The organism is Rhodococcus sp. PvR099, from assembly GCF_017833315.1.
Lineage (GTDB): Bacteria > Actinomycetota > Actinomycetes > Mycobacteriales > Mycobacteriaceae > Rhodococcus_G > Rhodococcus_G oryzae.
This window is the reverse complement of the sequence record NZ_JAFIBV010000001.1, coordinates 1,645,982-1,759,013: the sequence shown is the minus strand read 5'-3', so window position 1 is coordinate 1,759,013 and position 113,032 is coordinate 1,645,982. Positions and strand designations below refer to the sequence as shown.

The window sequence follows — 113,032 nt, the reverse complement described above, 5'->3', positions numbered from 1 at the left end:
CGGCGCTGGCAGCAGACGAGAAACTGGCGAGCGATGTGGTGGTGCTCGACGTCTCCGAGCAGCTCGTCATCACCGACTGCTTCGTCATCGCGTCAGCGGCGAACGAGCGTCAGGTCAACGCCATCGTCGACAACGTCGAGGAGAAGCTGCGCGAGGCCGGTCACAAGCCGGTCCGTAAGGAGGGCACCCGCGAGGGTCGCTGGGCGCTGCTCGACTATGTCGACATGGTCGTCCATGTCCAGCACGACGAGGAGCGGAACTTCTACGCGCTCGAGCGGCTGTGGAAGGACTGCCCGGTCGTCCCGGTCGACGGCATCGAGCCGCGGTCGAAGATCGCAGGCACCCCCGCGGACGAGGCCGTGGAGTCCCCCGACTACCCGGAGTCCGCTCAGTGACCGAAAGCCCCACCACCGGCCCGACCGTCCGGCGCTTGATCCTGCTCCGGCACGGCCAGACCGAGTACAACGCGGGCGACCGGATGCAGGGTCAGCTCGACACCGATCTCTCGGAACTCGGCCGGGTCCAGGCGAAGTCGGCGGCCAGGGTGCTGGCCGAGCGGCGTCCGATCGCGATCGTCTCCTCTGACCTGCGGCGGGCCCGCGACACGGCCACCGCGTTGGGCGAGCACGCCGGCCTCGAGATCGGACTCGACGAGCGGCTGCGCGAGACCCATCTCGGCCAGTGGCAGGGGCTGACCCACACCCAGGTCGACGAGCGTGACCCGGGTGCCCGGCTGGCCTGGCGCGCCGACGCCCGGTGGGCCCCGCCCGGCGGCGAGAGCCGGATCGACGTGGCCAGGCGCGCGACACCGGTCGTGACCGAACTGGTTGCCCGGCAGGAGAGCTGGGGCGACGAACCGATCGTGCTGGTGGCGCACGGCGGGCTGATCGCCGCTCTCACGGCCGCGCTGCTGGATCTGCCCGTCGACCGGTGGGCGGTGTTCGGAGGCCTGGGCAACACCAGCTGGGTGCAGCTGAGTGGCCACGGGGACCCGGACGCGCCGAGCTGGCGCCTGGACGTGTGGAACGCCTCGGCGACGGTGGCCAGCGATGTCCTCTGAGCTCGCGGTCGAACCGCCCGTCGAACCCGGCCGCCCCGTCCTGTTGGTGCTGGCCGATTCGCTGTCCTACTTCGGGCCGAAGGGCGGGCTGCCCGCCGACCATCCGCGGATCTGGCCGAACATCGTTGCCGCCGAGCTCGGTTGGGACGTCGAACTGGTCGCCCGAATCGGCTGGACCAGCCGCGATGCCTACTGGGCGCTGATCCAGGACCCGCGGGTGTGGGCCACCGTGCCGCGCGCCGGGGCCGTTGTCTTCGCCGTCGGCGGCATGGATTCGCTGCCCTCGCCGCTGCCCACCGCGCTGCGTGAGCAGATCCGCTACGTGCGGCCGCCCGCGCTGCGGCGCGTGGTGCGGTCCGCCTACGGCTGGCTGCAGCCGCGGCTGTCGCCGCTCGGCTGGCCGGTCGCGCTGCCCCCGAAACTGAGCGTCGAGTATCTCGAGAGTGCAAGGAACGCATTGGAATACATGCGACCCGAGCTCCCGGTGATCGGCACCCTGCCGTCCGTCCACGACTGCGAGGCCTACGGCAAGGTGCATTCGGGTCGGCCCGGCGCGGTCCGCGCGCTCGAGCAGTGGGGTGCGGAGAAGAACGTGCCGCTGGTCGACCTCGCCGAGGCAGTCCGCGAGAACGTCTTCTCGGAGCACGGCAATCCCGATGGCATCCACTGGGGCTGGGAGGGGCACGAGCGGGTCGCCGCGGCCATGCTGAGCGCGATCCGCGCGGCGGTTCCCGGCCGGGAACCGCTGGAGGGCATACGGTAACGCTGTGCCCGTCGTCGTCGTCACCGATTCCTCGGCCTGTATCGCTCCCGAAGTGGCGCAGCGGTACGGGATTCGCGTCGTGCCCCTGCATGTCCTCGTCGGCGGCAGCGATGTGCGGGAGGGTGTCGACGAGATGCCTCAACCGCTCCCGCAGGGCGCCACGATCACCACGTCCGGGGCCTCGCCGGGCGAGCTGACCGAGGCGTATTCGCGGGCACTGGACGAGAGCGCGGGCGACGGCGTGCTCGCCGTGCACATCTCGCGCCAGCTCTCCGGCACCTGGGAAGCCGGACGGCAGGCCGCGGAGGGATTCGGCGGCAGCGTGCGCATCGTCGATTCGCAGTCCACGGCAATGGGATTGGGCTACCCGGCGTTGGCTGCAGCCCGGGTGGCGAAGGCGGGGGGCGACCTGCGGGCGGTCTATGAACGCGCCGTGGACGTCGCGAACCGTGGCCGGCTGCTGATCATGGTCGACCGGCTCGATCACCTGCGCAGGGGCGGCCGGATCGGCACCGCCGCGGCGTTGCTCGGCACCGCGCTGGCCATGAAGCCGGTGCTGCACATGGTGGACGGCAAGCTGGTGCTCAAGGAGAAGACACGCACCGCGACCAAGGCGCTCGCCAAGATCATCGAGAGCGCGGCCGACTATGCGGGGCACGGCCCCGCCGCGGTGGCCGTGCACCACCTGCAGGCGCCGGAGCGGGCCGAGGAGGTCGCGGAGGCGCTTCGGGAACGGATCCCGTCGATCAGCGAGATGGTGGTCTCGGAGATCGGCGCGGTGATCGGCACGCACGTCGGCCCCGGTGCCATCGGTGTGCTGGTCTGCCCCGGCGGAGCGGACGCCGAGAACATGACGGCGGAGCCCGCCGGCCAGGGCGAGAGCACTCATCCCCAGCCCGAGAACTGACTCACAGCGTTGCCCCTCATGGTCCCGTTCAGCCGTCACTGGGTCTGACGATGACCGAGTTGATGTCGTAGACGCCGAAGAACTGGACGAAGGCCAGCGCCTGCGGCTTGTCTCCGTTCTGGTCGGTGGTGAACGACATCAGTGGGTTCTGCAGACCTGCATGTGTGGCGTACACGGTGTAGCGGGTGTCGGCGGTCATCCCGCGTCCAGAGAACTGCACCATGTCCACACCGTCGACGGCCCGCACGATGAGAGCGCTCGAGCCCGGACCCACCAGAGCCGAGGTGACGCTCTGGACCGGAAGGTTCAGGCCTTGCCGGGTCAGGTTGGCCGTCCCCGGCCCATCGGGCACCGCGCCGGCGACGTACACCACCGCCTGACCTTCCTGTCCCGTCCGCAGGGTCGTGGCGATCGCGCGGGTGGCGGTGTCGATGACGTCGACGCTGTCAGAGCCCTCGTTGACGACGTAGACACGGGTGTTGTCGGGGCTGGGCCAGATGCCGTGCGGTTCGACACCGGAGGACGGAATGGACCCGACCTGGGTGGGTGGCCCATCAGGGTGACGCTGGTAGATCTTGGTTTCGTCGGTACCACCCACGGTGAGGTAGACGAGCTCCGCTTCAGGTGTGGTCACGAATCCCGGGTGGTTGGTGTTCGGCCCGGAATCGAGGACCGCGCTGACAGCGCCGGTGGTCAGGTCGATGACGCTGACCTTGCCGGCCTTCTTGTGCGCGGCCCACAGCTCCTTGCCGTCGGGTGAGAGGGCCATGTCGGAGGAGAAGGGGTCGGTGAGCCCTGCGATTTGCTGCACGACTTCACGCGAGGCGACGTCGATGACGTCGATCGTCGCCGCGCGTGAGTGGTTGACGTAGGCACGACTCCCGTCGGGGCTGAACAACACCTTCGACGGGCCCGACTCCGTGCTGATCTGTCCGATGACCCCGCCCTGTAACGCATCCACGATGTCGAGCTGGGACAGTGCCCGGTCCGCGACCCAGACGGTGTGGCCGTCCGGGCTGAAGAATCCCTCATGGGAGGAACGGCCAACGGTGGTCTGCGACACGATGCTGTTGTCGGCCGTGCGGATCACGGTGACGGTGTTGGACGTGACGCTGACCGCGTCGAGGAATTGGCCGTCCCGGGAGAATCCGAGACCGTGCACGTCGACATTGCGCAGGTATTGCGGACCCAGGATGTCGCCGAGCCGCTGTGCCCCGAGCGCTATCGTCCCCAGGACCTCGTCGGCCGCGGGGTTGATCACCGTCACCGTGTTCGAGGTCTGGTCCCCGGTGTAGACCCGGTCACTCGGCGAGATGGGCTGCGCCCCTGGCAGCGCAGGCGCCTGTTCCAACCGCGCCATCGGTGTTCCCGGGGTGGGGCTGCTGGACTGAGCGCCCTGCACGCCGCCGTCGCCGTCGCAAGCCGACAACAGCGCCAACGCGGCGCCGGCGACCACCGCGATTCCTGCACGCCAGACGATGCCACGATGCGTGCTCACGTCAGTCCTCCACTCGGTCGGTCGGCCCCCTGGGCTTCGGTACCTCCTGGCACTGTCACGTTGATTGAGAAGTTTAGCCCTGCGGTTGGTTTCATCCCCAGCCCGAGAACTGATCCACAGCAGGCTCGAACTCGGGGTCTGCTCGCCCGATCCGGGCGGATCGCGGTCCTAGCGTCGCTGTCATGCGCAGCACCGACGAGACCCGGGACCGGATCAGGCAACGACTCGAGGCGATCGCTGCCGGGGGCCGGGTCGACAAGCCCGCCCCGTCGTGGGACCGCGTTGATCAGGCGGAATCCGGGCCGGACCCCGGTGACGGCGATCCGGGTCTGCGCGCTCCCGAGTGGCTGACCGACCAGGCGGCCCCGGCGCGCTCGCGGCTGGCGCCCGGCCGCCGCGGAGTGGTGGCGTTGGCGGCGGTCGCGCTCGTCGCGGCGGTGATCGGGGTGGTGTTCGCCTGGCGGGACCGGCCCGTGGCGCAGGCGGTCCAACCGGTGACCGTCGTGTCCACCGACTCCCCTGGTCAGCCAGGGGACGCACCAACGCCCGCACCGGCGCCCGCGGATCCGGTGGCCGCGTCACCGCCCGCCGAGCTGGTGATCAGCGTCGTCGGACTGGTACGGACCGCGGGCCTGGTGCACCTGCCTGCGGGGGCCCGGATCGCGGACGCGCTGGCGGCGGCGGGCGGGGCCAGGGAAGGCGCCGACCTGCTGGGGCTGAACCTGGCGCAGCGGCTCAACGACGGGGACCAGATCCTGGTGGGGCTGGCGCCCCGCGACGGGGCGCCCGTCGCGGTGGGCAGCGCCACCATCGGGGCGGGCCCGGCCGCTGCGGGCCCGGCCCGTCCGCCCGACCCGGCGGCGCCAGGCCGGGTGAACCTCAACACGGCGTCCGAGGCGGAGCTGGACGGACTGCCGGGGGTGGGCCCGGTCACGGCGGCGGCCATCGCCGCGTGGCGGCAGGCCAACGGGCGGTTCACCGACATCGAACAGCTCGGCGAGGTGGACGGGATCGGGCCTGCCCGGCTGGAGAAGCTGCGCGCGCTGGTGACCGTGTAGATGACGATGTCAGGTGCCCCGGTCCCCGACGGGCGAGTGCTCGACCTCCGGCTGCTGCCGTCGGCGGGAATGTGCTGGGGCGCAACGCTGGTCGGGATCGAGCTGGGATGGCGGGCCGCGCTGTGGACGGCGGTCGGAGCGCTGGCCGCGGCGGCGACCGCCGTGGTCGTCGCGGTCGCGGGCACCCGCCGAGCCTTGGCGGGCGTGCTGATCGCGGCGCTGCTGATCGGAGCCGGCTTCGCGGTCGCCGTCGCGGCCCGCGAGCGGGCGGTTGCCGAGCACCCGCTGACCGCGGTCGCCTCGCGGGGAGGGCACGTGAGCCTCACCGTCGTGCCGGTGGACGACCCGCGGCGCGTTCGCTCCCCGGCAGGCGACACGGTGATGGTCCGGGCGTCGCTTCGATCGATCGACGCGCGGGGTCCGGGGGCGGGCGGATACGCCGTCGGCGGTTCCGTGGTGGTCTTCGCGCCCGCCGACGGCTGGCAGGAGCTGCTGCCCGGGCTGCGGGTGAGCCTGCGGGGCAAGGTGAGCCGCCCGATCCGCCGCGACCTCACGGTGGCGACGATCCGCGTGACGGGGGCGCCGCTTCGGGTCGAACCGGCGCCGCGGACGCAGCGGGCGGCGGGCGCGGTCCGGGACCGCTTCGCCGCGGCCGCGCGATCGGCGTTGCCGTCCGAGGCGGCCGGGCTGTTGCCGGGGCTGGTGGTGGGGGACACCTCCGGGCTGCCTGGCGCGGTGCGGGACGACTTCACCGCTGCCGGGCTGTCCCACCTGACCGCGGTCTCCGGGGCGAACATCTCGATCCTGATCGGCGCCGTCCTGCTGCTCATGCGGGCGTTGGCTCTGGGTCCGCGCACGTCGGCGGTGCTGGCGGCGGCGGCGTTGGCGGCCTTCGTGATCCTGGCCCGGCCGTCGCCGAGCGTGCTCCGGGCCGCGGTGATGGGCTCGATCGGGCTGCTCGCCCTGATGACCGGCAGGCGCAAACAGGCGATGCCCGCGCTCGGGGCGGCCGTGATCGTGCTGCTGGCCCTGTTTCCCACGCTGGCCGTCGATTTCGGGTTCGCCCTGTCCGTCGCGGCGACCGCGGCGCTGGTGCTGCTGGCGCCCGGGTGGACGCGGTGGCTGCGGGCGCGGGGCTGGCCGCGGGCGCTGGCCGAGGCGGTGGCGGTGGCCACCGCCGCGTACGTCGCGACGGTGCCGATCGTCGCAGCGATGTCCGGGACGCTCAGCACGGTGGCGGTCGCCGCCAACGTCGCGGTGGCCCCGGTGATCGCGCCGGTCACCGTGATCGGCGCGATCGGGGCCGCGGGTGCGGCGGTGTGGCTCCCGCTCGGCGGCCTGATCGTGCGGGCGACCGGGCCGCCGCTGTGGTGGTTGCTGCGGGTCGCCGAGTGGGCCGCGGGTGCGCCCGGCGCCACGGTCGCGGTTCCCGCCGGGCTCGCCGGCGCCGCGGTGATGGCGGGGATCGCGGCGGGTCTGCTGCTCGCGATCCGATCTCGGTGGCTGCGGCGGGTGCTCGCGGCCGCGGTGCTGGGGCTGGCGCTGGTGTGGGTGCCTGCCCGAGTCCTGTGGCCGGGCTGGCCGTTGCGGGACTGGGTGTTGGTGGCCTGCGACGTCGGGCAGGGCGACGCGGTGGTGCTGGCCGCGGGGGACGGCGCCGCGGTGGTGATAGACGCCGGTCCGGAACCGCGACTCGTGGACGGCTGCCTCGACAGGCTGGGCGTGCGGACGGTCGCGGCGGTGGTGCTGACGCATCTGCACGCCGACCACATCGACGGCCTGCCCGGGGTGTTGCGGGGGCGCCGGGTCGGTGCCGTGGTGCTCGGCCCGATGCACCAGCCGGAGAGGGGTTTTCGCCAGGTGAGCACGCAGGCCGCGGCCTCCGGCGTGGCGATCAGGGAGGCGAGGGCGGGGCAGCAGCTGCGGCTGGGGGCACTGACGTTCCGGGTCCTCGGGCCGACGCTGCCGGTGCCCCGCAGCCCGGCCGCGGGAGCGGAGATGGCGAACGAACAATCTCTGGTGCTGTCGGTGGACACCATCGCGGGACGGATCCTGCTCACCGGGGACGTCGAGGCGGAGGGGCAGCGGGACCTGCTGCGGGATCGGGTGCCGGTGGCCGCGGACATTCTCAAGCTGCCGCACCACGGCTCGCGGACCACCACCGAGGAGTTCCTGCGGGCGGTCGGGGCCAGCCTGGTCGTGGTCTCGGTCGGGCAGGGCAACACCTTCGGCCACCCCAACCCCGGCATCTTGCGTGCCCTGCAGGAGATGGGCGCCACCGTCGCCCGGACCGACCGGGGTGGCGACGTCGCGGTGGGCAGATCCGGCGGCGGGGCGATCTCCGTCGGACGACCCTGATGACCCGGCGTGCGTCGGTACGGCTCCCTCCGCGCGGTGTCGGCGCATCGTGGGACGATCTTCGGGTGAGTCCCGCATCCCCAGCCCCCGCGCCGCTCCACCTGGTCCTCGGCGACGAGGAACTCCTGATCGATCGCGCGGTCGCCGGCATCGTCGCCGAGGTCAGGGCCAGCTCGGCGAACGCCGAGGAGCTGCCCGTGACCAGGCTCCGGGCGGGTGACGTGAGCGTCGCCGAATTCGCCGAGCTGCTCAGCCCCTCGTTGTTCGCCGAGGATCGGGTGATCGTGCTCGAGGCCGCCGCCGAGGCGGGAAAGGATGCGGTCGCGCTGGTCCTCGACGCCGCGGCTGCGCCTCCCGAGGGATTCGTCCTGGTCATCCTGCATTCCGGTGGCGGCCGCGCCAAGGCGATGGTGGGGGCGTTGCAGAAGTCCGGCGCCGTCGTCCATGAATGCGCCAGGCTCAGCAAGCAGGGCGAGCGCGCCGACTTCGTGCGCGGCGAGTTCCGCACGGCGGGCGTCCGGGTCTCGCCGGAGGTGATCCAGGCGGTGATCGACGCGGTCGGGTCTGATCTGCGCGAGCTGGCCGCGGCCTGCTCGCAGCTCGCCGCCGATACCGGCGGACTCATCGACGCGGCCGCCGTGCAGAAGTACTACACGGGCAAGGCCGAGGTCTCGGGCTTCGATGTCGCCGAGCTGGCGGTGTCGGGCGACCGAACCGGCGCGATGGAGGCGCTGCGGTGGGCGATGCTGCGGGGCGTCCCGCACGTGCTGCTCGCCGACGCCCTCGCCGATGCCGTGCACACCGTCGCCCGGGTGGGCTCCGCCGGCCGCGGCGACCCGTTCCGGATGGCGTCGGAGCTGGGCATGCCGCCCTGGAAGATCAAGAAGGCGCAGGGGCAGGCGCGCGGCTGGGGCTCCGAGTCCATCGGTGAGGCCCTTGGCGTCGTCGCCCAGCTCAATGCCGACGTCAAGGGCGCGGCCGCGGACCCGGACTATGCCGTGGAGTTCGCGGTGCGGCGCGTCGCCGAGCTGTACAGGTGAACCCCGCGCCCGACGACGGCGGGCTACCTCGATCTGCTCCCGGATGCGGGCTCGCCGCGACCCACGGCGGCTCAGCACGCGATGAACAACCGACTGGTCGCCGCCGTGTACGAGCGGGTCTGGCGTCCGGTCTGGACCGCTGCGATGGGCGCCAACAGATTGTCGGCGGGCGGCGAGCGGGCGAAGGTGGTTGCCGTTCGACGACGGGACGTTCGACGCCGTCTGCTGCTACGCCGCGCTCTACCTCGTCCCCGAGCCGATGACCGTCGTCGACGAGATGATCCGGGTGCTCTCGCCCGGCGGCCGGATCGCAGTGATGACCGGCTACGGCCGTGAGCACCCCAAGCCCTGATTCGGGAACGCGAAAAACCGCCCGGTCATGGACCGGGCGGTTCTGCGAGACGGTTTATGTCAGAGCTTGTTGGCGGCCAGCGCGAGGGCCGACTTCTTGTTGGCAGCCTGGTTGGCGTGGATGACGCCCTTGCTGGCTGCCTTGTCGAGCTTGCGGCTCGCGACCAGGAGGAGCTCGTCGGCCTTCGCCTTGTCGCCCGAGGACGCAGCCTCACGGAAGGAACGGATCGCGGTACGCAGCGAGGACTTCACCGACTGGTTGCGCAGTCGCTGGCGCTCGTTGGTAGCGATCCGCTTCACCTGGGACTTGATGTTGGCCACGCGTAGAATCCTGTCGTTTTCGCTCGGTTTCTTGTCTAAGAAGCTTTGGGCGCACTTGGGCGCCGACGGTCGAGATTACCAGGGACCGGTCCTGGAACCCAAACCGACGCGCATCGCGGGGTGCGAACTATGACGTTGTCGGCTCGCGCTGCCGGTCGCCGCGAGCTGTAGCACCATTGGCCGATGAATCTCCGATCATCGACGATGCCGCAGGTGGCGGCCGAGGCGGGTCCTGTGCAGCGGGGCGGATCGCGGCCGCCTCGCATCTTCGACGGGTACGCCGACATCGGACGATACGCGCTCGCCTACGACGAGATGTTCGACCGGGACGGCAAGATCCGCGCGCCCTACCGTGGGATCCATGCAGCGCTGACACCCTCGGACGCCGCTCACCTCGCCGCCCGCGCCGACGCGCTCGGCCGGGCCTTCATCGATCAGGGCATCACCTTCTCGCTGTCGGGCCAGGAGCGCCCGTTCCCGCTGGACCTGGTGCCGCGGGTGATCGCGGCGGCCGAGTGGTCCCGGCTGGAGCGGGGGATCAAGCAGCGGGTGCAGGCGCTCGAGATGTTCCTCGCCGATGTCTACGGCGAACAGGCGATCCTGCGCGATGAGGTGGTCCCGAAGTCGCTGATCACCTCGTGTGAGCACTTTCACCGCGAGGCATTCGGGATCGTGCCGCCGAACGGGGTGCGCATCCACGTGGCGGGTATCGACCTCGTGCGCGACGCGAACGGGACCTTCCGGGTGCTCGAGGACAACCTCCGCTCGCCGTCGGGGGTGTCCTATGTGATGGAGAACAGGCGGACCATGGCGCGGGTCTTCCCCGACCTGTTCTCCTCTCACCGGGTGCGGGCGGTCGGCGACTATGCGACGCACCTGCTGCGGGCCCTGCGCAACGCGGCGGCGTTGAACGAGGCCGATCCGACCGTGGTTGTGCTCACCCCTGGCGTCGCGAACTCGGCGTACTTCGAGCATTCCCTGCTGGCCCGGCAGATGGGCGTGGAGCTGGTGGAGGGGCGCGACCTGTTCTGCCGCGACAACGTCGTCTACATGCGCAGCACCGAGGGCGAGCGTCAGGTGGACGTGATCTACCGCCGGCTCGACGACGAGTACCTGGACCCGATGCAGTTCCGGCCGGATTCGGTGCTCGGCGTCGCCGGGCTCCTGAACGCCGCGCGCGCCGGGAACGTCGTCATCTCCAGCGCCGTCGGCAACGGTGTCGGCGACGACAAGCTCGTCTACACCTATGTTCCCGCGATCATCGAGTACTACCTCGGGGAGAAGCCGCTGCTGGCCAACGTGGACACCTACCGGTGCTGGCTCGAGGACGAGTGCGCGCAGGTCCTCGATCGGGTCGACGAGCTGGTGATCAAGCCGGTCGAGGGCTCGGGCGGGTACGGGATCGTCTTCGGCCCGGATGCCTCGCCGAAGGAGCTCCGGGCGATCAAGCGCAAGATCCGCGACGACCCGCGCGGTTGGATCGCGCAGCCGGTGGTCCAGCTCTCGACCGTCCCGACGAAGGTCGGCGACGTGCTGGCGCCGCGCCACGTGGACCTGCGGCCGTTCGCGGTGAACGACGGCGAGGACGTCTGGGTCCTGCCCGGGGGTCTGACCAGGGTCGCGTTGCCGGAGGGGTCGCTGGTGGTCAATTCCAGCCAGGGCGGCGGCAGCAAGGACACCTGGGTGCTCGCGAGCCGGACCTCGGACGCGGAGCGCGAGCTGGCGGGCGCCGAGCTGGTGGGTGAACCGTCGCGGGCCGGGCAGACCGAGCAGGGGCCGGAGCTGTCCACAGGACAGCAACAGCAGCAACAACAGCAGCAGGGTGGGGTGGGGGACGATGCTGGCGCGTAATGCCGAGTCGCTGTACTGGATCGGGCGCTATGTCGAGCGCGCCGACGACACCGCCCGCATCCTCGATGTCGCCGTGCACCAGTTGTTCGAGGACTCCACGGTCGACGCCGACCGGTCCTCGCGGCTGCTGCTGCGGGTGCTGGGGATCTCGCCGCCGGAGGGTGCGCTCGACGTGTGGTCGGTCACCGACCTGGTCGCGTTCAGCCGCGACCAGGGTGGATCGATCGTCGACTCCCTTGCGCATGCCCGCGAGAATGCAAGGGGCGCACGGGAGGTGACGTCGAGCGAGATGTGGGAGTGCCTGAACACCACCTACAACGGCCTCGCCGCGCGCGAGGAGGCCGCTCGGCGTCTCGGCCCGCACGAGTTCTTCAGGTACGTCGAGGGCCGCGCCGCGATGTTCGCCGGGCTGGCGGATTCCACCCTCAGTCGCGACGACGGCTACCGGTTCCTGCTCCTCGGCCGGTCCGTCGAACGGGTGGACATGATCGTGCGGCTGCTGCTCTCGCGGGCGGGGGACCGTACCAGCTCGCCCGCCTGGGTGACGGTGCTGCGGTCGGCGGGAGCCCAGGACACCTACCTGCGGACCTACCGCGGCGCCCTCGATGCGCGTCGAGTGGTCGAGTTCATCCTCCTGGACCGGCTCTTCCCGCGGTCCGTGTTCCACGCCCTCCGGCAGGCCGAGCAGTGCCTCGACGAACTCGACCACCGGCCGCACAGCCGGGTCGGCTCGCGCGCCGAGGCCCAGAGGTTGCTCGGCAGGGCCAGGAGCGAGCTGGAGTTCCTGCCGCCGGGGGTGCTGATGGAGGACCTGCAGGCCAGGCTGGTGTCGCTGCAGGAGACGTGCCGCGAGCTGGGGGAGGCCATCGCGTTGCAGTACTTCCACTCCGCGCCGTGGGTGGCGTGGACCGACGCGGGGGCCAGGAGCGGCGACTCGACGCTGGAGGGGGAGCTATGAGCTGGCGGCTGCGGGTGGTGCACACCACCGGATTCGCGTACAACGCGCCGGTGACCTCCTCCTACAACGAGGCCCGGCTCACCCCGAGGAGCGATCATCGGCAGAACGTGATCCTCAACCGTGTCGAGACGGCCCCGGCGACCAGGTGGTACCGGTACACCGACTACTGGGGTACCGCGGTCACCGCGTTCGACCTGCACGCCCCGCACACCACGCTGGAGGTCTCGGGATCGTCGGTGGTGGAGACCGATCCCTTCGCCGCACCCACGGAGACCGTGACGTGGGCGCAGCTCGAGGGTGCGTATCTGCGCGACAGGTTCGGTGAATTGCTCAGCGACACAGCCTATGTGCCGGGAAGTCGCAAGCTCGCTGCCGTCGCCAGGGACCTGCGCAAGGGGTGCGGGCCCGCAGAAGCGGTTGTGGCGGCGTCCAATTGGGTGCACGAGGAGATGTCCTACGTGCCGGGCACGACGGGGGTGCACACGTCGGCGTTGCAGGCCTGGGACGAGCGGGCCGGGGTGTGCCAGGACTACGCGCACCTGACGCTGCTGTTGCTGCGGAGCATGGGCATCCCCAGTCGCTACGTGTCCGGCTACCTGCATCCGAAACGTTCCGCCGCACTGGGGGACACCGTGGAGGGCGAGAGCCACGCCTGGGTGGAGGCCTGGACGGGGGAGTGGTGGGGGCATGACCCGACCAATGCCGTCGAGGTCAACGAGCAGCACGTATCGGTGGCCGTGGGCAGGGATTACGCCGATGTCCCACCGCTCAAGGGGATCTACTCCGGCGGCGGCTCGACAGACCTCGATGTTGTTGTGGAGATCACCCGCCTCGCGTAGCGTCCCGAAATGATCTTGTCCTTGCATATGACCCTATTTCACTGAAGGTGGAACATGTCTCCGACTGCACAGGAAATATCTGAGAAGGAACCGATCTCGGACGTCAAGAAGTACGTCGCCGAGGGCATCGGCACGTTCGTCTTGGTGTTCACATCGGTGGGCACCGCGGTGATCGCGGGCGACAAGGTCGGCAACCTCGGCGTCGCCCTGGCGTTCGGCCTCACCCTGCTCTTCCTCGTGTATTCGATCGGACCCATCTCGGGCTGCCACGTGAACCCGGCCGTCACCTTCGGGCACTTCCTGCTCGGCCGCATATCCGTGGCCAAGGCGGGCCTGTACGTGGCCGCCCAGGTTCTCGGCGGCGTGCTCGCCGGCGTCGTCCTCTACTCGGTGGCCAAGTCGCTGCCCTCCTACAACCGCGCCGCGTCGGGGCTCGGTGCGAACGGGTGGGGTGCGCACAGCCCGTCGGCGATCAAGGGTCCGCTGGGCATCGGGGTGCTGGAGAACGGGTACGGCCTCGCCGCGATGATCGTGATCGAGGTGCTCCTCACCGCGCTGCTGGTGTTCGTGGTCATGGCCTCGACCGACCAGATCTCGGACGTGCCGCTGGCGGGCATCTCGATCGGCTTCACCCTCGCGGTGATCCACCTGGTGTCGATCCCGATCGACAACACCTCGGTGAACCCGGCCCGCAGCATCGCGGTGGCGCCCTACCAGGATGGCGCGCTCGGCCAGCTGTGGGCGTTCATCGTGTTCCCGCTGATCGGCGGCGCGCTCGGCGCGCTGGCCTACCGCGGGGTGTTCGGTCGATACGACCGGATCAACATCTAGCGGGACCCGAACCCACGATCCGAAGGACCCCCGACGCGGATAGCGTCGGGGGTCCTTCGTCCGTGTCGCGGCGTCGCGTTTGTTCAAGCGCGGTGTCGGTGGACCGTCCTACGCTGCATGTCATGCAGGCAGACAGCACCTTCTCCGTGACCTCGTTCGAACCGACCGAGTACACCTCCCCGATCCAGACCGGACTCGACGTCGGGTACACGTACATGACCAAGACCTTCACCGGCGACATCGAAGGCACCTCGCGGACCCAGTTCACCTCCGCGTTCTCCCAGGAGACCGGCGTGGGCACCTACCTCGCGATGGAATCGTTCGAGGGGTCGATCGGCGACCGCCGCGGCACCTTCAACTTCGCGCACATGGCCACCACGGACGGCGCCGACCGCAGCCACCACCAGCTCGTCGTGGTCCCCACCAGCGGGACCGGCGACCTGGCGGGGATCACCGGGACCGGCGAGCTCCTCGTCGACGCGGACGGCACCCACCGGCTGCGGCTCGACGTGGAGTTCGCCGGCAACTGATCAGGGTGGCGGGCCGGAAGTGCCTCAGCTCCAGCTGAAGTCGGCCCGCAGGCGGGTCGCGACCTGCTCGAACCGGCGCTGATCGAGGATGGCGCCCTCGCGGCGGATGCCGGCCTCGGGGACGTCGAGCACCCGGTCGAGGCGCACCCAGCTCGGGCGGCCGGCGCTGTCCCAGGAGCCGGCGCCGACTCCCATCCAGTTCCGGTCGCCGTCCCGATCGGCGTTCGAGGACAGCATCAGGCCGAGCAGGGTCTCGCCGTCGCGCCCGACGACCAGGACCGGCCGGTCCTTGCCCTGGTGTGCGTCCTCCTCGTAGGTCACCCAGGTCCACACGACCTCGCCCGGGTCGGCCCGGCCGTCGAGGTCGGGGGAGTACTCGACCCGGCGGGCGCGGTGCGCGGTCGGCACCGCGGTGGAGGACACCGGTCGTCCGGGCTTGAGGGGCGGCTTCGGCGTCGGGGCCTGCTCGACACGGGCCTTGCCGGGCAACACTCCCGAGCGTTGCAGCTCCTTGAACAGGCGGGGGCCCTCGCGCAGCGCGATGCTCCCGAGTTGCTTGCCGATCTGCGTCCAGCTTCGTGCCATGCGTCCAACCTATCTGCGCGGCGCGGATCGGCATCGATCGGCCGCATCGGATCCACGCAACGGGCTGCACCATCCGATTTCGATACCTCTGGGTCCTTCTGTAGCGGGTGCTGCCGGACGAGAATGGACTCGTCAGGATTTCCCGGCGATGTCGGGAACAATCCAAGGATTGGGAGAGATCATGCTCGGCCTCTTTTTGGGTCTGGGCAGCACCGCCCTCGCGCTGGGTCTGGGTGTGGGCTTAGCCCTCACCATCGGACTCGCCCTCGGCAGCGCGGCGCTCGGGCTCGGCTTGCTGATCAGCGACGCAGCCATCAAATACGACATCGACGAACTCGAAGACTGACCGACACATCGTCGGCGACCTCATCGTCATGGGGTGATATGCCAACCGAGGATCCAACTTCACAACTGCGCGGCTTCACAACTGCGCGGCAGGGGCGCTGAATATGCTTGTGCGCGTTGTCATGCGCCGAGAGCGGCCGACAACAGCTGCCAGGACGCATGCAGGTCGTCCTGCCAGTAGCCCCACGAGTGACTGCCCGGTGCGCCGAGTTCGACGGTGGCGGGGATCCCGAGCGCTGCGAGCCGGTCGGCCAGCTGGCGGGTGCACTGATCGGTGGCCGCTTCGATGACGCCACCCACCGCAACCTGGGCGCCCAATGCGATGGGGTTGCCGCCGATCCGGGGATTGTCGAGGGTGTCGTGTGGACCCGGTAACCCGGTCCGGTTGGAGATGTACAACGCGATCCCGCGCAGCCTCTCGGCCTGCAGATACGCGTCGTTGGCCACCCAATCGGGGTCCGTGTAGGGACCCCACATGTTCGTCGTGGCGCCACCCCCGGCCCCAACTACCAGCTCCACATACGCGCGGCCCGGAGGAGCGCTCGTGTGCGCACAGCCGCTGAATGCGGCAGCGCCCCGATACAGGGACGGCGCCATCTCCGCGAGCGTCAACACCGCGCTGCCCGACGTGGACAGCCCGGCAATTGCGTTGCGCCCGTTCGCGCCCAGCGTCGCATCGACGATCGGCGGGAGTTCCCTGGTGAGGAAGGTGGTCCACTTGTTCACCCCGAGCGCCGGGTCTGGCCGCTGCCAGTCGGTGTAGTAGCTGAACTTCCCCCCGACCGGAGTGACCACGTTGACGTTCTTGTCCGCGAAGAAGGCGACCGCGTCGGACTGCGCCTGCCAGGTTGCCGCGTCCTCACCCCCGCCCGCGCCGTTGAGCAGGTACAGCGTCGGTCGCGGTGAGGAGGTGTCGGCCGGGCGGATCACCTCCAACTGGATCGTCCTGTCCATCGCCGCGGAGTGGACGTACACGTTCCACTGCCGGCCGCCGGTCCTGTCGATGTGATCGAGATACGAGCCTGTCCCGCTCTGGAGCGCCGAGCGATCGGGGCTCGCCGCGGCGGGCGACCCCCCGGCCAGCCACGAGGTGGCGACGATCAGCACGACAAGCTGCGCCCACCATCGGGGACTCGTGACCGCTGCGCACCTGACCTGTTCATGGACCATGCGCCACCACACTCCCTCAGACCGCACGCATCGGATAGCTGAGTGCACCACTCAACGGCGAGGAACTCTGACCACGATCATCTCGCATTCGCAGGCCCGAAGGAATGCTCTTGGCAGGTGCATCGGCGAAGATGGTGGCTCACTATCTCGGCCGGGCATCGGCAGCTGTCACACTAGACGTCTACGCACACCTGTGGTCCGGCGACGACGATCGCGCGCGGGACGCAATGGATATGGTTCTGGTGCGGGACCAGTGCGGGACGGACACACCGGCCGGTGCAGCTTCAGTGAGTGAGTGAGATGAGGAAAAGGGCTTGACCAGCAACTTTGCGGAGACCACGTTCACGGATCCCACGCGGATCCGGAACTTCTGCATCATCGCGCACATCGACCACGGCAAGTCGACTCTCGCGGACCGGATGCTGCAGCTCACCGGAGTGGTCGATCCGCGGCAGATGCGCGCCCAGTACCTGGACCGGATGGACATCGAGCGCGAGCGCGGCATCACCATCAAGGCGCAGAACGTGCGGCTGCCCTGGGTTGTCGAGAACGAGGACGGCACCAAGGAAGAGATCGTCCTGCACCTGATCGACACGCCCGGTCACGTCGACTTCACCTACGAGGTGTCCCGCGCGCTGGAGGCCTGCGAGGGCGCCGTGCTGCTGGTGGACGCCGCGCAGGGCATCGAGGCGCAGACGCTGGCGAACCTGTACCTGGCGATGGAGAAGGACCTCACCATCATCCCGGTCCTCAACAAGATCGACCTGCCCGCGGCCGATCCCGACCGCTACGCCGAGGAGATCGCGCACATCACCGGCTGCGAGCCGGGCGACGTGCTGCGGGTCTCGGGCAAGACCGGTGTCGGCGTCAAGGAACTGCTCGACGAGGTCGTCAAGAAGGTCCCGGCTCCGGTCGGGAACGCGGACGGCCCTGCGCGCGCGATGATCTTCGACTCCGTGTACGACGCGTACCGCGGCGTGGTCACCTACGTCCGCGTGGTGGACGGGCGGATCACCCCGCGCGAGAAGATCACCATGATGTCCACCGGCACCACCCACGAGCTGCTCGAGGTCGGCATCATCTCGCCCGAGCCCAAGCCGAGCATCGGCCTCGGTGTCGGCGAGGTGGGCTACCTGATCACCGGCGTCAAGGACGTCCGCCAGTCCCGTGTCGGCGACACCGTCACCGCCGCGCGCAACGGCGCCACCGAGCCGCTCGTCGGCTATCGCGATCCCAAGCCGATGGTGTACTCCGGCCTGTACCCGATGGACGGCTCCGACTACCCGGTGCTGCGCGACGCGCTCGACAAGCTGCGGCTCAACGACGCGGCGCTGGCGTACGAGCCGGAAACCTCTGTGGCCCTTGGGTTCGGTTTCCGCTGCGGGTTCCTCGGGCTGCTGCACATGGAGATCACCCGGGACCGGCTCGAGCGCGAGTTCGGCCTCGACCTCATCTCGACGGCGCCCAACGTGGTCTACCGCGTGGTGATGGAGGACGGCTCCGAGCACGAGGTCACCAACCCGTCGTACTGGCCGGAGGGCCGGGTGCGCGAGGTGTACGAGCCGATGGCCAAGTGCACCGTCATCGCGCCGAGCGAGTACACCGGCCCGATCATGGAGCTGTGCCAGAGCCGTCGCGGCGAGCTCGGCGGCATGGACTACCTCTCCGAGACCCGGGTCGAGCTGCGCTACACGCTGCCGATGGGCGAGATCATGTTCGACTTCTTCGACTCGCTGAAGTCGCGCACCAAGGGCTACGCCAGCCTCGACTACGAGGAGTCCGGCGAGCAGCAGGCCGCCCTGGTGAAGGTGGACATCCTGCTGCAGGGCGAGGCGGTCGACGCGTTCAGCGCGATCGTGCACAAGGACGCCGCGTTCGCCTACGGCAACAAGATGACCACCAAGCTGCGCGAGCTGATCCCGCGCCAGCAATTCGAGGTGCCGATCCAGGCCGCGATCGGCGCGAAGATCATTGCGCGCGAGAACATTCGCGCGATCCGCAAGGACGTGCTCGCCAAGTGCTACGGCGGCGACATCAGCCGTAAGCGCAAGCTGCTCGAGAAGCAGAAGGAGGGCAAGAAGCGGATGAAGACCATCGGTCGTGTCGAGGTCCCGCAGGAGGCCTTCGTGGCGGCGCTGTCCAACGAGTCGGTGGCGGACAAGCCGAAGAAGTAGGCGCCGCGCGCACAGGCGGCGTAGCCGCGACAGGAGAGGAATCGGCATGCTCGAGACCTGGCTGACCAGGGAACTGCGGATCGAGGTGCCGATCCTCGGCGCGCCGATGGGCGGCAGGGCAGGCGGCGAACTGACCGGCGAGGTGTCCAAGGCGGGGGGCCTCGGGCTGCTCGGCGCGGCGCGGTACGCGACCCCGCAGTGGGTGGCCGAGGAGGCGGCGGTGGCCCGCCGCATCGGCGGGCGGTTCGGCGTCGGGCTGATGACGTGGGCACTCGACGACGACGACACCCTGCTCGACGCGGCGCTGGCTGAGGAGCCGGTGCTGGTGTCGCTGTCCTTCGGCGACCCGGCCGCCTACGTGCCGCGGGTGCACGCCGCGGGTATCCCTGTCGTGTCCCAGGTGAACACGCTCGAGGACCTGCGGGTCGCCGAGGCTGCCGGGGTGGACCTGGTGATCGCCCAGGGCGGCGAGGCGGGCGGGCACACCGGCCAGATCGGCACCCTGCCGCTGCTGCAGGAACTGCTCGACGCGACGGACCTGCCGGTGGTCGCGGCCGGTGGCATCGGCACGGGGCGCGGGCTGGCGGCGGTCATCGCCGCGGGCGCGGAGGGCGCGCTGATCGGCACCGCCCTGCTGGCCAGCCCGGAGACCATCGGACCCGGCTATGCCCGCGAGCGGGTGGTCGAGGCCGGCAGCGCCGACACCGTGTACACCTCCGTCTTCGATCAGGCCCGTAGTCAGCCGTGGCCGAGCCGCTGGGGCGGCCGGGCGATCGCGAACGAGTTCACCGAGGCCTGGCACGGCGCCGACGGGTCCGAGGAGACCCTCGCGGAGGCCTACGACCCGAACGACCCCGACCTCGGCGTCGTGTACGCCGGTGAGGCCGTCGGCCTGGTGCACTCGGCCCGTCCGGCGGGCGAGGTCGTTCGGTGGATCGCGGACGATGCGGAGCGGCTGCTACGCCGGTTTGCCTGACGAAGCCCTGGCGGGCCGACCCGCGGCGTTCTCAGGTCGGGCCGTGCGCGGGCTGGAAGGTACCGGTGTCGCCGGCCTCCTCGGCCCTGATCACGTGCACCACCGCGTTGATCAGCGCCAGGTGGGTGAAGGCCTGGGGGAAGTTCCCCAGGTGCCTGCCGGTCCGCGGATCGATCTCCTCGGCATACAGCTTGAGAGGGCTGGCGAACCCGAGCAGCCGCTCGCACAGGCGCTTGGCGCGTGACAGTTCGCCGATCTCGACCAGCGCCGACACCAGCCAGAACGAGCAGATGGTGAACGTGCCCTCCTCGCCGGACAGGCCGTCGTCGGTGGTCTCCACCCGGTACCGCAGCACCAGACCGTCGTCGGTCAACTCGTCGGCGATGGCAAGCACGGTGGCGCGCACCCGGTGGTCGTGCGAGGGCAGGAAGCGCAGCAACGGCACCAGCAGCAGCGAGGCGTCGAGCGAATCGTCGCCGTAGCGCTGTGTGAAGACGCCCCGGTCGTCCACCCCGTGTTCGAGGATGTCGTCCTTGATCTCGTCGGCGATCCGCGCCCACTGCTCGGCATACGCCTTCTCGCCGTGCAGGATCGCCAGCTTGCTGCCGCGGTCGAGGGCCACCCAGCACATCACCTTCGAGGAGGTGAAGTGCTGCGGTTCGCCGCGCACCTCCCAGATCCCGCGGTCGGGCTGACGCCAATGCTCGATCGCCTCCTCGACCTGCCGTTTGAGCAGCGGCCACAGCGATTCGGGGACCCGGTCGCGCGAGCGCACGTGCAGGTACACCGAGTCGAGCATGGTGCCCCAGATGTCGTGCTGGTTCTGGTTGTATGCGCCGTTGCCGATGCGCACCGGGCGGGCCCCGTCGTATCCGGACAGGTGGCCGAGCTCCTCCTCCTCGAGGGTCTTCTCGCCGCCGATCCCGTACATCACCTGCAGCGGGTTCGGGTGACCGTCCTCGGACCGGGACACGTCGTAGATGAACGAGAAGAAGTCGTTGGCCTCCCGGTCGAGGCCGAGGGTGTACAGGCCCCACAGTGCGAAGGTGGAGTCGCGCACCCACGCATAGCGGTAGTCCCAGTTGCGCTCGCCGCCAGGGGTTTCCGGCAGGGAGGTGGTGCAGGCGGCGAGCAGCGCACCGGTCGGGCTGTAGGTCAGGCCCTTGAGGGCGAGCGCGCTGCGCTGCAGGTAGCCGCGCCACGGGTGGTCGGGGAAGCGGCCGATGGTGATCCACTGGCGCCAGCACTCCGCGGTCTGCCACATCTTGTCCGCGGCCTCCTCGAAGGTGCCGGGCGCGGGCACGTCCGCCCAGGACAGGGCGACGAAGCCGTTGTCGCCCTCCCGCATCCGGGTCCGGATCCGCGCCTCACGGCCCTCGAGTCCGAGTTTGAAGTTGGTGGTCAGCCGCAGGGTGGGGTGCGCGCCGAGGAGGCTGCCGTCGCAGGTGGCGGTGGCCTCCTCGTAGACCTTGCCCGTGTACTCCCACTTCGCGGCGGCGCGGTGGTAGTCGAAGGCGGGCTCGCAGCTCATCTCCAGCTCGATGGTCCCGCTGACGCACTTGATGGTCCGCAACAGGATGCCCTCGGCATCCCAGTCGGTCGGGGTGCGCCGATGGGTCTTCGAGCGCTCCTGGGTGTTGTGCCACGGGCCCATCACCAGGGCATCGCGCACGATGAGCCAGCCGGTCTCGGTCTGCCACGTGGTCTCGACGATCAGCCCGCCCGGCAGGTAGCGCCTGGCCGCGGGCACGTTCTGCCCGTAGGGGCCGATCCGGAAGTGGCCCGCGCTCCGATCGAGGACCGCACCGAAGACGCTCGGCGAATCGGGGCGGGGCACGCACATCCACTCGACCGAGCCGTTGCGGGCGATCAGGCAGGTGGTCTCGCAGTCGGAGAGGAATGCGTAGTCGTCGATGGGCGGGAAGGTGCGGCGATGGTGCTCCAGGTCGATGCGCGCAGGCAGGTTCGCGGGCACCACCTCGCCGTTTGTGAGCGCCTCGGTGTCATCGAGTGGGGCCATCTGATCATCGAGTTGGGCCATCTCATCATCATCTGCCCGACGGGCGTGGGCGTCCACCGGAGTGGGGGCGATAGGCTGACCGGGTGACACAGATTGCCAGCTGGTGGGACGGACTCGAGCTCTGGGTGATCGGGCTGCCCTTCATCCCGCAGCTGATCCTCGTGATGGCGGTGATGATGCCGCTCGCGATCGGGATCGCCAGCGGCGCCGACCTGCTGCTCGCCAGGATCTTCGTGCTGCTCGGCCGGGACTCGGCCCCCGCCTCCGCCACCGAGGACGGTGCCCGCTGATGCCCCGTTCGCGTGTCACCCTCGCCCTCATCGCGCTGATGCTCCTGGTCCTGATCGGCTGGCTGCTGACCAGGTAGTGGAACGGTGCCGGCTCCAGTTCGATCGGGGCCGGTAGCTCTGCTACATTCGTGCGCGTGTCTGCAACCGCCGTGCACCAGGTCCGCCATGAACTGGCGTTGATCGCTGTCGGCATGCTTGCGGTCGCCGATATCGACTGTTGTCGATTCCCGTAGCCGCACGAGCCACCTGAGCCGCGGCCGGACCGCCCCACGTAGCGGGCGACAACCCCAATTCTGTGTCACCGTGAGACCACGCCGTTGCCGGTAGTGGTCCCGCGCTGCGGTCTGAGGACCGGACACCACCTCCTTGCCCTCGTGGCACACCTGTGAAAGGCAATTCACATGAGCGCGCGCTCTCGCATCACCCGTTCCGGCCTCCTGCTGGCCGCCGCCGTCACCGCCGGCTCGATCGCACTGACCGCGTGCAGCGGCGGCTCGAGCGACACCGTCGGCGCCGAGGGTGGATCGAGCGACGGCAGCGGGGGCACCGTCAGCCTGTTCGCCTACGCGGTCCCCAAGCCCGGCTACGACAAGCTGATCCCCGCCTTCAACGAGACCGAGGCCGGCAAGAACGTCGAGTTCCAGCAGTCCTACGGCGCCTCCGGTGACCAGTCCCGCAAGGTCAAGGACGGCGCCCAGGCCGACTTCGTCAACTTCTCCGTCGAGCCCGACATCACCCGCCTCGTCGACGCGGGCCTGGTGAGCGAGGACTGGAACAAGGACGCCTACAACGGGATCCCGTTCGGCTCGGTCGTGACGGTGGTGGTCCGCGAGGGCAACCCGAAGGGCATCAAGGACTGGGACGACCTGCTCCAGCCCGGCCTCGAGGTGGTCACGCCCAACCCGTTCAGCTCGGGCTCGGCGAAGTGGAACCTCTTGGCGCCGTACGCCGCCAAGAGCGACGGCGGCAAGAACCCGCAGGCCGGACTCGACTACCTGAACACGCTCGTCACCGATCACGTGAAGGTTCAGCCGAAGTCCGGTCGCGAGGCCACCGAGACCTTCCTGCAGGGCACCGGCGACGTGTTGCTGAGCTACGAGAACGAGGCCCTGTTCGCCGAGCGCAACGGGGACCCGGTCGAGCACGTCACCCCGCCGGTCACATTCAAGATCGAGAACCCGGTCGCCGTGATCAAGAGCAGCCAGAACCTCGAGAAGGCCAACGCGTTCAAGGACTTCCTCTTCACCACCGAGGGCCAGAAGCTGTGGGCCGAGGCCGGATTCCGTCCGGTCGATCCCGGTGTCGCCGCCGAGTTCGCGGCCGACTTCCCTGCGTCCGCGAAGCTGTGGACGATCGCGGACCTCGGCGGCTGGAAGGCCGTCGACGAGAGCCTGTTCAAGAAGGAAACCGGCTCCATCGCCACGATCTACGACAACGCCACCAAGTAATCTGACCGTGACCAGCACTACAGAAACAACGACGGGGGGACTGGTGTCCGAGTCCGTAGGACAGCAGTCGACCGAGACCGGTCCCCCCGCTCGGCCCACCCGCCCGAAGAAGCGCAAGTGGACCGCCGTGACCGGCACCGTTGGCCCGCTTGGCATCGGCGTCGCGATGCTCTGGCTCAGCGTCATCGTGCTGCTCCCGCTCGCGGCGCTGACGGTGACCTCGTTCGAGGACGGCCTCAGCGGGTTCTGGGAGGCCGTGACCAGCCCGGTCGCGCTGGCCTCGCTGCGCGTGACCGTCACGGTCTCGGCGGTCGTCGCCCTCATCAATGTGGTGATGGGCACCCTGATCGCCTGGGTGCTGGTCCGCGACGAGTTCCCCGGTAAGCGATTCGTCAACGCGCTCATCGATCTCCCGTTCGCGTTGCCGACCATCGTGGCGAGCATCGTGCTGCTGGCGCTGTACGGCCCGAACAGCCCGATCGGTGTGCAGCTCAACGCGACCCAGCCCGGCCTCGTCGTCGCGCTGGCGTTCGTCACGCTGCCGTTCGTGGTCCGGTCGGTGCAGCCGGTGCTGATCGAGACCGACCGGGAGGTGGAGCAGGCCGCCGCGTCCCTCGGCGCGAGCAACTGGACCATCTTCCGGAAGGTGGTGCTGCCGATCCTGTCGCCCGCGATCATCAGCGGCGCGGGCCTGGCGTTCGCCAGGGCGATCGGCGAGTACGGCTCGGTCGTGCTGATCGGCGGCAACATCCCGCGCGAGACGCAGGTGACCTCGCAGTACATCCAGCAGCAGATCGAGATCGACCGGCCGGTCAACGCCGCCGCGGTGTCGGTGGCGCTGCTGGCGATCGCCTTCGTCACCCTGTTGGTGTTGCGGGTGCTCTCGAGCCGCAGCCAGCGACGTGAGGAGCAGGCCCAGTGAACCTCTCGACCGGATCGAAGCTCGGGATGCGGGTCGTCGCGCTCGGCTACCTGTTCTTCCTGCTGCTGGTGCCGATCGGCGTCATCCTGTGGCGCACCTTCGAGCGGGGCATCGGCGCCTTCATCGAGGCGATCTCCACCCCGGCGGCGATCTCGGCGCTGAACCTCTCGCTGCTGATCGTGGCCATCGTCGTGCCGATCAACGTGATCTTCGGCATCGTCACGGCCCTGGCGCTGGTCCGGGGACGGTTCCCGGGCCGCGGCCTGATGCAGGCGGTCGTTGACCTGCCGTTCGCGGTCTCGCCGATCGTCGTCGGCGTCTCGCTGATCCTGCTGTGGGGCGTCAACGGCTGGTTCGGCGTCCTGGACGAGGCAGGGTTCCGGGTGATCTTCGGCCTGCCAGGCATGGTGCTGGCCACCATCTTCGTCACGCTGCCGTTCGTGGTCCGCGAGGTCGAACCGGTGCTGCACGAGATCGGCGACGAGCAGGAGCAGGCCGCCGCGACCCTCGGCGCCTCCAAGTGGCAGACCTTCTGGCGGATAACCCTGCCCGCGATCCGCTGGGGCCTGACCTACGGCGTGGTGCTCACCGTTGCCCGTTCGCTCGGCGAGTTCGGCGCGGTGATCATGGTGTCCTCGGGGTTCCCCGGCGTCTCCCAGACCCTGACCCTGCTCGTGCACTCGCGCTACATCGACGATCACAACACCTTCGGGGCCTACTGCGCGGCGACGCTGCTGATGGGGATCGCGCTGGTGACCCTGCTGCTGATGACGCTGCTCGACCGCAAGAGGAGCAACACATGATTTCCGTGATCGGCGCCAACAAGAACTTCGGCGACTTCGCCGCCCTCGACAACCTGTCGCTGGACATCCCGGCCGGCTCCCTGACCGCGCTGCTCGGTCCGTCCGGGTCCGGCAAGTCGACCCTGCTGCGGTCGATCGCCGGGCTGGAGAACCCGGACTCGGGGACCATCACCATCGGGGGCAAGGACGTCACCGGTGTGCCGCCGCAGAAGCGCGACATCGGCTTCGTGTTCCAGCACTACGCGGCGTTCAAGCACATGACCGTTCGCGACAACGTCGCGTTCGGGCTGAAGATCCGCAAGCGTCCGAAGCCCGAGATCGACAAGAAGGTCAACGAGCTGCTCGAGATCGTCGGTCTCGACGGTTTCCAGCACCGCTACCCGGCCCAGCTCTCCGGCGGCCAGCGGCAGCGCATGGCGCTGGCCCGCGCGCTCGCCGTCGACCCGCAGGTGCTGCTGCTCGACGAGCCGTTCGGTGCGCTCGACGCCAAGGTCCGCGAGGACCTGCGGACCTGGCTGCGGCGGCTGCACGACGAGGTGCACGTGACCACCGTGCTGGTCACCCACGACCAGGAGGAGGCGCTCGACGTCGCCGACCGGATCGCGGTGCTGAACAAGGGGCGGATCGAGCAGGTCGGCACCCCTCGGGACCTGTACGACACGCCCGCGAACGACTTCGTGATGTCGTTCCTCGGCCCGGTGGCCAAGCTGAACGGCCAGCTGGTCCGCCCGCACGACATCCGCGTCGGGCGCGACCCCAGCATGGCGGTCGCGCAGAAGGCAGGCACCGCGGAGTCCGCGGGTGTCACCCGGGCGACGGTCGAGCGGGTGGTGCACCTCGGCTTCGAGGTGCGGGTGGAGCTGCGCAACGCCGCCACCGGCGACCTGTTCGCGGCCCAGGTGACCCGCGGCGACAGCGAGGCGCTGCAGCTCAAGGAGGGCGAGACCGTCTACGCCCGCGCCACCCTGATCCCGAACATCCCGGCCTAGGCCGCTCCGCGGCCCGTGCGCGGTTGACGAGTCCAGACACTCGTCAACCGCGCACAGGCGGCGCAGCCGCCTACTATTTTCCTGCACGTGTCGATTCGACCGGGTTCCGTTCGTCGTCATTGAGTACGGCACCTCGCCGCACGATGAAACGACAGGAGTCGAGCCATGAAGTACATGATGCTGATCAACGCGGCCTCCACCGATCCCGTCACAAACGGGTGCACCCCCGAGGACTGGATGGTCTACGACAAGCAGGTCAGCGAGGCGGGCATCTTCGTGTCCGGGGAATCGCTGGCGGACCTGACCACCGCGACGGCGGTCCGGGTCGGACCCGACGGGCAGCGCACGGTCACCGACGGACCGTTCGCGGAGAGCCGCGAGGTCCTCGGCGGCTTCTACGTGATCGACGTGCCGAACCTCGACGTCGCACTCGACTGGGCGGCCCGCTGCCCCGGCGCCCGCGGCGGCGGATCGGTCGTGGTGCGGCCGATCGCCGACTTCGGCGAGTGACCGCGATGGACGAGCGGGCCGCGGCCGAGTCGTCCGTGGAGGCCGTGTTCCGGGAGGAACGCGGCCGGCTGCTGGCCTCGCTCGTCCGCCGGTTCGGCGACCTCGACCTGGCCGAGGAGGTCACCTCGGAGGCCATCGAGGCCGCGCTGGTGCACTGGCCGGTGGACGGCGTTCCTGCCCGGCCCGGCGCCTGGCTGATGACGACGGCGCGGCGGCGGGCGGTCGACCGGCTGCGGCGGGACCAGGCCTACGCGGCCCGGCTCGCCGTCCTGCAGGTCGAGTCCGACCGGGCGGACCCGGCCCCGCCCGCCGACGCGCTCGCCGACCTGCCCGACGACCGGCTGCAGCTGTTCTTCACCTGCACCCATCCGGCGCTCGCGGACGAGGACAGGGCGGCGCTGACCCTGCGCTGCCTGGCCGGACTGACGACGCCGGAGGTGGCCAGGGCGTTCCTGGTCCCGGCCGCGACGATGGCGCAGCGAATCGTGCGGGCCAAGAAGAAGATCCGGCAGGCAAGGATCCCGTTCCGGGTGCCGGGTGCCGACGAATTGCCGGACCGCCTGCCCGGGGTGCTCGGGGTGATCTACTCGATCTTCACCGAGGGCTACGCGGCCAGCTCGGGTCCCGACCTGCAGCGCCTCGACCTCGCGGAGGAGGCGATCCGGCTCGCCCGGATCCTGCGGCGGCTGCTCCCCGCCGAACGCGAGGTCGCCGGGTTGCTGGCGCTGATGCTGCTGATCCATGCCCGCCGCGACGCGCGGACCGGGCCGGGCGGCGAGCTGGTGCTGCTCGACGACCAGGACCGTAGCCACTGGGATCGCGCGGCCATCGAGGAAGGCGGCGCGCTGGTGGTCGTCGCGCTGACCGGTGGCCCGCCGGGCGTGTACGGGGTGCAGGCGGCCATCGCGGCCCTGCACGACGAGGCCGCGGACGTCGCCTCGACGGACTGGCCACAGGTGGTGGCGCTCTACGACTTGTTGCTCGCGCTGGCGCCGTCGCCGGTGGTGGCGCTGAACCGGGCGGTGGCGGTGGCGATGCGGGACGGACCGGAGGCGGGGCTGACCCTGCTCGACGGGTTGTCGGGGGAGCCGCGGCTGCGGGGCTATCACCCGTACGCGGTCGCCCGCGCGGACCTGCTGCAGCGGCTCGGCCGGTTCCCGGAGGCCGCGGCGGCCTACCGGGCGGCGCTGGAGACCGTCGGCACCGACGCCGAACGGGAGCACCTGTGGCGCAGGCTCGACGAGGTCGAGCGGTCGGGCTAGGCGGAGAGTTCGACCCGGCCGGCGGTGAGCCGCTCGACGCCCGCGGCGTACCGGTCGAGCGCGACCTCCGCCAGCAGGGGGTGGGCGCCGATCACGTCGGCCTGCAGCGATTCCGGGGCGCAGTCCTCGGCGGACCGGCCGATCCGGTCGGTGAGCAGGCCGGGCGCGAGGAACCACGGGGCGACGACGATGGACCGCGCGCCGCGGGCCCGCAGCGCCGAGACGGCCTGCGGCACGCCGGGTCCGGTGGTCGCAAAGCAGACCTCGACGCCTGCCCAGCCGGTGCCGGCCCGCAGCCGCGGGCCGATCCGCGTGGTGAGTTCGTTGGCGGTCTCCGAGGACGAACCGACCGCGGCCAGCACGACTCCGACCTCGGGATCGCCGAGATCGGTTCCCGTCTGGGTGATGCGGTCGCGCACGGCGGAGACCAACCGGTGGTCGTCCCCGAGCACCTCGGCCTGGATCAGGTTGAGCCCGGGGTGCCTGCGGCGGCCTGCCGCGAGCAGCGCGGGCAGGTCCACCCGCGCGTGGAAGGCGCTGCCCAGCAGCAGCGGCACCACGACGGCGGACGAATGTCCCTCGGCGGCAACCGCATCGATGGCCTGGTCCACCGACGGGGCGGACAGGTCAAGGAAGCAGAGGCGGACGTCCAGGTCGGGGCGCGAGGCCCGGATGCCGTCCACCGCGGCCGCGACCGCCCGCGCGGAGCGGGGGTCGCGGCTGCCGTGGGCCACCGCGATCAGCGGTGCCGGCACGGGCATCGGGGACGCGTGCGTCCCGACCTGGATGTCGAACACGACGCTAGACGCGGGCGAGCTCGACGGCGGCGATCGCGTCGCCGACCAGGCCGGCCGCGAGGGTGTTGCCACCCGCCGGGTCGATCAGCAGGAAGCTGCCGGTGTGCCGGTTGACCGTGTAGTCGTCCGCCACGATCGGCTCCGCGACGCGCACCGAGATCTTGCCGATCTCGTTGAGCTCGAGGGTGTCCGGGCTCTGTGCCGTGGTGAGGTCCTGCTCGTCGAACCGCTCCACGATGCCACCGACGATCGCCTGCGTGGTGCGGGTGCCGTGCTTGAGCAGCAGGCGGGCGCCGGGCCGCAGCGGCTTCTCGGCGAGCCAGCAGACCGTCGCTTCGAACTCGCCGATCGGCTCGGGCGCGTCCTCGATCGAGGCGATGGTGTCGCCGCGCGAGACGTCGACGTCGTCGGCCAGGATCAGCGTGACGCTGCGCCCCGCGTTCGCGACGTCGAGCTCACCGTCGGCGGTGTCGACGCGCTCGACGGTGGTGCGGGTGCCGGACGGCAGGATCACCACCTCGTCGCCAGGGCGGACCGAACCCGCGGCGACCTGACCGGCGTAGCCGCGGTAGTCGAGGAAGTCGGCGGTGCGAGGCCGGATCACGTACTGGACCGGGAAGCGCAGGCCCACCCGGTGCGGCTCGGCGTCCACCGGGATCGACTCGAGGTGCTCGATCAGGGTGGGGCCGTTGTAGTACGGGGTGTTCTCGGAGCGGACGGCCACGTTGTCGCCGTGCAGCGCGGAGACCGGGATCTCCACGACGTCCTCGGACGCCCACCCCAGCGAGGTGGTGAGCGCGTTGAACTCCTCGGAGATGTCCGCGAACACCTGGGCCGGGTTCTCGACCAGGTCGATCTTGTTGACCGCGAGCACCAGCTTCGGCACGCCGAGCAGCGCGAGCACGGCGGCGTGCTTGCGGGTCTGCGAGATGACGCCCTTGCGCGCGTCGACGAGCAGGATCACCAGCTGCGCGGTGGACGCGCCGGAGACGGTGTTTCGGGTGTACTGCACGTGGCCCGGGGTGTCCGCGAGCACGAAGGTGCGGTTGGGCGTCGCGAAGTAGCGGTACGCCACGTCGATGGTGATGCCCTGCTCACGCTCCGCGCGGAGGCCGTCGACCAGCAGCGACAGGTCCGGGGTGTCGAGCCCACGGTCGACCGACGCGCGGGTGACGGCGTCGATCTGGTCGGCGAGAACGGATTTCGTGTCGTACAGCAGCCGGCCCACCAGGGTGGACTTGCCGTCGTCGACGCTGCCCGCGGTGGCGAGCCTCAACAGGTCGCTCATCAGAAGTAGCCCTCTCGCTTGCGGTCTTCCATGGCCGCTTCGGAAACTCGGTCGTCGCCACGGGTGGCACCGCGCTCGGTCAATCGGGACGCCGCGACCTCGGCGAGGATGGCCTCGTTGTCGGCCGCCTCGGAGAGCACCGCGCCGGTGGTGGAGCCGTCGCCGACGGTGCGGTAGCGCACCGAGAGGTTCTGCACCTCCTCGCCTTCCCGCGGTCCGCCCCAGACGCCGGAGGTCATCCACATGCCGTCGCGCTGGTACACCTCGCGCTGGTGGGCGTAGTAGATGCTGGCCAGCTCCACGTTGTCGCGGGCGATGTACCGCCAGATGTCGAGCTCGGTGAAGTTGCTCAGCGGGAACACGCGGACCTGCTCGCCGGGGGAGTGCTTGCCGTTGTACAGGTTCCACAGCTCGGGACGCTGCTTCTTCGGGTCCCACTGGCCGAACGCGTTGCGCAGCGAGAAGATCCGCTCCTTGGCGCGGGCGCGCTCCTCGTCGCGGCGGGCGCCGCCGAACACCGCGTCGAAGCGGTTCTCGGCGATGGCGTCCAGCAGCGGCACCGTCTGCAGCGGGTTGCGGATGCCGTCGGGCCGCTCGGTGAGCCGGCCGTCGGCGAGGTAGTCCTCGACCTTGGCCACGTGCAGGCGCAGGTTGTACTTCTCGACCACGTGGTCGCGGAAGTCCAGCACCTCCTGCAGGTTGTGCCCGGTGTCCACGTGCAGCAGCGCGAAGGGCAGGGGTGCGGGCCAGAAGGCCTTGATCGCCAGGTGCAGCAGCACCGTGGAGTCCTTGCCGCCGGAGAACAGGATCACCGGGCGCTCGAACTCGCCTGCCACCTCACGGAAGATGTGGATGGCCTCGGACTCGAGGGCAGCGAGCGTGTCGAAGTCGGTGCCGTCGAGTTGCGGTCGGATGTCGGTCAGTTCAGCAGTCATGAGGCGTGCAACCCGCATTCTGTCTTGGCGTTACCGGCCCACCGTCCGCTGCGCGGATCGGAGCCGGGGGCTGGCTTGGCGGTGCACGGCGCGCACCCGATTGATGGATAGCCTTCGTCGACAAGCGGATTCACCAGGATCGAGTGCTTGTCGATGTAGGCCTGCATGTCGTCGTCGGACCACGCGGCGATCGGGTTGATCTTCACGAGCCCGAACGCGTCGTCGAACGAGATCAGCGGGGCGTTGGCGCGGGTGGGGGACTCGACCCGGCGGATGCCGGTCACCCAGGCCTTGTATCCGGCGAGCGACTTCTTCAGCGGCGCGACCTTGCGCAGTGCGCAGCAGCGGCCGGGGTCGCGGGCGAACAGGTCCTTGCCCTCGGCCGCGTCCTGCTCGGCGACGCTGGCCTCGGCCTGGACGTTGATGACGTTCACCCCGTACACCGCCTCGACCGCGTCGCGGGTGCCGATGGTCTCCGCGAAGTGGTAGCCGGTCTCGAGGAACAGCACGTCGACGCCGGGGTGCACCTGGGCGGCCAGGTGCACCAGGACGCCGTCCTGCATGTTCGACGCGACGATGAAGTCGGTCCCGAACGTGTCCTCGGTCCACTGCAGCAGTTCCTGCGCGGACGCGCCGTCGAGGCTCGCCGCCGCCTGCTCGGCGAGCGCGCGGAGGTCGTCCGCGGTCGCGGTGGCCAGATCCAATGTGGTCAACGGAGATCCCCCTCGTCTGCTCGGACGGCCCACTCGGCGAAGCGTTCGCCCGCATTGCGGTGCTTGACGAACTGCCGGACCACCCGGTCGATGTAGTCGCCCATCTCGGTGCTGGCGACCTTGTGCTGGCGCAGCTTGCGGCCGAAGGCCACGTCGAACCCGAGGCTGCCTCCCAGGTGAACCTGGAAGCCCTCCACCTGATTCCCCTCGCCGTCGTCGATGAGCATGCCCTTGAAGCCGATGTCCGCGACCTGCGAGCGGGCGCAGGAGTTGGGGCACCCGTTGATGTTGATGGTGATCGGCACGTCGAGCTGCGCGTTGATGTCCGCGAGGCGCTGCTCGAGCTCGGGCACCAGCACCTGCGAGCGCTTCCGGGTCTCGGCGAACGACAGCTTGCAGAACTCGATGCCGGAGCAGGCCATCAGGTTCTGCCGCCAGTGCGACGGGCGGGCGGGCAGGCCCAGCTCGTCGAGGTCGGCGATCAGCTGATCGAGCTTGTCGTCGGCGACGTCGAGGATGATCAGCTTCTGGTACGGCGTGAAGCGGATCTTGTCGCTGCCCGCCTTCTCGGCGGCGTCGGCGACCTTCGCGAGGATGGTGCCGGAGACCCGGCCCGCGATCGGCGCGAAGCCGACGGCGTTGAGGCCGTTGCGGGTCTTCTGGACGCCGACGTGGTCGATCGGCCGCTTGGGTTGCTCGGGCGCGGGGCCGTCGATCAGCTTTCGCTTGAGGTACTCGGTCTCGAGCACCTCCCGGAACTTCTCGATGCCCCAGTCCTTGATGAGGAACTTCAGCCGCGCCTTGGACCGCAGCCGGCGGTAGCCGTAGTCGCGGAAGATCGAGACCACGGCCTCCCACACGTCCGGCACCTCGTCGAGCGGCACCCAGACGCCGACGCGCTGCGCCAGCATCGGGTTCGTCGAGAGCCCGCCGCCGACCCACAGGTCGAGGCCGGGGCCGTGCTCGGGATGGTTGACGCCGATGAAGGCGACGTCGTTGATCTCGTGCACCACGTCCTGCTGGCCGGAGATCGCGGTCTTGAACTTGCGCGGCAGGTTCGAGTACTCGGGCTTGCCGATGTAGCGGCGGACGATCTCGTCGATCGCCGGGGTCGGGTCGAGGACCTCGTCGAGGGACTCGCCTGCCAGCGGGGACCCGAGGACGACGCGCGGGCAGTCGCCGCAGGCCTCGGTGGTCTTGAGGCCGACGGACTCGAGCCGCTTCCAGATCTCGGGGACGTTCTCGACCTCGATCCAGTGGTACTGGACGTTCTCGCGGTCGGAGAGGTCGGCGGTGTCGCGGCCGAACTCGGTGGAGATGCCCGCGATGGTGCGCAGCTGCTCGACGTTGAGCGCGCCTGCGTCGCAGCGCACCCGCATCATGAAGTACTTGGCCTCGAGCAGGTCGATGTTCTCGTCACCGGTGAAGGTGCCGTCGTAACCCTGCTCACGCTGGGTGTAGAGGCCCCACCAGCGCATCCGGCCGCGCAGGTCGGACTTGTCGATGCTGTCGAATCCCTGCTTCGAGTAGATGTTCTCGATGCGGGCGCGGACGTTGAGCGGGTTGTCGTCCTTCTTGGCCTGCTCGTTGGCGTTCAGCGGCTCGCGGTAGCCGAGGGCCCACTGGCCCTCGGCACGGCGCTTGGCCGGCCGCGGCGCGCGGGCGGGAGGAGGAGTGTCGACACTTTGCGACATCGGAGGCGCTCCAGAATCTTCTTCGGTGCGCCGGTCTGTGATGGCAACGCCGACGGGGAGGGCTGTCCCCGCAGGCACATCCGAGACCGGCCGGGACTGAGAGGGGGCTGGCGAATGGCGTCTACGCAGGCAAGGGCAGACAGCTACAGACACGCTTGAGATCGACGTGGCGTCGAGCCACGAGCGCAATCCCAAGTCCGGTCACCCGGCCAATTGTGCCAGATGACCTCGCGGATTCCGACACCCCATGGCTATTTCCCCCCGACTCGGGGGAAATGCGCAGGCAGGGCGATGTGTGGCGCTCGTCACGTCCTCTGGTAATGGGACACTGATGGGGTGAGTGGATCGATGACCGAGCCGGTGGCTGCTGCGTTTGCGCTGCCGGACCATGCGCTGGCCGGAGTGGGGTCGCGTCCCTTCGGCATCTACATCCACGTCCCGTTCTGCGCGACGCGCTGCGGGTACTGCGACTTCAACACGTACACGGCGGGGGAGCTGGGCACCTCGGCGTCGCCGCAGTCCTGGCTGGAGGGGCTGCGCCGCGAGCTGGACGCGGCCGCCGCGATGCTCGGCGCCGAGGGTGCGCTGCCCGCGGCGGAGACGGTGTTCGTCGGCGGCGGCACGCCGTCGCTGCTCGGCGGCGACGGCCTGGCCGACGTGCTTGGCGCGGTCCGCTCGAGCTTCGGCCTGGCCGCGGGCGCCGAGGTGACCACGGAATCGAACCCCGAGTCCACCTCGCCGGAGTTCTTCGACCGCCTCCGCGAGGCCGGGTTCACCCGCATCTCGCTTGGCATGCAGTCGGCGGCGCAGCACGTGCTGCGGATCCTCGACCGCACCCACACCCCGGGGCGCCCGGTGGCGGCCGCCGTGGAGGCGCGCGCGGCGGGGTTCGAGCACGTGAATCTCGACCTGATCTACGGCACGCCCGGCGAGCGCGACGAGGACCTCGACGCGTCCCTTGATGCGGTGCTCGCCGCGGGCGTCGACCACGTCTCGGCGTACGCGCTCATCGTGGAGGACGGCACCGCGCTGGCCAGGAAGGTGCGACGCGGGGACCTGCCCGCGCCCGACGACGACGTCCTCGCCGCCCGGTACGAGCGGATCGACGCGCGCCTCGCCGACGCCGGGCTGAGCTGGTACGAGGTGTCGAACTGGGCGAAGGAGGGCGCCGAGTGCAGGCACAACCTGGGGTACTGGGACGGCGGCGACTGGTGGGGCGCGGGCCCAGGCGCGCACGGCCACGTCGGCGGGGTGCGCTGGTGGAACGTCAAGCACCCGGCCCGCTACGCCGACCGGCTGACGGCGGGTGAGCTGCCCGTCGCGGACAGCGAGCAGCTCACCGCCGAGGACCGGCACATGGAGCGGGTGATGCTGACGCTGCGGCTGCGGTCGGGACTGCCGGTGTCGGACCTGCGAGCTTCCGAGATCGCGGCCGCCGAGCAGGCCGTCGCGGACGGGCTGCTCTCGCGCGCCGATGACCGCCTGGTGCTCAGCGACCGCGGCAGGCTGCTGGCCGACGGTGTCATCCGCGACATCCTGAGCTGACCCCGCCCGTCCAGCCGGCGCACCCCGACGCGGCTGTGCGGCAACGGGATCCGGTCCGGCCTCTGAGGATCACCGACCGGTTCCGGAGAATCGGCGGCGCATGTCGCGGGCGACGATCGCCCGCAGCAGCTTCGCCGCGACCCGCGCCCGCGAGGGCGTGTACGGGTACCACAGCGGTTCGTTCGTCAGGGTGGGGAACCGGGGGGCGGTCACGGCCTGCACCCGGCAGTACTTGTGCAGGCCCGAGTCGCCGCCGAAGCGCGCGCCGATCCCGGAGGTCTTCCATCCGCCGTGCGGCAGCCCGAAGCAGAAGAGGTTGCTGAACATGTCGTTGACGTTCACCGCCCCGACCTCGAGGCGTCGAGCGATGGCCTCCCCGCGCGAGCGGCTGCCGGTCCAGACGGTCGCGGACAGGCCGTAGACCGAGTCGTTGGCGAGCCGGACGGCCTCGTCCGCGTCGGCCACCCTCATCACGGGGATGGTGGGACCGAAGGTCTCCTCGGTCATGCAGGCCATGGTGTGGTCCACGTCGACCAGCACGGTCGGCTCGAAGAAGGTCCCCACCCCGGTCGGGGCGCCGCCGGTCAGTGCGGTGGCGCCGCGGGCGATCGCGTCGTCGACGTGACGGCGCACGATGTCGACCTGGTTCACGTTGGCCAGCGCGCCGACGTCCGCGGAGTGGGAGTCGTCGTCGGCGCCCTGACGCAGCGACCGGACCTTCTCGGTGAGCAGCGCGACGAACTCGTCGTGCACGGCCTCCTCGACGTAGACCCGTTCGACCGAGATGCAGGCCTGGCCGGAGTTCATCAGCCCGCCCCAGACGATCCCGCTGGCTGCCCGCTCGAGGTCGGCGTCGGCAAGCACGATCGCGGCGTCCTTGCCGCCGAGTTCGACGCTGCAGGGGATCAGGCGCTCGCCCGCCCGGGCGGCGATCTTGCGCCCGGTGGCCGTGGAGCCGGTGAACTGCACCATGTCGACGGCGTCGACGACGGCCGCGCCGGTGTCCCCGCGGCCGGTGATGCAGGCCAGTATCGGCGGCGCGCCGATCTCGCGCCATCCGCGCGCCAGTTCGAGCGCGGAAAGCGGGGTCACCTCGGACGGCTTGAGGATGACGGCGGCGCCTGCGAGCAGCGCGGGGATCACGTCCATGGCGGGCATCAGCAGCGGGAAGTTCCACGGCGTGATCACCCCGACCACCGGATGCGGGCGATATGTCTTGCGCTGCGATTTGGTGAGGCTGAACGCACCGGAGTTCGGGAGCTTCGCGTCGGCCAGGTCGCGCGGCGCGCGGGCGGCGTAGAAGTTGATGATCTCGGCGATCACCGGCACCTCGAGCCCGGCCTCGGTCCGCGGCTTCCCGGTCTCGGACTGGAGAACATCCTCCAGGTGGGTCTCGTTGTCCAGCAACCAGTCCCGCAGTTTGAACAGCCACCTTGCCCGACCCTTGGGTCCGAGGGCCTCCCAGGCCGGCTGCTGTGCGCGGAGTCCGTCGACCACCTCGGCTACCGAGTCGGGCTCTGTGTCGGGAACCGAGCCGACCTCCTCGCCGGTCGCCGGGCAGTGAATGGTGACGGGCGGTCGGACGATCGTCGGCACCAGCTGGTCGATGCTCATCGCACACTCCTCGGTGGGGGTTGGCGTCGAGTATCGGCGCGAGCGGAGCCGCGGCGCTTGGCCGATTCGGCCAACAACCACGGGCCTTTTGGGTCAGCGGCACAAGTGGGCAGGTGGCCGGGTCCGCGGCTCCCGGATTCGATCCAATCGGGATCTGTGGGATCTGCTTCGGCCGGGCCGCGCGTAGCCTGGGTGTGGAGCCGAAAGATGCACGATAAATCGCCTGCAGCGGGTGCGCCCGAACCGACGCGCCGGGTGTTGGCATTTCATGCCCGAACCCTCGACGAGGCGCGCGCGGCCGTCGGTCGGAATTACTACCCCCACCGGCTGGCCCAGCTCACCACGGACTCCGACCTCGACATGTCGCTACGCACTGTGCAGCTCGGTCCTGTGTCCGTGGGGCGGTTGTCGTACGGAGTGGACGTGAGCATCCACCTCGACGAGCTGGAAAGTGCCTACCACGTGAACATTCCGATGTCGGGCGGCATCGAGTCGGAAGCGGGCGGAGAGCCCGATGTGGTCACCCGCGGGCGCGCGTCCATCTACCTCCCGCATCGCTCCACCAGGATCACGCGATGGAGCGCGGACTGCGTGGTGTACGGCATCAAGTTCGACCGCGCCTACCTCGAGTCCGAGCTTCGCGCCCTACTCGGCCGGCCGGTCGGCAAACCGGTGACCTTCGACCCCGTGTTCGATCTGTCCAGCAAGTCGGGCGCGAGCTGGTTGGCTCTGGTCCGAACCCTCGCCGCGGAACTCGACGACGACAGCAGCCTGCTCTACAACGAGCTGGTTTCGAGCCGGCTGGTCGATGCCGTGACCACCGGTTTGCTGCTCACGGCGGCGCACGACAGCCGTGAACTCCTCGACTCGCCCGCCCACGCTGCCCGCCCGCGCACGATCAGTCGGGCCATCGATGCGATCCACGCGCATCCCGAGGAGCCGTGGACCGTCAGCGGGCTGGCGATGCTGGTGGGCGTCAGCGTGCGCACCCTGCAGGACGGATTCCGGCGGTACGTCGGGGTCTCGCCACTGGCCTATCTTCGCGATGTGCGGCTCGAGCGGGCCCATGAGGACCTGATCCAGGCAGACCCGTCCGACGTCGCGGTCACCGATGTGGCCTATCGCTGGGGATTCCAGCACCTCGGCCGTTTCGCTCTCGAATACCGAAAGCGGTACGGGCAGCCGCCGTCGAAGACCCTCACCACGACGTAGCCCGGCCCGAAAACCCTGTGCACTCGAAGTCCCTGCGCAATCGGGACATCCCCCGCGCTTCGGGGACAGTCTTCAGCCGCTGCTGCCTCTAACGTTGGCCCCATCGTTGCCGCTGGACAAAATCCAGGACACGCCCCCTCGGCTCCACGTCCCGCGTGATCGTCCGGGTGCGGGCACATGAAAGGCCGAACCTTGCTGCTGCCGATGGCGCCGACCGATTCGATGTTCCTGCTCGGCGAGTCTCGTGACCATCCGATGCATGTAGGGGGGCTCGCGCTGTTCGCTCCGCCGGATGGCGCCGATGGGTGCGATGTGCGGGCACTGCTCGATTCGTCCTTGGGTCGGGGCGATGTCGCGCCGCTGTTGCGTAAACGCGCCCGTCGGTCGGTGACCTCGCTGGGGCAGTGGGGCTGGGAGACGGATGTCGACGTCGACCTCGGGCACCATGTGCGTCACGATGCCCTGCCGCGCCCTGGCGGGATCACCGAACTGCTGGAGCTGGTCTCCCGCTTGCATTCCGTGTTGCTGGACCGAAGCAGGCCGCTGTGGGAGATGCACCTCATCGAGGGCCTCGCTGACGGCCGCTTCGCGGTCTACACGAAGATCCACCACGCCCTCGCGGACGGCGTGTCGGCGATGAAGCTGCTGCGCCGTGGGCTCAGCGCGGACCCGGCACGGCGGGAGATGCCCGCGCCATGGGAGCCGCTGGTGCGCGAGCGCAGCGCGCTGCGACTCGTCTTGGACCAGCCGGCGGGCGGTCGCGGACCGCTCGGCGTGCCTGCCACCGCGCTGCGTGTCGCTCGCGGCGCGCTCGGTGAGCTGGGAGGCCTCGTGCCCGCGCTCGTTGGCACCGTCGACCGGGCCTTGCACGGGCGTGGCGGATCGCTCTCGCTCTCTGCACCCAGCAGCATCTTCAACGTGCCGATCGGTGGGGCCCGACGGTTCGCGGCACAGTCCTGGCCGATCGAACGGCTACGGCTGGTCGCCAAGCATGCCGAGGCGACCATCAACGACGTGGTGCTCGCGATGTGCTCAGGGGCGCTGCGCGGCTACCTGGGCGATCTCGAGGCGCTGCCTGCCGACCCGCTGATCGCGATGGTGCCGGTCTCGCTGCGTGGCGAGCAGCGGGAGGGCAAGGCAGGCAATGAGATCGGGGTGCTGATGTGTAATCTCGCCACCGACCTCGCCGACCCGGCGAACCGCCTCGCGACCGTGACGGCCTCCATGCGCGAGGGCAAACAGGCACTGCGGGCGATGAGCTCGGCGCAGGCTCTGGCGATGAGTGCGCTCGGGGCCGCGCCGCTCGCACTGGGCATGTTCGGAATGGGCGGGCCGGTCCGCCCGCCGAACGTGATGATCTCCAACGTTCCCGGGCCGGCTGAGCCCCTGTACTGGAACGGCGCCCGTCTGACCGCGCTGTATCCGCTGTCGATCCCGGTCGACGGACAGGCCCTCAACATCACCTGCACCAGTACCGATGACGAGATCGCGTTCGGGCTGACCGGCTGCCGGCGAGTGGTGCCGCTACTTCAGCCCCTGCTCGGTCGCCTCGACGACGAACTCTGCGCCCTCGAAAAGACCGTCGGCCTGTAGGCCGGGACAGGAGATCACATGAACCACCCATCAGCCGACCGGGCCCCCGTCCCCGCCGAACCGTCGATCTCCCGGCTCCGATCGTCGCCGGTGATCGCGCTCGGCTCCGGGATCTCGGCCTGCGCGCCCGCACTGATCGTGACCGGGTCCGTTGTCCTGTGCGCGGTCGTGGCTTTGTTCACCGTCGCCTGTGTCGGTTTCGCCGCCCTGATGATCTGAGCGAGGGCGGGGCCGAGCCGATCGATGAGCGCAGGCGGATCAGCCCCCCCCCGGTCGGGTCAGCGGATCGCGTCGTAGTCGAAGACCCGGGCGTGCAGCACGACCCTGTTGCGCAGGGCGGAGCGGACCGCGCGGTGCAGGCCGTCCTCGAGGTAGATCACGCCGTCCCAGAGCACCGCGTGCGGGAACAGGTCGCCGTAGAAGGTGGAGTCCTCGGACAGCAGGCGGTCGAGCTCCAGGACCTTGGTGGTGGTCACGATCTCGTCGAGGCGCACCTGTCGTGGTGGGATCTTGGACCAGTCGCGCATGGACAGCCCGTGGTCCGGGTACGGCTTGCCGTCCCTCACGCCCTTGAAAATCATCGGTGTTCCCGTCCCGGTTGTCGGGGGTGCGCGGCCGGCACCTGGCGCCGTTCGCGCACCACACACAGTAAGGCCTCGCGGGAAGCGCCCGGCAGGGCGATTAGACTGGTAGCCGGTCGCGGGGGTGTGAACCACGCCGACCGTGACGAATGGTCTCGCCGGACTTCCGGACGGGGGAGTCGGGTGACGGAGGTGGCCGCTATGTCGAGTACCGATGAACGACGCTTCGAGGTGCTGCGCGCGATCGTCGCCGACTACGTCGCCACCCAGGAACCGATCGGCTCGAAGGCCCTCGTCGAACGCCACAACCTGGGCGTCTCCAGCGCCACCGTCCGCAACGACATGGCCGTGCTCGAGGCCGAGGGCTACATCGCCCAGCCGCACACCAGCTCCGGCCGGGTGCCGACGGACAAGGGCTACCGGCAGTTCGTTGACCGGATCGCCGACGTCAAGCCGCTCTCGCCCGCCGAACGCCGCGCCATCCTGGAGTTCCTCGAATCCGGCGTCGACCTGGACGACGTGCTCCGCCGCGGGGTGCGGTTGCTGGCCCAGCTGACCCGGCAGGTCGCGGTCGTGCAGTACCCGACAATCTCGTCGTCCTCTGTCCGCCACCTCGAGGTGGTCGCGTTGACCCCGGCCCGGCTGCTGCTGGTGCTCATCACCGACTCCGGTCGCGTCGACCAGCGCATCGTCGAACTGGGCGACGTGATCGACGACGAGAACCTGGCCCGGCTGCGGAACCTGCTCGGTGGCGCGCTGGAGGGCAAGCGCCTGGCCGCAGCGTCGATCGCCGTCTCGGAGCTGGCCGCCGACGCCCCTGACCACCTGCGCGACGCCGTGGTCCGATCCGCGACGGTGCTGATCGAGACCCTCGTCGAGCACCCCGAGGAGCGGCTGGTGCTGGGCGGCACGGCGAACCTGACCCGCAACGCGGCGGACTTCACCGGGTTCCCCGGCTCGCTGCGATCCGTCCTCGAGGCCCTCGAGGAGCAGGTCATCGTGCTCAAGCTGCTCGCCGCCACCGGCGACGCGGGCAAGGTGACCGTCCGGATCGGAGAAGAGACCCAGATGGAGCAGATCCGCGGGACCTCGGTGATCACCACCGGCTACGGCGCGGGCGGCAATGTCTTCGGCGGCATGGGGGTGCTCGGCCCCACCCGGATGGACTACCCGGGAACAATCGCATCGGTCGCCGCCGTTGCGAGGTATATCGGCGAGGTTCTCGCCGAGCGCTGACGCGTGTGCGCGGGCTGCCGCGAGCATGACTTTCACTGACAGCTGGAACTGATCGACAACGAGGACGAGAGACTTAACGTGGCACGGGATTACTACGGACTTCTGGGCGTCAGCACGAAGGCGACCGATCAGGAGATCAAGCGGGCGTACCGCAAGCTCGCCAGGGAGCTGCATCCCGACGTCAACCCCGACGAGGCGGCGCAGGCCCGGTTCAAGGACATCTCGACGGCATACGAGGTGCTCTCCGATCCCGAGAAGCGGCGAATCGTCGACCTCGGCGGCGACCCGCTGTCGCAGGGCGGCGGGGGCGGCGGCGCCGGATTCGGTGGTGCCGGCTTCGGCGGCGGACTCGGCGACGTGTTCGAGGCGTTCTTCGGCGGCGGCGGCCAGACCAGCCGTGGACCGCGCGGCCGCGTGCAGCCCGGCGCGGATTCGCTGCTGCGGACCAAGCTGACCCTCGAGGAGTGCGCCACCGGCGTCACCAAGCACATCACCGTGGACACCGCGATCCTCTGCGACGCGTGCACCGGTGCAGGCACCAACGGCGACTCCAAGCCCGTGACCTGTGAGACCTGCCGCGGTGCGGGCGAGGTGCAGTCCGTCCAGCGCTCGTTCCTCGGCCAGGTGATGACCTCCCGTCCGTGCCCGACCTGTCGCGGCGCCGGCGAGACCATCCCGGACCCCTGCCACAAGTGCGGCGGCGACGGCCGGGTGCGTGCCCGCCGTGACATCGCGGTGAAGGTCCCGGTCGGCGTGAGCGGCGGCATGCGGATCCGGCTGGCCGCGCAGGGCGAGGTCGGCCCCGGCGGCGGCCACGCGGGCGACCTGTACGTCGAGATCATCGAGCAGCAGCACGACGTGTTCGTCCGTGACGGCGACGACCTGCACTGCACCGTCCGCGTCCCGATGGTCGATGCGGCGCTCGGCACCACCGTCACCGTCAACACGATCATCGACGGCCCGACGGAGATCACCATCCCCGCGGGCACCCAGCCGGGCAAGGTCGAGTCGGTCCGCGGGCACGGCATGCCGAAGCTGCGTTCCGGGGTGCGGGGCGACCTGCACGCGCACCTGGAGGTCGTGGTCCCCGCGCGCCTCGACGGCAAGCAGACCGCGGCGCTCAACGCGTTCAAGGACCTGCGCGACAAGGACCAGGCCGAGGTCGTCACCACCGCCTCGCAGCACAACGGCGGACTGTTCTCCCGCCTGCGCGACGCGTTCAGCGGTCGCTGACGGGTCGGGCGAACGAACATGGCCGCGACGGTGTTCTATCTGGACCCGCTGCCCGAGGTCGGCGCGGTCGCCGTGCTCGACGGCAAGGAGGGCAGACACGCCGCCACGGTGCGCCGGATCCGGGTCGGTGAGCGGCTGGTGCTCTCCGACGGCCGGGGTGCCGTCGCGGACGCGGTGGTCGTCGAGGTCGGCAAGGACCGCCTCGACCTGGAGGTCACCGCCCGCGCCACCGTCCCGGCGGCCGCCCCTGCGGTGACGTTGGTGCAGGCGCTGCCGAAGGCGGAGCGCTCCGAGCTGGCGGTCGAGCTGGCCACCGAGGCGGGCATCGACGCGATCGTGCCCTGGCAGTCCGCGCGGTGCGTGGCCCGCTGGGAGGGCCCGAAGGCCGACAAGGGCGTCGCGAAATGGCGCGCGGTGGCGGCGGCCGCCGCGAAACAGTCACGGCGAGCACATATTCCGGAGGTGCTCGACCTGCACCGCACGCCCGCGGTCGTCGAGCGGGTGGCGGCCGCGGTGGCCGGTGGCGCCGTGGTCGCGGTGCTGCACGAGTCGGCCACGACGGCGCTGGCGGAGCTGCCGCTGGCCGCGGCGGCCGAGATGCTGCTGGTGGTCGGGCCAGAGGGCGGCCTGGACGACGCGGAGGTCGACCTGCTGACCGCGGCGGGGGCGGTCGCGGTGCGCCTGGGCCCGACGGTGCTGCGGACCTCCACGGCGGCCGCGGTGGCGCTCGGCGCGATCGGCGTGCTCACCGACCGCTGGTCCGCGCGGCCCCTCCAGTAGTCGCCGTGCCCCGCCAACGCGTCGACTACGGACCCGAGCCGCAGCAGTTCGGGCACCTGTACCTGCCCGCCGCCCCGGTCGCCGAGCCGGTGCCGGTGCCGGTGCCGGTGGTGATGCTCGTGCACGGCGGCTATTGGAGCGCCGACTTCCACCTGAACCTGGCGACCGCCCTCGCCATCGAGCTGGCCCGGCGCGGGGTGGCGTCGTGGAACGTCGAGTACCGCCGGGTCGGTGCGGGTGGCGGCTGGGAACAGACCAGTGCCGACATCGAGGCCGCGCTGGCCGCGGTCGGCGGCATGCTGCCCGCCCTCTCGCCGATCCCGCTCGATCTGGAGAACGTCCGGATCGTCGGTCACTCCGCTGGCGCGCAGCTGGCGTTGTGGGTTGCCGGGCAACGGGATTCCCCGGTTCGCCCCGAGCGGGTCGTCACGCAGGCGGGCGCGATGGACCTGGCCGCGCGCGCGGCCGGTCGCACCGCGGGCGCCGCGCTGCAGGCGTTCTTCGGCGCCCGGTACGACGACGCGCCGCAGCTCTACCGCGACGCCTCGCCCGTGTACCGGGTCCCGATCGGGGTCCCGGTGGTCTGCATCCACGGCGCGGAGGACATCCAGGTGCCGGCCGCCGCCAGCCGCGCGTACCGGGACGCCGCCCAGGCGGCCGGGGACACGGTGGCGTTCTGGGAGGTGCCGGGTGAGGGCCACAACGACTTCCTCGCCCGCGGTTCCAGGAGCTGGGACCTGACCCTGCGCGCCCTGCTCGACGACGACCCCTGGGCGACGCACCCGGTGTGACCTAGGCTCCCGGCCAGCCGCCCCCCGGCGCCGGCGCGGCGGTGCTGACCACGGTGCCGTCCCACGCCGTGTGGTCCATGAAGCGCTCGGCTCCCGGCCACTGCGCGGCGACGACGAAGAGGGTGTCGCCGTCCGCCCCGCCGAGCGCGCAGGCGAACGCGCCGCGGTCGAGCTGCACCCGGTCGAGGACCTGACCGCCCTCCGCGACGCGCACGCAGCACCGGTCGCCGACGTCGGCGTACCAGGCGGCGCCCTCGGCGTCGAGGCAGATGCCGTCGGGTGAGTGGTCGCCGACGCCGGCCCAGACGCGCCGGTTCGACAGCGAACCGTCGGTCGCGATGTCGAAGGCGGTGAGCCGGTGACGGTAGGACTCGGCGACGATCAGCGTGGCGTTGTCGGCGGTGACCGCCATGCCGTTCGGGAAGTCCAGGTCCTCGGCGACCACGCGCGCCCGCCCATCCCCGGTGACCAGTGCGACGAATCCGGGTGCGCTCTCGGCTGCGGGCGGCCCGGCGGCGAAATCGAAGTTGACGTTGTTGACGTAGGTGTTGCCCCTGCCGTCGACGACGATGTCGTTGCTGCCGTAGGGCGAGAGCGCCGACAGGTCCGCGTAGCGCGTGAGGGTCCGGTCCCGCGACAGGCGGAGCAGCGCCCGCTCGGGGCCGGAGGCGAGCACTGGTGTCCCGTCGGGCAGGAAGTCGAAGCACAGCGGCAACGACCGATGTTCGACCACGGCCTCGATCCGGCCGTCCGGGTCGATCGCGTGGATCACCCCGGCCGTCCAGTCCGCGACCCACAGCCGTCCGTCGTGCCAGCGTGGGGATTCCAGCTGGCCGAAACCGCTCGCCACTGTCTGCATCACTCGCATGATCCGCCTCCCGTTGTGTCCCTGGGGAGGTAGACCCCCGGGCCGGGCGAAACTCATCGGTCCGAGGCCGCCGGGGTCTCCGGCTACGGTCGGTCGGTCGACCGGCCGGGCAGGATCACCGCCACCAGCACCGCGCCGACAGCGAGCGCGAGCCCGCCGGCCAGGCTCGCGCTCGCAATCGCGTCCGCGAACGAGGTGGAGGCAGCCTCGAGGAGCGGCTGGGCGTACGAGACAGACAGCGGATTGCCCGCCAGCTCCTGCGCGACCAGCGCCGCGCCGCCGACCGACTCCCGCGAGACCTCCATCGCATAGTCGGCCTGGGCGGCGAGATCCCCGCCGAGCTGGGGGAGCGGCGCGCCGTCGATGAAGCCGGCGATCGAGTCCTTGTAGCTCGCCGCCAGAATGGAACCGAGGATGGCGATGCCAAGCGATCCGCCCAGCTCGATCGCGGTGTCGTTGAGGCCGCCCGCGGCGCCGAGGTCGCTGTCGGGGAAGCTGCCCATGATCGCGTCGGTGGCGGGCGGCTCGCTCAGGCCGATGCCGACTCCGAGCAGGACCAGCGGCACCAGGAAGTCGAGGTAGCCCGAGCCGCCGTCGACCCGCGTCAGCAGCAGCACGCCAGCCGCCGCGAGGACCATGCCCGCCACGATCGCGCTGCGCACGCCGATGCGCGGGGTGATCCGGCCGCTGACCACCGCACCCGCGGTCACCGCCGCGGCGAGGGGCAGCAACCGGACGCCGGTCTCGAGCGGGCCGTAGCCGAGCACGAACTGGAACTCCTGGGCGATGAAGTAGATGGCGCCGAACGCGGACAGGAACAGCAGCAGCACCGCGAGGGTCGAGCCGCCGACGCTGCGCTCGCCGAGCTTGCGCACGTTCAGCAGCGGCTGCGGGTGCCGCAGCTCCCAGGCGACGAACGCCGCGAGCCCGACCAGCGCGATGGCGGCGCCGACGAGCGGGCCTGCGCCCCAACCGAAGTGGAAGCCGTTGATGATCGCGTAGACGAGCGCCCCGATCGCGACGACCGACAGCAGGCCGCCGATCCAGTCGATGCGGCCCAGGCCCTCGGCGCGCGACGGCGGCACGAGGGCGAGTGCGGCGACGGCCGCGACCGCGGCGATGGGGACGTTGATCAGGAAGGTCGCGTTCCAGGAGTGGCTCTCGAGGATCCAGCCCGCCAGCAGCGGCCCGAACGCGATGGCCAGCCCGGAGGTGGCCGCCCAGGCGGCGATCGCGCGGGAGCGCTCCGACTTGGGGAAGGTCGCGACCAGCAGCGAGAGCGTCGCGGGCATGATGATCGCCGCGCCGACGCCCATGGTCATCCGGGCCGCGATCACCGCGGTTGTGGTGTCCGCGAGGCTGCCGAACACCGCGCCGCCGCCGAACACCAGCAGGCCGGTCAGCAGCGCGCCGCGGCGGCTGTACTTGTCGCCGATCACGCCTGCCAGCAGCATCAGCGCCGCGTAGGGCACGGTGTAACCGTCGATGACCCACTGCAGCTGCGCGCTGGTCAGGCCGAGGTCCCGGGTCATGTCCGGCGCCGCCACGATGAGCGCGGTGTTCGCCATCACCACGATCAGCAGGCTCAGGCACAGCACGCCGAGCGCGGCCCAGCGCCAGCGGTAGGGCTGTTCCATCCGGGAGACCGGCTTGGTCGCGAGTGTTGTCATCGTCGGCGCTCCATTCGGCGGCGGCGGTCCGGCGTCCGGACCTATCTGCACATTGATGTGCAAGTTAATAGCTTGCACACTGCTGTGCAACTATGCTTGACGCAGATCACATCGGGCGGCGAGAGGTGGATGCGACGGTGGCGGAGCCGGTGAGGCGTCGACGCAGCGAGGCGCGGGCCAATCGGACGCGCATCATCGACGCCGCGATCGGCGCCTTTGCCGCCGACCCGGACGCGAGCATGGACGACGTCGCGCGTGCGGCGGGCGTGGTCCGCCGCACGGTCTACGCGCATTTCCCCAGCAGGGAGGCGCTCGTCGAGGGCATCGCGGACGAGGCCTCGGCCGAGCTGGTCGCGTCGTTCGGCGCGGACGTTCCGGTGCCGGAACGACCCGACCTGGCGCTCGCCGTCCTCGCCCTGCTGACCTGGCCGGTCGGCGACCGGTTCCGGATGCTGCTGACCTTCGCGCGCAAGGAACTCGGCGAGCAGCGCATCCTCGACCTGATGGAACCGGCGCGGGCGCCTGCCATCGCCATGGTCGAGCAGGGCCAGCGCGAGGGGACCTTCTCGTCGTACCTGCCCGCCGGGCTCCTGGTGGCGATGACCGAGGCCGTCACGATGACCCTGCTCGATCAGGTCAACAAGGGTGGCGTCACCGATTCCGGCGAGTCGTTCGGAGTCGTCTCACTGGTGCTGCTCGGGGTCGCGCCCGATCGTGCGGCGGAGGTCGTCGACGAGGCACGGGCGTGGATCCGGGACGCCGAGGGCGCGCAGGTGCCCGCGGCTGGCCCTGACCGGCGGTAATCGTGTGGGCGGCGCGAACGACCCGCGATAGACTGCGAGGTATCAGGGCGGCCAAGTCCGTCGGGACACGGAACCAGGAAAGCAGGCCATAGCTACCACGTGAGTGCAGACAGCGACATGGGCGATCAGTCGGACGACGCAGGGGGACGCGCTTCGCGCGCAGGGGCGAAGGCCAACGGCAGCCAGGACCGCCCAGCGCAGCGCACGGTGCGGTCGAGCATGGAGGTCTCACCTGACGCGGTGCTCCCGCTGCTCGGTTCCTCGGATCAGAACCTCAAGGAACTCGAACGCGCCCTCGACGCAGACATTCACGTTCGTGGCAACGCGATCACCCTCACCGGCAGGGCCGCGGACGTCGCGCTGGCCGAGCGGGTGATCGGTGAGCTGATCGCCGTCGTCGCAGGCGGCAACACCCTGACCCCCGATGCGGTGCGGCGCAGCGTCGCGATGCTCACCGAGGGCGTCGCCGAATCGCCCGCGGAGGTCCTGAGCCTGGACATCCTGTCCCGGCGCGGCAAGACCATCCGGCCCAAGACGGTCAACCAGAAGCGATACGTCGACGCGATCGACGCGAACACCATCGTCTTCGGCATCGGCCCCGCCGGCACCGGCAAGACCTACCTCGCCATGGCCAAGGCCGTGCAGGCGCTGCAGAGCAAGAACGTCAGCCGAATCATCCTGACCCGACCCGCGGTCGAGGCGGGCGAGCGGCTCGGGTTCCTGCCCGGCACCCTGCACGAGAAGATCGACCCGTACCTGCGGCCGCTGCACGACGCGCTGCACGACATGATGGACCCCGAGGCCATCCCGAAGCTCATGCAGGCGGGGGTCATCGAGGTCGCCCCGCTCGCCTACATGCGTGGCCGCACCCTCAACGACGCGTTCATCATCCTGGACGAGGCGCAGAACACCACGGCCGAGCAGATGAAGATGTTCCTGACCCGGCTCGGGTTCGGTTCCAAGATCGTGGTGACCGGCGACGTGACCCAGGTGGACCTGCCCGGCGGCGCCCGGTCCGGACTGCGGGCTGCCTCGGAGATCCTGACCGACATCGACGACATCCACTTCGCCGAGCTCACCAGCGCGGACGTGGTGCGGCACCGCCTGGTCTCCGACATCGTCGACGCCTACGAGCGTTTCGAGACCGAGCGGATCGACGAGGTCAAGCTCGGCAACCGCTCGCAGCGCCGGGCGGCGCAGGCCCGCCCGTCGCGACGCTGACGATCGCCCAGCCGCTTGAGCACGATGGTGGGCACAGCCCACGTGACCACACCGCCCCCGCCCATCACCGCCGCAGGCGGCCCCGAGGAGAACGACTGTCATGAGCATTGAGGTATCCAACGAGTCCGGGATCGACGTCTCCGAGGGCGAGCTGATCAGCGTCGCGCGGTTCGTCGTCGGCCGGATGGACGTGCACCCGGCGGCCGAGCTGTCGATGGTGCTCGTCGACCTCGACACGATGGCCGACCTGCACATGCGGTGGATGGACCTGCCCGGTCCGACGGACGTGATGTCCTTCCCGATGGACGAGCTCGAGCCCGGCGGTCGGCCCGACGCCCCCGAACCCGGACCGGCGATGCTCGGCGACATCGTGCTGTGCCCCGCCTTCGCCGCCGACCAGGCAGCCAAGGCCGGCCATTCCACCGCGCACGAGCTGGCGCTGCTGACCGTGCACGGTGTCCTGCACCTGCTCGGCTACGACCACGCCGAGCCGGAGGAGGAGAAGGAGATGTTCGCGCTGCAGAACAGCCTGCTCGCCGACTGGTACGACGAGCTGCGCCTGGCCGAGCGGGAGGCGGAACTGGCCGCCCGTGACAGCAGGCTGCTGGGCAAGACCGGGTTTGTCGACGGCCCCGAGCAGTGAGTGATGAGCTAGTCCAGATCCTGCTCGCCGCGATCCTGGTACCGCTCGGCGGGCTGTTCGCCGCCATCGACTCCGCACTCAACACGATCTCCCGGGCCAGGGTCGAGGACCTGGCCAAGGATGCGCGTCCGGGTGCGCAGCGCCTGCTGATGGTCGTGGCCGACCGGCCCCGGTACGTCAATCTCATGGTGCTGCTGCGGATCCTGGCCGAGATCACCGCCACGGTCCTGCTCGCCGCCGCGCTTCTGGACATGCTCGAGCGGAGCTGGGCGCTGCTGGTCACCGCGGTCGTGATGGTGCTCATCGACTACGTCGCGATCGGGGTGGGGCCGCGGACCATCGGCCGCCAGCATGCCTACTCGATCACGCTCGCCGCGGCGCTGCCGCTGCAGGTGATCGGCGTCCTGTTCTCCCCGATCAGCCGACTGCTCATCCTGGTCGGCAACGCGCTCACCCCAGGTCGGGGTTTCCGCAACGGCCCCTTCGCCTCCGAGATCGAGCTGCGTGAGCTGGTCGACATGGCGCAGGAGCGCGGGGTGGTGGCCGACGAGGAACGCCGGATGATCCAGTCCGTGTTCGAGCTCGGCGACACCCCCGCCCGCGAGGTGATGGTCCCGCGCACCGAGATGGTGTGGATCGAGGCGACCAAGTCCGCGGGTCAGGCGACCTCGCTTGCCGTCCGCAGCGGGCACTCCCGGATCCCGGTGATCGGCGAGAACGTCGACGACATCCTCGGCGTCGTGTACCTCAAGGACCTGGTCCAGAAGACGTACCACTCGACCGACGGCGGCCGGGGCGTCACCGTCGGGGAGGTGATGCGCCCGCCGGTGTTCGTGCCCGACTCCAAGCCGCTCGACAGCCTGCTCGCCGAGATGCAGCGCGACCGCAACCACATGGCGCTGCTGGTCGACGAGTACGGCGGCATCGCCGGGCTCGTCACCATCGAGGACGTCATCGAGGAGATCGTCGGCGAGATCGCCGACGAGTACGACATCGGCGAGATCGCGCCGGTGGAGGACCTGGGCGACGGTCGTTTTCGGCTCTCGGCCCGCCTGCCGATCGAGGACCTCGCCGAGCTGTTCGAGATGGAGATCGACAACGACGAGGTGGAGACGGTCGGCGGGCTGCTCGGCTACGCGCTCGGCCGGGTCCCGCTGCCGGGCTCGGAGGTCACCACCGACGGCCTGATGCTGCGTGCCGAGGGCGGCAGCGACGTCCGAGGCCGGGTCCGGATCAGTACTGTTCTTGCATGGAGAGCGCCCGAACCGGACGCCGACTCGGTCGGCGATGACGAGGGAGACGAGGGCCGACATGACTGAGCATCTCGACGAGGAGGACGCCAAGCTGGTGGTCCTCGCCCGCGGGGCGATGGGCCGAACCGGCGGCGCACAGGGCGCGGCGGTCCGGGACCTCGACGGTCGCACCTACGCCGCAGGCCCGGTCTCGCTCGACGCCCTGACCCTCACCGCATTGCAGGCCGCGATCGCCGCGGCCCTCTCGAGCGGGGCGGAGGGTTTCGAGGCCGCCGCGGTGGTGGGCGACCTGCCCGGCAGCGCCGCAGACATCGTCACCGCCGTCCGGGACAACGAGCCCGGGGTGCTCGCACTGACCGAGGTCACCGCCTCCGCCAAACTGATCGCCGCCCGAGCCGACGGCTCGGACCCCTATGTCATGGGCTGGGAGCCCTACCGACCCATTTCTGGAGATGCCCATGAGCACTGAGACCGAATTCCGTTCCGGCTTCGTCTGTTTCGTCGGACGGCCGAACACCGGCAAGTCGACGCTGACCAACGCGCTGGTCGGCAGCAAGATCGCGATCACCTCGTCGCGGCCGCAGACCACCCGGCACACCATCCGCGGCATCGTGCACCGCCCGCACGCCCAACTGATCCTGGTCGACACCCCCGGGCTGCACCGGCCCCGGACTCTGCTCGGTCAGCGACTGAACGACCTGGTGCGCGACACCTACTCCGAGGTCGATGCCATCGGTCTGTGCATCCCCGCGGACGAGAAGATCGGCCCCGGCGACCGCTGGATCCTCGAGCAGGTCCGCCAGATGGCGCCGAAGACCAAGCTGATCGGCATCGTCACCAAGATCGACAAGGTCAGCAAGCAGAAGGTCGCCGAGCAACTGGTGGCGCTGTCGAAGCTGCTCGGCCCCGAGACCGAGGTGATCCCGGTGTCGGCGGCGTCGGGGGAGCAGGTCGAGATGCTGGTCGATCTGCTGGCGAAGTCGATGGACGAGGGCCCGGCGTTCTACCCGGATGGCGAGATCACGGACGAGCCGGAGGAGACGCTGATGGCCGAGCTCATCCGCGAGGCCGCGCTCGAGGGGCTCGGCGACGAGCTGCCGCACTCGCTGGCCGTGGTGATCGAGGAGGTCATCGAGCGTGAGGGCCGCACCGAGAAGCAGGGCGAGATGCTCGACGTGCACGCGCTGCTCTACGTCGAGCGGCCCAGCCAGAAGGGCATCGTGATCGGCAAGGGCGGTGCCCGGCTGCGCGAGGTCGGCACCAAGGCGCGCACCCAGATCGAGAAGCTGCTCGGCACCCGGATCTTCCTGGAGCTGCACGTGAAGGTCGCAAAGGACTGGCAGCGCGACCCGAAGCAGCTCGGGCGCCTGGGGTTCTAGGCGGCTGCGCCGGCCAGTCCCACCAGGCGAGGGCGAGCAGTTGCCGGGTGACAACGGATCCCGTGGAGATGATCGTCCCGGGTCGTAGGCTCGTGCCATGCTGGAGAAGTCCGAGATCCGGTTCCTCCCCCTCGGCGCCCGCCGCGTTGCGTACGAGATTCGCGGGGATGGTCCACCACTCGTGGCTCCGGCGTGGTGGGTGAGTCACCTCGAGCTCGACTGGCAGGGTGTGGGTTTTCGGCGATTCTGGGAGGGAGTCGCAGCTGGCTACACGCTGATCCGCTACGACCGGCTCGGCGTCGGCTTGTCGGACCGCACCTTGCACGATTCGGACCTGAGCCTCGATGGGGAAGTTGCGACGTTGTGCGCGCTTCTGGATGAGCTCGAGCTCGAGCGTGTGTCGCTCATCGGCGGCTCATCTGGGAGCTGCACCGCCATCGCGTTTGCCGCAGCGTTTCCGGAGCGCGTCGAGCACCTGGTGCTGTACGGGTCGTACCCCAACGGTGCGGCGCTGACAACACCGGGCGTGGGGGATGCGATCTTGGCGACGGTGCGCGCGCACTGGGGCCTCGGCTCGCGCCTGCTAGGTGACATCTTCCTCGGTGGCGCCGACCCTGCGGAGCACGAACTCTTTGCGCGGTTGCAGCGGGAGGCGGCGACCGCCGAAACCGCTGCCGCATTGTTGGATCTGGCCTATCACCTCGACGTACGCGCACACCTCCCTCTCGTCCGCCAGCCGGCGTTGGTTGTGCATCGTCGTGGCGACCGCGCGGTACCGTTCCGGCTCGGGCGCGAGGTCGCGGCCGCCATTCCGGGCGCGACCTTCGTCCCGCTGCCGGGAAGCGCGCACTTCCCCTGGCACGATGACACCGATTCCGTGGTCCGCGCGTGCCACCAGACGCTGGCACCGGTGCAGCCGTCGTCGCACCGTGCGAGCGAGCCGGAATCGGTCCTGCTGTCCAGCCGTGAGCGTGAGATCCTCGCCTGCGTCGCTCGCGGTCTCGGCGACCGTGAGATCGCAGAGCAGCTCGTGCTGAGCCCGCATACCGTTCACCGCCACGTTGCGAATATCCGCCGCAAGCTGGGCCGCACCTCACGGACGGCCGCCGTCGCGGAGGCCGCGCGTCTCGGACTCCTGTGAGATGGCCGGAATGGGCCATCTGCAGGAGATGGCCGAACTGAGCGATGTGCGCAACAAGCGGTCGCTCGTACGTTTGACCGCATGACCGAGAACGTAAGCATCGAATCAAGCAACGAACTCCAGGCGAGCCCCCCATCAGCGGCGTGGCTGCGGATCTTCGCGCTGGCGTACGACCCGTTTCTCTGGCTGGGCGAGATCGCAGGCATGCGCCACCGGCGGAGCTCGCTCCTGGGCGGCGCCCACGGTCGCGTCGTCGAGATCGGCGCCGGGACCGGGCTGAACATCGCGCACTATCCCGACGGGATCGCCGAGCTCGTGCTCGCCGAGCCCGAACCGGGGATGCGCCGAAGACTTGCGCGTCGCCTGCAGCGGCATGCGCCCATCGCGCGGATCGTCGACGCGCCTGCCGAGCGTCTACCGCTCGCCGATGCGTCGGTGGACACCGTCGTCTCGACGCTCGTCCTCTGCACCGTCAACGACCCCGAACTCGCGCTCCGCGAGATCGCGCGCGTGCTCCGCCCGGATGGGCAGTTGTTGTTCATCGAACATGTGCGTGCGAGCTCGCGGTTCCTCGCGGCGTGCCAGGATCTTCTGCTCGATCCGTGGCGACACTTTGCGGGCGGCTGCCGCTGCAACCGCGCGACCGCGGACCTGATGCGCGACTGCGGTTTCACGATCGCAGCCGACGATGCTGTGTGGCGCGGCATGCCGCCGATCGTCCGTCCGCTCGTGGTGGGACGCGCCACCAGGCTCGGCAAGCTGGCGATGGAGTAACACGGTCGATCGGACCGGCCAGTCGACTGCTCCATCTCGGGCGGCCGGTAGCCGGGCCCCGTTCATGGCTGAGCCCCGCCGACCAGCAGCAGGATCGCGGTCGAGACGTCGGTGCCCGCGCCGCCGGTCGCCAGCCGGCGCAGCTGCAGGCCGGTGATGGTCGCGACCAGGGTCGGTGCGATCGCCGCGGCGTCGGGCACGCCAAGCGCCTCGAGGATGGTCACGGTGAGCGTGTCGTAGGCCGCGAAGCACTCGTCGGCTGCCGCTTGCAGCTCCGGGTCGCGGCCGGCCTGGATGTACAGCTCGAACGGCGCCATCCGCTCCGCGTCGAACGCCAGGTCCCGCACCACCTGCTCGGTGAGCGAGGCGGCGTCCTGCACGCTCAAGCCGGTGTCCCGGTACTGCTCGGCCAGGTCGGTCAGCCGGGCGGTCTCGGCGGTGACGAAGCCGAGCAGGGCGTCGCGCAAAAGGTCAGTCTGGCTGGGGAAGTGGTAGGTGATCGAGCCGAGCGAGACCTCGGCCTGCGCCGCGATCCTGCGGTTGGTGACGGCGGCGATGCCGTCGGTGCCGATGATGTGCAGGACCGCGGCGAGGATCCGCTCACGAACCGGGGTCTCGCTCACCGGTCACCACCACTGTTCGGGACGTTCACGGTCCCAACGTAGTTCACGTTCGAGCTGGGCCGCGAGCGAGACCAGCAGCGGTTCGGTGTTGTCGTGACCCATCAGCTGCACGCCGAGCGGCAGGCCGTCCGGGGTGAAGCCGGCGGGCACGTTCACGCTCGGCCAGCCCAGGATGTTCCACGGCCAGGTGTACGGGCAGGCGGCGGTGATCACCTTGTCCGTCTCGAAGTGCCCGATGCCGTCGATCGCGTTCACCGGCGGCGGCGGGGTGGCGGTGGTCGGGGCCAGGATGACGTCGAAGTCGTTGAAGATGGTGCCGATCCGCCTGCGCATGCGCGGCTCGGCGGCGCGCGACGCACGCAACGGCAGGCCCCCCAGTAGCCTGCCGGTGCGCGCGTTGGACAGGGTGCGCGGGTCGAGCAGCGTCGGGTCCGGCACCCGCGAGCGCCACTGCTCCAGCCCGGCCATCGACCGCGGCAGGAAATTCGTGCCCAGCAGCAGCCCGTAGGCGGGGTCCGCGACGGTCACCTCGTGGCCGAGGCGGCGCAGCGCGTGCGCGGTGGCACCGATCGCCTCCTTGACCTCGGGGTGCAGGGTCCTTGGCGTGGCCGTGTAGGGAATCTTCAGCGACAGCGCGATCCGCAGCCGGCCGGGCTCGCGGTCAACGGCATCGCGCACGGTCACCGGCGGGGGCTGGTGCTTGTCGCCCTCGTGGCTGCCGGAGACCAGGTCGAGCAGGAGCGCCGCGTCCGCCACCGTGCGGGCGAGCGGCCCCATGACGGTGATGCCGTAGAAGGCCTCGGGCTCGGGCCAGGTGGAGATCCGTCCACGCTGCGGCTTGATGCCGACCAGGTTGGTCCACGACGCCGGGATCCTCACCGAACCCGCGCCGTCCGAGCCGAGCGCGGCCGGTACCAGCCCGGCGGCGACCGCGGCCGCGCTGCCGCCGGAGGACCCGCCGGGGGTCCGCTCGCGCGCCCACGGGTTCCTGGTGTGCCCGAAGCTGCCCCCGGTGAACGGCCACTGGCCGAGCTCGGGGCTGTTGGTCTTGCCGACGATGACGGCGCCCGCGGCGCGCAGTCGCCGCACGACCTCGGAGTCCGCGGTCTTGGCGGGGAACTCGCCCGGGCAGCCGAAGGCCGTCGGTTCGCCGGTGATATCGACGTCGTCCTTGACCGCGATCGGCACGCCGAGCAGCGGCAGGCGCTCGCCCGCGGCCAGCCGACGGTCGGCCTCGGCCGCCTCCGCGAGCGCGGCCTCGCGGCGAACCACCCGGAAGGCGTTGAGGCCAGGCTGGCTGGCGTCGATGGCGTCCAGGCTGCGGCGAACCCGGTCGACGGAGGTGGAGGCGCCGGTCGCCAGGGACTGTGCGGTCTCCTCGAGTCCGAGTTCCCTGGTCTCTTCCATGTGCGTGCTCACTCCGTGCCTCCCGATGACTGTTCGTTCGAACGAACAGTACCTCCGGCCGGTGTCGGCCGCCAGGTTTTCGCGTCAGGATTCGGTGCCGGGTGAGTAGCTTTGGGCCCAGCGCGAACATCGGAGGAGTCATGAGCGGTGACCTGAGGGCCTGGGAACGGCGTGGGCGCCACCTCGAGGTCGACGGGAACCGGATCTTCGTCGTCGAGATAGGGGAGGGCACCGGCGCTCCGCTCGTGATGGTGCACGGGTTTCCCGGCTCGTCGCACGACTTCGCCGAGGTGGCGGAGCGGCTCGGGTCCGGTCGGCGGGTGGTGCTGCTCGACCTGCTGGGGTTCGGGCTGTCCGACAAGCCGACCTCGGCCCGCTACTCGCTGTTCGAGCAGGCGGACCTGGTGGAGGCCGTGCTCGGCCGGTTGGGTATCGGCCGCTGCGTGCTGATCGCCCACGACATGGGGGACACCGTGGTGGCCGAGCTGACGTACCGCCACAATCTCGGTGTCCTCGGGTTCGTTCCCGAGCAGGTCATCCTGACCAACGGCTCGATCTTCATCGACCTCGCGCAGCTGACGTCCGGCCAGCGCGCGATGCTGCGCCTGCCCGCGCGGGCGCTGCCCTTCTCACCCCCGCATTGGCTGCTGGCCCGCGCGATCGACCGCAGCTTCTCGCCGCGCGCGCCCGCTCCGGCCGGCGCCATCGACGCCCTGATCGAGGCCATCGAGCGCAACGGCGGCGGGCGGCTGCTGCCCCGCCAGAACCGCTACATTCTCGAGCGCCGGGCGCATCAGGATCGGTGGACGGCGGGGCTGGTGGAGTACCCGGAGCCGTTGGCGCTGATCTGGGGCGAGTGCGACCCCATCGCCGTCCCCGAGATGCCCGCGCGGTTGCTCGAGCTGCGCCCCGACGCCGCGGTGACCGGGCTACCCGGCATCGGGCACTGGCCGCAGCTCGAGGCGCCGGACCGGCTCGCCGAGCTGATCGGGCAACGCCTGGGCTGACCGGGTGAGCGCGGGCGGTCCGGGATTGTCCCCGCATCGTGGGACACTTTCCTGGTGAGGTTGTACCGGGACCACGCGGTGGTGTTGCGCCAGCACAAGCTGGGCGAGGCCGACCGCATCGTCACCCTGTTGACCCGCCAGCACGGGCTGGTGCGGGCGGTGGCCAAGGGTGTGCGCCGCACCAAGTCCAAGTTCGGTGCCCGGCTGGAGCCGTTCGCGCACATCGACGTGCAGCTCTACCCCGGCCGCAACCTCGACATCGTCACCCAGGTGCAGACCCTGGATGCCTTCGCCGGGGACATCGTCGACGACTACGGCCGGTACACCACCGCCTGCGCGGTGCTCGAGACCGCGGAACGGCTCGCGGGCGAGGAGCGGGCCCCGGCCCTGCGGCTGCACCAGCTCACCGTCGGCGCATTGCGCGCGGTGGGGGAGCAGGCCAGGCCACCCGAGCTGATCCTCGACGCGTTCCTGTTGCGGGCCATGGGTTTCGCCGGCTGGGCGCCCGCGCTGGAGGAGTGCGCGCGGTGCGCAGCACCCGGCCCGCATCGGGCCTTCCACGTGGCCGCGGGCGGGGCGGTCTGCGTGCACTGCCGACCGCCTGGCTCGGCGACACCCTCCCCTGGCGTGCTCGACCTGATGGACGCGCTCGCGCGCGGCGAGTGGGCGAACACCGAGACCGTCACGGCCGCGGTCCGCGCGCAGGCCAGCGGGCTGGTCGCCGCGCACCTGCAGTGGCACCTCGAGCGTCAGCTGCGCACCCTGCCGTTGATCGAGCGCTCACGCCCGCACGCCGCGGCCGAGGTGGATACCGCGGATCCGCGGGCGGTGGCGGGGCCACCCCGTCCGGTCGGGCAGGATGGTGACCGTGATTCGACGACGCGAACCGCAAGCTCCGCCTAACCGCGTGATCCGGCCCCCGGCCCCCCACCCCTCCGGCGCCAGGGCGCCGATCCTGCAGCCCGAGCTGATCCCGCGGCACGTCGCGTTGGTGATGGACGGCAACGGCCGCTGGGCCCAGGAGCGGGGCCTGCCGCGCACCGCGGGTCACGAGCGCGGCGAGGCGGTGCTGATGGACACCCTCGAGGGCTGCATCGAGATCGGCGTGAAGTGGCTCTCGGCGTACGCGTTCTCCACCGAGAACTGGAAGCGCAGTCCCGAGGAGGTGAAGTTCCTGATGGGCTTCAACCGGGACGTGATCCGGCGTCGGCGCGACGAGATGCACGAGATGGGTGTGCGGGTGCGCTGGGCGGGGCGCAGGCCGAGGCTGTGGGCCAGCGTCATCAAGGAGCTCGAGGTCGCCGAGGAGCTGACCAAGCACAACACCACGATGACCCTGACGATGTGCGTGAACTACGGCGGCCGCGCCGAGATCGCCGACGCGGCACGGGAGATCGCGCGTCGGGTGGCGGCGGGCGAGCTGAACCCGGAGAAGGTGACCGAGGCGACCGTCGCGAAGTATCTCGACGAGCCCGACATGCCGGACGTGGACCTGTTCCTGCGACCTTCGGGTGAGCTGCGCACGTCGAACTTCCTGATCTGGCAGTCCGCCTATGCGGAGATGGTGTTCCAGGAGAAGCTGTTTCCGGACTTCGACCGCCGCGACCTGTGGGCCGCGTGCGTCGAGTATGCGTCGCGCGACCGAAGGTTCGGAGGAGTGAAGTGACGGACGCCGGGACCGCCGAGCAGCTGCAGGTCCGCGCCCGTGACGCGCTCGCGCATTTCGTGGAGGTGCGCGAATCCGACGACGGGTCATTGGGTTTCGAGTACGCGGGGGCGCTGTGCTCGCTGCGGGCGGTGAACCTCGCGCCCGGGCTCGACGTGCTGTCGGTGACCGCCGTGCTGGCCTGGGACCGTCCGGTCAAGCCCGCGCTGCACAAGAAGGTCGCCGAGAAGAACTCGATGATGCAGTTCGGGTCGATCACGGTGATCACCCGCGGCAAGCTGGCCGACGTGATCCTGCGCTACACCTTCCCGGCCGCCGGGCTCGAGGACGAGGCGCTCACCACGATGCTGCTGCTGGTGCTCTCGGGCGCGGATCAGGGTCGGCAGGGGTTGCTGCCCTAGCCGCCGCGCTCAGGTGCGCGATCGGGATCCACTCGTCACCGATGTGCGCGCTTGGATTCACGGGCCGCGTTCTTGGCGGAGCGTGCGATGCTCTTGAGTTCGTCACGGGTGAAACCGAGATGGCGGGCGGAGCGCATCCAGGTGTAGAGGTCCGAAGCCGCCCGATGCTGGCCGAGCCGCGAGTAGCAGGCCGCCAGGTCGAAGGCGGACTTGCGGGCTCGCTCGGCGACCTCGGGATCGGGGAAGGCGCCCGCGATGTCCAGGATCATCCGGTGGGCGTTGCCCGTCTCGTGCAGGCGGCCGAGACCGGTCAGGAGCAGCGCCTTGTTGCGCAGTGTCTTGACGCGGCGGAGCCGGCGTTCGGGGGAGTCGACGGACAGGTCGTGGACTGCGAGGACGTGGTCGTAGGCGGTGATCGCGGCGACAGGGTCGCCCAGATCGTCGATCAGAACGGCGCGGTTGTAGGCGGCCACTTCGCGGGCGCTCATGATGTCGCCGTCGGTCGATCCATCGGCGAGCCGTCCGAGCGCCTCGTAGGCCTCGATCGCGGCACGCTCCTCGCCGAGTCGGGCGAGCGCGATGCCGAGTCGCAGGTGACCGCGTGCGTGTACCCGCCGTGCGCGGGTGTCGAGGCCGGGGCGGCGCAGGGCGGCACCGCGTGCGACGGCGACGAGTTCCTCCCACCGCCCGGCGTCGACCAACAGACCTCCGAGCACGTCCAGCGCCGCGAGCCCGAGCATGACGATGTTCTCGTCGGGGTCCGCACCGGTGTCGGCCGCAACCGCCGCGAGCAGCGTTTCGGCGTCCGCGCGTCGCCCCTCGTCGACCAGTCTGTCGGCCTCGTACAGCCGTTCGCGAAGATCGCGGTAGCGGGCCTCTCCCGCCGAGGCGGGGGCCGCATCGGTGGGGGAGGAGATCGCGAGGATCCGTTGATTCTCGGTCGCGAGGTCGACGGTGTCGCGGGTGTCCGGGTCGCCGCTGTCCGCGTGGTTCGTGACCAGGCCCCGCAGCAGGGTCGCCGCCAACTCGCGTTCGCCTCGTTCTGCCGCGCGTGTCGACTGAGTGAGGCGGCGCCGGGCGTCCAGGCGGCGGATGCGCACGTCTGGATCGGCGGCAAACAGATCCGCAAAGCGGTGCAGCGCACCATCGATCTCGGTCGGATCGAGCCCGGGTGACTGCCACACGGAGAAGAGTGAGTTGGCCGCCCACAGGCGGACGTCGGCGTCGGCGTCGTGGGCCGAGCGATTCACGGTGTCGCGGATGACACCGCGAGATTCGGCCAGTTCGCCTGCTTCCCGCAGGAGGCGTCCCCGCCAGTACATCGATTGGGCGATCGCGGCCGCGACGCCGGGCACGCCGGCGGCCCTGGCGTACCGGTGCGGCACCTGCTTCAGCACCTCGAGGGCATCGCCACGGCGGCCGATGTCGACGAGTCGAAGCGCTCGGTCGACCATCGCCAGGGCGAGCGGCACAACAAGACGCTCGTCGGTCTCGTGCCCGGGGAATCGCGCTTCGAGCCGTTCGTAGAGCTGCACGGCCATCTCGGGGTCGCCGAGATGCGCGGTCACCTCGGCGAGTCGTGATGCCACGCGCGCCCGTGCCCCCGCCGTGACCGGGCTGGTATCGGTGCCGAACGCGCGGTCGGCGTGGGCGAGGATCTGTCGATCCACCGTCGTCACCGCGCCTGCGTCCTCGGGAACACCCCCGAGCACCCACCACAGGACCGCCTCACGCGCGTCCTCGGCGGCACAGGCGGCATAGCGGTCCACCAGTGCGGTCGAGTGTTCCACGGCGGCAAGGTCGCGCTCGGTGTCGGGAAGCCGCTCCAGCACCTGGTCGAGATGCCGGGCCTGTTCGGCGGCCGCCTCGAAGCCGGGATCGGCGACGGGCACATCGAGAGCACGCAGGCCGTGGGTAATCGCCACCGCCGCAGGCAATCCCCGGCTGATCTCGTCGTCGACCAGGCAGAGCGATGCGGCGTGCAGGAGCGCCCGCGCCGAGGGGAGTGGCTCGGCCTCGGCGATCACGCGGTGCATCAGCGTGATCGCGGACTCCGGGTCATCTCCGATGTCGTAGCGGATCTGTGCCGCCCGATAGAGCGCATTGATGCGCAGATGACGCAACCGCTCGTCGGATTCCGCGGTGAGCGTGAGCGCCAGCGTCTCGAGGCCGACCGCCACCCGATGGCGATCTCGTCCCAGGTGCCGCCGCAGGATCTCGGCGGTGAGCATTGCCTCCGCTCGGGCCTGCCGCACACCGAGCGGTTGATCGTCCCCGATGTGACGTGCTGCGAACGACTCCGCCGCTCGCAGCACATCGACCAGCACGATCGCGTCATCGAGCTCGTGCCGGTGGATCCACTCGATCGCCTCGAGCTCGGCGAGCGCGCGGGCCTCCCGGACGGTGTCGGCATCGAAGCCGTCCGTGAGCTCGGTCATCCTCGCGATGCGTCGCTCGAGGGCATCGCGTGGTTCGGACGGGGCTTCCAATCGGAGGAGCATCCCCGTCGCCTCGGCCACGGCTACTGCGTCCAGGTCCTCGGCGGCACGTCCCTGCGCATCCAGCGCCAGAGCCAGGATCGCGTGCGCCTGCTCCTGATCACCTACCTCGAGCAGCTCGCGCGCACGGCGCACGACATCACGAACCATTCTTCGATCCTTCCCGGGATGTCCCCAAAATCTATATGCCCCAGGAGCGCAGCGGAGTTGTGCGTCGCGAATGTCCGCTGACGCCGGGGCGCCGCTTTCGGGGATCGACGGGCGTAATATCTACGTATGAATGCAGATAATGCATATTGCCGGCGGCGGCTGCAGGACGACCAGGTCGACCTCGTCGTGGAGGTGTTCCGGATGCTGGCTGACGCCACCCGTGTGCACGTGTTGTGGGCCCTGGTCGATCGGGAATGCTCGGTCAACGAGCTGGCGGCGCACGTCGGCAAGCCGGCGCCGTCGGTGTCGCAGCACCTGGCGAAGCTGCGGATGGCGCGGCTGGTGCGGACGCGCCGCGAGGGCACGACGGTGTTCTATCGGCTCGAGAACGACCACGTGCGCCAGCTGGTGACCGACGCGGTGTTCAACGCCGAGCACGCCGGTCCTGGCATACCCGGACATCACCGCACCGACAGCGGGTTGCGGGTCCTGCACGCCGATGCCGCGGGGGAGGCGGCGGTCGGCGAGATCGGCGGCCCAGCATGACGCACGAACACCAGGAGGGTCACGTGCACGCGCACCGTGGCGGCTTTCGCTCCGCCGTGCGGGAGGTGTTCGTCCCGCACCGCCACGACGCGGCCGGCAACGTGGACGACGCGCTCGAATCGAGCGCGATAGGCATCCGGGCGGTCAAGGTCAGCCTGGTCGTGCTGGGTGTCACCGCACTCGTCCAGCTGTCGATCGTCGCGGTCTCGGGGTCGGTGGCGCTGTTGGCCGACACCATCCACAACTTCTCTGACGCGCTGACCGCCGTCCCGCTGTGGATCGCGTTCGCGCTGGGCAGGCGTGCCGCGACCCGCCGCTACACGTACGGGTTCGGCCGCGCCGAGGACCTGGCAGGCCTGTTCGTGCTCGCCATGATCGCGCTGTCCGCGCTGATCGCGGGGTACGAGGCCGTGCGTCGGCTGCTCGATCCGGTGCCGATCGAGCACCTCGCATGGGTGGCTGCGGCCGGGCTGGTCGGATTCATCGGCAACGAGCTCGTCGCGCTCTACCGGATCCGGGTCGGCAGGCAGATCGGATCCGCTGCCCTGGTCGCGGACGGCCTGCATGCACGCACGGACGGATTCACCTCGCTCGCAGTGCTGTTCGGCGCGGGAGGCGTCGCCCTCGGATTCCCGTTGGCCGACCCCATCGTGGGCCTGCTCATCACAGCCGCGATCCTGATCGTGCTCATCAGCGCCGCGCGCGAGGTGTTCGGTCGGTTGATGGACGGGGTCGATCCGGATCTGGTCGATGCCTGCGAGCGTGCGCTCGCCGCCGAGCCGGGGGTGGCGGGGGTCCGGAGCCTGAAGATGCGGTGGATCGGTCACCGGCTACACGCCGACGCCGAACTCGACATCGACGCCGGTACCAGTCTCGAGGACGCGCACCGGATCGCCCATCGAGCCGAACACGCACTCACCCAAGCGGTCCCGAAGGTCTCGACCGCCCTGGTGCACGCCTATCCCGCGCACCCGCTGACGCGGGTGTCCCGAGCGACAGGCGCGGAATCGAGCGGGCGCTAGGCGGAGCAGTTGCGGCAGGTACCGAAGATCTCGACGGTGTGGCTGACGTCGGTGAAGCCGTTCTCGTCGGCGATGGACTGCGACCACTGCTCGACAGTCGGGCCCTCGACCTCGACGGTGAACCCGCACGACCGGCACACCAGGTGGTGGTGATGGCCGGAGGAGCAGCGGCGGTACACCGACTCGCCGGTGTCGGTGCGCAGGACGTCGACGGTGCCGGCGTCGGCGAGGGTCTGCAGCGTCCGGTAGACCGTAGTCAGGCCGATGCCCTCGCCGCGCTTGCGCAGCTCGTCGTGCAGGTCCTGCGCGGAGCGGAACTCGTCGATCTCGTCGAGGAGTGCGGAGATCGCGCTGCGCTGCTTGGTGGCCCGCACGCCGACCACGACGGGGTTACGCCTGTCGTTCTTCTCGGTCACGGTCTCGGTCCTTCCTCGGCGTGGGCGACGGCGTCGATCACGATGTGGGCCAGGTGGTCGTCGACGAGGCGGTAGAACACCTCGCGGCCGTTGCGTTCGCCGCGCACGACGCCCGCCGACTTGAGCACCCGCAGGTGTTGGCTTATCAACGGCTGGGTGACGCCGAGCGCCTCGACGAGTTCGTGCACGCAGCGCTCCGCGTCGCGCAGCTGCAGCACGATCGCGATCCGCACGGGGGCGGCCAGGGCGCGCAGGATGTCGCCCGCCGCGCTCAGCGTGTCCTTGCTCGGCAGGGCGGCCGGCGGCCTGGAGCCGGACGGAACGTGTTCGACGGCGTGGAGATCGTCGGCATCGCTGATGCTCACCCCGCACCCACCTCCTCGTCGGATCCCGCGGCGGGCCCCGCTCGCCTTATTGCAAATCGATTCCATTTTGATATGCATGGATGCGCATGTCAAATGGGGAGATTTCGGTCGGCCCGACGGGGCAGATAGGCTGGGGCGCAGAAAACCGCACGTGACCGCAGCATCTATTACCCAGATGGAGAGCTCCCCAAGTGGCACCCAAGTCCATGATCGAGACCGTCGCCAACCTCGCGAAGCGCAGGGGGCTCGTCTACCCCTGCGGTGAGATCTACGGCGGTACCAAGTCTGCCTGGGACTACGGGCCGCTCGGCGTCGAGCTGAAGGAGAACATCAAGAGGCAGTGGTGGCGCAACATTGTCACCAGCCGCGACGACGTCGTCGGCCTCGACTCCTCGGTGATCCTCCCGCGCGAGGTGTGGGTCGCATCCGGCCACGTCGGGGTCTTCAACGACCCGCTCGTCGAGTGCCTGAACTGCCACAAGCGGCACCGCCAGGATCACCTGCAGGAGGCCTTCGCGGAGAAGAAGGGCCTCGACAATCCGGACGACGTGTCCATGGACCTCATCGTGTGCCCGGACTGCGGCACCGTCGGCCAGTGGACCGAGCCGCGCGACTTCAACATGATGCTCAAGACGCACCTCGGCCCCATCGAGACCGAGGAGGGGCTGCACTACCTGCGGCCCGAGACCGCGCAGGGCATCTTCGTCAACTTCGCCAATGTGCTCACCACCTCGCGCAAAAAGCCGCCGTTCGGTATCGCCCAGATCGGCAAGAGCTTCCGCAACGAGATCACGCCCGGCAACTTCATCTTCCGCACCCGCGAGTTCGAGCAGATGGAGATGGAGTTCTTCGTCAAGCCGGGCGAGGATGCGGAGTGGCACCAGTACTGGATCGACACCCGGCTCGCCTGGTACACCGACCTCGGCATCGACCCGGAGAACCTGCGTCTGTACGAGCACCCGGCCGACAAGCTCTCGCATTACTCGACCCGCACCGTCGACATCGAGTACCGCTTCCGGTTCCAGGGCAGCGAGTGGGGCGAGCTCGAGGGCGTCGCCAACCGCACCGACTTCGATCTCAAGACCCACTCGGAGCACTCGGGCACCGACCTGAACTACTTCGACCAGGCCAGCGGCGAGCGGTACACCCCGTACGTCATCGAGCCGGCAGCAGGCCTGACCCGCTCGCTGATGGCCTTCCTGGTCGACGCCTACTCCGAGGACGAGGCGCCCAACGCCAAGGGCGGCGTCGACAAGCGCACCGTACTGCGCCTTGACCGTCGCCTGGCCCCGGTCAAGGCCGCCGTGCTGCCGCTCAGCCGCAACGCCGACCTCACCCCCAAGGCCAAGGATCTCGCGGCGCTGCTGCGCAAGAACTGGAACGTCGAGTTCGACGATGCAGGCGCCATCGGCCGCCGTTACCGTCGCCAGGACGAGATCGGCACCCCGTTCTGCATCACGGTCGACTTCGACACCCTCGACGACCATGCGGTGACGATCCGCGAGCGCGACACCATGGAGCAGGAGCGGGTCTCGCTCGACAAGGTCGAGGGCTACCTGGCCCAGCGACTGATCGGCGCCTAGTCTTCTTCGGTGACCTAGTTTTCTGATGAAGGGGCTGTCCCTGGCCGAGCGGCCGGGGACAGCCCCTTCGCCGTTCTCGCTGGTCCACGATCGGCCTGCCATAATTTGCCAGGGGTAGTTTCGATCACACGAGACCACGACGGGACGTTCCATGACGACCTCCGTGAAGGGCAGGCTCGGGAACCTGCCGCTGGAATTGACCAGTTTCGTCGGTCGGCGCCGGGAGATCGCCGAGGCGAGGCGGTTGCTGGGTACCTCACGGTTGGTGACGTTGGCCGGCATCGGCGGGGTCGGCAAGACCAGGCTGGCGGTGCGGGTCGCCGCGGACTCGCGGCGGTCGTTCACCGACGGGGTCTGGTTTGTCGCGCTCGGCGACCTGCACGATCCTGCGTTGCTGCCTGAGGCGGTCGCCGCGGCGCTCGGGCTACCGGATCGGCCGGGAAGTTCGGAGTCCCGTCTGCTGGTCCATCATCTGTCCACCCGGCAGACCTTGTTGGTCCTGGACAACTGCGAGCATCTGCTCGGGGCAGTCGCGGATTTCGCGCAGGCACTGCTGCGATCGTGTCCGGAGCTGCGCATCCTGACCACGAGCCGAGAGCTCCTCGGGGTGCACGGAGAGCGGGTGCTGCGGGTGCCGCCGCTGACCGTTCCGGACGCGCAGCGGACCCCGCCGCTCGAGGCCATGCCCCAGTACGAGGCGGTGGCGCTGTTCGTCACGCGGGCCGCCGCCGCCCTGCCCGAGTTCGCGCTCACCGAGACCAATTGCGCTGCGGTGGCCGGGATCTGCAGCAGGGTGGACGGACTTCCGTTGGCCATCGAGCTGGCGGCGGTGCGGCTGCGGATGATGTCTGCCGAGCAGATCCTGCAACGCCTGACCGACCAGTACCAGCTGCTCACCGTTGGTTCCCGATCCGCGCCGACCCGTCTGCAGACGTTGCGGTCGTGTGTGGACTGGAGTTTCGAGTTGTGCACGGCGCGGGAGCAGGAGCTGTGGTCGTGGTTGTCGGTCTTCGTCGGTGGTTTCGAACTCGATGCGGCCGAGGGTATCTGCCCCGAGGAACAATCGTCCGGGGACCTGCTGGACGCGGTGGCGTCGCTGGTGGACAAGTCGATCCTGGTCCGTGAGGAGTGTGGGGACGTCGTGCGCTTCGGCATGGCCGAGACCATCCGCGACTACGGCCGAGAGAAGCTGAGTGAATCCGGCGACTTGTCCCGGGCGCAGCGGCAGCACCTCGGGTGGTACGAACGGCTGGTAGCGCAGGCGGCTACCGAGTGGATCGGCCCCCACCAGACCGATTGGATCGCTCGACTCGACCGGGAACAGTCGAACCTGCGGGAAGCACTGGCATTCAGCATGACCGAGCCGGTGATCGGCACCGATCCAGATGTCAATGTGCGCATCGTCAATGCCCTGTTTCTGTTCTGGACGTGCCGGGGCCTGTTGGCGGAAGCCCGGCATTGGATGGACATTTCCCTGTCGACCTCCGATACCGCGCAGGCGGCGGAACGACTGTCGACCTTGTTCGACGACGGGGTGTTGGCGGGGATGCAGGGTCAACTCGGCGACGCGACGACACGGGCGCAGCAGTGCTGCGCGCTCGCGGAGCAGCTGGGGGACGCGGAGTCGCTCGAGACAGCGAACTACGCCAGGGGTTACCTGGCAATGTTCAGGGGCGACCTCGCCGCGGCATACGAACCATTCCAGGCCGCCCTCGCCAGCGCGGGTGCGCACTTCGCGGCCGGGTCCGGCCCGGGTCGAACCGGGCTCCGAATCGCTCGACAGCTGGGCGCCCTCCTGGGCCTGGCACTCGCGAGCGGGCTTCTGGGGGACGAGGAGACGGCCGTCGCCTGTTACGAGCAGACGCTGGCGATCACCACCCCGCGCGGTGAGTCCTACTTCCGTGCGTACTCGTCATGGGCCCTCGGATTGACGGCGCTACGGACCGGCGACATCGACCGGGCAACAACCATGATGGAACAGGCAATGCGACTGAACCGGCAGGTCAACGACCCGCTCATGACGGGCTGGTGCCTGGAGTCGATGGCCTGGATCGCGATACGCGAAGACAAGCCGACTCGAGCGGCCGTCCTGATGGGCGCCGCCGAGACGCTCTCGCAGAGGGTGGGCACCGCCGCGGTGCCCCTTCCGTACATGCTCGGGAACCACGACGAATGCGTGCAACAGGCCCGTGATGCGCTCGGAAAGCGCTCCTACACTGAGGCATTCCGCACCGGTGCCGCCATGAGCCTCGAAGAATCCGTCGCGTACGCACTCGGGGACCGCCCCGCCGACCAGCCCCGGACGACACCGGTCGCCCCCGTGTTGACCCCGCGAGAAACCGAGGTGGCACAACTGGTCGCGGCAGGCCATCCGAACAAGGTGATCGCCTCGATGCTGGTCCTCTCACCCCGCACCGTCCAGGGCCATGTAGAACACATCCTGGCCAAGCTCGGGTTCACCTCCCGAACTCAGATCGTGGCCTGGGTCGCCGAGAATCACCGGTAGCCCAGGCCCTCGTCACCCGAATGTGGATCAGTTCCGTCGGAGACCACGCAGGCGTGCGGTCCGGGAGGGGGCGTTCCGGACCGCACGCCTGCGGTTCTTCAGCGTCCGGGTTCGGTCGCGTGAGGGGCGCGGCCGAGTGGTCCGGGTGCGTTCTTGGGTGGGGTCAGCCGATGCTGAAGGGCTGGCCCCAGAGGGTGACGTTGCTGGTGACGTTGGCGGTGTTGACGGTGACCTTGACGTAGGAGCGGGCCTGGGCGTAGCCGGCGCAGCCGCTGACGCCGAGGGTGGAGTCGGCCCAGGTGACGCTGCCCTTGCCTTTGTAGGGGTTTGCGGCGCGGTGTTGTTCGGCGCCGAAGGCGTCGGCGAGTTCGAGATCGAGGATCTTGTAGTCCACGGCCTGGCCGGGTCCGATGGAGACGTTGCCCGCGCCCTTGGCGGTCTGCTTGGCGGCGCCGTCGGGGTCGGCCCAGGTGGTGCTCATGCCTCCGTCGGTGCCGGTTTTGCCGCCGAGGGTGAGCTGGCAGGCGACGATGTAGCCGGGCTGGATGGTGCCTGCGCCGCCGCCGGAGACCTCGACCTTGGCGCTGCCGGAGACCCAGACGTTGCGGTGCAGCGGGGTCGCGCCCATGGACGGGGAGATGGTGGCGGATTCGCCGGTGCGGGTGATGGTGACGACGGTGCCGTCGACGAGGGTCTCGGTGATCGTGCCGTCGGGCAGCGGGACGAGGGTATCGGCGTTGGCCGCGCCCGCGGACAGGAAGCCGAGCGCGATGGCGGCGGCGCTGCCGGCGCTCGCGATCTTGAGCCCGCGACGCAGGCCGGTGGTGTTGACGTTCATGAATTCCCCTCTGAGGGTTCAGGTATCGAGTTCAGGCGTGGACTGTGCGCGTGTCGTACCCCAGTCGGGGTGCAACACGCGCACGGGCGGCGCAGCCGCTATCCGATGCTGAAGGGCTGGCCGTACAGGGTGGTCTTGGAGTAGTCGTTGCCGACGATCTCGACCACCGTGTAGGAGCGGGCCTGTGCGAACCCGCCGCAGTTCTGGATCTCGAGCTGGGTGTCCTGGTACTGGACCGAGTACTTGCCGTTCTTCTTGATGTCCTTGCCCGCGACGCTGACGAACTTGACCTGGCCTGCGGAGACCGGAACGGTCAGCGAACCGGAGATCGAGGGCCCGGAGAGGTCGATGCCTGCGCCGATGGAGCCGCCGAGGCCGGTGATGTCGACCTGGCAGCCCACGATGTAGCCGGTGTTGATGCGCGAGACCCCGTGCGTGGAGGAGTTGTTGGTGCCGGGGGTGTTGGCGGCTGCGTTGAACGGGCCGGCTTCGCCTTCCTTGGTGATGCCGGTGACGTCGGCGGTGACGGTGCCGGAGACCCAGGCGGTGCGGCCGGCACCGTTGGCGGCGAGTGATGGGGAGATCAGGGCGCTTTCGCCGGTGCGGGAGACGACAGCTCCGGGCCCGGCCTTCTGTCCGTCGGGCAGCGGGACGAAGGTGTCGGCGTGGGCCGCGCCGGTGGACATCAGGCCGATCGCCAGTGCCGCGGCGCCGATGCCTGCGATGCGGGCGCCACGGCGCCGATTCTTGTTGAGAGTATTCATGGATTTCCTTTACAGATCTGGATTTTGTGTGGGTTCTGGATGGTTCCAACGAGCCGGCTCGACGCTCCGGACAACGGCGGGCTCCGAGAGCGTGGGATTTATGCCGGGGACGCGAGCGTGTCGGTCGGGGCCGCCGGGACCTCGTCGGGATTCCTCAACTCCGATGAGGCAAGCTTGCGGAGACCGGCGGGATAGAGCCTCATGCCGAGGCCCATTACGAGGATCGACACGACAGACGCCAGTGGAACCCACTGAAGCGCACCGAGTAGACCCAGCCGGTCCGATAGCAACCCGACGACGAACGGGCCCAGCGCCAGTCCGAAGACGTTGTTCGCGAGCGTGCCCACTCCGAAGGCCGAGGCCCGGATGGACGGGTGGGACAGGCTGGCGACGACCGCCGTTGTGGCACCGGAGAATCCGGAGCAGAAGAAGGCTCCGAGGCCGAGGAACATCAGCTGGATCGGGCCGCTGGCGAGTTGGAAACCGATCATCAGGGACACCATCGCGATGAGGCCGTACGCGATCGCGGCGCTCCACCTTTGTTCGGGCCGTCGGCGTCCGATGCGGTCGGCAGCGATGCCGCAGAGCACAGTTCCTGCGCCGATCAAGAGCACGAAGACCGCTGCCGCCAGGCCGGCGTCGGTGGCCGACATGTCGTGGTAGCGATTGAAGTAGCTGGGGAGCCAGGCAAGGAGCACGCCCGCGACGAAAAACTGCAGTCCTGCACCGACATAGGCGCACGTCAGGGAGGCGTTCGTGAACAGGCTTGAGATGGGTGCGCGTCCACTCACGGAAGCGTGGGTGCCGGAGGCCGGCTGCTCGGTGGCGTGGCGCGCCAGTTGATGCTCGGTGACGAGGATCCGGAACAGAACGATCAGACACAGACCGAAGGCCGCCATGATCAGGAACGCCCCTCGCCACCCGAGTCGATCCGCGAGGACGCCGCCGAGTGCGACACCGACGACCGAGCCGAAGAACGCTGCGCCGAGGATGGAGCCGCTGAGGGAGGCGTGCAGGCGTGGGGCGAAGACGCCCAGCATGACGGCCATTCCTACGCTCGCGTAGGCGGCCTCGCCGAACCCGAGCAGGAATCGTGCGCCGAGTAGCTGCGTGTAATTGACTGCCGCGGCGCACAGGACGGTCGCGACACTCCACATGACGGCCATCAGGACCACGCTGCGGACCCGACCCCAACGGTCGGCCAGAAGCGACATCGGCAGTGCCAGCACACCGACCATCAGGGCGACGACGCTGGTCAGAGCTGCGAGCTGCGAGTCCGACAGGTGCCACTCGGATTTCAGTACAGGGAAGACCGAGCTGAGAACCTGGCGGGACATGTAGTCCGACATCATCAGACCGAAGATCAGGGCGAAGACCACCCACGGAAAGACGTTCGAGTGGGCGGCCGCGCCGACGGGTTCTCGGGATGGCGTGGGCGCTCGGGACTCCATTGTCATGCGTGCTCCTGTTCTTCGAGGCGCGTTGGGGCGACGCGTCTCTGATTGGCCTGGTCGCAGACGTGCGTCAGGACCTGCCGGGCTTTGCGAACTAGGGATTGCCCACCGAAAGTGACCGTGCGGACTGATTCGGCAACTGCGGTGACTCGGGTCACACTATGCGAGTTGGGTCAAGATCATTTGACCTATTGGGACGCATTCCTTGGCAGTTTGGGACAGGGGATCGATGACGGTGCTGAAGGTGCGGAGTTCGGCTCTGACCGGCTACATCGGGCTGACCCAATCCTTCGGCTCGGACCCCGATCCGCTCATGCGTGCCGTGGGCATCGACCCGCCCGCCCTGGCCATGCCGAACACATGGCTTCCGGCAAAGGCAGTCGATGAGCTGTTGGAGCGCACTGCTCGGGAAACGTCATGCGCGGACTTCGCGGTCAAGATGGCGGACGGACGGAGCGTGTCGATTCTCGGAGCCGTGGGTTTGGCCGCCAGGGAAGAGCCCGACGTCCGGAGCGCGATCGCGCTCATCTGCGCCACATGCGGGTACACAACGAGGCGATTCGCATTCGGCTCGTCGAATTGAACGGACTTGCCTCCCTGCACATCGAGCCCGCGCCAGGGATGACACTCGGTCGCCAGTCCATCGAACTGGTCATCGCATCGTTGGCCCGGATCCTCAGCGCCTTCCTCCCGGAGGACTGGCGACCACTGTCCACGTGCTTCGTCCACGACGCACCGCCAACACTCGAAGTCCACCACCGCGCGTTCGGGACGGACATCGCGTTCGAACAAGACTTCAACGGCCTCGTGCTCTACTCGAGCGATCTGGACTCAATCAACCCGCTGTCGGACCCGATGTTCAAGCCCTACGCACGGCAGTACCTGGATCTGCTCGCGCCACCGGAGGATGCCTCCGTCGTCGGACGAGTCCGCGGCATCATCGAAGCCCTCCTCCCCGGCGGAAGCTGCACCGCGGCCCGTATCGCGCGCGCTACTCGTCCGTTGTCGATTCGGTGCGCGCAGACCTCGCGCGCCGGTACATCACGCGCGGTGATAGGAACCTGACCGACATCGCAGGCGAACTCGGATTCTCAGATCTGAGCGCATTCTCGCGCTGGTTCCGTCAACATTTCGGCCTGAGTCCGACGAAATGGGCTGCGCGACAACTCGAAGCCTTCCCAACGGGGAGGGAAGCGCTCAACAGTGCGAATCAGGCGCACGGCGCTCGGCCGCGCGTTTCAGGCGGACACCTCGACGGTGGTCGTGGCGTCGGGGGCGACCGTGACGGTGGCGTAGCTGACGGTGCTGCCGTCGACGACCTCGGTCTCGGCCTTCTGGGTTGCGCCGTTCACCGTGAGCGCGGAGTGCGCGCCGGGGAACTGTGCGGTCCAGCTGAGGGGGGTGGCCCCGGTGTTGGTCAAGGCCGATTTGGTCAAGGCGTCGTGGCGGAGGGTGAAGGTCGACTTGCCCAGTGGGATCGAGGCGACCTCCAGCCAGCCGATGTCGGCCGGGAGGTGGGAGGTGGTGGTCACGGCACTGTTCGGGGCGTCGGGCCGGACGCCGAGCAGACCGTTGACGGTTTGACTGACCAGGGTGAAGGCGACTTCGGGGTAGTCGCCGTTGACCAGCTTGCCGGTGGAGTGGACATCGCCGATCTTGTTGTAGACGTTCTGCATCCATTTCCAGGCGGTGGCGTCGGCGCTGTTGGCGAAGAAGGTTTCCGGCAGGTACGTCTCGGCCTCGACATTGGCGGGCGCGCCGCTGCCGGAGGCCTGGGAGTCGATGAAGGAGAGGTAAGAGTCGCGGCGCTGACCGGGTTCCATGATGCCCTTGAGCGGCATGAACCAGCTGTTCTCCTTGCCCCAACCGGTGATCGGGCCGCCGTAGGTCTGATAGGCGCGCACCACCTCGCCGGGTTTGGCGGGGTCGATGCTCCAGGTGGTGTTGTAGTAGTTCTTCAGCGCCTGCGCGGCGTCGGTGAAGATCTGGGCGCCTGCGGTGTCGCCCTTGGCGGAAGCCAGCCCGGCCGCCGCCAGGTAGGCCTGGTACTGCGAACCGATGGAGTCCCCGGCCTCGGCGAAATGGTCCCAGCCGCCCTCGTTGTAGCTCGCGGTACCGGCGAAGATGTCGCTGCTCGTCGCCTGGGCGATCTTCACGTCGCCGTGGCCCCGCGGGCCGGGGTGCTGCTCGACGAATTCGGTGACGGTGTTCCCGGCGTAGTCGCTCAGCGTCGGGTCGGTCAGGTAGTCGGTATCGCCGGTCTGGCGGTAGGCCTCATAGAGTTTTTGGGCCAGTTCGAAGGGGGCGGGCAGCTCCCGCACGTAGGAACCGGGGTCGCGGTAATCGGCGCTCAGGTAGGTCTTGGCGTCGAAGTTGATCGACCAGACAGGATCGTATTTGTTCGCAGCGGTGGCCGAGGCGGCGAAGGCCTTCAGCATCGTCTTGTTGGCGGCGTCCAGACCGAGCAGGTGGGCGCCGGCCAACTGGTGGACGAAGTCGCGGGAGTAGAAGCCCGACCGGTACGGGTAGCCGGCCCAGTAGGTGTTCGCGTAGGGCGCGGCGGAGGTGCCGAAGCTGTTGTTCTCGTCGGCGTTGATCGCGCCGATCTGGCCCGGCTGCTGGACCCAGCTGTTGGCCTTGGCCTTGGCCCAGTTGAACATCTCGGTGAGCCTGGCGTCGGACGAGTCGATCCGCGGATCGTTCGGGGCGGACGGGGCCACCGTGATGTCGTCGATGTTGACCCAGCCGTTCGGTGACGAGCCGAAGGCGATCTCGACCCGGTCGCCGGCGCGCAGAGACAGCCTGGAAAGGGTGTAGCGAGCGAAGATCTGCTGAGTAGCGAAGGTCACCGAGGCGGCCGGCACCCCGTTGACCGTCGCGGAGAAGGTGCCTTCGGGCGCCCCGGTGGCGATCCAGGCCGACAGGTCGAACATCCCGTCGGCGGGAACCGTGACGGTCTGGCTGATCCTGAATCCGGTGCCCTCGTCCAAGTACGCGTTCTTGGCCCCGCTGTGCTTCAGGTTGGTTCCGTTGCCCGTGCCGCCGGTGAACGTCCAGCCGGTCATGTCCTGCTCAAAGCCCGGATTGACGAAGGCGAGCGGCGGCGGCTCGGAAGCGGAAGCGGAAGCGGGGCTCGGCACGGCCAACGCTCCGGCCAAGAGTGCCAGATTCACGATCAGCTGGATCTTCACTGTCAGCCCCCTTTCGTTTCGTCTCAACGCTGGGCCACCCCATAGGTACCGGTGGTTGTTCCGGTCAGCCGCCACCCGCCGTCGATCTGGGTCAGGTCGAGATCGGAGACTCCGGAGGTGTCGAGGTCGGGGCGTTCGGTGCCGGGGTACCAGGCCTCGAGGCGTCCGGTGCCGGTGCCGGCGAACCCGGTCGCGGTCACCTCCGTGAGGGTGCCGGGAGCGGCCCGCGGGTAGGCGCGCGCGAGCGGGCGGGCGAATCTCTCCTCCATGCCGGCGGATCGGCCCGAGGGGCAGTCGATCAGGTTGAGGTTGCCCATCGTCTTGTGGGTGGCGGCGGTGTTGCCGTCGTGGATGAAGTGCGGGTCTCCGCAGGCCTGGGTCCAGGACCACCAGGCGCCGCCGATCCGGTGTGCGTTCATCGCATCGACGAATCGATCGACCTTCGCGACGTCGGCGTCGGGGTCGCCGAACCAGGCCCACTCACCGGCCCACACCGGTGCCCGATACCTGGCGGCGGCGTCGAGCGCCAGCCGGAAGCCGTCCTCGATCGAGGGGACGTCGTTGTCGACGTTGATCGAGCCGCTGTAGAGGTGGGGCGCGAACACCACGAGGGGATCATTGAGATAGTGCGGCGGCGGCAGCGCGTCGACCCCCAGCGCGGACCAGACCGCGCTCGGCTCGAAGAACACCAGGTGCGCGAACCCACCCTGCTCGGCCTGCCGGATCGCCGCGATCGCGCGCTGGTAGAACCGGCCGATCTGGTCGGCGGCGGTGATGGGGTCCCGCAGTCCGGGGTTGGGCTCGTTGAGCAGGTCGTAGCCGACGACCGCCGGTTCGTCCTTGAATTCGGCGGCCAAGCGAGCCCAGGTGTTGACGAGGTGACCCTGGATGCCCTGGGCGTCGTCGTAGAAGTTCTGGAACGAGCGGGCAACGGCGGGGGAGCTCTCCCGCATCCCGCCGAGGGTGCAGGTGCTCCAGCCGTCGGTCAGGGTGGCCCAGGCCGGGGCACCGTCCCACCCGATGCCGTCCTCGAGCGGCGACGGGCAGGACTCGCCAGGAGGCGTGCCCACGGCCTTGCCCCAGGCGTCCTGGTGCATGTCCAGCACGGTGTAGATGCCCTGCGCCTTGGCATCTTTCACGGCTTCGCGGATCCGGGCCACATAGTCCGTGTCGAAGGCGCCGGGGGTGGGTTCGAGGGCCGACCACGCGATGGTCAGCCGCGAGACGTTGAAGCCGTGGGCTGCCATCCGGGCGAACTCGTCGGGTTCGAGGCGGGCGGTGGCCCGGAGCGCGGGGTCGTTCTTGGCGTAGTCGTTGAGCTGGGTGACGTTCGCCCCGCGCAGCAGGACGGTCCGCCCGGTGACATCGGTGATGGCACCGTCGGTCACGGTCAATCGGGGCAGCGTCCAGTCGCCGGTGTCCGCCGGTCTGGCATTCGCTGACACCTGCTGTGCCGCGGTGGCGGCAACGAGGAGGATCAGCGTGACGATACGGGTAGGGACTCGGCTGGACCGCACGTTGTCACCCTCCTTCTGGACGAACGTCCATGTAAGCACGCATGGGTCGGCATCGTAGGTTCATTCGAGGTACTTGTGGTCGGGTTGAGCGAAGGGTCTGTCCCCGGCCGAGATGGCCGGGGACAGACCCTTCAGTCAGTTGTCAGTTGTCAGTTGTCAGTTGCTGGAGCCGAAGCCGCCGAGGCTGCCGGTGCCGCCCGTTCCGCCGCCGGCCGCGACGGTAACCGGCAGCTGGCCGGACGACGCGTTCACGGTGCCGTGACCCGAGTACTCGGCGGTGATGGTGCGCTGGCCAGCGGTGGCGGGAGTCCAGGTGACAGTGGCACTTCCGTCGGGTCCGACCTGGCCGGTGCCGATGACGGTGCTGCCCTCCTTGAACGTGACGGTGCCGCCTGCGTTGGCGGGGTTGACCTTCGCCGTGACCGTGGTGGCCTTGCCGACTGTGGCGCCGCTGACCGGGTTGAGCGTGGTGGTCGAGTCGGTGTTGGAGGCGGGTGCCTCGGACACATTCACCTGCGCGGTGGTGTTGGATCCGGTGGTGTTGTCGTGGCCGGAGTAGGTGGCGGTGATGGAGTGTGCGCCTGCCGCTGCCGGGGTCCACTGGTAGTCGATCTTGCCCTCGTTGCCGACGGGCAGGGTGGCGAGTGAGGTTGTGCCGTCGCGGAGTTCGATGGTGCCGCCTGCTGCGGCCGGGTTGACGGTGGCGGTGATGGTGCTCGCCTTGCCGACCTGTGCGTCGGTGACCGGCGCGATCGCAATGGTCGATGGCACGGGTGCCTCGGTCACGGTGACCTGTGCGGTGGTGGTGGATCCGGTGACGCCGTCACGGCCGGAGTAGGTGGCGGTGAGGGTGTGCCCGCCAGCGGCGGCGGGGGTCCACTCGTGGTGGATGGTGCCGTCGGCGCCGACGGGCAGGGTGGCGAGTGAGGTTGTTCCGTCGCGGAGTTCGACGGTGCCGCCCGCTGTGGCCGGGTTGACGGTGGCGGTGATGGTGCTCGCCTTGCCGACCTGTGCGTCGGTGATCGGTGCGAGCACGACGGTGGACGGCACGGGTGCCTCGGTCACGTTGACCTGTGCGGTGGTGGTGGAGCCGGTGGTGTTGTCGTGGCCTGAGTAGGTGGCGGTGAGGGTGTGTGCGCCTGCCGCGGCCGGGGTCCATTCGTGGTGGATGGTGCCGTCGTTGCCGACGGGCACGGTGGCGAGTGAGGTTGTTCCGTCGCGGAGTTCGACGGTGCCGCCCGCTGTGGCCGGGGTGACGGTGGCGGTGATGGTGGTGGCGCGGCCGACCTGTCCATCGGTGATCGGTGCGATCGCGATGGTGGAGGGCACGGGTGCCTCGGCGACCTGCACGGTGATCGGCGACGACTCGGAGGCCGTGGCGAAAGCCGTGTCGGGGAAGCGGGCCGTGAGGTTGTGTGCACCGGCGGTGATCGGGGTCCAGGCGAGGGTCGCGGTGCCCGCGCCGTCGAGGGTGGCGGTGCCGATCGGGGTTGCGGCGTCACGGAATTCGATGGTGTCGCCCGCCGCGCCGCCGGTGACGGTGGCGGTCAGGGTGCTCGCCTTGCCGGCCTGGGCGCCGGTGACGGCGGCGAGGGTGGTGGTGGAGCTGCTCTTGCCGATGGTGATCGATGGACCCTGGGTGCCGAAGCTGCCGCTGCCGAGCGATCCGCCGTAGTCCATGCCGGTGGTCAGGGCGGTGCCGCGGGGGCAGTTCGCGCCGACTTTGTAGCTGACGCTGAAGGTGGGGGCGTCCCAGAAGCCGGGGCGGCTGCGGACGACCCAGTCGGTGGAGCCCCAGGAGGCGCGGACGTAGGCCTCGTCGGCGTTGACCTCGGGGTTCTCGACCGGGTAGTCGCTGCCGCCGGACATTTTGGCGGAGCCGGGGACGTAGGTCAGGCAGGAGTGGTGCCGGTCTTTGACGTTGTAGATGTACTCGTCGACCCAGCTGGTGCGTTCGAATCTCGTTTTGACGGTGATGGTGTCGCCGACGGCGGGGGTGGTGTTGCTGATGTCGCGGATGTAGCGGGAGCTTCCGCTATTCCAGGTGATCGACCCGGGGGCAGCGCTGGCAACGCCTGCGCCGAGGAGGGCGAATGCGCTCATGGCCACTGTTGCTGCCGCGCCTGCGGCGATGGCGCGGGTGGTCTCTCGTGATGTCATGGTGTTCCTTCGGTCGCTGCTGTGCGACCGTCGTCATCGACATCAAGGTCGCAGCGTTGGGGTGTGGGGTTTGGGGCCGTGTGTTCGGCTCTTGTGGTACTGCCGGGTCTTTCCCCGGCCGTCGAGGCCGGGGAAAGACCCGGTGGTGGTTACTTGCTGGAGCCGAAGCCGCCGAGGAGCGAGCCAAGACTGCCGGTTCCGCCGGTGCTGCCGGCGGGTGCGACGGTCACCGCCTTCTGGTCGGACGACGCGTCGACCGTGTCCTTGCCCGAGTAGTAGGCGGTGACGGTCCGCTCGCCTGCGGTCGCCGGGGTCCATGCAGCAGTGGCGGTCCCGTCGGATCCGACCTGGGCGGCGCCGATGAAGGTGCCGCCGTCCTTGAAGGTGACGGTGCCGCCGGCGTTGGCGGGGTTGACCTTCGCCGTCAGGGTGGTGGCCTTGCCGACGGTGGCCCCGGTGACCGGGTTGAGCGTGGTGGTCGAGTCGGTGGTGCCCGGGTTCGTCCCGATGGTGATGGACGGGCCCTTGTCGCCGAAGTTGCCGCTGCCGAGGGATCCGCCGTAGTCCATGCCGGTGGTCAGGGCGGTGCCGCGGGGGCAGTTCGCGCCGACTTTGTAGCTGACGCTGAAGGTGGGGGCGTCCCAGAAGCCGGGGCGGCTGCGGACGACCCAGTCGGTGGAGCCCCAGGAGGCGCGGACGTAGGCCTCGTCGGCGTTGACCTCGGGGTTCTCGACCGGGTAGTCGCTGCCGCCGGACATTTTGGCGGAGCCGGGGACGTAGGTCAGGCAGGAGTGGTGCCGGTCTTTGACGTTGTAGATGTACTCGTCGACCCAGCTGGTGCGTTCGAATCTCGTTTTGACGGTGATGGTGTCGCCGACGGCGGGGGTGGTGTTGCTGATGTCGCGGATGTAGCGGGAGCTTCCGCTGTCCCAGGTGATCGTGGCGGGGGCGGCGTCGGCGACGCCTGCGCCGAGGAGGGCGAATGCGCTCATGGCCACTGTTGCTGCCGCGCCTGCGGCGATGGCGCGGGTGGTCTCTCGTGATGTCATGGTGTTCCTTCGGTCGAGGGGAGTGCGACCGTCGACAGCGAGGCCGCAGCGTTCAGTTAGGGCCGAAGGGTCTGTCCCCGGCCGCCCAGGCCGGGGACAGACCCTTCACGGTGTGGGTGTCAGGAGCCGAAGATCGAGCCGAGGCTGCCGGTGCCGCCGCCGGTTCCGGGGGTTCCGCCGGTGCCGTCGCCGGGTCCCACGATCACCGATTCCTGGTCGGAGGACGCGTTGACGGTGTCCTTGCCGGAGTATTCGGCGGTGATGGTGCGCTGACCTGCGGTGGCCGGGGTCCACGCGGCGGTGGCGGTGCCGTCGGCGCCGACCGTGCCGGTGCCGATGACGGTGCCGCCGTCCTTGAAGGTGACGGTGCCGCCGGCGTTGGCTGGGGTGACCTTCGCCGTCAGGGTGGTGGCCTTGCCGACGGCGGCGCCGCCGACCGGGTTGAGGGTGGTGGTCGAGTTGGTGTTGGTGGCAGGTGCCTCGGCCACGTTCACCTGTGCGGTGGTGTTGGAGCCGGTCACGTTGTCACGGCCGGAGAAGGTGGCGGTGATGGAGTGTGCGCCTGCCGCGGCGGGCACCCACTGGTAGGTGACCCTGCCGTCGGCACCGACCGTCAACGTCGCGAGCGATGCTGCGCCGTCACGGAGTTCGACGGTTCCGCCCGCCCCGGTCGGAGTGACCGTGGCGGTGATGGTGGAGGCGCGGCCGACCTGCGCGCCGGTCACCGGTGCGATCGCGACGCTCGAGGTCGCGTTCTGCTCGGCGACCTGCACGGTGATCGGTGCGGACTGGGAGGCAGTGGCGAACGCGGTGTCGGGGAAGCTGGCGGTGAGGGTGTGGCTGCCGCGGACGGTGGGGGTCCAGGCGAGGGTCGCGGTGCCCGCGCCGTCGAGGGTGGCGGTGCCGATCGGGGTTGAGCCGTCACGGAATTCGATGGTGTCGCCCGCTGCGCCGCCGGTGACGTTCGCGGTCAGGGTGCTCGGCACGCCGACGCGAGCGCCGGTGACGGCGGCGAGGGTGGTGGTGGAGTTGCTCTTGCCGATGGTGATGGACGGGCCCTTGTCGCCGAAGTTGCCGCTGCCGAGGGATCCGCCGTAGTCCATGCCGGTGGTCAGGGCGGTGCCGCGGGGGCAGTTCGCGCCGACTTTGTAGCTGACGCTGAAGGTGGGGGCGTCCCAGAAGCCGGGGCGGCTGCGGACGACCCAGTCGGTGGAGCCCCAGGAGGCGCGGACGTAGGCCTCGTCGGCGTTGACCTCGGGGTTCTCGACCGGGTAGTCGCTGCCGCCGGACATCTTGGCGGAGCCGGGGACGTAGGTCAGGCAGGAGTGGTGCCGGTCTTTGACGTTGTAGATGAACTCGTCGACCCAGCTGGTGCGCTCGAATCTCGTTTTGACGGTGATGGTGTCGCCGACGGCGGGGGTGGTGTTGCTGATGTCGCGGATGTAGCGGGAGCTTCCGCTGTCCCAGGTGATCGTGGCGGGGGCGGCGTCGGCGACGCCTGCGCCGAGGAGGGCGAATGCGCTCATGGCCACTGTTGCTGCCGCGCCTGCGGCGATGGCGCGGGTGGTCTCTCGTGATGTCATGGTGTTCCTTCGGTCGCTGCTGTGCGACCGTCGACATCGACATCAAGGTCGCAGCGTTGGGGTGTGGGGGCCGTGTGCTCGGCGCGCGGCGGTCGCGGCGCCGAGCACACGGGGTCTAGCGGCGGGTGCCCAGCACCCGGGTGCTGGATCTAGCTGCCGTTGTTGATGACGCGGGTGATGGTGTCGCCGAGGACGTCGCTGATCGAGCCGGTGGAGCTCATCTGGCCTTGGGAGGAGCCGAGACCGGCACCGTCCGCGCTGCCGAGGACCGCCTCGCCCGGGTTCTTGGCCCGCACGTTGAAGCAGGAGGTGAGGCCAGGCTTGCCGGTTCCGACGCCGACGGTGCCGCCGACGCCGATGCCGCCGCTGGTGACCTTCGTGCCTGCCGCAGTGTTGTCGGGGACCTTGTAGGTGATCTCGGCGGTGACCGGGTTGCCGGAGTTGACGAACCAGCCGGTGCTGTTCATGCTCCAGCCGCCGTCACCGCTGGTCTGCGGGGTGATGTCCTCGGTGGTCTGGCCCTGGGCGAAGTGGTAAGCGGTGACCTTCGCCGAGACGGGGGCGCCGAAGCCGGCAGGCGGGTAGTCGGTGATGGAGTTGACGTACGGGTTACCGATGCTGGTGGTGCCGACGACGATCTTGTAGGTGACGTTGGTGCCTGCGGCGACCTCGGCGGCTGAGACGGTCTTGTCATACGTGTGGGTAATCCACACGGTGCTCCAGTCGTTTTTGGTGTCGTGGCTGGACTGGGCGCAGGCCGGGTCGGCGGCGCTCGCGACGCCTGCTCCTGCTCCGGCCATGAGCAGGCCGGCGGGAAGGGCGGCGGCCGCCGCGAGAGCGGCGATGCGGCGGACTGTGTTCGAAGACATGTATTCCCTACTTTTCGCTGGTGCGGTCAGGTTCGCGTGGCGACCGCGTACTTTCCCGACGCAGGGCTGTCCCGGCGTCGCATTCTCGTCGCCCGCCCCGCGTGTGCCGGGGGAGGCGACCCACTCTCGACCGCCGGTGTGGCGGTCACTGGGGGCCGGTGCACCTCGGGCGTGCACCGGCCCCGAGCCGAGCCGTCAGCTCAGCGAGTGCAGCAGGTTGCCGACCGCGGCGGCATTGCCGAGCGCGGTGAGGACGGAGAGGAAGGTTCCCATTGTTTTCTCCTTGACTCGATTCCTGAATTGGTGCGGCCGCAACCAGGGGGCAGTTGCGGCCGCGACAATTTCTACCACGCCGACACAGGGCTATGTGAGCGAAAAGGAAAAGAAGTATGGCGTGTGTCCAGTTCGCTCGGGAAGGCAAGGGGGAGGGGAGGTTCAATTCACTGTGAGTTCACGGAGTGTTCGCGTCGTGGGCATGCGATCGGCGTGCGTCCGCCCTGCGATATGTGGAGTATAAGTGCTGGTAAATACGTATTTTCATCCACAGCAGAGCTGGGTAGGTGGGACGGGGCCGACTGGGTCTCGGAGCCCTCTGTGTCCGTCGAATGACAACGATAAATTGTTGATCGGAGCAAAAAGTCGGTTAATCAAACCCGGGCCAATGCAGAATTGCCGCCCGGGCCGACATTGTCGGGGGCGGAGTTAATGCATCAGGAATGCGCTATTTGAATGTTCTAATATGAATACTTCTGCATTGTCGGCGTTGGTTCGTTATCGGCCCTTCGGGCTGATCGTTGAAATCTGCACCGGTCTTGGGCGGTTGTGGGTTATGCGGCGGGGAACTCCTGGTCGCGTTCGGCCCCACAGGCGCAGAACACCGGATACTGGTCCCCGGCGGCGGTGTGATCGAACTGAACGCGGACGTGTTGGTCCGAGCGAACCGCGATCTCGCCCTCGAGCCAGGTGCAGATCCAGGGGCCGTCGTCGAGCGCGACGACCGCGAGAAGGCACGGCATCGGATCGCCGCACCTGTCAGGTGACTCGCGATCGACGACCGTCCACGTGCGGATCTCTCCGAGTCCCGTCGACGGGACCTTCGGCAGGTCCTTTCCGCCGCAGGCATCGCACGAGGAGCTTCCTGGACTCAGCAGTGTCGCGCAGCGCGCGCAGTTCCGGATCATCAACACCTCCGGCGACGGATGGGTCGACTGCGGCGGTCGTGTGAGCAAGAGCATCAGGAACCTCGACTTCACGCTGGGCAGAACTGGTGAATCTCATACTTCGCGGGGGCTGTGTCGAGCACCACGGCAGGATGACGGGGGGAGGTACCTGTTTTTGGGCCCCGCCGTCCGCGACCACATCTCGCATCCGCGCGACAGCAAGCGCCCCCATGGCGTTACAGTTCACTCTAAAGTGTCAAGTCGGAGCTTCGCCGCACGAGGCGGATTCCGGTCGATATCGTTCGCGGCCCTGAGCCGGGGGAGAGATGGGAGTGACGATGCCGCCCATCACCCGTGGCAAGGCGGCTGGCAACCTTCCCCTCGAACTGAACAGCTTCGTCGGGCGCCGCAACGAGACGGCCGAGTCGAGGCGACTGTTGTCGTCGTCGCGGCTGTTGACGTTGACCGGTATCGGTGGTGTCGGCAAGACGCGGCTGGCGCTGCGGGTCGGCGCGGACTCGAGACGAGACTTCGAGGACGGTGTGTGGCTGGTCGAGCTCGGCGACCTGCGCGATCCGGCCCTCGTTGCGGGCATGGTGGCCGCCACGATCGCGCCGCGGAACATCTCGAGCGAGCCGCCGCTCGAGATGTTGGCTGGTCATCTGCGTGACCGACGACTGCTCCTGGTGATCGACAACTGTGAACACGTGGTGGATGCGGTTGCGACCCTGGCAATGACCCTGTTGCGACGCTGTCCGGGGCTGCGGATCCTGGCCACCAGCCGCGAGGCCCTCGCGGTCGGCGGCGAAGCCGTGTTGCGAGTCCCGTCGCTCGCGGTACCGGACCCGGACGAGCCGCCGTCGCTGCAGGACCTTGCTCGCTACGAGGCCGCGGCTCTTTTCCTTGAACGCGCTGCCGTCGCGGTGCCCGGTTTCGCCCTCAGTGAGGACAATCGAGTGGCCGTGGCGCAGATCTGTCACCGGCTCGACGGGCTCCCGCTTGCCATCGAGCTGGCGGCGGTCCGGTTGCGGACACTGTCGGCCGAGCAGATTCTCGACCGGCTGTCCGATCGGTATCAGCTGCTCACGGGCGGCCGCAGGGGAGCGCCGAGCCGGCAGCAGACCCTCAGGCTGTCCATCGACTGGAGCCGCGAACTGTGCACCGAAGCGGAACGCGAGCTGTGGGGTCGGTTGACGATCTTCTCCGGCGGGTTCGAACTGGATGCGGCGGAAGGGATCTGCGCCGGTGATCAGCCGGTGGACGAGGTGCTCGACGTGCTGGCCTCGCTCGTCGACAAGTCGATCCTGATCTGCGAGGGCGCGGGGGCGGTGGCGCGCTACCGGATGCTCGAGACACTGCGCGAATACGGCCGCGAGGAGTTGCTCGGCCCGGACGACATCGAGGTCCTCCGTCGACGGCACCTGAGCTGGCACCGGGATCTGGTCTCGACGACGAGATTCGAGTGGATCGGCCCCCGCCAAGTCGAGCTCATGGCCCGACTGGGACGCGAGCAGACGAACCTGCGTGAGGCGCTGCACTTCTGCATGAGCGAGCCGGACGAGGCCGACACGGGCCTGCAGATCTCAGTGGCCCTCTTCCCGTTCTGGCTCTCCCGTGGCCTCCTCCGCGAGGGCAGATACTGGCTCGACTGCGCGCTCGAGCTGCACGGGGACGAACCGTCCGTCGACAGGGTGAAAGCGTTGTGCGCCAACAGTTTGCTCGCCGGCTATCAGGGCGACTTCGCGTCGGCCGCCGCGTTGGCGGCGGCGGGACACGACCTCGCGGAGCACCTGGACGACGACACGATGCGCGTAGCGGTCATCCACGCGAGCGCGTATCTCGCCGCCTTCGCCGGGGATCTGCCGGGCGCGCTCGCCGGCTGGGAGAAGGCTCTCGCGGCGTTCGCGGACCAGGGGAACAACCTCAGGCAGATCTCGACATTGCTCGGACTCACCTTGGCGTCCGGACTGCTCGGCGACGCGGCCAGGGCCATGAGTTACCAAGAAGACGCCCTTGCCATCAGCGAACGAACCGGCGAGTTCGTTTACCGGGCATATGCGGCCTGCGCCCTCGGGCTCGCGCTGTGGGAGGCCGATCCACCGCGCGCCGCCGGCCTTCTCGAACAAGGGCTGCGGCTGTCCCGATCGGCGGACGACATGCTCGCCGCCGCGATGTGTGTGGAGACGCTGGCGTGGATCGCCTGTGCGGAGAATCGTCCCCGACGTGCCGCGCTGCTGCTGGGCGCGGTGGAGACGATGTGGCGGGGGGTGGGCAGCGCAGGAGTGGTTGCCCGCACGCTGCAGGTGCACCACGCGGAATGCGAGCAGCAGACCCGTCGGGTCCTCGGTGAGCGGGCGTTCGAGGGCGCCGTTCAAGAAGGGGCGCGGTGGAGCCCGGAGGAGGCGATCGCGTTCGCGCTCGACGAACTCTCCGAGGCGGAGGATCGGCAGCCTGCGGGGTCGGCATCGGCGCTGACCCAGCGCGAGCGCCAGGTCGCCGAGCTCGTGGCTCAGGGCCTGACCAACAAGGCGATCGCCGCGCAGCTCCTGATCTCCCAGCGCACCGTGCAGGGGCACGTCGAGCAGATCCTCGCGAAGCTCGGATTCGCCTCCCGTATCCAGGTCGCGGCGTGGATGGTCGAGCAGGGATTGAGCAGCAGGCCCGGGAACACCTGACGCCGGAGAACGGCCGGGCGTGTGTCACCGCGGATGAACGCAACAACATGGGCACAACGCCCCTGTTCTTGCCCACCAGGGGTAGTTTCTGTCACACGAACCCGGCGAAACGACAGGACGTTCGATGACGACCTCCGTGAAGGACAAGCCAGGAAACGTGCCGGCCGAGTTGACCAGCTTCGTCGGTCGGCGTCACGAGATAGCCGAGGCGAGGCGGTTGCTGGCGACGTCGCGGCTGGTCACGTTGACCGGCATCGGCGGTGTCGGCAAGACCAGGCTGGCGGTGCGGGTCGCCGCGGAGTCGCGGCGGTCGTTCACCGACGGGGTCTGGTTTGTCGTGCTCGGCGAACTGCACGACTCTGCCCTGTTGGCGGAGACCGTTGCCGCATCCCTTGGGCTGCCGGATCAGCCGGGACGTTCGGTCTCTGACCGGCTGATCGATCATCTCGCCACCCGGCAGACCCTGTTGGTGCTTGACAACTGCGAGCACTTGCTCGGTGCAGTAGCGGAAATGGCACAGAGACTGTTGCGATCGTGTCCGGAGCTGCGGATCCTGGCGACAAGCCGCGAGCTTCTCGGGGTGGACGGGGAGCTGGTGTTGCGGGTGCCGCCGTTGACCGTTCCTGACGCCGTGCAGACCCCGCCACTCGAGGCGATGCCCCAATACGAGGCGGTGGCGCTGTTCGTCGCACGCGCCACTGCGGCTATGGCCGATTTCGCGCTCACCGAGGCCAATTGTGCTGCGGTGGCAGGAATTTGCGGCAGGGTGGATGGACTTCCGTTGGCGATCGAGCTGGCGGCGGTGCGGATCCGGGCGATGTCGGTCGCGCAGATCATGGAACGCCTGACCGACCGGTACCGGCTGCTGACGGTCGGTTCTCGGGTGGCACCGACCCGGCTACAGACGTTGCGGTCGTGTGTGGACTGGAGCTACGAGCTGTGCACCGCGCGAGAGCAGCAGGTGTGGGCGTGGCTGTCGGTGTTCGTGGGCGGTTTCGAGCTCGATGCGGCCGAGGGGGTGTGTCCCGAGGGTCTGGTCGCCGACGATTTTCTCGACGCGGTCGGCTCGCTCGTGGACAAGTCGATCCTGGTACGTGAGCAGGTCGGGGAGGTCGTGCGTTTCGGCATGGTCGAGACGATCCGCGCGTACGGCCGGGAGAGGTTGCGCGAGTCCGGCGACTACCTCCGGGCTCAGCGGGGGCACCTCGCCTGGTACGAACGGCTGGTGCTGCAGGCGCAGTCCGAGTGGATCAGCGCCCGCCAGATCGACTGGATCGACCGACTCGATCGGGAGCGGCCGAACCTACGGGAGGCGCTGACCTTCAGTCTCACCGAGTCGGTGGTCGAGACCGATCCGGACGCGAACGCGCACATCGTCAATGCCCTGTGGCTGTTCTGGTCGTACCGGGGCCTGCTGGCGGAGGCCAGGCATTGGATGGGCCGCGCTCTGGCGAGCTCCGACGATGCGCAGACCGTGGAACGGCCGTTGACGTTGTATGGCGACTGCGTGTTCGCGGGAATGCAAGGGCAACTCGACGACGCCGCGGAGAGGGCGGCGCGGTGTCGCGCGCTTGCGGAACAGCGCGGAGACGCGGAGTCGCTCGAGATGGCGAACTATGCGAGCGGGTATCTGGCCGTGTTCAGCGGAGACCTAGTCGCGGCGGTCGAACCGTTCCAGGCCGCACTCGACAGTGCATATGCGGCCGAGTCTCACTTGGCGGGAACCGGGCTCCGCATCGCCCTGGTGACAGGCGGACTTCTCGGCCTGGCAATCGCGACTGGACTGTCGGGGGACCAGGAGGCGGCCGCCAAGTGTCACGAGCAGATCCTCGCGATCACCGCCCCGCGAGGTGAGTTCTCCTTCCGCGCGTACTCGTCGTGGGCTCTCGCGGTGACCACGCTGCAGGCCGGCGAGACCGATCGGGCCGCAACTCTGCTGGAACAGGCGTTGCGGCTGCTCCGGCAGCTCAAGGATCCGGTCATGACGGGATGGTGCCTGGAGTCGTTGGCCTGGATCGAGATCCGCGGAGGCGAGCCGATGCGTGCCGCGGTCCTGATGGGTGCCGCGGAGACGCTCGCACAGACGGTGGGACGATTCTCCGTGACCCTCCCGTACATGCTCGGGAACCACGACGAGTGCGTGCAACTGACCCGTGACGCGCTCGGGGACCGCGCCTACGGTGAAGCATCTCGAACCGGTGCCGCCATGAGCCTTGACGAATCCATCGCGTACGCCCTCGGGGACGCCCACACCGACAAGCCCCGGACGGCACCGGTCGCATCCGTGTTGACCCCGCGCGAATCCGAGGTGGCAGGCCTGGTCGCGGCCGGCCACACGAACAAGGTGATCGCCTCGATGCTGGTGATCTCACCCCGCACCGCCCAGGGCCACGTCGAACACATCCTGGCCAAGCTCGGGTTCACTTCCCGGACCCAGATCGTGGCCTGGATCGCCGAGAATCAGTTGGATCGGCAGGCCTGATCCGGGTGGCCCCGGGCCGGTGACGACTCCTCGTCGGTTGATGAGACCGCCCGTCCTCGCTCAGTACCGGGCGAAGTTCTGGGTGGCCCAGGCCCGGCCGTCCGGTCCGACGTAGTAGCCGACTCCGATGTCGGTGATGTCGGGGTTCAGCATGTTCGCGTTGTGGCCCGGTGAGTTGATCCACTGCTTGACGAGCTGGTCGGCCGAGGCCTGCTTCCAGTTCTGGAGCACGTTCTCCGACGCAACTCGCCAGCCCTGCGGGATCTCCTTGCTGTAGGCCGGGTTGTGCGACAGCGTCCCGGCCTTCGCGAGCCGGCCGCTCCACGACTGGGCGACCTCTGACATGTCCGCGTTGAACTTCAACGGGGGCAGGCCGTTCCGCTTGCGGTGTTCGTTGGTCAGCCTGGCGATGTCCGCCGCCATCTGATCGGCAGCGCGATCCGCCGTCTGATCGGCGGCGCGATCCGGCGTCGACGGGCGAGGGGAGGCCTCGCAGTCCGAGGATCCGAACAGCGAACCGATTTGCTCGATGAAGCTGCACGAGGACGAGCTCGAACCGAATGCCTCGGAGGACTCCTGGGCCGCCGCTGTGGTGGGCCCCGCCAACGCCGCCCCGGCGACGATCGCCGAGATCAATGCGGTATGTAGGACCCTGTGTGATGAACGAATAGTTCTGCGCTCCTGCGGTATTGGGCTTGCGTCACGACGTTGCGCGCAAATGACGGCCCAACCTTAGATGATCTGCGCGACAGCGCTGGACGACTGACCGGTTTGCGTATCGACGGTGTCACGCGGGCATGTCGCCACACCGAAGAATGGGTCGCAAATGTCGCATATGTACCGAATTTCGGCCTGATTCACATACGAAATCATGAGTATGCCGGGCGAAACTTGTGTCAATCAGTTCATGTGGGTTGGTGTCTCGTGACCGGGGCAAAGAGCCACGTGGAATCCGGACGCATTGGCGTGCGACGAGGACCTCGCGGTGGTCGGTGTGTACGCGAACCGATACCGGAGGTCCTCGCCAACTTCGTCATGCCACGCTGGTCGGAACCTGCCTGGGAACTACCTGGTTTCAGGACCCGAACAGATTCCCCAACGAACCACTTGCGCTTGCGCTCTTGGCCACCGAGATGGTTGGGCCCTTGTCCGGGTAGTTGCCCGCGCCGAGCGATCCCGAGTATTTCATGGAGGTGTTCAACGCGACATCGCGGTCACAGTTGGCGCCGACCTTGTACGAGTACACCATGGTGCGCGGCGAGGTCGAGTTCACAAGCCAGCTGCCGACGACCTTCGCAGATGTCGGATCCGAGTTGGTGAGTGCCGTTTGGACCCCGTCGATCTTCAGGTCTACGAAGGTCAGGCATGCCGGGTGGACGTCCGTCATCTCTTGGATGGTCTCGTCGCCGGTCTCGGCGTTGGGGACGCGGCTGAACGTGGTCGACACCGAGATGGTCTCGCCCACGGCGGGCGTCACGTTGCTGATCGTGCGGGTGAATGTGCTGCCGCCGTCCCACCAGTTGACCGAACCCGGCGCAGCACTTGCCATTCCAACGCCAGCGGTGAGCGCCAACCCGGCCGCCACCGCGAACGCGCTCACACCACCGATCACGCGACGGGAGTTGCTCTGAATCATTGTTTTCCTTTCATGGAAGGATCTGGAAGGCCCCCCGACTTGATTCCGGGCATCAAGAGGGTCATTGCAGAATCCGTGTCCTCTTTGAGTAGGGATAGAGCCTGGCTGCGGAACCCGTGCACCGCAGGCCGTAAGGGATTCGCTCAACGTTCCAACCAGCTCGGCACCGGAGGACGAGAACCTACGGTCGCCAACCAGCGGACCTGCAGCCGTCAGAAGCGACCTGAGCAACTGAACGAGTTTGGTCCGGCAACTGAGCGAAGTAATGCACTCACGAGATCGTGCCAATCGATCCCGGTTCTCCCTCCGTTCATGTGAATCGAATGGGGGTGTGACCTATGCCACGGCTTCGTAAGCTAGCGCCGGACCGGCGCCGGGCATATCCGCCATGCTGCAGGTGAGGGATGCGGCGACCATTTCCGACACCGGTCGCGAACTCCAGCCTGGAGCACGGCAGCCGATGACGAATGGTCGGCGACGATGGCTCGCGGTCGCGCTGATGCTTGCATGCCAACCGTGGCATGCGGTTTCGCCTCGATTGGGCCGATATGGTGGGCGCAGGTGCAGGGTGAAGGGAGTTTCGATGGCAGTGCCGCAGTCCAAGGTCGAGTTGCTCGATGCCATCGGCGACAGCTACTGCAAGCTCACCCGTGATCTCGAGCGCGTCCCGCCGGAACTGGCGCGAGAGTCGACGCTGCCGGGGCATGCGGCGGGAACGATGATGAGTCCGGCCGACCTGGTTGCTTACCTGATCGGATGGAACGAGCTGGTGCTGTTGTGGTTCGAGATCCGCGGCCGGGGTGACGAACCGAGCTTTCCCGCCCCGGGCTTCACATGGAATCAGCTCGGCGAGCTGGCTCAGAAGTTCTACAGCGACCACGCCGCCGAATCGTGGACAGGTCTGCTGGCACGCTTCGCGGCGGCCGAAGAGCAGGTGATCGCACTGGTCGAGTCCATGAGCGACGATGAGTTGTACGGTGCGTCATTCCACCGCAGCTACACCGCCGGCCGGATGATCCAGTTCAACACCTCGTCGCCCTACACAAACGCTCGTCGACGTATCCGCGCCTGGCTGCGCGAGCGAATTTCCATGCCCTGATCAGGTTGCCGAACATACAGCCGACATGATCGAGGGGGGTCCCCACCACCGCGCAGTTCCCGCAATGGCTGTGACCGAAAACACTCACCGTGAGCGATTCATCGACCGCCACCAGGCGCAGCGCCCTTCGCAGGTGAGTGTTCACGGGCACCGCGCCACGATGGGCGCCCCATCGACCTCAAGACTGAGGATGAGTTGTCCAGTGTCGGGGTCGCCGGCTGCGCACGCCGTGAACCGGGAGAGGCGTCGGTGACAAGTAGGCATGTGGACACTGATGCACTCCGCGAGGTCCCAGCCCCGCGAGACAATGAGCTGATCGCCCGGTCGCTGACGGATCCGGACGCCTTCGCGGGCATCTTCGATCGTCATTTCGGCACGATTCACCGCTACCTCGCTCGTAGGGCAGGGGCGGATGCTGCGGATGATCTCGCCTCGGACGTGTTCACGATCGCGTTCGGTAGACGGGTCGGTTTCGATCTCGAGTACGAGCAGGCGTTGCCCTGGCTGTACGGCATCGCAGGCAATCTGCTGCACGGGAACCGTCGCCGCCTCCATAGGGAGGTCGCCCTGCTCGCCCGTCACGCGAGGCCCGAGGCCCCGGTGGCCTTCGAGGAGCGGGTCGACAGTTCGCTCGATGCCCGGCGTGAGTTCCTGGCGCTCGAGCGCCGACTCCGGCGATTGCCGCAGGCCGATCTCGACACGCTGCTTCTCCATGCGTGGGAGGACCTCAGCTATGCCGAGATCGCCGAGGCGCTGCAGATCCCGATCGGAACCGTTCGGTCTCGCTTGAACCGACTCCGACGCAAGCTCCGTGAACCGGACGGCGTCGATCCCGCAAGAACAGGACGACAACAGACCGAGTCGAGGCAAGGAGAAGGGGATGCGTGATTTCACGGAGATCCGCGATCGGCGACCCGAGCCGCAACCTCCCCGCGACGAGGTCGTCCTCCGAGCGAGAGAGAACCTGATGCGCACCATCGAGACCGAGACCGCCCCGCAGCCACCCGCCGTCGAGGCCACTGATTCCCCCGCCCCGGTCGTTCGACTCGACCAGCGCCGACGGCGGATCTGGCGGGTCGTGGCCGGCGTGGGTGCCGCCGCCTGCGTTGCTGTCGCCGCGTCGATATTCGTCGTCGGAGACGACGGACTCGGCCAGTCCGGGCAGGTGCAGGTCCTTGCGGCCGGCCCGCATTTCACCCTGCAGAAGGCGGCGACCCGGGTGGCGGAGACGTCTTATTTGGTCGGGGCCGGACCGATCCGGCAACAGCAGTTCGTCAACCTCACCGACGAGGGCCAGCCGACATACGACAGATACGTGCGCCCGGACGGAACCGCCCTCGTCGGCAAGGCCGGGGGCGACCTTCAAGAAACGTCCGGGTACCTGACGAACGCGCAGTTGGCCGAGCTCCCCGCCGACCCCTACCAGCTGCGGACACGAATGTTGAGCCTGTCGAGCGAGCTGGGGCTGGGGTATCCCGGGGAGGCTCCGGATCGGGCGCTGTACCGGTTGGCGACCGAACTGCTGCCTGACCCGGGTGTCACCCCCGAGGTCAAGGCGGGGATCTACCGGGTGCTGGCCGACCTCGACCTCGAGGCGATCAGCGCGCGTGACCTGGGCGTCGGCGCGGACCGGGCAGGGCGGCCCGGCGACGTCCTCGAGTTCACCTTCGAGGAGGGCTACGTAGACCGGCTGGTGATCGACCCCCAGACCGGAGCGTTGCTCAGCACCGAAACGGCGGACCGCGAAGGGCAGCCTGCCGGCGGTCAGGTCTACGTATCGGCCGAGATGGTCGACACGATGCCACTGGCGCCCGCCTGAGAGTTCATCGACGGAACTGCCTCGGCGGTCCCCCGGGACGCGCCGAGGCAGTTGTTCGCACGGCGGGCTCGGGCGGATCCGACGCCACGTCGGCTTGACGTCGACGTGAGTCATCGATCCCGAGTTGGCCCGCACACCACAACATCGAAGGTCCATAACCACAACATGTTTCAACCACAATTCGACAGACGGTCCTTCCTGGCCATGTTCGCCGCGGCAAGCGCAGTCAGCTCCGGTTGCGCGCCGACCTCCTCCGCCCAACTGGGGACGGCGACACCAGCAGAGCCAGCCGCCCCGGCACCAGCAACGTCGCCGAGCAGCACCCAGCCAGCTCCGCTACAAGGTCCGCCACCCCGGTCCGCGCGGGTGCCCGTCCCCGGCGGAGCGGTCACCGCCATTCCTGGCCAGGGCAACAATCTGGCACTGACCGTCGATGACGGGGCGAGCTCCGAGGTCGTCGGCGCCTACATCCGATTCGCACGCGACAGCGGCGCCCGTTTCACCTTCTTCGTCACCGGCGTCTACGACTCGTGGACCGATCACAAGGCGGAACTCCGCCCGCTGGTCGAGTCCGGCCAGATCCAGCTGGCCAACCACACCTGGGACCACCCCGACTTGACGTCATTGTCCGCCACTGCGATCTCGTCGCAGTTCGCTCGCACCAAGGCGTTCCTGCGCAACACCTTTGGCGTCGACGGCACCCCCTACTACCGACCCCCGTTCGGATACCGCAACAGCACCGTCGACGACATCGCCGCGGACCACGGATACACCGTCCCCACCCTCTGGTACGGCTCATTGTCCGACTCCGGTCTGATCACAGAGCAATACCTGCTCGAATGCGCGCACAGGTACTTCAACCCCCAGACGATCATCATCGGACACGCGAACCATCCGCCGGTCACCCACGTCTACGGCGAACTCCTCGACATCATCCGTGACCGGAACCTGGCGATGGTCACCCTCAACGACATCTTCACTAGCTGACATCACCACCTACCGACCTACCAACCCACACTGCACGGATACGGATCACTCTCACCCACAACAGGATCAAGGAAAACTAGGCCCTCGCTGCTGCCACAGCTGCGACCGTAGTTCTACGTCGGCGTCTGCGACGTGACCCCAGAGATGAGCGCGCGCTACGAATACGAGATCGATACCGCGCGCGAACGACGTGTGGCAGGCCGAGGTGGCGCGAAACCTGGCCGCTCAGAACGCAGGATAGGGCGCCGGCCAGCCCTCACGGCGTGCGGGTTCGCACCGGTCCGCACCGTCTGCCTGACGCGACAACGCCCGGACGGGCCCGCGGCGACGACTCCTCGCTCACGTCTGCTCGTCAGTCGTCAAGCGCGCGCCTCCCTACCGGTCGCGACCCGGACACGGATCCGGGCCCGCGAACCCGCCGCCGACCGAACAAATACCAACTTCAATGACCACGATCGGGCTCTGCTGTCACCACAGCTAGTTGTCACGCCACCGGTCAGGGATCCGGGAGTTGCCAGCACCGATGACGATTCACACCCTCCCTGGGAGCGCGGGCGAAGACAGGTACTTCCCCCCGTCATATAGCCGGTATCCCCGGTGTTCGCCCGGCGTTACCTTTCCATGGTGTGGCGCAGGACACAGTTGCTCCTACATCCGTTTCCGAGTTGCTTTGAACGCGAGCGGAACTGATCAACCTGCGTTGCGCAGTGCCGCCCCAGTCGCGGGCTCGCAACTACTCGGAGAGGACTTCACATGGCTGTACCTGTTTTCCGGATCACCTCGTTAGCCGTGGGGCTGTTGTTGATCGGCGGCACCGCGTCCGCGGCACCCACGTCCACCTCGTTCAAGAACGCCTGCCAGGCCAGCGCGATGCTCACCGTGCACAAGGTGGCCGACACGTCGATGACCGTCGACGCGCCGGCATCGGTGACGGCGGGTGAGACGTTCACCTACCGCATCCAGCCGGGTGGAAGTTCATATCCGGATGGCGATTCCGGTGCCACGACCACCAACGTCTCCCGGTTGAAGGTGGACTACGAGATCCCTGCGAACGCCACATTTGTCAGTGCGAATGTGGTCGCCGGTACCGGGATCAACCTCGACAACGTGGCGCCGAGCGTACTGCGGGTGAACACCGCGGGCAGCCCCGACGCTGCTGGTCCGATCCTGCGACTCTCGGGTAACAACGAGTTGATCGGCAACAGTCCGTCGTCGAGTACCAACAGCGAGGGCGGCATCCGGGCGCCGAAGCTCAAGAAGAACCTCGACGGCAGTGACAACGCCAACGGGGAAAGCTGGTTCCGGCTCCCCGCTGTTGACGTCACCGTCGTTGCCGGTACCTCCGGTGTCATCACCCCGAAGGTTCGCACCGCCGGTGGCGCGGGTAGCTACAACAACGACGAGAACTACTACACCTTCCTGCCCCTCGCGACTTTCTTCTGGAGCAACCAGTGGGCGCCGACCCGTTGCACGCCTCGTGACGCGCAGGGTTCGGCATTGAATGCGGGTGCGGGCGCGCTGGCCACGATCACCGTCGGCTCGGCGGTCTCCGATACCACCACCACGCTGAAGGTCCCGGCCACCGCCAAAACCGGCACCGCCGTCGACCTCACCGCCACCGTCGCGCCCGTGGGCGCCACCGGCACCGTCCAGTTCAAGGACGGCACCAACAACATCGGCAACGCCGTCCCGGTGAACAACGGCACCGCCACGCTCAAGCACACCTTCACCGCGGATGGCGCGCACGCCGTCACCGCTGTCTACAGCGGTGACGCCGCGAACAAGCCGTCCACCTCGGCCGCGGCGACCGTGACCGTCAGCACCGACCCGGTGATCGTCGACACCACCACCACGCTGAAGGTCCCGGCCACCGCCAAGACCGGCACCGCCGTCGACCTCACCGCCACCGTCGCGCCCGTGGGCGCCACCGGCACCGTCCAGTTCAAGGACGGCACCAACAACATCGGCAACGCCGTCCCGGTGAACAACGGCACCGCCACGCTCAAGCACACCTTCACCGCGGATGGCGCGCACGCCGTCACCGCTGTCTACAGCGGAGACGCCGCCAACAAGCCGTCCACCTCGGCCGCGGCCAGCGTGAACGTCTCCGGCGGTGGTAACCCGGGTGGTAACCCCGGCGGCACCGGATCACTCGGTACCGGATCACTCGGCTCCTGACAGCACACCGACGAACGCCCTCACCCGCCGGATGGGGGCGTTCGTCGATCCGTGAACGCGCCGTCATGGCGCCTCGATTGCCAGGGGAATTGCCATGTTCATCGGTTCGATTCGCGCTGCGAGTGGTGTCGTCGCCATCTCGCTGGCTGCGCTCGTCGCCCTGCCGGTCGCCCCATCCGCGCTGGCCGCACCGGACACCGCAAGCTCGGGCAGCGCGAGCGGCAGCCTGGACGGTAGTAGTGGCGGGGCCAGTTCCGGCGGGGGCAGCGTCAGTTCGGGGTCGACGATCCCCGGTCCGCTCCAGAACGAGCACCCGCCGTTGCCCGCACTTCGCGACGACATCGCCACCGCGGGAATCGTCGGTGAGGAGCGCAAGTCCGAGCAGCTCGTCCGCTTCACGGTGGCCTCGCCCGCGTTGCGCCGCACCGTCGGCGTGGAGGTTGCGCTGCCGCGAGACAACTCGGTGCCCAGGCCCTCGATCTACGCGCTCGAAGGGGTCGACGCGGGGGAGGACACCAGCGGTTGGGTGACCATGGGCGGAGTGCCGAAGTTCTTCGCGGACAAGAACGTCAACGTCGTGATGGTCAACGGCGGTGTCTCCGGCATGTACACCGACTGGGACCGGGCCGACCCGGGCGTCGGCCTGCACAAGTGGGAAACGTTCGTCACCGGGGAACTGTCGCCCCTGATGGACGCGCGGCTGAAGACCAACGGTGTCAAGTCGCTGATGGGCGCCTCCATGGGAGCGCAGGGGGCGATGATGCTCGCCACCCGGCACCCCGAGATGTACCGCGGCATCGCGGTGTTCAGCGGCTGTTACTCGACGACCGATGACCTGGGGCGTCTGAGCGTGCTGGCGACGGTGTCGTCGAGGGGCGGCGACCCGGCGAATGTCTGGGGCGAGTTCGCCGGGCCGGAATGGGCTGCGCATGATTCACTGCGCAATGCGGAAGCCCTGCGCGGCAAGGACATCTACGTCTCGGTGGCATCCGGGTTGCCAGGCCGGTACGAGACGCCCGACCTGGCGGACTACAGCCGCAGGGTGGTCATCGGTGGATCCATCGAGGCGGCGGCGAATGCCTGTACCCACAGGCTCCAGTCCCGGCTACGGGACCTGAACATCCCCGCGACGTTCGACTTCGAACCGAGGGGAACCCACGCCTGGATCTACTGGGAGAACCAGCTATCCAAGGCGTGGCCGACCCTCGCGCGCTCGCTCGGGCTCGCCTAGCCATCTTCCTGCGAAGGAGAATCTCGTGCTCGACGATCGGTACGACCCCGTGTTGACGGCGGCGATCGCGGAGCAGCCACGCGACCTGCCCCCGTTCACCCGGGCTGCTCGCGGCATCCGTGCGGCCTGGAGGACGCTGCCCGAACCCGATGCGCCGATGATCCGGCGGCGGATTCGTATCGCGGCGAGCACGCCCTCTCTCCGCGGGGACGTGTGGCGATCGACGGGAAACACCGAGCGCGCCATCATCGAGCAGCTCGTCGCCGACGGCGCGACCGGCGACGTGGCACGCGTGGCCGCGTCATCCGTGCTGGCCGCGCTGGTCGCCGGGCTGTTCATGTGGGCCGATGACGAGCGCAGCACCCTCGCCGACGCGATCGAGCGGGCGCTCGACGTGATCGAGGTCAGCGCCTGACCGCGGCACGGGCCACCAGCTCCATCGTCACGGCCACCGCGCAGGTCTGCGCCAACAGGAGCCCGACGAGCACCAGGATCTGCACGGCCCCGGCCTGAATCGCCGATCCACTGGCGAGCAGCACGCCGACAAAGGCGCCGGGAAGGGTCACCAGACCTACCGTGCGGGTCTGGTCGAGACCGGGCAGCAGCGCGTCGGACGCAGCCGTGTGGATCACCTCCATCCGCGCGTCCCGCACGCTCAGGCCGAGGCTCAACGCGGCCTCGACCTCCCCGCGCCGCTGATCGATGGCGTCGAGCGCGCGCTTGGCCGCGAGCGACGTGGCGGTCATCGCGCCACCGAGCACGATGCCCCCGATCGGGATCAGGGCCACCCCCTCCAGCGGAACCACCCCGCTGATCAGCATCAACGGCAGTACGGCCGTGATGCCGGCCGCGAGGGCCAGAGCCAGCCATCCGCCCGATCGGCCGGAGCCCGATCGGCGCGCGGCGGTGGCCGAGGCCGCGACATACATCAGGACCAGGACGGCCACCGCCGACCACAGGTGCCGCAGCGCGGCCGCCAGTACGACGGAGACGACAGCCAACTGCAGAGCGCCCCGGAGCGCCGCCCGCGGCACCGTGAGCGGAGGGTCAAGTGCCGCAACCCGGTACACCACAGCGGCGATCGCGGCCATCGCCACACAGACGACCGCCAGCGCCGGGCCGGGCTGCGCCAGCGCGGAGCTCACGGCCGATCTCCGGTCGTCGGCGCCCGCATCGGCCGGGCCCTAGAACCGCCCGCTGCGACTGATCCGTCCGGAGCTGCTCGGACCGCCGAACGAGCCGGGGCCGCGGCCGCCTCCGCCGCCTCCGCCGCCGCGATTGCCCCAGCCGCCGCTCATCCCGCCGCGCATCATCGAATCGATCAGGATGCCGCCGAGGATCGCGCCGGTGTTGCTCCCGGAGTTCCGTGGCTGCCTGCTCGCCTCCCATGTCTGCACGTCGCCCTGCGCGAGTCGCAGTGCCCGGGCGCCGAGGTCGCCCGCGGCCTTCGCATGCTGCAGCGCCTTCGCCGGGTCGGACTGGCTGAGCTGACGGGCGGCGTCGAAGTGGCGTTCCGCCTCAGAGAGCCGGGTGCGGGCCTCCGCACCGACGGCGCCGCGGCGGGTGTTGACGTAGTCCTTGGCCGCGGTGATCTGCGACTGGGCGACCGTGAGGTCCTGGGCGAGGCGCTGCGCGGCCCGCTCGGTCTGCTCCTTGGCGTCCATCGCGGCGGCCAGCACGGTGTCGAGTTCGTTGTCCGCCTTGACGATCGCGTTGAACGCCCCGAGCGGGTCGCTCTCCTTGAGGGCGTCGGCCTGTGCCAGCGCCGCCTCCGTCGCGGCCTTTGCCGACGCGAGGGGCGGGCCGCCGTGCTGGGCCAACGCGGACGCGGCCGCGATGTCCTTGCGGGCGTCGTCGAGGACCGCGTGCAGAGTGGCGATGGCGGTACGGATGTTGTCCGCGGCGTGGTCGACGCCGTCGAGCAGCTCCCGGACCTGTGCGATCGCACCCTCCGCGGCCCGGATCGCGACGACGGCGGGACCCTGCTTACCCGCGGGCAGGGCGGCCGCTTCACGGCCTGCGGTGATGTTCTGGTCGGCGAACGTCAGCTGTTGCTGCGCCATCGCGACATTCCCCGACACCGACGCGAGTGCGGGCGCGGGGAACTCGTTCTGCAGTCCGGCGAGCGTGGTCTCCGACTGCGGGACCCGGACGGTCAGCTCCACGACGTCCTGGGTGAGGGCGTCGAGACGGGCGGGCGCGTCGAGGAGCAGGTCGCGCATCCCGTCGAACTCCGTCACCCGCGAATTGAGCTCCTTGTCGGCCCGGCTGCACGTCGAGATCAGCTGGATCAGCATGTCCCGCTTCTGATCCGGTGTTTCGGGGATGTCGTCGTCCAGGCGCTGGCGGAGGGTGAACGCCGAGGCGAGGGTGGTCTTCGCGGTGTCGTAGGCGGCGGTGAACGGCGCGGTCGCCTGGTCGCCGAACTCGCCGCGAGCCAGGTTCAGCTCCTCCTCGCTGGTACGGATCGCGTTGTCCGTCTCGACCAGCACCTCCTTGGCCCTGGCATCGAGGGTCTCGATCGGCAGGGCCGCGATGGCGGTCGGGTTCGTCCAGTCGACGTCCTTGGCCGCCTCGATGCCCTGTCGGATCCGCTCACCCTTCTTGCGGCGGGAGTACAGCACCACGCCGCCGGCCCCGACGAGCACGACGCCGCCACCGATGAGCAGGTATTTGGCGGTGGATCCGGGCCCCGACGAGCTCATCGCGTCGTCGATTCCGCCCGCGGCCGCGATCGCGGCGCCGGCCCAATCATCTTGTCGCAGAGCGGGAACGATGGCGTCCTGCTCGATGCTGTCGATCTCGGCGGAGCTGACGTTGCTCAGGTTCGGCGGCAGGTCGAGGGCGTAGGCGCGGTCTTCGGTCGCCACCGCCAGCAGCGCGCTGGTGTCGCCGAGCCCGCTCTGCTGCGCCGTCTTGCTCGCCCATTGCCCGGCATCTATGCCGTCGAAGCTCGCGACATAGGTCACCCAGAGCTGCACGTGCTGCTCGTCGAAGAGCGCGTCGAGCGCGGCCCGCACGTCGGCGCGCTCGACGTCGTCGAGGGCGCCGACCCGATCCGAGATCTGGCCAGGCATCCGGAACGGCGCCTCGGCACCCGCCACGCCCGGCAGGCAGATCAGGCCGAGCAGCGCCAGCACGGAGGCCGTTGCCGCGGCGATCGAGATGCGGTGGGAGACGTGTCGACCGCGAGCGTGCGACTGTGCGAGTGCCATGGCACTGAATCTATCGGCATCGGCGGAATTCGCGCTGTGATCCGACGGCCGCGCCGCCGTCGCCGCGGAACGGGACGGAGTTCGGGGCTTCCCGGGAGAAACAGGTACCCGCCCCGGTCATGTGGCGGGTATGCGCGGCAACGGCCTGGCGCTATCTTTCGATGCCGTGGCGCAGGTCACATCCCATGGGAAACGCACAAACGGAGGATGAAGTGGAAATCATCGGAACGATCCTGGCGCAGTTCAAGATGGCTTCGTTGCTCGGATCCAACTTCCTTCAGCTGCTCACGTCGTTCAGCTGACGACAGCACCCTGACGAACGCCCCCACGATCGGGTGGGGGCGTTCGTCGTCGCGGCACCCGGATCAGGCGGTCCGGGTGGATGTTCCGGCGGTCCTGCCGATCGCCGGGCGGGGATGACAGATGTCATGGGTGGATCGTGACGTCCGACAGGTCCGTCACGGTCGGTTTCGCAGCAAGGTCGATGGCATGACCACACCAGCGATCCAACTCAGAGATCTGCGTAAGAGGTTCGCCGTCAGGGGCGGCCGTCCCGTGCAGGCCGTCGACGGACTCGATCTCACTGTCCAGCCCGGTGAGATCGTCGCCTTTCTCGGGCCCAACGGTGCGGGTAAGACGACCACCATCGACATGATGCTCGGCCTGGCGGTTCCCGATTCCGGCGACGTCTCTTTGTTCGGCGGTGCACCGGCCGAGGCGATCGCCACTGGCCGGGTGTCCGCAGTCCTGCAGAGCGGCGGGCTGCTCAAGGACCTCACCGTCGAGGAGACCGTCCGTCTCGTCGGCGCGTTGTTCGCCACCACTCGGCCGGTCGAGGAGGTGCTGGCCAGGGCAGGAATCGCCGAGATCGCGGGCCGGCTGGTGGGCAAGTGCTCCGGCGGCCAGCAGCAGCGACTGCGGTTCGCGCTCGCACTGCTGCCGAATCCGGATCTGATCGTTCTCGACGAGCCCACCACCGGCATGGATGTCGAGGGCCGCCGCGAATTCTGGAACGCCATGCGCGAGGACTCCAGTCGCGGACGCACCGTCCTGTTCGCCACCCACTATCTCGACGAGGCCGATGCGTATGCGGATCGGATCGTGCTGGTCCGGCAGGGCCGCGTGGTGGCCGATGGCAGCGCGGCGGAGATCAAGAACCTCGCGTCCGGCCGGGTGATCAGCGCGACCCTGCCCGGCGCCGACCAGGGTCGGCTGCTCGCCATCGACGGTGTCGACGAGGTGGAGCTGCGCGGCGAGCGGCTCGTCGTGCATGCGAAGGACTCCGATGCGGTGGCCCGATACCTGCTGACGCACACCGACGCCCGGGACCTGGAGATCGCCTCGAAGGGACTCGAGGACGCGTTCCTCGCGCTCACCACCGAAACCGCACCGCACGCGTCCGCCTCCGACTACGTCACCCAGGGAGTCTGATCATGACAACCACGACCGTTGCCCCGCCGGCCCGAAGGATCCCGGTCGCGGGCGGGTTCAGCCTCGGCTTCCTGCTGCTCGAGCTGCGCCGGATGCTCCGGAACAAGCGCACGCTGATCTTCACCCTCGTCATGCCCCCCGCCTTCTTCGCGATCTTCGGGGTGCAGTCCGACTACACGACGCAGTCCTACGGATCGGGCAATGTCACCGCCTACGTGATGATCTCGATGGCCGTCTACGGCGCGATGCTCGCCACCACCAGTGGCGGGGCGATGGTCTCGATCGAACGCGCGCTCGGCTGGAGCCGTCAGCTGCGGCTGACCCCGCTGAGGCCCAGCGCGTATGTGGCCACCAAGATCGCGGTTGCGATGGCCCTCGGCCTGGTGTCGGTGAGCGTGGTGTTCCTGGTCGGCGGCGTGCTGGGGGCGCACATGCCGGCGGCCGCCTGGCTCGGCTGTTTCCTGCTGGCCTGGCTCGGTTCGGTGGTGTTCGCCGCGTTCGGGCTGTTCATGGGGTATCTGCTTCCGTCGGAGAACGTCATGCAGATCCTTGGTCCCGGGCTCGCGATTCTCGCCTTCGCCGGCGGGCTGTTCGTCCCGCCGAGCGGCTGGTTCGAGACGGTGTCTCGGTTCTTCCCGACCTATGGCGTTGCGGCCCTCGCCCGTTCACCGCTCGGCGAGATCGGGGTGGGCACCGCGGCGGTCGCGGTGGTGAACCTGCTCGTGTGGGCGGCGATCTTCGTCGTCGGGGCGACTGTGCTCTTCCGTCGCGACACCGCGCGGGTCTGATGGTCACGCCCGACCATCGGCCGACCCCGTCGCCTCGGCGGGGTTAGCGTGATGGACGTGATCGACCAGCGTGCACTCGAGCCGCGGGCCCCGGGGCGGATGGGTTTCCTGTTCGCCGCCATCTGGCTCGTCTACCTCGCCTACCCGGTGTCCTCGGCCCTGCACCTGACCGACCCGCCGGCGCGGGTGTTCGCGCTGGTGCTGATCGGGCTGTTCGGCGTCGCGTACGTCGGCAGCTTCGTCGTCTTCCGGGTGATCGACGGGATCCGCCAGCAGTGGCCACGGCCGGAGCCGCGGGTCGTCTACGCCGGGCTGGCCGTGCTCACCGCGCTGATGGCCGCGGCGATGATCCCGCTCGGCTCGGATGCGTTCTCGCTCGCCATCTACATCGCGGCGATGGCGGCGATCACGCTGCCGACGGCCAGGGCGGCGACGGTGGTTGGACTGCTCGCGGCGGCGGTGTTCGCGCTGCCGAGGCTGATCAAATCGCTGCAACCGCAGGATTTTCTGGCCTTCCAGATGATCGTGGCGGCCGTCGCGTCCTGGGGTATCGGGCAGGTCATCTATCGGAACATGCAGCTCGCCGCCGCCAGGGAACAGCTGGCCGCGATGGCGGTGGCCGAGGAGCGCCTGCGGGTCGGGCGCGACGTGCACGACATCCTGGGACACTCGCTCACCGTGATCACCGTCAAGTCCGAACTGGCGCGCAGGCTCCTCGATCTGGACCTCGACCGTGCCCGTGCGGAACTCGACGACATCGAGTCGCTGGCGCGGGAGGCGCTCGCGGGCGTCCGCGACACTGTCGGACGGCTGCGGGAGGTCAGCCTCGAGGGCGAGCTGGCCAACGCCCGTTCGGCGCTGACCGCGGCGGGCATCGAGGCCGTGCTGCCGGATTCGGTGGAGGAGGTGCCGCGTTCGCGTCGGGAGATCTTCGGCTGGACGCTGCGCGAGGCGGTGACCAACGTGGTCCGGCACAGCGGGGCTTCCCGGTGCGAGGTGCGCCTGTCGCCGTCCACCATCGAGATCTCCGACAACGGGCGCGGACCGGGCACCGACGGCGGCGAGGGCAACGGGCTGGCCGGGTTGCGCGAACGCATCGGCCGGGCAGGCGGGGTCCTGCGTCTGGCGCGGCCCCCGGCCGGCGGGTTCCTCGTCTGTGCGGAGTTTCCGGCGACCAAGGACGTCGGCCGCGCCGAGTCGAGGTGGGGCGGGCAATGACCGCGACGATCACCCTGCTGATCGCGGACGATCAGGCCCTGGTGCGCGGCGCGCTGGCGGCGCTGCTGAATCTAGAGCCGGACCTGGCCGTGGTGGCGGAGGTCGGCAGGGGAGACGAGGTGCTCGCCGCGGTGCGCGAGCACCGGCCGCAGGTGGCCCTGCTGGACGTGGAGATGCCCGGCATGGACGGCATCGCGGTGGCCGAGCAGCTGCGCCGGGAGTGCCCCGACTGCCGGATCCTGATGGTCACGACATTCGGCAGGCCCGGATACCTGAGGCGCGCGATGGACGCGGGCGCGAGCGGGTTCGTGGTGAAGGACACCCCGGCCCGCGAGCTGGCGGATGCCGTGCGCCGCGTGCACATGGGCCTACGGGCGGTGGACCCCACGCTGGCCACCGAGACCCTCGCGACGGGCTCGTCCCCGCTGACGGCCCGTGAGCGCGAGGTACTCAGGGCCGCATCGGGCGGGGCGGCCACCGGCGTCATCGCGAGGACCCTGCACCTGTCGGAGGGCACGGTGCGCAACCACCTGTCGTCGGCGATCGGGAAGACCGGCACGACGACGAGGGCCGAGGCGGTGAAGGCCGCCGAACGGCTCGGATGGTTGTAGCTCGGGCGCGCCGTGACGCCCACCGCGGCGTGCGGCTGGCAGACTTGCGGAGTGAGTTCACCAGTTGTGCGCGTGCGCGAAGCCGATCGGCTCGGTTTCGGGGGCACCCTTGCCCGCTGGACGCGCCGCACCATCGCCGGTGCCGTGCTGATGGGCCTGCTGTTGGTCGGCGGCACCGCGGCGCGCGTGTGGCAGGTCGCCAGGATCGACGACCCGACCAAGGCCGACGCCATCGTCGTGCTCGGCGCGGCCCAGTACTCGGGGACGCCGTCCTCGGTGTTCGAGGCGCGCCTGGAGCAGGCCGTGAAGCTGTTCAACAGGGGTGTCGCGCCAACGGTGGTCACCGTCGGCGGCAAGCAGGAGGGCGACGTCTACACCGAGGCCGCCTCGGGGCGGAACTATCTGATCGGTCGCGGCGTGCCGGGCGACCGGATCATCGCCGTCGAGGAGGGTTCGGACACCCTGCGGAGCGTCGAGGGCGTGAGCCGGGAGATGGGCGAGCGCGGCATGAACTCGGCCGTCCTGGTCAGCGATCCGTGGCATTCGCTGCGGACCAGGACCATGGCCCGCGACGCCGGGCTCGAGGCCTGGACGGCGCCGACCAGGCAGGGGCCCGCCGTCTTCACCCGGGAGTCGCAGGCGCACGGAATCGCAAGGGAGACAGGTGCGTTGATCTGGTATCAGCTCACCCACTTCTCCGCTGACTTCCCCTACACCGCGGGACAGTGATGGCGCAGGATCCGGTGGCGGACTACACCGAGCACGACCTGGAGCGGCGGGTGGCGGAGGCGCCGAAGAGCGGCGGGCTGCCCGGCACCTCGGCCCGGCGCACCGACTTCTCGCGGGACCGGGCCCGGGTGCTGCACTGCGCGGCGCTGCGTCGGCTCGCCGACAAGACCCAGGTGGTCGGCCCGCGGGACGGCGACACCCCGCGGACCCGGCTCACCCACTCGATCGAGGTCGCGCAGATCGGCCGCAGCATCGCGGATGGCCTCGGCTGCGACCCGGACCTGGTCGACCTCGCCGGGCTCGCCCACGACATCGGCCACCCGCCGTACGGGCACAACGGCGAGAAGGCCCTCGACGAGGTCGCCGCGGAGTGCGGCGGGTTCGAGGGCAACGCCCAGAACCTGCGGATCCTCACCAGCCTGGAGCCGAAGGTGCTCGATGGCGACGGGCGCAGCGTCGGGCTCAACCTCACCCGCGCGGCACTCGACGCGTCGATCAAGTACCCGTGGGCGCGTCCGTCGCCCGGCGCCAAGTTCGGCGCCTACGACGACGACGCCCAGATCCTGGCCTGGGTGCGCGAGGGCGCGCCCGGGCGACGGCGCTGCCTGGAGTCGCAGGTGATGGACTGGGCGGACGATGTCGCCTACTCGGTGCACGACGTCGAGGACGGGGTGATCGCCGGTCGCATCGACCTGCGCGCGCTCGCGGACCCCGCCGAGCAGCGGGCCCTGGCGGAGATGGGCGCCTCGGAGTTCCGCGGGCTGATCGTCGAGGACCTGGTCGAGGCCGCGCGGCGGCTGTCCGTGCTGCCGGTGGTGGTCGGTGCGAGCGGCAGCTTCGACGGCACGCTGGCCAGCTCGGTGGCCCTGAAGAACCTCACCAGCGAGCTGGTCGGGCGGTTCGCCACCGCGGCGGTGACCGAGACGCGCCGGGTGGCCGGTGATCGCCCGCTCTCGCGGTACTCCGCCGACCTGGAGATCCCGCCGGTGGTCGGCGCGGAGGTGGCGCTGCTCAAGACCGTCGCGCTGCGGTACGTGATGTCCGACGCCGGGCACCGCACCAAGCAGGACCGGCAGCGCGACCGCATCCATCGGGTCTCGGAATGGCTGCACCGCACGGCGCCGTCCGGGCTGGACCCGCTGCTGCTCTCCGCCTGGGAGCGCGCGGCGGACGACGCGGCCAGGACCAGGGTGATCGTCGACCAGATCGCCTCGTACACCGAGAGCCGGCTCGAACGCGTCGACAAGCAGAGCCTCGGCGCTCAGGCGAGCTGGGGATAGCGCCTACACTGCTCGAGTGGCCGGCCGAATTCCTGAACGAGACATCGCGGCCATCCGCGACCGGACTCACATCGAAGACATCGTGGGGGAGTACGTCGCGCTCAAGCGCAGCGGCGGCGACTCCATGAAGGGCCTGTGCCCGTTCCACGACGAGAAGTCGCCCTCCTTCCATGCCCGCCCCAACCACGGGACCTACCACTGCTTCGGCTGTGGCGAGGGCGGCGACGTGTACTCGTTCATGCAGAAGATCGAGCACATCTCCTTCGTCGAGGCCGTCGAGCAGCTCGCCGACCGGCTCAACTACACGATCTCCTACGAGGGCGGCGGCCCCTCCGTGCAGCGCGACCGCGGCACAAGGGCGCGACTGGTGGCGGCCAACGCGGCCGCCCAGGAGTTCTACGCGGCGCGGTTGCGGGAACCGGACGCCCAGACCGCCCGCGACTACCTCACCGAGCGCAACTTCGACGGCCAGGCCGCGATCACCTTCGGCTGCGGCTACGCGCCGGACGGCTGGGACACCCTGACCAAGCACCTGATGGTCAAGGGCTTCGAGGCGAACGAGATCATCGACGCCGGCCTGGCCACGCCCGGTAAGCGCGGCACCCCGATCGACCGGTTCCGGCGTCGCCTGGTCTGGCCGATCCGCAACCTCGGCGGCGACGTCATCGGCTTCGGCGCCCGCAAGTTGTTCGACGACGACACGATGCCGGGCAAGTACATCAACACGCCGGAGACCATGCTGTACAAGAAGTCTCAGGTGCTGTTCGGTCTGGACCTGGCCAAGCGGGACATCGCGAAGGGTCACCAGGCGGTGGTCGTCGAGGGATACACCGACGTGATGGCCATGCACCTGGCCGGGGTCAAGACCGCGGTCGCCGCCTGCGGCACCGCGTTCGGCGAGGACCACCTGGCGATGCTGCGCCGACTCCTGATGGACGACAGCTACTTCCGCGGCGAGGTGATCTACACCTTCGACGGCGACGCCGCGGGCCAGGCGGCGGCCCTCAAGGCGTTCGAGGGCGATCAGAAGGTGGCGGGGCAGACCTACGTCGCGGTGGCGCCGGACGGGATGGACCCGTGCGAACTGCGCCAGTCGGCGGGGGACGCGGCGGTGCGCGACCTGGTCGCCCGGCGCATCCCGATGTTCAAGTTCGTGATCCGATCCCTGCTCGCCGAGCACGACCTCGACACCGGCGAGGGCCGGGTCGAGGCGCTGCGCCGGACAGTGCCGGTGGTCGCCCGGATCAAGGACGAGGCGCTGCGCGAGGACTACGCCCGTCAGCTCGCCGGCTGGATCGGCTGGGACGACATCCCGACGGTGATCAAGCGGGTCCGCGAGGAGGCCCGCAGGAACTCGCCGAGGTCTGGTCGCGGGCCGCAGCGGCAGGAGCGGAGCCGGGTTCCGGAGCAGGGCGCCGGGGAGGCGCCCGCTGGTCCGGCCCGGCCGAACCCCACGGACCCGACGCTGTGGCCGCAGCGGGAGGCGCTCAAGTCGGCCCTGCAGTACCCGTCGATCGCCGGCTCGGTGTTCGACTCGCTGCCGTCCGAATCGTTCACCCATCCCGCGTACGCGCTGGTGCGCGACGCGATCGCGGCGGCGGGCGGGACCGGCGCCGGTCTCGGCGGGGCCGAGTGGATGGATGCGGTCGGCAAGCGGGCCGAGCCGCTGCAATCGCTGGTCACCGAGCTGGCCGTGGACCCGATGCGGGCCTCGGACGTGCCCGCGTACATCCCGCGGGTGCTGGCCCGGCTGCAAGAGGTGTGGGTGGGCAATCAGGTGGCCGACCTCAAGTCGAAGCTGCAGCGGATGTCGCAGGCCGACCAGCCCGACGAGTACATGTCCCTGTTCGGCGACCTGGTCGCGCTCGAGCAGTACCGGCGCAGCCTGCTCGAGCAGGCCGTCGGGGACAGCTCCGACGACCTGTAGCGGGTCCGCCCCTACTTGCGGTCGCGCGGGACGTAGATCGTGGTGTCCGCGTCGATGGCCTCGAGCGGCTCGAGGCGGGGCTGCGTGTTCAGGCTGTCGGAGAGCTTCTGCCTGCCCACGTCGATGACCTTCTTGGTGGCGGGGCTTGCCGCCACGGCCTTGGCGGCCTTACTGATCTGTTCGTAGCGCGACCTGCCCGCCTTGGTCCCCAGCACGTACCCGACGCCGACAGCGATCAACAAGCGCATCATCCCTGCTTTCCTCCTCCGACCAGCCTCTCAACAGTCTGCCTGATGGGCCTCCGGGCAGGCGATTTGGTACCTGGGTGGGGGGATGGGTTAAAGTCTGTCCGCAGCCAAACGGAAACGAACGGCTGACGGAATAATCCCCTGTAGCTCAATTGGCAGAGCTTCCGACTGTTAATCGGACGGTTGCTGGTTCGAGTCCAGCCGGGGGAGCATCCGGGAGGACCCCGTCACACATCGTGTGGCGGGGTCCTCTTGCGTTCGGCGGTGCATGCAGCTGCGGGCGCCTCGGTTCGACACCCTCGGCGGACAATGGGGGGAGTGGGGCCGGTAGCATTTCGGCGGGCCGCTGATGTTCTTGATGTGGCCCATGGGGCGGTAGCTCAGTCGGTTAGAGCCGTGGACTCATAATCCATTGGTCGCGGGTTCGAGCCCCGCCCGCCCCACTCGAGATGCCACCCCTCGCGCCCGCAGTGCCGGTAGGTTTCACCGCATCGATCGTTCGCGGACCCTTGCAGGGGAGCCCGACCATGAGCGCAGCCGAACAGCCGGCGGGGACTGCCCGCTATTACGCCCACCGCGTGCAGCGGATGGTCGGTCGCGACCCGGACGAGGCGCACCGGTCCGCGACCCCGCTGGAACTGCTCTTCGACCTGACGTTCGTCGTCGCGTTCGGCGTCGCCGGGGAGGAGTTCGCGCACCTCGTCGCGGAGGGTCACCTCGGGAGCGGCCTGGCCGGGTTCGGGTTCGCGATGTTCGCGATCATCTGGGCCTGGATCAACTTCTCGTGGTTCGCGTCCGCCTACGACACCGATGACTGGATCTACCGGGTCACCACGATGGTGCAGATGGTCGGGGTGGTGATCCTCGCGCTCGGTCTGCCGCAGATGTTCGCCTCGATCGACCGCGGGGTCGAGCTCGACAACTCCGTGATGGTCTCCGGGTACATCGTGATGCGCGTGGCCATGGTCTTCCAGTGGCTGCGGGCCGCGAAGCACGATCCGACGCACCGCCCCGCGGCGCTGACCTACGCCGTGACGCTCGTCATCGCCCAGGTCGGCTGGGTGGCGGTGGTCATCGCCCCGCTCACCGTCGAGGAGGTGTTCGCGGTCGCCGCGGTGCTCATGCTGCTCGAGCTCAGCGGACCCGTCATCGCCGAGCGGAACAAGGGCGGGACGCCGTGGCACGTGCATCACATCGTCGAGCGCCACGGGCTCTTGGTCATCATCACGCTGGGAGAAGGCGTGATCGGCACGGTGGCGTCGCTCTCGGCCGTCGTGGGGAGGCAGGGGTGGACGCTCGATGCGGTTCTGGTCGCGATGGCCGGGATCGGGCTCACCTTCGGGCTGTGGTGGGTCTACTACATGCTCCCGTCGGCCGAGGTACTCGAGGTGTACCGAAACCGTTGCTTCGTCTGGGGTTACGGCCACATCGTGATCTTCGCGTCGCTCGCGGCGGTTGGGGCGGGGCTGCATGTCGCGGCCTACTACATCGAGCATCTCGCGCACGTCGGTGCGGTGGCCGCGGTGCTCGCCGTGGCGATACCCGTCGCCGTGTTCATCGGCGCCATTTATCTGCTCTACGCCTACCTCGTGCGGGTGCCCGATCCGTTCCACCTGATCCTCCTCGTTGGCACCGGCGCGACCCTGCTTCTCGCGGTCGTCATTGCCGCACAGGGGGTCTCGATGGCGTGGTGCCTGATCGTGGTGATGCTGGCGCCGGTGGTGACGGTCGTCGGCTACGAGTGGGTCGGACATGCGCACGAGGCGCGCGCTCTCGACATCAGTCTCGGTCGCGCGGACCAGGGGCGCGATCACTAGCCTGAACCCATGACGATCCCGCCCGACACCAAGAACTGGACCTGGGTTCTCGAGCGACCCTGCGCCGACTGCGGATTCGATGCCGGTGCGGTCGAGTACGAGGACATACCCGGCCTGGTCCGCGCGAACGCGGCGGCCTGGCCCGCGGTGCTGGCGCGGCCCGAGGTGGCCGTGCGGCCGGACGAGCAGACCTGGTCGGCATTGGAGTACTCCGCGCACGTGCGGGACGTGTTCCGGATCTTCCTGCAACGCCTGGAGCTGATGCTCGCGCAGGACGACCCGCAGTTCGCGAACTGGGATCAGGACGAGACGGCCGTCGCCGAGCGCTACGGCGAACAGGACCCGGCGACGGTCGCGGCCGAGCTCGGTGCCGCCGCGGCCGCCGTGGCGGACGCGTTCGCCACGGTCGCGCCCGCGGACCGGGGTCGACGGGGGCTGCGCAGCGACGGATCCGCGTTCACGGTGGACTCGCTCGCGCGCTATTTCGTGCACGACCCGATCCATCACCTGCACGACGTCCGCGGCTGACGGACGCACGTCCAGTTCGGGGCTCGGATCGGCGCCAGGGGCAGCGTGGGAGTCCCCGCGGTGTCGGCGCCGGAACCCCCTTTGTGCTGGTCTTTTCTAACTTCGTTAGACCATGGCACGAAATCCTTCTAGAACGTGTTCCAATTTGCCGACTTTCAGGATATCGTGTCCGCTGTGATCACCGTCACCTCGATCACATATAGCGGACGCGGACGAAAGGCCGGAACGAAATGAAGACAAAAGGCGCGCTGTTGTGGGGTCTCAACGAGCCGTGGTCGGTCGAGGAGATCGAGCTGGGTGATCCCCGCGAGGGCGAAGTCCAGATCCGCATGGAGGCGGCCGGTATGTGCCACTCCGACTATCACATCGTCACCGGTGCCACCCCGATGCCGTCGTTCCCGGCGCTGGGTGGGCACGAGGGTGCGGGTGTCGTCACCAAGGTCGGCCCGAACGTGAAGCGGCTGAAGGAGGGCGACCATGTCGTGCTGTCCTTCATTCCGGCCTGTGGCGCCTGTGACCCCTGTACGCAGGGACACCAGAACCTCTGCGACCTGGGCATGAACCTGCTGACCGGCCAGTCCATCTCGGACGGCTCGTTCCGCATCCAGGCCCGCGGCCAGAACGTCATCCCGATGTCCCTTCTCGGCACGTTCTCGCCGTACATGACCGTGCACGAGTACTCCGCGGTCAAGATCGACGAGCACATCCCGTTCGACGTCGCCGCGCTCGTCGGCTGCGGCACGACGACGGGCTGGGGCTCGGCGACCAACGTCGCGCAGGTCCGCCCCGGTGATTCCGTCGCGATCGTCGGCGTCGGCGGCGTCGGCATGGCCGCGCTGCAGGGCGCGGTGGTCTCGGGTGCACGCCACGTGATCGCCATCGATCCGGTCCCGTTCAAGCGCGAGCAGGCCCTCAAGTTCGGTGCCACGCATGCGTTCGCGAGCCTCGAGGAGGCCATCGTCCCGGTCATGGAGCTGACCTGGGGCAAGATGTGCCAGAAGGTCATCCTGACCATGGGCGAGATGGACGGCACGCTGGTGGACCCGGCGCTGACCCTGACCGCCAAGGCCGGCACCTGCGTCGTGACCTCGATGGGCAACATGTCCGACATGGACGTGAAGATGAACCTCTTCCTCTTCGCGATGCTGCAGAAGACGCTCAAGGGCAACGTCTTCGGCGGCGCCAACCCGCGTCACGAGATCCCGATGCTGCTCGACCTGTACAAGTCGGGTCAGCTCAATCTGCAGGACATGATCTCCAACACCTACAGCCTCGAGCAGATCAACGAGGGCTACCAGGACATGCTGGACGGCAAGAACCTGCGCGGCGTCATCAAGTACACCGACGCGGACCGCTAGAGCTACACCTCAACGGCGCCGGGCAGCTCAGTCGAGCTGCCCGGCGCCGCTGTCTATCCGGTCAGCCACTCGTCGATGAGACCGGCGACCCGGTCCGGCGCGTCCAGCGGGACGAATGCGCCGCAGTCGTCGAGGATCTCGAGCCGAGCGTCCGGGATGTCGCTTGCCAGCCTGCGGCCCAGGTCAAGGCCGAAGACGCGGTCGTCGGCGCCCCAGATGAGCAGCGCGCCGCCCGTGTAGGTGCGCAGCTGCTGCGCGGCGGCCAGGGTGTGTGAGGCGTCGATGCCCGCGAAGAACTTGACGGTGTCTCGGCGCAGCATGGGGTCCCGCAACGGCCGGGTCCAGCCTGCGATCACCCCGTCACCGGGCCCCCGATGGCTGAGCGGGCGGGGAATCGCGAACCGTCGTGCCGCCCGCAGCCGCATGAGCTGCCCGCCGAGGGCGAGGACCCCGGGCGCCCTGCCGAGCGCGAAGAAGGCGCGCAGCGATCGGGGCGGAAACTGCTCGTAGGCATCGCAGGCGGTGAGGACTAGCGTCCGCACCAGATCGGGATGGCGGGCGGTCAGGATCTGGCTCAGGCCGCCGCCGGTGTCGTTGCCCACCACCGTGACCCGGCTCAGCCCGAGCTGCCCGACCACCTCGGCGGCCAGGTCGGCCAGCGCGGGCGGGTTCAGATCGGCGCCGGGGTTCATCGGCCGGGTGTGCGAGCCGAGGGGGAGCGTCGGCAGCAGGCACCGGTATCCGAGCGCCGCGGCCCGATCGGCGACGCCGTCCCAGAGGTGACTGTCGACGAGCGCGCCGTGCACGAACAGCAGCGGAGTGCCCGTCGGGGCGCCGCGCTCGCGCAAATGTACCGGGCCCGCGGTGGTCTCGATCCAGCGTTCCGTTTCCAGGTTGGTGCCGCTCTGCGTCATGTCGGACTCCTGTATTGAAAATGCATTCAATAGTGACTTAGACGGTAGCCTCTGTTGAACGTCATTTCAATAGCCTTCGAGACCCTAGAGTGAGCGCGACCGAGGGGAGGGGTGCCGATGCCCGAGCAACGCACCCGGCTGACGACCGAGCAGCGTCGTGCCGAGCTGATCGAGGCGACCCTGCGTGCGCTGTCCACCCGGGAACCGGAACGGCTGTCCGTGCAGGAGATCTCGGCCGAGGCCGGGGTGTCCGTCGGGCTGCTGTACCACTACTTCGGCGGTAAGGACGCGCTCGTCTTCGCGGCGATGGAGTCCGCGGCGGACAGGATGATCGCGGACCTGACCGCGGCCACCGGCGAGGGACCCCTGCTCGGCAGGCTGATGGCCGGGCTCGGGGCCTACCTCGATCACGTGCAGCTGCACAGCGTCGGCTGGCAGGCCTTGATGCGGGCCGGCGGGAGCT

102 protein-coding genes, 2 tRNA genes and 3 pseudogenes (2 of these 107 cut by a window edge) are annotated in these 113,032 nt (G+C 69.3%); 72 read left to right on the top strand and 35 right to left on the bottom strand.

Features of this window, described 5'->3' with window-relative positions:
* The 4 genes in view from rsfS to JOE46_RS08015 are tightly spaced (at most 4 nt apart) and all read left to right on the top strand, a layout consistent with a single transcriptional unit that may run on beyond the window.
* Window positions 1–395, top strand: the 3' portion of a protein-coding gene (gene rsfS, locus JOE46_RS08030) for a ribosome silencing factor (RefSeq protein WP_097211400.1). 40 nt of this gene lie to the left of the window's left edge; only the last 395 of its 435 coding nucleotides appear in the window; the start codon falls outside the window, past its left edge; its stop codon occupies window positions 393–395.
* Window positions 392–1,060, top strand: coding sequence for a histidine phosphatase family protein (locus JOE46_RS08025; RefSeq protein WP_097211399.1), 669 nt, complete (start codon window positions 392–394; stop codon window positions 1,058–1,060). The genes rsfS and JOE46_RS08025 overlap by 4 nt, the downstream gene beginning before the upstream one ends.
* Window positions 1,050–1,823 carry a diglucosylglycerate octanoyltransferase gene (gene octT, locus JOE46_RS08020; protein WP_077042071.1) on the top strand — a complete coding sequence of 258 codons (774 nt, stop codon included), beginning with the start codon at window positions 1,050–1,052 and terminating at the stop codon, window positions 1,821–1,823. The genes JOE46_RS08025 and octT overlap by 11 nt, the downstream gene beginning before the upstream one ends.
* A 4-nt stretch (window positions 1,824–1,827) precedes the next feature.
* Window positions 1,828–2,730, top strand: a complete 903-nt coding sequence (locus JOE46_RS08015) for a DegV family protein (RefSeq protein WP_209926795.1) — start codon at window positions 1,828–1,830, stop codon at window positions 2,728–2,730.
* 28 nt (window positions 2,731–2,758) lie between these two features.
* On the opposite strand, the gene JOE46_RS08010 is transcribed toward JOE46_RS08015, so the two are convergent.
* Window positions 2,759–4,228 (bottom strand): YncE family protein, encoded by a 1,470-nt coding sequence (locus JOE46_RS08010; RefSeq protein WP_209926793.1) that lies wholly within the window; start codon window positions 4,226–4,228, stop codon window positions 2,759–2,761.
* Between the two features lie 182 nt (window positions 4,229–4,410).
* On the opposite strand from JOE46_RS08010, the gene JOE46_RS08005 reads away from it, so the two are divergent.
* The 4 genes and pseudogenes from JOE46_RS08005 to JOE46_RS26925 all read left to right on the top strand — a co-directional run.
* The gene (locus JOE46_RS08005; protein ID WP_209926792.1) at window positions 4,411–5,286 is read left to right on the top strand and encodes a ComEA family DNA-binding protein; all 876 of its coding nucleotides are present in this window, start codon (window positions 4,411–4,413) and stop codon (window positions 5,284–5,286) included.
* Window positions 5,287–7,644, top strand: a complete 2,358-nt coding sequence (locus JOE46_RS08000) for a ComEC/Rec2 family competence protein (protein ID WP_245220976.1) — start codon at window positions 5,287–5,289, stop codon at window positions 7,642–7,644.
* 65 nt (window positions 7,645–7,709) lie between these two features.
* Window positions 7,710–8,684 (top strand): DNA polymerase III subunit delta, encoded by a 975-nt coding sequence (gene holA / locus JOE46_RS07995; RefSeq protein ID WP_257017420.1) that lies wholly within the window; start codon window positions 7,710–7,712, stop codon window positions 8,682–8,684.
* 12 nt (window positions 8,685–8,696) lie between these two features.
* Window positions 8,697–9,018: pseudogene (locus JOE46_RS26925) on the top strand (methyltransferase domain-containing protein); the annotation flags it as partial.
* Between the two features lie 77 nt (window positions 9,019–9,095).
* On the opposite strand, the gene rpsT reads toward JOE46_RS26925, so the two are convergent.
* On the bottom strand, window positions 9,096–9,356 hold the full coding sequence (gene rpsT, locus JOE46_RS07985; RefSeq protein WP_027499933.1) for a 30S ribosomal protein S20: 261 nt from the start codon (window positions 9,354–9,356) through the stop codon (window positions 9,096–9,098).
* Window positions 9,357–9,560: 204 nt separating this feature from the next.
* Between rpsT and JOE46_RS07980 the strand changes: the two genes are divergently transcribed.
* The 5 genes from JOE46_RS07980 (at window position 9,561) to JOE46_RS07960 (ending at window position 14,365) form a co-directional block, all read left to right on the top strand.
* Window positions 9,561–11,207 carry a circularly permuted type 2 ATP-grasp protein gene (locus tag JOE46_RS07980; protein WP_209929004.1) on the top strand — a complete coding sequence of 549 codons (1,647 nt, stop codon included), beginning with the start codon at window positions 9,561–9,563 and terminating at the stop codon, window positions 11,205–11,207.
* A complete protein-coding gene (locus JOE46_RS07975; protein WP_209926790.1) occupies window positions 11,194–12,165 on the top strand; it encodes an alpha-E domain-containing protein in 972 nt (323 codons plus the stop codon). The genes JOE46_RS07980 and JOE46_RS07975 overlap by 14 nt, the downstream gene beginning before the upstream one ends.
* Window positions 12,162–13,004 (top strand): transglutaminase family protein, encoded by an 843-nt coding sequence (locus JOE46_RS07970; protein WP_209926788.1) that lies wholly within the window; start codon window positions 12,162–12,164, stop codon window positions 13,002–13,004. The genes JOE46_RS07975 and JOE46_RS07970 overlap by 4 nt, the downstream gene beginning before the upstream one ends.
* A gap of 54 nt (window positions 13,005–13,058) precedes the next feature.
* The gene (locus JOE46_RS07965; protein WP_209926786.1) at window positions 13,059–13,835 is read left to right on the top strand and encodes an aquaporin; all 777 of its coding nucleotides are present in this window, start codon (window positions 13,059–13,061) and stop codon (window positions 13,833–13,835) included.
* Window positions 13,836–13,957: 122 nt separating this feature from the next.
* On the top strand, window positions 13,958–14,365 hold the full coding sequence (locus JOE46_RS07960) for a DUF3224 domain-containing protein (protein WP_097211391.1): 408 nt from the start codon (window positions 13,958–13,960) through the stop codon (window positions 14,363–14,365).
* A gap of 24 nt (window positions 14,366–14,389) precedes the next feature.
* Here the strand turns inward: JOE46_RS07960 and JOE46_RS07955 are convergent, their stop codons facing one another.
* Entirely contained in the window at window positions 14,390–14,950 is a 561-nt protein-coding gene (locus JOE46_RS07955) for a type II toxin-antitoxin system PemK/MazF family toxin (RefSeq protein WP_097211390.1), read from the bottom strand.
* On the opposite strand from JOE46_RS07955, the gene JOE46_RS07950 reads away from it, so the two are divergent.
* Window positions 14,949–15,296: a hypothetical protein gene (locus tag JOE46_RS07950; protein WP_143548430.1), complete on the top strand. Its 348-nt coding sequence runs from the start codon at window positions 14,949–14,951 to the stop codon at window positions 15,294–15,296. The two genes, JOE46_RS07955 and JOE46_RS07950, sit on opposite strands and share 2 nt — an antisense overlap.
* A gap of 119 nt (window positions 15,297–15,415) precedes the next feature.
* On the opposite strand, the gene JOE46_RS07945 is transcribed toward JOE46_RS07950, so the two are convergent.
* Window positions 15,416–16,465: an alpha/beta hydrolase family protein gene (locus tag JOE46_RS07945; protein WP_097211389.1), complete on the bottom strand. Its 1,050-nt coding sequence runs from the start codon at window positions 16,463–16,465 to the stop codon at window positions 15,416–15,418.
* A gap of 314 nt (window positions 16,466–16,779) precedes the next feature.
* Between JOE46_RS07945 and lepA the strand changes: the two genes are divergently transcribed.
* Together lepA and JOE46_RS07935 are read left to right on the top strand one after the other, a co-directional pair.
* The gene (lepA, locus tag JOE46_RS07940; RefSeq protein WP_209926785.1) at window positions 16,780–18,639 is read left to right on the top strand and encodes a translation elongation factor 4; all 1,860 of its coding nucleotides are present in this window, start codon (window positions 16,780–16,782) and stop codon (window positions 18,637–18,639) included.
* A gap of 46 nt (window positions 18,640–18,685) precedes the next feature.
* Window positions 18,686–19,615, top strand: coding sequence for a nitronate monooxygenase family protein (locus JOE46_RS07935; RefSeq protein ID WP_097211387.1), 930 nt, complete (start codon window positions 18,686–18,688; stop codon window positions 19,613–19,615).
* 31 nt (window positions 19,616–19,646) lie between these two features.
* Here JOE46_RS07935 and JOE46_RS07930 read toward each other — a convergent pair whose 3' ends face one another.
* Window positions 19,647–21,656, bottom strand: coding sequence for a glycoside hydrolase family 15 protein (locus tag JOE46_RS07930; RefSeq protein ID WP_245220975.1), 2,010 nt, complete (start codon window positions 21,654–21,656; stop codon window positions 19,647–19,649).
* A 62-nt stretch (window positions 21,657–21,718) separates the two neighbouring features.
* On the opposite strand from JOE46_RS07930, the gene JOE46_RS07925 reads away from it, so the two are divergent.
* The 8 genes from JOE46_RS07925 (at window position 21,719) to JOE46_RS07895 (ending at window position 27,859) form a co-directional block, all read left to right on the top strand.
* Window positions 21,719–21,925 carry a hypothetical protein gene (locus JOE46_RS07925; RefSeq protein ID WP_097211386.1) on the top strand — a complete coding sequence of 69 codons (207 nt, stop codon included), beginning with the start codon at window positions 21,719–21,721 and terminating at the stop codon, window positions 21,923–21,925.
* A 128-nt stretch (window positions 21,926–22,053) separates the two neighbouring features.
* Window positions 22,054–22,158: an Ms4533A family Cys-rich leader peptide gene (locus JOE46_RS27090; RefSeq protein WP_354581603.1), complete on the top strand. Its 105-nt coding sequence runs from the start codon at window positions 22,054–22,056 to the stop codon at window positions 22,156–22,158.
* A gap of 168 nt (window positions 22,159–22,326) precedes the next feature.
* Window positions 22,327–23,373, top strand: coding sequence for a sulfate ABC transporter substrate-binding protein (locus JOE46_RS07920; protein WP_209926777.1), 1,047 nt, complete (start codon window positions 22,327–22,329; stop codon window positions 23,371–23,373).
* Window position 23,374: 1 nt separating this feature from the next.
* Entirely contained in the window at window positions 23,375–24,295 is a 921-nt protein-coding gene (cysT, locus tag JOE46_RS07915; RefSeq protein WP_373560248.1) for a sulfate ABC transporter permease subunit CysT, read from the top strand.
* A 26-nt stretch (window positions 24,296–24,321) separates the two neighbouring features.
* Window positions 24,322–25,098 carry a sulfate ABC transporter permease subunit CysW gene (gene cysW, locus JOE46_RS07910; protein WP_245221511.1) on the top strand — a complete coding sequence of 259 codons (777 nt, stop codon included), beginning with the start codon at window positions 24,322–24,324 and terminating at the stop codon, window positions 25,096–25,098.
* A complete protein-coding gene (locus JOE46_RS07905; RefSeq protein WP_027499945.1) occupies window positions 25,095–26,087 on the top strand; it encodes a sulfate/molybdate ABC transporter ATP-binding protein in 993 nt (330 codons plus the stop codon). The genes cysW and JOE46_RS07905 overlap by 4 nt, the downstream gene beginning before the upstream one ends.
* Before the next feature lie 165 nt (window positions 26,088–26,252).
* Window positions 26,253–26,597 (top strand): YciI family protein, encoded by a 345-nt coding sequence (locus JOE46_RS07900; RefSeq protein ID WP_209926775.1) that lies wholly within the window; start codon window positions 26,253–26,255, stop codon window positions 26,595–26,597.
* Between the two features lie 5 nt (window positions 26,598–26,602).
* Window positions 26,603–27,859: an RNA polymerase sigma factor gene (locus JOE46_RS07895; RefSeq protein ID WP_209929000.1), complete on the top strand. Its 1,257-nt coding sequence runs from the start codon at window positions 26,603–26,605 to the stop codon at window positions 27,857–27,859.
* Here JOE46_RS07895 and JOE46_RS07890 read toward each other — a convergent pair.
* Genes JOE46_RS07890 through JOE46_RS07870 form a run of 5 tightly spaced genes read right to left on the bottom strand, consistent with a single transcriptional unit; the run spans window position 27,856 to window position 33,286 of the window.
* Entirely contained in the window at window positions 27,856–28,620 is a 765-nt protein-coding gene (locus JOE46_RS07890) for a sirohydrochlorin chelatase (RefSeq protein ID WP_209928999.1), read from the bottom strand. The genes JOE46_RS07895 and JOE46_RS07890 overlap by 4 nt on opposite strands.
* A gap of 40 nt (window positions 28,621–28,660) precedes the next feature.
* The gene (locus JOE46_RS07885; RefSeq protein WP_209926773.1) at window positions 28,661–29,944 is read right to left on the bottom strand and encodes a sulfate adenylyltransferase subunit 1; all 1,284 of its coding nucleotides are present in this window, start codon (window positions 29,942–29,944) and stop codon (window positions 28,661–28,663) included.
* A complete protein-coding gene (gene cysD / locus JOE46_RS07880; protein ID WP_077042056.1) occupies window positions 29,944–30,879 on the bottom strand; it encodes a sulfate adenylyltransferase subunit CysD in 936 nt (311 codons plus the stop codon). The genes JOE46_RS07885 and cysD overlap by 1 nt, the downstream gene beginning before the upstream one ends.
* Window positions 30,876–31,583 carry a phosphoadenylyl-sulfate reductase gene (locus JOE46_RS07875; protein ID WP_209928998.1) on the bottom strand — a complete coding sequence of 236 codons (708 nt, stop codon included), beginning with the start codon at window positions 31,581–31,583 and terminating at the stop codon, window positions 30,876–30,878. Before JOE46_RS07875 ends, cysD begins: the two co-directional genes overlap by 4 nt.
* Before the next feature lie 5 nt (window positions 31,584–31,588).
* Entirely contained in the window at window positions 31,589–33,286 is a 1,698-nt protein-coding gene (locus JOE46_RS07870; protein WP_027499952.1) for a nitrite/sulfite reductase, read from the bottom strand.
* Window positions 33,287–33,634: 348 nt separating this feature from the next.
* Between JOE46_RS07870 and hemW the strand changes: the two genes are divergently transcribed.
* Entirely contained in the window at window positions 33,635–34,831 is a 1,197-nt protein-coding gene (hemW, locus tag JOE46_RS07865) for a radical SAM family heme chaperone HemW (protein WP_209928996.1), read from the top strand.
* A 69-nt stretch (window positions 34,832–34,900) separates the two neighbouring features.
* Here hemW and JOE46_RS07860 read toward each other — a convergent pair whose 3' ends face one another.
* A complete protein-coding gene (locus tag JOE46_RS07860) occupies window positions 34,901–36,445 on the bottom strand; it encodes an aldehyde dehydrogenase family protein (protein ID WP_209926771.1) in 1,545 nt (514 codons plus the stop codon).
* 207 nt (window positions 36,446–36,652) lie between these two features.
* On the opposite strand from JOE46_RS07860, the gene JOE46_RS07855 reads away from it, so the two are divergent.
* From JOE46_RS07855 to JOE46_RS07845, 3 genes are all read left to right on the top strand, one after another.
* Window positions 36,653–37,657: an AraC family transcriptional regulator gene (locus JOE46_RS07855; protein ID WP_209926768.1), complete on the top strand. Its 1,005-nt coding sequence runs from the start codon at window positions 36,653–36,655 to the stop codon at window positions 37,655–37,657.
* A 192-nt stretch (window positions 37,658–37,849) separates the two neighbouring features.
* Window positions 37,850–39,250 carry a wax ester/triacylglycerol synthase family O-acyltransferase gene (locus JOE46_RS07850; protein ID WP_209928995.1) on the top strand — a complete coding sequence of 467 codons (1,401 nt, stop codon included), beginning with the start codon at window positions 37,850–37,852 and terminating at the stop codon, window positions 39,248–39,250.
* An 18-nt stretch (window positions 39,251–39,268) separates the two neighbouring features.
* Window positions 39,269–39,469, top strand: a complete 201-nt coding sequence (locus JOE46_RS07845; protein WP_209926766.1) for a hypothetical protein — start codon at window positions 39,269–39,271, stop codon at window positions 39,467–39,469.
* Window positions 39,470–39,528: 59 nt separating this feature from the next.
* Here JOE46_RS07845 and JOE46_RS07840 read toward each other — a convergent pair whose 3' ends face one another.
* Window positions 39,529–39,831 (bottom strand): type II toxin-antitoxin system VapB family antitoxin, encoded by a 303-nt coding sequence (locus JOE46_RS07840; RefSeq protein ID WP_077042050.1) that lies wholly within the window; start codon window positions 39,829–39,831, stop codon window positions 39,529–39,531.
* Between the two features lie 201 nt (window positions 39,832–40,032).
* Between JOE46_RS07840 and hrcA the strand changes: the two genes are divergently transcribed.
* The 4 genes from hrcA to JOE46_RS07820 all read left to right on the top strand — a co-directional run bounded on the left by hrcA (window position 40,033) and on the right by JOE46_RS07820 (window position 43,871).
* On the top strand, window positions 40,033–41,067 hold the full coding sequence (hrcA, locus tag JOE46_RS07835) for a heat-inducible transcriptional repressor HrcA (RefSeq protein WP_097211526.1): 1,035 nt from the start codon (window positions 40,033–40,035) through the stop codon (window positions 41,065–41,067).
* A 78-nt stretch (window positions 41,068–41,145) separates the two neighbouring features.
* Complete coding sequence (dnaJ, locus tag JOE46_RS07830) at window positions 41,146–42,300, top strand: molecular chaperone DnaJ (protein WP_097211377.1); 1,155 nt, start codon at window positions 41,146–41,148, stop codon at window positions 42,298–42,300.
* 18 nt (window positions 42,301–42,318) lie between these two features.
* Window positions 42,319–43,080 (top strand): 16S rRNA (uracil(1498)-N(3))-methyltransferase, encoded by a 762-nt coding sequence (locus tag JOE46_RS07825; RefSeq protein ID WP_097211376.1) that lies wholly within the window; start codon window positions 42,319–42,321, stop codon window positions 43,078–43,080.
* A 5-nt stretch (window positions 43,081–43,085) separates the two neighbouring features.
* Window positions 43,086–43,871 carry a S9 family peptidase gene (locus JOE46_RS07820; protein WP_097211375.1) on the top strand — a complete coding sequence of 262 codons (786 nt, stop codon included), beginning with the start codon at window positions 43,086–43,088 and terminating at the stop codon, window positions 43,869–43,871.
* Between the two features lies 1 nt (window position 43,872).
* Here the strand turns inward: JOE46_RS07820 and JOE46_RS07815 are convergent, their stop codons facing one another.
* Window positions 43,873–44,730: an SMP-30/gluconolactonase/LRE family protein gene (locus JOE46_RS07815; RefSeq protein ID WP_209926765.1), complete on the bottom strand. Its 858-nt coding sequence runs from the start codon at window positions 44,728–44,730 to the stop codon at window positions 43,873–43,875.
* Window positions 44,731–44,822: 92 nt separating this feature from the next.
* On the bottom strand, window positions 44,823–46,409 hold the full coding sequence (locus tag JOE46_RS07810; RefSeq protein WP_097211373.1) for an MFS transporter: 1,587 nt from the start codon (window positions 46,407–46,409) through the stop codon (window positions 44,823–44,825).
* Between the two features lie 92 nt (window positions 46,410–46,501).
* Here JOE46_RS07810 and JOE46_RS07805 point away from each other — a divergent pair, with 92 nt between their 5' ends.
* From JOE46_RS07805 to JOE46_RS07770, 8 genes are all read left to right on the top strand, one after another.
* On the top strand, window positions 46,502–47,212 hold the full coding sequence (locus JOE46_RS07805; RefSeq protein WP_097211372.1) for a TetR/AcrR family transcriptional regulator: 711 nt from the start codon (window positions 46,502–46,504) through the stop codon (window positions 47,210–47,212).
* A 219-nt stretch (window positions 47,213–47,431) separates the two neighbouring features.
* Window positions 47,432–48,433 carry a PhoH family protein gene (locus tag JOE46_RS07800; protein WP_223263808.1) on the top strand — a complete coding sequence of 334 codons (1,002 nt, stop codon included), beginning with the start codon at window positions 47,432–47,434 and terminating at the stop codon, window positions 48,431–48,433.
* A 100-nt stretch (window positions 48,434–48,533) separates the two neighbouring features.
* Entirely contained in the window at window positions 48,534–49,076 is a 543-nt protein-coding gene (gene ybeY, locus JOE46_RS07795; RefSeq protein WP_209926763.1) for an rRNA maturation RNase YbeY, read from the top strand.
* Window positions 49,073–50,395: a hemolysin family protein gene (locus JOE46_RS07790; protein WP_097211370.1), complete on the top strand. Its 1,323-nt coding sequence runs from the start codon at window positions 49,073–49,075 to the stop codon at window positions 50,393–50,395. Before ybeY ends, JOE46_RS07790 begins: the two co-directional genes overlap by 4 nt.
* Entirely contained in the window at window positions 50,388–50,798 is a 411-nt protein-coding gene (locus tag JOE46_RS07785; RefSeq protein WP_051636960.1) for a hypothetical protein, read from the top strand. Before JOE46_RS07790 ends, JOE46_RS07785 begins: the two co-directional genes overlap by 8 nt.
* Window positions 50,788–51,708, top strand: a complete 921-nt coding sequence (gene era, locus JOE46_RS07780; RefSeq protein WP_077042041.1) for a GTPase Era — start codon at window positions 50,788–50,790, stop codon at window positions 51,706–51,708. Before JOE46_RS07785 ends, era begins: the two co-directional genes overlap by 11 nt.
* A gap of 97 nt (window positions 51,709–51,805) precedes the next feature.
* Window positions 51,806–52,849, top strand: coding sequence for an alpha/beta fold hydrolase (locus tag JOE46_RS07775; protein ID WP_097211369.1), 1,044 nt, complete (start codon window positions 51,806–51,808; stop codon window positions 52,847–52,849).
* Window positions 52,850–52,930: 81 nt separating this feature from the next.
* Entirely contained in the window at window positions 52,931–53,623 is a 693-nt protein-coding gene (locus tag JOE46_RS07770; RefSeq protein ID WP_209926761.1) for a class I SAM-dependent methyltransferase, read from the top strand.
* A 62-nt stretch (window positions 53,624–53,685) separates the two neighbouring features.
* Here the strand turns inward: JOE46_RS07770 and JOE46_RS07765 are convergent, their stop codons facing one another.
* Together JOE46_RS07765 and JOE46_RS07760 are read right to left on the bottom strand one after the other, a co-directional pair.
* The gene (locus JOE46_RS07765; protein ID WP_209926751.1) at window positions 53,686–54,246 is read right to left on the bottom strand and encodes a TetR/AcrR family transcriptional regulator; all 561 of its coding nucleotides are present in this window, start codon (window positions 54,244–54,246) and stop codon (window positions 53,686–53,688) included.
* A gap of 3 nt (window positions 54,247–54,249) precedes the next feature.
* On the bottom strand, window positions 54,250–55,653 hold the full coding sequence (locus JOE46_RS07760) for an amidase (protein ID WP_209928994.1): 1,404 nt from the start codon (window positions 55,651–55,653) through the stop codon (window positions 54,250–54,252).
* A gap of 140 nt (window positions 55,654–55,793) precedes the next feature.
* On the opposite strand from JOE46_RS07760, the gene JOE46_RS07755 reads away from it, so the two are divergent.
* From JOE46_RS07755 to JOE46_RS07740, 4 genes are read left to right on the top strand one after another with little or no spacing between them, the layout of a single operon-like run.
* Window positions 55,794–56,660 (top strand): alpha/beta fold hydrolase, encoded by an 867-nt coding sequence (locus JOE46_RS07755; protein ID WP_209926749.1) that lies wholly within the window; start codon window positions 55,794–55,796, stop codon window positions 56,658–56,660.
* A 54-nt stretch (window positions 56,661–56,714) separates the two neighbouring features.
* Window positions 56,715–57,563, top strand: a complete 849-nt coding sequence (gene recO, locus JOE46_RS07750; protein WP_097211364.1) for a DNA repair protein RecO — start codon at window positions 56,715–56,717, stop codon at window positions 57,561–57,563.
* Entirely contained in the window at window positions 57,520–58,326 is an 807-nt protein-coding gene (locus JOE46_RS07745) for an isoprenyl transferase (RefSeq protein ID WP_097211363.1), read from the top strand. Before recO ends, JOE46_RS07745 begins: the two co-directional genes overlap by 44 nt.
* Window positions 58,323–58,727, top strand: a complete 405-nt coding sequence (locus JOE46_RS07740) for a hypothetical protein (protein WP_097211362.1) — start codon at window positions 58,323–58,325, stop codon at window positions 58,725–58,727. The genes JOE46_RS07745 and JOE46_RS07740 overlap by 4 nt, the downstream gene beginning before the upstream one ends.
* A gap of 35 nt (window positions 58,728–58,762) precedes the next feature.
* Here the strand turns inward: JOE46_RS07740 and JOE46_RS07735 are convergent, their stop codons facing one another.
* Entirely contained in the window at window positions 58,763–61,375 is a 2,613-nt protein-coding gene (locus JOE46_RS07735) for a hypothetical protein (RefSeq protein WP_209926747.1), read from the bottom strand.
* A gap of 126 nt (window positions 61,376–61,501) precedes the next feature.
* Here JOE46_RS07735 and JOE46_RS07730 point away from each other — a divergent pair, with 126 nt between their 5' ends.
* Together JOE46_RS07730 and JOE46_RS07725 are read left to right on the top strand one after the other, a co-directional pair.
* Window positions 61,502–61,921: a metalloregulator ArsR/SmtB family transcription factor gene (locus JOE46_RS07730; RefSeq protein ID WP_097211360.1), complete on the top strand. Its 420-nt coding sequence runs from the start codon at window positions 61,502–61,504 to the stop codon at window positions 61,919–61,921.
* Window positions 61,918–62,943, top strand: coding sequence for a cation diffusion facilitator family transporter (locus JOE46_RS07725; protein ID WP_097211359.1), 1,026 nt, complete (start codon window positions 61,918–61,920; stop codon window positions 62,941–62,943). The genes JOE46_RS07730 and JOE46_RS07725 overlap by 4 nt, the downstream gene beginning before the upstream one ends.
* Here JOE46_RS07725 and JOE46_RS07720 read toward each other — a convergent pair.
* Both JOE46_RS07720 and JOE46_RS07715 read right to left on the bottom strand, forming a co-directional pair.
* Window positions 62,940–63,359 (bottom strand): Fur family transcriptional regulator, encoded by a 420-nt coding sequence (locus JOE46_RS07720; RefSeq protein WP_072753901.1) that lies wholly within the window; start codon window positions 63,357–63,359, stop codon window positions 62,940–62,942. The two genes, JOE46_RS07725 and JOE46_RS07720, sit on opposite strands and share 4 nt — an antisense overlap.
* Window positions 63,356–63,724 (bottom strand): metalloregulator ArsR/SmtB family transcription factor, encoded by a 369-nt coding sequence (locus JOE46_RS07715; protein WP_257017393.1) that lies wholly within the window; start codon window positions 63,722–63,724, stop codon window positions 63,356–63,358. The genes JOE46_RS07720 and JOE46_RS07715 overlap by 4 nt, the downstream gene beginning before the upstream one ends.
* A 191-nt stretch (window positions 63,725–63,915) precedes the next feature.
* Here JOE46_RS07715 and JOE46_RS07710 point away from each other — a divergent pair, with 191 nt between their 5' ends.
* Window positions 63,916–65,307, top strand: a complete 1,392-nt coding sequence (locus JOE46_RS07710; RefSeq protein WP_097211357.1) for a glycine--tRNA ligase — start codon at window positions 63,916–63,918, stop codon at window positions 65,305–65,307.
* A gap of 151 nt (window positions 65,308–65,458) precedes the next feature.
* A complete protein-coding gene (locus JOE46_RS07705) occupies window positions 65,459–67,813 on the top strand; it encodes a LuxR C-terminal-related transcriptional regulator (RefSeq protein WP_209926745.1) in 2,355 nt (784 codons plus the stop codon).
* Between the two features lie 163 nt (window positions 67,814–67,976).
* On the opposite strand, the gene JOE46_RS07700 is transcribed toward JOE46_RS07705, so the two are convergent.
* The 3 genes from JOE46_RS07700 to JOE46_RS07690 all read right to left on the bottom strand — a co-directional run bounded on the left by JOE46_RS07700 (window position 67,977) and on the right by JOE46_RS07690 (window position 70,866).
* On the bottom strand, window positions 67,977–68,651 hold the full coding sequence (locus JOE46_RS07700; RefSeq protein WP_209926744.1) for an MspA family porin: 675 nt from the start codon (window positions 68,649–68,651) through the stop codon (window positions 67,977–67,979).
* A gap of 98 nt (window positions 68,652–68,749) precedes the next feature.
* Window positions 68,750–69,415, bottom strand: a complete 666-nt coding sequence (locus JOE46_RS07695; protein WP_209926741.1) for an MspA family porin — start codon at window positions 69,413–69,415, stop codon at window positions 68,750–68,752.
* Between the two features lie 98 nt (window positions 69,416–69,513).
* The gene (locus JOE46_RS07690) at window positions 69,514–70,866 is read right to left on the bottom strand and encodes an MFS transporter (protein ID WP_245221503.1); all 1,353 of its coding nucleotides are present in this window, start codon (window positions 70,864–70,866) and stop codon (window positions 69,514–69,516) included.
* 232 nt (window positions 70,867–71,098) lie between these two features.
* On the opposite strand from JOE46_RS07690, the pseudogene JOE46_RS07680 reads away from it, so the two are divergent.
* A pseudogene (locus tag JOE46_RS07680) lies at window positions 71,099–71,934 on the top strand (AraC family transcriptional regulator).
* Window positions 71,910–71,969: pseudogene (locus JOE46_RS27085) on the top strand (hypothetical protein); the annotation flags it as partial. The pseudogenes JOE46_RS07680 and JOE46_RS27085, both read left to right, overlap by 25 nt.
* Window positions 71,970–72,107: 138 nt before the next feature.
* Here the strand turns inward: JOE46_RS27085 and JOE46_RS07675 are convergent.
* The 7 genes from JOE46_RS07675 to JOE46_RS07645 form a co-directional block, all read right to left on the bottom strand.
* Entirely contained in the window at window positions 72,108–74,060 is a 1,953-nt protein-coding gene (locus tag JOE46_RS07675) for a hypothetical protein (protein ID WP_209926738.1), read from the bottom strand.
* A gap of 23 nt (window positions 74,061–74,083) precedes the next feature.
* Window positions 74,084–75,577, bottom strand: a complete 1,494-nt coding sequence (locus JOE46_RS07670; RefSeq protein WP_374102884.1) for a glycoside hydrolase family 5 protein — start codon at window positions 75,575–75,577, stop codon at window positions 74,084–74,086.
* A gap of 156 nt (window positions 75,578–75,733) precedes the next feature.
* Window positions 75,734–77,737, bottom strand: coding sequence for an Ig-like domain-containing protein (locus JOE46_RS07665; protein ID WP_209926737.1), 2,004 nt, complete (start codon window positions 77,735–77,737; stop codon window positions 75,734–75,736).
* A gap of 149 nt (window positions 77,738–77,886) precedes the next feature.
* Window positions 77,887–78,786, bottom strand: coding sequence for an Ig-like domain-containing protein (locus JOE46_RS07660; protein ID WP_209926736.1), 900 nt, complete (start codon window positions 78,784–78,786; stop codon window positions 77,887–77,889).
* A gap of 119 nt (window positions 78,787–78,905) precedes the next feature.
* Window positions 78,906–80,369 (bottom strand): Ig-like domain-containing protein, encoded by a 1,464-nt coding sequence (locus tag JOE46_RS07655; protein WP_209926735.1) that lies wholly within the window; start codon window positions 80,367–80,369, stop codon window positions 78,906–78,908.
* A gap of 149 nt (window positions 80,370–80,518) precedes the next feature.
* Window positions 80,519–81,238, bottom strand: a complete 720-nt coding sequence (locus JOE46_RS07650; protein WP_209926734.1) for a hypothetical protein — start codon at window positions 81,236–81,238, stop codon at window positions 80,519–80,521.
* 827 nt (window positions 81,239–82,065) lie between these two features.
* Window positions 82,066–82,473: a Zn-ribbon domain-containing OB-fold protein gene (locus JOE46_RS07645; RefSeq protein ID WP_209926732.1), complete on the bottom strand. Its 408-nt coding sequence runs from the start codon at window positions 82,471–82,473 to the stop codon at window positions 82,066–82,068.
* 263 nt (window positions 82,474–82,736) lie between these two features.
* Here JOE46_RS07645 and JOE46_RS07640 point away from each other — a divergent pair, with 263 nt between their 5' ends.
* Window positions 82,737–85,073, top strand: coding sequence for a LuxR C-terminal-related transcriptional regulator (locus JOE46_RS07640; protein ID WP_209926731.1), 2,337 nt, complete (start codon window positions 82,737–82,739; stop codon window positions 85,071–85,073).
* Between the two features lie 124 nt (window positions 85,074–85,197).
* Window positions 85,198–87,555 (top strand): LuxR C-terminal-related transcriptional regulator, encoded by a 2,358-nt coding sequence (locus tag JOE46_RS07635; RefSeq protein WP_209926730.1) that lies wholly within the window; start codon window positions 85,198–85,200, stop codon window positions 87,553–87,555.
* A gap of 60 nt (window positions 87,556–87,615) precedes the next feature.
* Here the strand turns inward: JOE46_RS07635 and JOE46_RS07630 are convergent, their stop codons facing one another.
* Together JOE46_RS07630 and JOE46_RS07625 are read right to left on the bottom strand one after the other, a co-directional pair.
* The gene (locus tag JOE46_RS07630) at window positions 87,616–88,191 is read right to left on the bottom strand and encodes a CAP domain-containing protein (RefSeq protein ID WP_209926729.1); all 576 of its coding nucleotides are present in this window, start codon (window positions 88,189–88,191) and stop codon (window positions 87,616–87,618) included.
* Between the two features lie 439 nt (window positions 88,192–88,630).
* Window positions 88,631–89,191, bottom strand: a complete 561-nt coding sequence (locus tag JOE46_RS07625; RefSeq protein WP_108168851.1) for a hypothetical protein — start codon at window positions 89,189–89,191, stop codon at window positions 88,631–88,633.
* Between the two features lie 583 nt (window positions 89,192–89,774).
* Here JOE46_RS07625 and JOE46_RS07620 point away from each other — a divergent pair.
* The 7 genes from JOE46_RS07620 to JOE46_RS07590 all read left to right on the top strand — a co-directional run bounded on the left by JOE46_RS07620 (window position 89,775) and on the right by JOE46_RS07590 (window position 96,920).
* Window positions 89,775–90,290, top strand: coding sequence for a ClbS/DfsB family four-helix bundle protein (locus tag JOE46_RS07620; RefSeq protein ID WP_209926728.1), 516 nt, complete (start codon window positions 89,775–89,777; stop codon window positions 90,288–90,290).
* A gap of 264 nt (window positions 90,291–90,554) precedes the next feature.
* Window positions 90,555–91,178, top strand: coding sequence for an RNA polymerase sigma factor (locus tag JOE46_RS07615; protein ID WP_209926726.1), 624 nt, complete (start codon window positions 90,555–90,557; stop codon window positions 91,176–91,178).
* Window positions 91,171–92,109, top strand: coding sequence for a hypothetical protein (locus JOE46_RS07610; protein ID WP_209926725.1), 939 nt, complete (start codon window positions 91,171–91,173; stop codon window positions 92,107–92,109). The genes JOE46_RS07615 and JOE46_RS07610 overlap by 8 nt, the downstream gene beginning before the upstream one ends.
* Window positions 92,110–92,274: 165 nt before the next feature.
* Window positions 92,275–93,096 (top strand): polysaccharide deacetylase family protein, encoded by an 822-nt coding sequence (locus tag JOE46_RS07605; protein WP_209926722.1) that lies wholly within the window; start codon window positions 92,275–92,277, stop codon window positions 93,094–93,096.
* Window positions 93,097–93,849: 753 nt separating this feature from the next.
* A complete protein-coding gene (locus JOE46_RS07600) occupies window positions 93,850–95,274 on the top strand; it encodes an Ig-like domain-containing protein (RefSeq protein WP_209926720.1) in 1,425 nt (474 codons plus the stop codon).
* A gap of 94 nt (window positions 95,275–95,368) precedes the next feature.
* Complete coding sequence (locus JOE46_RS07595) at window positions 95,369–96,505, top strand: alpha/beta hydrolase family protein (protein ID WP_209926718.1); 1,137 nt, start codon at window positions 95,369–95,371, stop codon at window positions 96,503–96,505.
* Between the two features lie 25 nt (window positions 96,506–96,530).
* The gene (locus tag JOE46_RS07590) at window positions 96,531–96,920 is read left to right on the top strand and encodes a TetR family transcriptional regulator (RefSeq protein ID WP_097212010.1); all 390 of its coding nucleotides are present in this window, start codon (window positions 96,531–96,533) and stop codon (window positions 96,918–96,920) included.
* Here the strand turns inward: JOE46_RS07590 and JOE46_RS07585 are convergent.
* Window positions 96,910–97,650 (bottom strand): ABC transporter permease, encoded by a 741-nt coding sequence (locus tag JOE46_RS07585; protein WP_097212011.1) that lies wholly within the window; start codon window positions 97,648–97,650, stop codon window positions 96,910–96,912. The two genes, JOE46_RS07590 and JOE46_RS07585, sit on opposite strands and share 11 nt — an antisense overlap.
* Before the next feature lie 39 nt (window positions 97,651–97,689).
* Complete coding sequence (locus JOE46_RS07580) at window positions 97,690–99,720, bottom strand: TPM domain-containing protein (RefSeq protein ID WP_209926716.1); 2,031 nt, start codon at window positions 99,718–99,720, stop codon at window positions 97,690–97,692.
* Window positions 99,721–100,209: 489 nt separating this feature from the next.
* Here JOE46_RS07580 and JOE46_RS07575 point away from each other — a divergent pair, with 489 nt between their 5' ends.
* The 7 genes from JOE46_RS07575 (at window position 100,210) to dnaG (ending at window position 107,704) form a co-directional block, all read left to right on the top strand.
* Window positions 100,210–101,151: an ABC transporter ATP-binding protein gene (locus tag JOE46_RS07575; RefSeq protein WP_097212201.1), complete on the top strand. Its 942-nt coding sequence runs from the start codon at window positions 100,210–100,212 to the stop codon at window positions 101,149–101,151.
* Between the two features lie 2 nt (window positions 101,152–101,153).
* On the top strand, window positions 101,154–101,939 hold the full coding sequence (locus JOE46_RS07570; RefSeq protein WP_097212013.1) for an ABC transporter permease: 786 nt from the start codon (window positions 101,154–101,156) through the stop codon (window positions 101,937–101,939).
* Window positions 101,940–101,996: 57 nt separating this feature from the next.
* Window positions 101,997–103,157 carry a sensor histidine kinase gene (locus JOE46_RS07565; RefSeq protein ID WP_257017490.1) on the top strand — a complete coding sequence of 387 codons (1,161 nt, stop codon included), beginning with the start codon at window positions 101,997–101,999 and terminating at the stop codon, window positions 103,155–103,157.
* Window positions 103,154–103,768: a response regulator transcription factor gene (locus tag JOE46_RS07560; protein WP_209926714.1), complete on the top strand. Its 615-nt coding sequence runs from the start codon at window positions 103,154–103,156 to the stop codon at window positions 103,766–103,768. The genes JOE46_RS07565 and JOE46_RS07560 overlap by 4 nt, the downstream gene beginning before the upstream one ends.
* Window positions 103,769–103,918: 150 nt before the next feature.
* Window positions 103,919–104,497, top strand: coding sequence for a YdcF family protein (locus JOE46_RS07555; protein ID WP_245221497.1), 579 nt, complete (start codon window positions 103,919–103,921; stop codon window positions 104,495–104,497).
* Complete coding sequence (locus JOE46_RS07550; RefSeq protein ID WP_097212017.1) at window positions 104,497–105,777, top strand: deoxyguanosinetriphosphate triphosphohydrolase; 1,281 nt, start codon at window positions 104,497–104,499, stop codon at window positions 105,775–105,777. The genes JOE46_RS07555 and JOE46_RS07550 overlap by 1 nt, the downstream gene beginning before the upstream one ends.
* 16 nt (window positions 105,778–105,793) lie before the next feature.
* A complete protein-coding gene (gene dnaG / locus JOE46_RS07545; RefSeq protein ID WP_097212018.1) occupies window positions 105,794–107,704 on the top strand; it encodes a DNA primase in 1,911 nt (636 codons plus the stop codon).
* A gap of 11 nt (window positions 107,705–107,715) precedes the next feature.
* On the opposite strand, the gene JOE46_RS07540 is transcribed toward dnaG, so the two are convergent.
* Window positions 107,716–107,955: a hypothetical protein gene (locus JOE46_RS07540; RefSeq protein ID WP_097212019.1), complete on the bottom strand. Its 240-nt coding sequence runs from the start codon at window positions 107,953–107,955 to the stop codon at window positions 107,716–107,718.
* Between the two features lie 134 nt (window positions 107,956–108,089).
* Here JOE46_RS07540 and JOE46_RS07535 point away from each other — a divergent pair.
* From JOE46_RS07535 to JOE46_RS07515, 5 genes are all read left to right on the top strand, one after another.
* Window positions 108,090–108,162 (top strand) — tRNA-Asn (locus JOE46_RS07535).
* A 159-nt stretch (window positions 108,163–108,321) separates the two neighbouring features.
* Window positions 108,322–108,395 (top strand) — tRNA-Ile (locus tag JOE46_RS07530).
* Window positions 108,396–108,479: 84 nt separating this feature from the next.
* Window positions 108,480–109,769, top strand: a complete 1,290-nt coding sequence (locus JOE46_RS07525) for a low temperature requirement protein A (RefSeq protein WP_097212073.1) — start codon at window positions 108,480–108,482, stop codon at window positions 109,767–109,769.
* A 9-nt stretch (window positions 109,770–109,778) separates the two neighbouring features.
* A complete protein-coding gene (locus JOE46_RS07520) occupies window positions 109,779–110,297 on the top strand; it encodes a DinB family protein (RefSeq protein ID WP_097212074.1) in 519 nt (172 codons plus the stop codon).
* 230 nt (window positions 110,298–110,527) lie between these two features.
* Window positions 110,528–111,655: an NDMA-dependent alcohol dehydrogenase gene (locus tag JOE46_RS07515; protein ID WP_097212075.1), complete on the top strand. Its 1,128-nt coding sequence runs from the start codon at window positions 110,528–110,530 to the stop codon at window positions 111,653–111,655.
* A 53-nt stretch (window positions 111,656–111,708) separates the two neighbouring features.
* Here JOE46_RS07515 and JOE46_RS07510 read toward each other — a convergent pair whose 3' ends face one another.
* Window positions 111,709–112,569 (bottom strand): alpha/beta fold hydrolase, encoded by an 861-nt coding sequence (locus JOE46_RS07510; protein WP_209926712.1) that lies wholly within the window; start codon window positions 112,567–112,569, stop codon window positions 111,709–111,711.
* Between the two features lie 117 nt (window positions 112,570–112,686).
* On the opposite strand from JOE46_RS07510, the gene JOE46_RS07505 reads away from it, so the two are divergent.
* Window positions 112,687–113,032, top strand: the 5' portion of a protein-coding gene (locus JOE46_RS07505) for a TetR/AcrR family transcriptional regulator (protein WP_143548464.1). It continues 278 nt past the right edge of the window; 346 of the gene's 624 nt are visible here — the first part of the coding sequence; its start codon is at window positions 112,687–112,689; the stop codon falls past the right edge of the window.

What these genes read in the sequence shown, in the direction of transcription:
- JOE46_RS07730 (WP_097211360.1), top strand. Translation starts at nt 61,502, where the DNA reads ATGAATGCAGATAATGCATATTGCCGGCGGCGGCTGCAGGACGACCAG.
- JOE46_RS07745 (WP_097211363.1), top strand. Translation starts at nt 57,520, where the DNA reads ATGGTGACCGTGATTCGACGACGCGAACCGCAAGCTCCGCCTAACCGC.
- JOE46_RS07905 (WP_027499945.1), top strand. Translation starts at nt 25,095, where the DNA reads ATGATTTCCGTGATCGGCGCCAACAAGAACTTCGGCGACTTCGCCGCC.
- JOE46_RS07575 (WP_097212201.1), top strand. Translation starts at nt 100,210, where the DNA reads ATGACCACACCAGCGATCCAACTCAGAGATCTGCGTAAGAGGTTCGCC.
- hemW (WP_209928996.1), top strand. Translation starts at nt 33,635, where the DNA reads ATGACCGAGCCGGTGGCTGCTGCGTTTGCGCTGCCGGACCATGCGCTG.
- JOE46_RS07945 (WP_097211389.1), bottom strand. Translation starts at nt 16,465, where the DNA reads ATGGTCCATGAACAGGTCAGGTGCGCAGCGGTCACGAGTCCCCGATGG.
- ybeY (WP_209926763.1), top strand. Translation starts at nt 48,534, where the DNA reads ATGAGCATTGAGGTATCCAACGAGTCCGGGATCGACGTCTCCGAGGGC.
- JOE46_RS07870 (WP_027499952.1), bottom strand. Translation starts at nt 33,286, where the DNA reads ATGTCGCAAAGTGTCGACACTCCTCCTCCCGCCCGCGCGCCGCGGCCG.
- JOE46_RS07600 (WP_209926720.1), top strand. Translation starts at nt 93,850, where the DNA reads ATGGCTGTACCTGTTTTCCGGATCACCTCGTTAGCCGTGGGGCTGTTG.
- JOE46_RS07770 (WP_209926761.1), top strand. Translation starts at nt 52,931, where the DNA reads ATGACCGAGAACGTAAGCATCGAATCAAGCAACGAACTCCAGGCGAGC.
- JOE46_RS07560 (WP_209926714.1), top strand. Translation starts at nt 103,154, where the DNA reads ATGACCGCGACGATCACCCTGCTGATCGCGGACGATCAGGCCCTGGTG.
- JOE46_RS07660 (WP_209926736.1), bottom strand. Translation starts at nt 78,786, where the DNA reads ATGACATCACGAGAGACCACCCGCGCCATCGCCGCAGGCGCGGCAGCA.
- JOE46_RS08000 (WP_245220976.1), top strand. Translation starts at nt 5,287, where the DNA reads ATGACGATGTCAGGTGCCCCGGTCCCCGACGGGCGAGTGCTCGACCTC.
- JOE46_RS07900 (WP_209926775.1), top strand. Translation starts at nt 26,253, where the DNA reads ATGAAGTACATGATGCTGATCAACGCGGCCTCCACCGATCCCGTCACA.
- JOE46_RS07860 (WP_209926771.1), bottom strand. Translation starts at nt 36,445, where the DNA reads ATGAGCATCGACCAGCTGGTGCCGACGATCGTCCGACCGCCCGTCACC.
- JOE46_RS07845 (WP_209926766.1), top strand. Translation starts at nt 39,269, where the DNA reads ATGAACCACCCATCAGCCGACCGGGCCCCCGTCCCCGCCGAACCGTCG.
- JOE46_RS07960 (WP_097211391.1), top strand. Translation starts at nt 13,958, where the DNA reads ATGCAGGCAGACAGCACCTTCTCCGTGACCTCGTTCGAACCGACCGAG.
- JOE46_RS07705 (WP_209926745.1), top strand. Translation starts at nt 65,459, where the DNA reads ATGACGACCTCCGTGAAGGGCAGGCTCGGGAACCTGCCGCTGGAATTG.
- JOE46_RS07725 (WP_097211359.1), top strand. Translation starts at nt 61,918, where the DNA reads ATGACGCACGAACACCAGGAGGGTCACGTGCACGCGCACCGTGGCGGC.
- JOE46_RS07930 (WP_245220975.1), bottom strand. Translation starts at nt 21,656, where the DNA reads ATGGCCCAACTCGATGATCAGATGGCCCCACTCGATGACACCGAGGCG.
- JOE46_RS08005 (WP_209926792.1), top strand. Translation starts at nt 4,411, where the DNA reads ATGCGCAGCACCGACGAGACCCGGGACCGGATCAGGCAACGACTCGAG.
- JOE46_RS07755 (WP_209926749.1), top strand. Translation starts at nt 55,794, where the DNA reads ATGAGCGGTGACCTGAGGGCCTGGGAACGGCGTGGGCGCCACCTCGAG.
- cysD (WP_077042056.1), bottom strand. Translation starts at nt 30,879, where the DNA reads ATGACTGCTGAACTGACCGACATCCGACCGCAACTCGACGGCACCGAC.
- JOE46_RS07735 (WP_209926747.1), bottom strand. Translation starts at nt 61,375, where the DNA reads ATGGTTCGTGATGTCGTGCGCCGTGCGCGCGAGCTGCTCGAGGTAGGT.
- JOE46_RS07650 (WP_209926734.1), bottom strand. Translation starts at nt 81,238, where the DNA reads ATGTCTTCGAACACAGTCCGCCGCATCGCCGCTCTCGCGGCGGCCGCC.
- JOE46_RS07690 (WP_245221503.1), bottom strand. Translation starts at nt 70,866, where the DNA reads ATGGAGTCCCGAGCGCCCACGCCATCCCGAGAACCCGTCGGCGCGGCC.
- JOE46_RS07595 (WP_209926718.1), top strand. Translation starts at nt 95,369, where the DNA reads ATGTTCATCGGTTCGATTCGCGCTGCGAGTGGTGTCGTCGCCATCTCG.
- JOE46_RS07580 (WP_209926716.1), bottom strand. Translation starts at nt 99,720, where the DNA reads ATGGCACTCGCACAGTCGCACGCTCGCGGTCGACACGTCTCCCACCGC.
- JOE46_RS07655 (WP_209926735.1), bottom strand. Translation starts at nt 80,369, where the DNA reads ATGACATCACGAGAGACCACCCGCGCCATCGCCGCAGGCGCGGCAGCA.
- JOE46_RS07825 (WP_097211376.1), top strand. Translation starts at nt 42,319, where the DNA reads ATGGCCGCGACGGTGTTCTATCTGGACCCGCTGCCCGAGGTCGGCGCG.
- JOE46_RS07550 (WP_097212017.1), top strand. Translation starts at nt 104,497, where the DNA reads ATGGCGCAGGATCCGGTGGCGGACTACACCGAGCACGACCTGGAGCGG.
- JOE46_RS07955 (WP_097211390.1), bottom strand. Translation starts at nt 14,950, where the DNA reads ATGGCACGAAGCTGGACGCAGATCGGCAAGCAACTCGGGAGCATCGCG.
- hrcA (WP_097211526.1), top strand. Translation starts at nt 40,033, where the DNA reads ATGTCGAGTACCGATGAACGACGCTTCGAGGTGCTGCGCGCGATCGTC.
- JOE46_RS07895 (WP_209929000.1), top strand. Translation starts at nt 26,603, where the DNA reads ATGGACGAGCGGGCCGCGGCCGAGTCGTCCGTGGAGGCCGTGTTCCGG.
- era (WP_077042041.1), top strand. Translation starts at nt 50,788, where the DNA reads ATGAGCACTGAGACCGAATTCCGTTCCGGCTTCGTCTGTTTCGTCGGA.
- JOE46_RS07805 (WP_097211372.1), top strand. Translation starts at nt 46,502, where the DNA reads ATGCTTGACGCAGATCACATCGGGCGGCGAGAGGTGGATGCGACGGTG.
- JOE46_RS07635 (WP_209926730.1), top strand. Translation starts at nt 85,198, where the DNA reads ATGACGACCTCCGTGAAGGACAAGCCAGGAAACGTGCCGGCCGAGTTG.
- JOE46_RS07700 (WP_209926744.1), bottom strand. Translation starts at nt 68,651, where the DNA reads ATGAACGTCAACACCACCGGCCTGCGTCGCGGGCTCAAGATCGCGAGC.
- JOE46_RS07520 (WP_097212074.1), top strand. Translation starts at nt 109,779, where the DNA reads ATGACGATCCCGCCCGACACCAAGAACTGGACCTGGGTTCTCGAGCGA.
- JOE46_RS07815 (WP_209926765.1), bottom strand. Translation starts at nt 44,730, where the DNA reads ATGCAGACAGTGGCGAGCGGTTTCGGCCAGCTGGAATCCCCACGCTGG.
- JOE46_RS07640 (WP_209926731.1), top strand. Translation starts at nt 82,737, where the DNA reads ATGCCGCCCATCACCCGTGGCAAGGCGGCTGGCAACCTTCCCCTCGAA.
- JOE46_RS07620 (WP_209926728.1), top strand. Translation starts at nt 89,775, where the DNA reads ATGGCAGTGCCGCAGTCCAAGGTCGAGTTGCTCGATGCCATCGGCGAC.
- JOE46_RS07625 (WP_108168851.1), bottom strand. Translation starts at nt 89,191, where the DNA reads ATGATTCAGAGCAACTCCCGTCGCGTGATCGGTGGTGTGAGCGCGTTC.
- JOE46_RS07980 (WP_209929004.1), top strand. Translation starts at nt 9,561, where the DNA reads ATGCCGCAGGTGGCGGCCGAGGCGGGTCCTGTGCAGCGGGGCGGATCG.
- JOE46_RS07810 (WP_097211373.1), bottom strand. Translation starts at nt 46,409, where the DNA reads ATGACAACACTCGCGACCAAGCCGGTCTCCCGGATGGAACAGCCCTAC.
- JOE46_RS07970 (WP_209926788.1), top strand. Translation starts at nt 12,162, where the DNA reads ATGAGCTGGCGGCTGCGGGTGGTGCACACCACCGGATTCGCGTACAAC.
- JOE46_RS07920 (WP_209926777.1), top strand. Translation starts at nt 22,327, where the DNA reads ATGAGCGCGCGCTCTCGCATCACCCGTTCCGGCCTCCTGCTGGCCGCC.
- JOE46_RS07885 (WP_209926773.1), bottom strand. Translation starts at nt 29,944, where the DNA reads ATGAGCGACCTGTTGAGGCTCGCCACCGCGGGCAGCGTCGACGACGGC.
- cysW (WP_245221511.1), top strand. Translation starts at nt 24,322, where the DNA reads ATGCGGGTCGTCGCGCTCGGCTACCTGTTCTTCCTGCTGCTGGTGCCG.
- JOE46_RS07975 (WP_209926790.1), top strand. Translation starts at nt 11,194, where the DNA reads ATGCTGGCGCGTAATGCCGAGTCGCTGTACTGGATCGGGCGCTATGTC.
- JOE46_RS07855 (WP_209926768.1), top strand. Translation starts at nt 36,653, where the DNA reads ATGCACGATAAATCGCCTGCAGCGGGTGCGCCCGAACCGACGCGCCGG.
- JOE46_RS07800 (WP_223263808.1), top strand. Translation starts at nt 47,432, where the DNA reads ATGGAGGTCTCACCTGACGCGGTGCTCCCGCTGCTCGGTTCCTCGGAT.
- JOE46_RS07775 (WP_097211369.1), top strand. Translation starts at nt 51,806, where the DNA reads ATGCTGGAGAAGTCCGAGATCCGGTTCCTCCCCCTCGGCGCCCGCCGC.
- JOE46_RS07555 (WP_245221497.1), top strand. Translation starts at nt 103,919, where the DNA reads ATGGGCCTGCTGTTGGTCGGCGGCACCGCGGCGCGCGTGTGGCAGGTC.
- JOE46_RS07605 (WP_209926722.1), top strand. Translation starts at nt 92,275, where the DNA reads ATGTTTCAACCACAATTCGACAGACGGTCCTTCCTGGCCATGTTCGCC.
- JOE46_RS07665 (WP_209926737.1), bottom strand. Translation starts at nt 77,737, where the DNA reads ATGACATCACGAGAGACCACCCGCGCCATCGCCGCAGGCGCGGCAGCA.
- JOE46_RS07570 (WP_097212013.1), top strand. Translation starts at nt 101,154, where the DNA reads ATGACAACCACGACCGTTGCCCCGCCGGCCCGAAGGATCCCGGTCGCG.
- JOE46_RS07935 (WP_097211387.1), top strand. Translation starts at nt 18,686, where the DNA reads ATGCTCGAGACCTGGCTGACCAGGGAACTGCGGATCGAGGTGCCGATC.
- JOE46_RS07525 (WP_097212073.1), top strand. Translation starts at nt 108,480, where the DNA reads ATGAGCGCAGCCGAACAGCCGGCGGGGACTGCCCGCTATTACGCCCAC.
- JOE46_RS07695 (WP_209926741.1), bottom strand. Translation starts at nt 69,415, where the DNA reads ATGAATACTCTCAACAAGAATCGGCGCCGTGGCGCCCGCATCGCAGGC.
- JOE46_RS07515 (WP_097212075.1), top strand. Translation starts at nt 110,528, where the DNA reads ATGAAGACAAAAGGCGCGCTGTTGTGGGGTCTCAACGAGCCGTGGTCG.
- JOE46_RS07760 (WP_209928994.1), bottom strand. Translation starts at nt 55,653, where the DNA reads ATGGAAGAGACCAGGGAACTCGGACTCGAGGAGACCGCACAGTCCCTG.
- JOE46_RS07840 (WP_077042050.1), bottom strand. Translation starts at nt 39,831, where the DNA reads ATGATTTTCAAGGGCGTGAGGGACGGCAAGCCGTACCCGGACCACGGG.
- JOE46_RS07890 (WP_209928999.1), bottom strand. Translation starts at nt 28,620, where the DNA reads ATGCCCGTGCCGGCACCGCTGATCGCGGTGGCCCACGGCAGCCGCGAC.
- JOE46_RS07540 (WP_097212019.1), bottom strand. Translation starts at nt 107,955, where the DNA reads ATGATGCGCTTGTTGATCGCTGTCGGCGTCGGGTACGTGCTGGGGACC.
- JOE46_RS07510 (WP_209926712.1), bottom strand. Translation starts at nt 112,569, where the DNA reads ATGACGCAGAGCGGCACCAACCTGGAAACGGAACGCTGGATCGAGACC.
- JOE46_RS07645 (WP_209926732.1), bottom strand. Translation starts at nt 82,473, where the DNA reads ATGCTCTTGCTCACACGACCGCCGCAGTCGACCCATCCGTCGCCGGAG.
- JOE46_RS07785 (WP_051636960.1), top strand. Translation starts at nt 50,388, where the DNA reads ATGACTGAGCATCTCGACGAGGAGGACGCCAAGCTGGTGGTCCTCGCC.
- JOE46_RS07610 (WP_209926725.1), top strand. Translation starts at nt 91,171, where the DNA reads ATGCGTGATTTCACGGAGATCCGCGATCGGCGACCCGAGCCGCAACCT.
- octT (WP_077042071.1), top strand. Translation starts at nt 1,050, where the DNA reads ATGTCCTCTGAGCTCGCGGTCGAACCGCCCGTCGAACCCGGCCGCCCC.
- JOE46_RS07950 (WP_143548430.1), top strand. Translation starts at nt 14,949, where the DNA reads ATGCGTCCAACCTATCTGCGCGGCGCGGATCGGCATCGATCGGCCGCA.
- JOE46_RS07965 (WP_209926786.1), top strand. Translation starts at nt 13,059, where the DNA reads ATGTCTCCGACTGCACAGGAAATATCTGAGAAGGAACCGATCTCGGAC.